We start from the raw sequence: 113,193 nt of genomic DNA, 5'->3' as shown, positions 1-113,193 counted from the left end.
GGCCCCATGCCTTTCTTCGTGCGCCCGATCGCGCGCGCCATCGCGCGCAAGGTCAAGAACGACTTCGTCCTGCCCAATATCCGCAGCCAGCTCGACTACCTCGAAGCCGAGTTGAACAAGTCCACCTGGTTCGCCGGCGAGGAATTCAGCGCCGCCGATATCCAGATGAGTTTTGCGCTGGAAGCATCGAGCTCGCGCGGAGGGCTGGACGGCAAGTACCCGAAGCTGTCCGCCTTCCTCGAGCGCATCCACGCCCGTCCCGCCTACCAGCGCGCGCTCGAACGCGGCGGGAAGTACGAACTCGTGAAGTAAGCATGGCAAAGCTGCTCGCCATCGACGGCCTGAACATCGTCCGCCGCGTCTACGAAGCCAGTCCCGAACCGGATTCGGACCTGAAGGCCAGCATCGCGCTGCGCCACGCCTTCTCGTCCTTCCGCAACCTGCTGGAGGCGCACGCGCCCACCCACGTGCTGGCCGCCTTCGACTACGGCGGGCCAACCTGGCGCCACGCGCTCTACCCGCGCTACCGCGAGGGCCGCGCCTCCATGCCCACCGAACTGCGCGAGGCCCTGCCCGAATTCCACGACCGCCTGCGCGCCGCCGGCCTGCACGTGCTCATGATTCCAGAGGTCGAGGCCGACGACGTGATCGCCACCGGCGTGATGCGCTGGCTGTCGGAAGGGCGGGGCGAAGCCATCGTCGCCACCACCGACAAGGACCTGCACGAGCTGATCGCGCACGGCGCACTGATATGGGACCACTTCAAGGGCGAGTGGCACGACGACGCCTGGGTGCGCAATCGCTTCGGCGTCGCGCCCGAGCTGCTGCACGACCTGCTGGCGCTGATGGGCGACCCGACCGACGGCGTGCCGGGCGTGTCGAAGATCGGCATGAAGACCGCCGCGCGCCTGCTCAACGCCTACGGCAGCCTGGACGCGGTGGTGGCCGGCGCCGGCATCCTCAAGACCCCGCTGGGCGAGAGGCTGCGCGCCGAGCGTGAGATACTCCAGGTCTCGCGCCAGCTGGTGGAGCTCAAGCGCGACGTGCGCCTGGGCGTGACCTGGAACATGCTGGCTTACGAATCGTTTTAAAGGGGACTGGACGCGATGCTCAAGGCATTGATCGTGGATTCGAGCGCGGTGTCGCGCGGACTGCTGAACACCGTGCTGACCGACGGCGGCTACAACGTGGTTGGCCAGACCCATACCAGCACCCTGGCCTATGGGCTGGCGCTCAAGCACCATCCCCATTTCATCTGCATCGCGCGCGAGCAGGTCGAGGACGGCAACAACGTGGTCGAGCAGCTGCGGGCGGAATTGCCCAAGACGCTGATCTTCATCGTGTCGGGGACGCTCGATGCGCAGGCGGTGCAGGAAGCGGTGGCGCGCGGGGTGCATGGGTTTATCGTCAAGCCGTTCAAGGCGGATACGGTGCTCAAGACGATTCGCAATACGGTGATTGCGTGGGTGAAGAAGCAGCAGGCGGCGCCGGGTGATGCCGGGTGAAATCCGGCCGCGGCGCTGACGATATTTATTCAGTTTAGCAGCCCCAAAACGTCGTCCCCGCGAAGGCGGGGACCCAATTTTGCATGCGTTACGATGACGCCAGCAGAACTTGGGTCCCCGCCTTCGCGGGGACGACGGTTTTAGGGGTTAACTATGAAAATGGCAGCGGTATTAGATACCCGACTTGCTGTCGATGATCCCGCCCCCCAGGCACACATCGCCGTCATACAGCACGGCCGACTGCCCCGGCGTCACCGCCCATTGCGGCTCCACGAAATCGAGCGAGAAGCGCTCCAGGCCCTGCGCCTGCACGGTGCAAGCCACATCGGCCTGCCGATAGCGCGTCTTGGCCGAGAGCGCACGAGTTTCCGGCGCCTCGCCCGCGATCCAGTTGGCCTGGCCGGCCTCCAGGCGGCTCGAGAGCAGCCACGGATGATCATGCCCCTGCACGATGTACAGGGTGTTCTGCTCGATGTCCTTGCGCGCCACGAACCACGGCTCGCTGGTGCCGTCCGCATTCTTGCGCGACTTCAGCCCGCCGATGCCGATGCCCTTGCGCTGGCCTAGCGTGTAGAAGGACAGGCCCACGTGCTCGCCGACCACGGTGCCGTCGTCCAGCTTCATCGGGCCCGGCTTGTACGACAGGTAGCGGTTCAGGAAGTCGCGGAAAGGGCGCTCGCCGATGAAGCAAATGCCGGTCGAGTCCTTCTTGGCGGCGTTCGGCAGCTTGAGCTTTTCGGCGATCTTGCGCACTTCGGTCTTGGCGATCTCGCCCAGCGGGAACAGCGACTTCGAGAGCTGCGCCTGGTTCAGGCGGTGCAGGAAGTAGCTCTGGTCCTTGGTACTGTCGAGCGCCTTGAGCAGCTCGAACTTGTCGCCGTTCTGGCGCACGCGCGCATAGTGGCCGGTCGCGATCAGGTCGGCGCCCAGCTTCATCGCGTGGTCGAGGAAGGCCTTGAACTTGATCTCGGCGTTGCACAGCACGTCCGGGTTCGGCGTGCGGCCGGCCTGGTACTCGCGCAGGAATTCCGCGAACACGCGGTCCTTGTACTCGGCGGCGAAGTTGACGGCCTCGATGTCCACGCCGACCACGTCGGCCACGCTGGCCGCGTCGATCCAGTCCTGGCGCGTGGAGCAGTACTCGGAATCGTCGTCGTCTTCCCAGTTCTTCATGAACAGGCCGATCACTTCATAGCCTTGTTCTTTCAGCATCCACGCCGCGACCGAGGAGTCGACGCCGCCCGACATCCCGATCACGACTTTTTTCTTGCTCATGTTGCTTCCGTATACTTAAATGCCGCCCTCGAACACCGACGGATGGGTGTACAGCAGGTGCAGGGGCGTGCGGTGGCCGGCCAGGTAGTCGTCGACGCATTGCAGCACGATCGGGCTGCGGTGGCGCTCGGCGGTGGCGGCGATTTCGTCGCGGGTCATCCAGATGGTGCGCAGGATGCCCTCGTCCAGCGGCTGGTCGAGCTCGCGCCCGGCCTCTCCGCAGAAGGTGAAGCGCAAGTAGGTCACATCGGTCCCGCGCGACTTCGAGTGATAGCGCGACATGTACATGCCCACCAGCGCACGCGGAATGAACTCGTGCGCGGTTTCCTCCAGCGCCTCGCGCACCACCGCCTGCTCGAGCGACTCGTGCGGGTCGAGGTGGCCGGCCGGCTGGTTCAGCTTGATGCCTTCGCTGGTCTCTTCCTCGATCAGCAGGAAACGGCCATCGCGCTCGATGATCGCGGCCACGGTAACCGATGGTTTGAAGATATCGCTCATGCCTGTCCTTGAAAATGAGCCGACATTCTACCTTGACCAATGCCCGGTCTGCTCAGCCATGCCCACTCCAGTGCGCTTGCTTGTCGTTAATTTGGGTTGATTTACCACAAACTCTACGGCAATTTGCCTGAATCCCGAACAACATCCTGCGAGAATTCGCTGTTGATCAAAGAATATTTATTCTGGAGCAAGTCACGTCATTACGTGATAGATTGTCAGTTCAGAAACCTCGGAGATGTGTCTCAGCAGGTGTCCGAGGTTTCCTTCGGTTTATTCAAAGCTTGGAGGGATTCATGAGGATAGGCATACCGGCCGAGACACGGCCGGGCGAGACCCGCGTTGCAGCAACTCCCGAAACCGTCAAGAAGCTGGCCGCCAAGCACCAGGTCCTGGTACAGAGCGGGGCCGGCGTGCACGCTTCCGTGCCCGACGCGGCCTACGAGGCGGCCGGCGCCAGCATCGTCGATGCGGCCACGGCCTTCGGCGCCGACATGGTGCTCAAGGTACGCAGCCCCAACGCGGACGAGCGGGCGCTGATGAAACAGGGCGCGGTCCTGGTCGGCATGCTCAACCCCTTCGACGCCGACAACCTGGGCCTGCTGGCCGCCAGCAGCCTGACCGCCTTCGCCCTGGAAGCGGCGCCGCGCATCACGCGGGCGCAGTCGATGGACGTGCTGTCGTCCCAGGCCAACATCGCCGGCTACAAGGCCGTGATGCTGGCCGCGAACACCTACCAGCGCTTCATGCCCATGCTGATGACCGCCGCCGGCACCGTCAAGGCGGCGCGCGTGCTGATCATGGGTGTGGGCGTGGCGGGCTTGCAGGCGATCGCCACCGCCAAGCGCCTGGGGGCCGTGATCGAAGCGTCCGACGTGCGCCCGCCGGTCAAGGAACAGGTGGAGTCGCTGGGCGCCAAGTTCATCGACGTGCCGTATGTGACCGACGAAGAGCGCGAGATCGCCAAGGGCGAGGGCGGCTATGCCCGTCCGATGCCAGCCGACTGGATGCGGCGCCAGGCCGAGCTGGTGCACGAGCGCGCCAAGCTGGCCGACATCATCATCACCACCGCCCTGATCCCGGGCCGCAAGGCTCCGGTCCTGATTTCCGAAGACACCGTCAAGGCCATGAAGCCCGGCTCGGTGATCGTCGACATGGCGGTCGAGCAGGGCGGCAACTGCCCGCTCACGGAGCTGGGCAAGACCGTGATCAAGCACGGCGTGCACATCATCGGCGAGCCGAACCTGGCGGCCATGGTGGCGGCCGACGCCTCGGCCCTGTACGCCCGCAACGTGCTGGATTTCCTCAAGCTCGTGATCGACAAGGAAGACAAGTTCTTCATCGACCGCGAAGACGAGATCGTGCGCGCCACGCTGATGTGCGCGGACGGCGAAGTGCTGCGCAAATAAAGGATAAGAGGGAAGCATGGACATCAGCCATACCATCATCAACCTGATCATCTTCGTGCTGGCGATCTACGTCGGCTACCACGTGGTCTGGACCGTCACCCCGGCGCTGCACACGCCGCTGATGGCGGTCACCAACGCCATCTCGGCCATCATCATCGTCGGCGCCATGCTGGCGGCGGGCCTCACCGAGGGCATCACCGGGCAGGTCGCGGGCACGGTCGCCGTGGCGCTGGCCGCGGTCAACGTGTTCGGCGGCTTCATGGTCACGCAGCGCATGCTCGAGATGTTCAAGAAGAAGGACAAGGGCGCGGCCAAGAAGGAGGGCGAGCAATGAACTTCATCAGCATGAATGTCGTCACCCTGCTCTACCTGGTCGCCTCGGTCTGCTTCATCCAGGCGCTCAAGGGCCTGTCCTCCCCAAGCAGTGCACGCATGGGCAATACCTTCGGCATCGTCGGCATGGCGATCGCGGTGGTCACCACGGTGGCGCTGATCTTCAAGCTGCAGGCCGAGCTGGAGGGCAGCCAGGGCATGGGCATGCCGCTGGTGCTGCTGGGCGTGGTGGTCGGCGGCGCCATCGGCGCAATCGCGGCCAAGCGGGTCGAGATGACCAAGATGCCGGAACTGGTCGCGGCCATGCACTCGCTGATCGGCCTGGCCGCCGTGTGCATCGCGGTGGCCGCCGTGTCCGAGCCCTGGGCCTTCAACATCGCCACCCGCACCACGCCGTTGCCCTTCGGGAACCGGCTGGAGCTGTTCATCGGTACCTTCGTGGGCGCGGTGACCTTCTCCGGTTCGGTGATCGCCTTCGGCAAGCTGTCGGGCAAGTACAAGTTCCGCCTGTTCCAGGGCGCGCCGGTGCGCTTCGCCGGGCAGCACATCCTGAACCTGGTGCTGGCCATCGCCATCATCGGGCTCGGGCTGGTGTTCTGCTTCGCGGAAGGCGTGGAGCCGGCGTGGGAGCCTTTCATCCTCATGGCCGCGCTGTCCTTTATCCTGGGCGTCCTGATCATCATCCCGATCGGCGGCGCCGACATGCCGGTGGTGGTGTCGATGCTGAACTCCTACTCGGGCTGGGCTGCGGCGGGCATCGGCTTCTCGCTGAATAACTCGATGCTGATCATCGCCGGCTCGCTGGTGGGTTCGAGCGGCGCCATCCTCTCGTACATCATGTGCAAGGCGATGAACCGTTCCTTCTTCAACGTGATCCTGGGCGGCTTCGGCGGCGAAGCGTCGAGCGAGGTAGGCGGCGCCAAGGAGCAGCGCCCGGTCAAGTCGGGATCGGCGGAAGACGCGGCCTTCATCATGCAGAACGCGGAAAGCGTGATCATCGTTCCAGGCTACGGCCTGGCGGTGGCGCGCGCCCAGCACTCGGTGAAGGAGCTGGTCGACAAGCTGACCGAGCATGGCGTCTCGGTGCGCTACGCGATCCACCCGGTGGCGGGGCGCATGCCGGGCCACATGAACGTGCTGCTGGCCGAGGCCGAGGTGCCTTACGACCAGGTGGCCGAGATGGAAGACATCAACGGCGAGTTCGGCCAGACCGACGTGGTGCTGGTGCTGGGCGCGAACGACGTGGTGAACCCGGCGGCCAAGGATCCAAAATCTCCGATTGCCGGCATGCCGATCCTGGAGGCGTACAAGGCCAAGAGCATCATCGTCAACAAGCGCTCGATGGCATCGGGCTATGCGGGCCTGGACAACGACTTGTTCTACCAGCCGAACACGATGATGGTGTTCGGCGACGCCAAGAAGGTGATCGAGTCGATGGTCAAGGCGGTGGAGTAAGCGGATGGAGTTCCGCTTCAACGTCTTCGGCACGCTGGTGGCGGTGAGCGGGGAGGAAGGGAAGTGGCAGGCGTTCTACCTCGGCGCGGAAGGCAAGCGCCGGCCTGCCGATTTCGTCGTCCCTGCGGACATCGCTGGAGCAGAGCTGCGGGAGTATCTTGCGGATTTGTTTCATGAAGATGCGACGCCGAAGCACAGCACGGTAGAAGAAATCTTGCGGCGCTAGCCAGCAGTTTTCTTAGCGAAATTTTTTTGCATGTCATGTGACATGCATACCTTTGCTGTTGACTTCAGGTTACCCTGTCCCATTGTTGAGTTAGCTCAACAACACATCATATGGGGCGCGATCTGATGCGCAAAGCATGGCTTGGGGCAGGAATTCGCAGCAAAACGATGGCAGTCGGCCTGGGCGGACTGTTCAGCCTCATCGCCAGCATGCTGTCAGCGCATGCCGCAACCACCTACAGCGAGCAGGAAAAGCTGATCCGCGCGCCGCGGGCCTTCACCGCGCTCGGCACCGGCCTGTTCGGCGACAAGGTCAATCTCTACACCGGCAACTTGGAATTCATCCAGACCGACGTGGTCATCCCCGGCAATAGCCCCTTGCGCGTCGGCGTCGGCCGGCGCCTGGAAGCCGGCAGGGACGCGGTGACTGGTGGCTTGTTCGGCCAATGGGACCTGGACATACCGCACCTGCACGGCGTGTACTCGCAGCTGCGCGGATGGGTCGGCGCAGGCAATACGACAACGCGCTGCAGTTCGTTCGGCGCTCCCGGTTCCGTCACGACGAACGATGGCGCTTCCTGGTCCGGTACCGAGTTCTGGCATGGCGCTTTCCTGTACGTGCCCGGCATGGGCGACCAGGAAATGCTCAAGCGCAGTACCTACGCCACCAAACCGACGCTCAATTCGGCCTATACCTTCCCGGTGGTCACCCGCAACAACTGGGCTATCCGCTGCCTGCCCACCCTGAACAGCGCCAACGGCGTTGCCGGCGAAGGCTTCGTGGCGGTCTCCCCCGACGGCACCGAGTACCGCTTCGACTGGCTGGTCACCCGGATGACGTCGCCGCTGACGAAAAGCAGCGTGGCGCCGGAAGGCAGCGCTGTCATGAGCAAGGACACGGGCGACACGGAAGCGCAGTCGCAAAGGGTCGCGCTTGGTGAGGAGTCGGTCGCCGCCTCCGGCTCCCACCAGCTCAACCGCGTCGAAGCGTGGATCCTTCCCACCCTGATCACGGACCGGCACGGCAATACCGTCACCTTCACCTACGACACGGTCAACAAATGGCAACTCAAGACCATCGAGGCCACCGATATCGCCGGCAGTCCCCGCCGCATCACGCTGAGCTATGTGACGCCCAGCTCCACCGCATCGAACCTGGTGTCCAGCGTGACGGACGGCTCGCGCACCTGGACGTATCAATACAACGGCACGAACAACTATGCCCAGCTGCAGACCGTAGTCTTGCCGGACCAGACAAAGTGGCAGCTGGGTGGCATCCAGCCTTTGTTGTTCCCATTGGATTACCTGGGCGAAGGCAGCTGCGACGATCCGGGGATGGTGAACCCCTATGTGCTCGTCGGGTCGATGACCCATCCGTCTGGCGCAACCGGCGAATTCACCTTGACGCCGACACGGCACGGCCGCGCGGGAGTGGAATACAACTGCCGTTACGACCTCAACCTGGGCACCTACAGTCCTGTCTACTCGAAATACTTCGATTCGTACGCGCTGACCAAGAAGACGATCACGGGACCGGGCTTGCCCGCCACGACGTGGTCGACCTCGTATTCGCCCGCACAAGCGAGCTGGGCCCCTTGCAATGGCTGCGACACGGACAAGACCGTCACCGTGACCGACCCAGAAGGCAACCGGATCGTCCATACCTTCGGTACCTTGTTCCGGCAGACGGAAGGCCAGCCGCAGCAGATGGACGTGCAGGACAGTGCAGGTAACACGCTGCGCACGACGACGATGCAATATGCCGAGCCGATCGGGCCGTTCGGATCGAGCCCGCAGGGACGGGGAGACGGCGATCTTGCGGCGCGCAACACGACCGTCAGTGTGCGCACGACCACCCAGCAAGGCGCAAGTTTTACCTGGCGCGCCTATACCTTCAACGAGTTCGGTTTGCCGGCCCAAGTGGAGCGCTCGAGCCCCTACGGCAGCCGGGTCGAGACCACGCTGTACGAGAACAATACGAAGCGTTGGGTGCTTAACCAGGTCAAGTCGGTCACCGAAAGCTCGGGCAAGGTCATGGTGGCGAACCAGTACGATCCCGAGTGGAGCAACCTGACCAGCGTGAGCCGCTTCGGGCAGCTGCAGAGCTCGATGACCTATTACAGCAACGGTCTGCTCAACACGGAGACGGACGGCAAGCTGCAGTCGACGAGCTACTCGAACTATAAGCGCGGCATACCCCAGACCATCAGCTACCACAACGGCCAGACTAAAAGCGCGGTGGTGGACAACATCGGCAACATCTCGTCGCTGACCAATGAGGTAGCCGCGACGACGAGCTTCGGCTACGACGTGATGGGGCGGCTGTCGTCCGTCAGCCATCCGGCTGGTGATACCGTGGCCTGGGCGCCGACCACGATTTCGACCTGGCAGTCGGCGAGCGGCCAGTTCGACCTGGGCGCCAACCATTGGCGCGAACAGATCTCCACCGGCACGGCGCGCACGGTGACCTATTACGATGCCTTGTGGCGCCCGGTGTACGTGGAGCGCTGGGACGACAACAACCTTGCCGGGACCCTGCGTACGACTAAGTACCAGTACGACTCCGCAAGCAGGCGTACTTTCGAATCCTATCCGAAGCGTACCTACGGCGAGATCGGCCCGGGCGTCTACACGACCTACGATGCCTTGGGACGCGAGACGGTCAAGGCTGCCAAGAGCGAAGCCGGCGATCCGGACGGTTATGCCCGGACACGCACGAGCTACGACTACGGCTTCAAGACGACCGTGACCGATCCGCGCAATAATGCGAGCACGTATAGCTATCAGGCATTCGACGAACCGTCCTACGATGCGATCACCAGCATTGCGGCGCCCGAAGGCGTGACGGTGTCGATCGGCCGCGACGTGTTCGGCAAGCCTACGTCGATCACACGTGGCGACGCGGCCAAGAGCGTGACGCGATACTACGTCTACGACGTTGCCCAGCGGCTGTGCAAGACGATAGAGCCGGAAACAGGCGCAACAGTGCAGGATTACGATGCCGCCGGCAACATCAGCTGGCGCGCCACCGGCCTGGCCTTGCCGTCGCTGAGCGCTTGCGATACTGCCAGCGTTGGCGCTGCAAGCAAAATCTCCTACCAGTATGACGTGCGGAACCGTCCTGTCGGGACCAGCTTTGGCGATGGCAGCCCGGCCATTTCGACCACGCTCACGGCCGACGGCCTGCCCGAAACCCTGACATCGGGCGGCGCGGTCTGGACCAATATCTATAACAAGCGGCGCCTGCTCGAGACTGAACAGCTGACCTACGGCGGCGTGAACTATGCCATCCGGCGCGCGTACGACGCCAATGGCTCGCTGCGCCAGCTCACCTACCCGGACAACGTTGCGGTGGATTACGCGCCCAACGCGCTGGGCGAAGCAACAAGGGTTGGCAACTCCGCCACGAGCATTACGTACCATCCGAACGATGCGGTGGCGGGTTTCGTGTACGGCCCAGGGCCGGGCGGCATCACGCATACCACGACGCAGAACATACGCGGCCTTCCTGAGCGCTGGATCGATGGCGCCGCGATCAACGACGACTACCGTTACGACGCGAACGGCAACGTGGCCTCGATCACGGACTTGCTGTCGGGGGGCGTAACTACGCGCACGATGGGCTACGACAATCTGGATCGCCTCAAGACTGTTATTGCACCTGCTCTGTGGGGAACGGCGAGCTACACCTATGATGCGCTCGACAATCTGACTGGGGTATCGGTCAGTGCGGGGCCGACTGCCCGGACGACGATTCACAACTTCAATTCGGCAACCAACCGGCTCGACAGCATTACGAACGGACCGCCGGGTTTCAACGTCAGCTATTACTACGACGCGCGCGGCAATGTCGTCCAGCGCAACACGCAGACGTTCGATTTCGACTTGGCCAATCGCCTGCGCGCCGCACCGGGACGTGCGACCTATGCTTACGACGCGCGCTATCGCCGGGTGAGTACTGTTGGTACGGATGGGGTCAATCGGGTGCAAGTGTATAGCGGCGACGGAAAACTGCTATACGTGGCGCCGACCAGCGGTACCGCGACAAAGTATGTTTACTTAGGCAACCGCATGATTGCGGAGGTCGGCGGGTCGGCGGTTACCTATGCTCATACGGACGCGCTGGGCAGCCCGGTGGCGCAGAGTGATACGGCTGGCGCGGTCGTAAGCAGAACAAGATACGAGCCATACGGATACATTATGTCGGGGACACCACGCACGATCGGATTTACTGGTCATGTGAACGACAATGAGACCGGCCTCATCTATATGCAGCATCGGTATTATGATGCGGTCGGAGGTCGGTTCTTGAGCATTGATCCTGTGGTAACGGATGCCAGTAGCGGGAAAAGCTTTAATCGCTACGCCTATGCTAATAACAATCCTTATAAATATATCGACCCTGACGGGAGGGAGCCGGGGCAACTCACGGCGTGGCCTGTCCCAAGTTCAGGTGTGATAAATAAGGCTGATAAGCCAGGCGAGGGCGACGGGCACTTTGGAACAAGGCGCGCCGGTGGGACGAGGTCCCATACCGGCATTGACATCCAAGCTGCCAATGGTGCCAAGGTTGTCGCGGCCGGAGACGGTAAGGTAGTGAATATCCAGCCTAACCCAAGCGCCACCTATGGAAGTCAAGTTGTTATCGACCACGGGAATGGTGTCTTCACACAATCCGCCCACCTCGGCTCGACATCAGTAAAAACCAGTGAAGCTGTTTCTGCAGGTCAAGAAATTGGCACTGCGGGTCGGACTGGCAATACGCCGAAATCCGGGGATACGCATCTACATTTTGAAGTGCGCATTGGCAGTCCGGCACCGGTAGCGGCCGGGGGAAAGGTAATCGATCCGATGAAGGCACTGCCACCGCCGCCAACCGAGAAACTAAAAAATTAGCTGCTAACATAGACAAATTTGTTGGAGAACGCGAAATGACGTACCTTTCGAGACAGATGATTGCTTTGATATTGGGGGCAAGCTTCTCAGTCGGCTGTTTTGGAAAGAATAACAAAGCGAATCTTGGGATCGTCCCGATCGGCGGGTTACCTGCCGCGCTGGATCAATTCATCTCGACCGATTGCGGAGGCGATCGGAGCTTTAGCGATTGCTCAGCAGTGGACGCTGAAGGAAAGGAATACGCGTTTTTTAATGGTGCACTGGTAAGGGTTTCGGCTCGCGTTGGAAAAGGCCGAAACTCAATTCGGTTGCCCTTGGGGATGAAATTTGGTGAAGATATTAAGCGGGCTCGCGCCAAAGTTGTGCGTCAGCTCGGAATAAAGCTGGTAGCGACGGTCAGTCAGGACGGCGTCGTCGTTTATGCGTCTGGCTTTGTCATCAAATCGAAAGATCAATGGTATTACTCAATAGAGCTAATATCGGATAGCCAGAATCGGCTTGTTGAGATCGTGGAGCGTGCCAATACGCCTTAAGTCAGTACCAGCAAGGGCGCAAGGGCGGGGTCAGGTCTAACATTCGGACACGACCTCAGCCCTAATATGTGCCCTCAGGGCGGGGGCACACAGGGGGCCGGGTCACGGACACTGAACCGCCCCGGGTTTTGTAGAGAATGAAATGGACGCCTCCCACCCATACCGGAGAAGAAGTCAAGAACCGCGGGAAGAAATTGAGGGGTTTAGCAGGGATGGTGGACCCTCGCGGGCCAACGGCGTCAAAAAGCGCCTAAAGTGAAAGTCTCAGAGCTTTCAGGCTAACCGGAGGATCCACATCATGAATGCTACTCGCAAAGCGGTGGTCGGTGTCGATACCGCCAAAAGTGTGTTCCAGGTATACACCGTTGAGCAGGCAACGGGCGAAGTGATCAACAAGCCCATCAAGCGCGCTCAGTTTGTGCAATGGTTCGCCAACCGGCCGCCTTGCCTAATCGGCATGGAGGCATGCGGCGGTTCGCAGCATTGGGCGCGCAAGCTCCAGGAATTGGGGCACGAAGTAAAGCTGATGAGCGGGAAGATGGTCAAGGCGTTCGTCGGCGGTAACAAGAACGATGCAGCCGATGCGCGTGCGATCTACATGGCTGCGCAACAACCGGAAGTGAAAGCCGTGGCGATCAAAACCGAAGCGCAGCAGGCCGTGCTGGCAATGCACCGCATCAGGCAGCAACTGGTGAAGATGCGCACGGCACAAATGAACGCCCTACGCGGTTTGCTGGCGGAGTACGGTGAAGTGTTTGGCACAGGCAGGAAAGCCTTCGATGCCGGCATCAAGGCTGCGCTCGGACGGTTGGCCGAGAGGTTGCCGATGCCGCTCATCGAAACGCTGCGCGACCAGTGGAACGAGCTGGCCCGGCTGGACGCGCGCATCGCCCGCATCGAGTCATCGCTGTTGACATGGATGCGGGAGGACCGTGCCGCTAAGGCGATCTTCGCGATTCCAGGCGTCGGCCTATTGACCGCGACCGCGGTAGTGGCTGCGATGGGAGATGCGAAGGCATTCCGGTCTGGCCGCGAGTTCGCGGCCTGGCTTGGGCTCATACCGGGCCAGACCGGCAGTGGAGGAAAAGTCCGACTGCTGGGCATGAGTAAGCGCGGCGACACTTACCTACGCACCCTGCTGATCCATGGAGCTCGAGCAGTGCTGCGGCGCCCCAAGGCGCTCAGCCCTTGGTTGCAGCAATTGAGCCAGCGGCGGCCACTGAACGTAGTAATCGCAGCGCTGGCCAACAAGATGGCGCGTACGATCTGGGCGGTATTGGCCCACGACCGTGCATATGACAAGGACCACGTCAGCATGCGGCCGGACACGGCGGTAGCGAGGTGAAAAGCACCTCAACTTGCGAAAGGATTACTTCACGCCAGTTGCGTTAGGTATCGACAGCGATGACAGACAGGTCAGACCGGGATTCACCAAGCCTGAATGGAGCCTGGGGCTTAGCAGCCCATGTAGAGAATGAGGCGTGGATCAGCGGATTTCATCGGGGCCAGCGGCAATGCCGCGTACAAGGCCGGATATAGAACTGCGACTTTCCTCGTCTGGAAAAGCTGGAAAATACCTTGCAAAAGGGAGGCGTCCATATAGGCTCCATTCTTTGAGAAAATGGAGCTATGAAGAAGCAACCCAAGTATTCTCCCGAAGTCATCGAGCGCGCTGTGCGCATGGTCAGCGAAGCGAGCAGCGAGTACGAATCGCAGTGGGCCGCGATCACGTCGATCGCGGCCAAGATCGGCTGCACGCCAGAGACGTTGCGCCGCTGGGTACGCCAGCAAGAGCGTGACACTGGCCAGCGTCCAGGCCCGACCACAGCTGAAGAGGAGCGCATCAAGGCGCTGGAGCGAGAGGTGCGCAAGCTGCGCAAGGCAAATGAGATCCTGCGTCTGGCGAGTGCGTTTTTCGCCCAGGCGGAGCTCGACCGCCGCTTCAAGCCGTGAGGGCGTTCATCGACCAGTACCGCCATGCCTACGGTGTCGAGCCGATCTGCAAGGTGATGCAGGTCGCGCCGTCGGGTTACTGGCGTTATGCAGCGCAGCAGCGCAACCCGGCGTTGCGCTGTGCACGAGTCCAGCGTGACGATGTGCTGAGCGTCGATATTGAGCGGGTTTGGCAAGCAAACCTGCAGGTCTACGGCGCCGACAAAGTGTGGCGCCAACTTCGACGTGAGGGGACTGAGGTGGCCCGCTGCACGGTGGAGCGCCTGATGCGCAAGGCCGGCCTGCGCGGCGTCATGCGTGGCAAGGTCGTACGCACGACGACTGCCGATGCGAAGGCACCGTGCCCGCTCGACCGAGTCAACCGCCAGTTCAAAGCACAGCGGCCGAACCAGCTGTGGGTCAGCGATTTCACCTACGTCTCGACCTGGCAGGGCTTCGTCTACGTGGCCTTCGTCATCGACGTCTTCGCCCGGCGCATTGTCGGCTGGCGCGTCAGCAGCTCGATGCGGACCGACTTCGTGCTCGACGCTTTGGAGCAGGCGCTATACGCTCGTCAGCCCGAACGAAACGAGCTGGTCCATCATAGCGACAGGGGCTCGCAATACGTATCCATAAAGTACAGCGAGCGTCTGGCAGAAGCCGGCATCGAGCCGTCTGTGGGCAGCAAGGGCGACAGTTACGACAATGCCCTGGCCGAGACGATCAATGGGCTCTACAAGGCTGAATTGATCCACCGCCGCGCTCCCTGGAAAGCGCGTGAGGCCGTCGAACTGGCCACGCTGGAATGGGTGTCCTGGTTCAACCATCACCGCCTGCTCGAACCGCTCGGCTATATACCGCCGGCGGAAGCTGAGGCAAACTATTACAAGCAGTTGAGCAGTCAGGTTGTTCCGGCCTGACTCACACTAACCGGCCTCCACGAAAGCCGGGGCGGTTCAGACAGGTAAGCGCGTGCCATCGCTTCGTCCCTGTTAGCAAACTGAGTCTTATACTCGTCCAGCGGAAGGGCCACGGCACGACGTTCAACTTTAGCAATTTCTATTTTTTCAGCAGATTGTTGTGACTGTTGATGTTTTGCCACGAAATCGTCATCGCCCAAGAGGATGTGACGACGAGTCTCGATAAGTGGGCTGGCTTTGTCAACGCCCGCGAGAACGAAAGCTTGATAAGCGGGGATGGCGGTTGTATGCGTACCGCTGAATTGACTGAGTAGCCAATCGCGCTCAAGCCAAGGGGGGCAACCGTCGCCGGAAAAATATCGGTGGCTACTCCATTGCCAGTCGAGCGGCGAGGTCACCATTTTCGCCCGTACTGGATTCAAGACTATATAGCGGGACAATTCCAAAAGATAATTTTCTTTGAAAAAAATTCGATCCGGCCAAATAGATGAATGAAATGAATGGGAAAAAATGACAACGTTGAAGTTGGGCGTGCTAGTTATCGTAGCTCTAGCGGGTGCTATCGGCGTTGTTCTTGGCACTGATTACTGGATAACTTCGCGCGACAGCCTTGATGAGAAGGGGGAGTGGTCCATTTTGCAAGCGGCATATCAGACGAATAAGACAAAGAAGGCAGATAGTTGCTTGCCAATAAGTTACGTTTATCAAAATTCGAAAGCGATTGGTTTTTGGTCGCCACAAGGTTGGGTTTGGGTGCTTATGCCTTCTCATGCGAACGGTAGAATAAAAGTGTTGCCCGAGGGCGTAAGATTTTATCTCCCTAAATCTGGGGGCGAGGAAGCCGTTTCAGGAATTAGCGATCCTAGTGTAATTAAATATATCCGTGAAAATTCTATCGCAGGCTGCCCATGAATTCATTCGGTTGGCTTAGCGCAGGTCAGGGGGCAGGTTCGAATTCGGACACAACCCCCTGCCTCATTGACTACTTCGCTTTCTCAAAAGCGGCAACCGCCCGGCTTACTGTTTTGGTCGAGCCTCCAATGCTCACGCAATTTGCGGCATCGAACCGCCCAGTTCACTGATATACCGAGAGATCAGCGACGGCCAAACATCATCAGGTCCGCCAGCAGCATACGAGCAGGCTTGACCAGATCCAGCGTAGCCAGACCCAAGCCCAGCAGCGGTTGCACCGGTCCACCGCCAACGAAGGCACGCGCCATCACGTCGGTCATCCCGATCGTCAGCTTGCGATCCTGCGCACGGGCGCTCATGAAATTGCCGATGGCTTGGGAGCTCACACCGCGCCCCAGTTCGCGCGCCAGCACGGCTGCGTCACGCAGGCCCAAGTTCAGCCCCTGGCCCGCAACCGGGTGAAGCGTTTGCGCGGCATTGCCGATTGCGACAGTACGCCCGGTGGCGCGCGCTTCGGCATTCAGTCCTAAAGGGAAAGCGACACGCGGCGAGACCGAGGTGAAGCGCCCCAGGCGCGAACCGAAGGCCTCGCCCAGCTGCTCCAGGAAGCGGTCGTCGCCCAGTTCCAGCACCGATCCGGCGCGTTCCGGCCGCATGCACCACACCAGCGCATACTGATGGCCGTCGCCTCCGTCCTGCGGCAGCAGGGCCAGCGGGCCTTCGTCGGTGAAGCGCTCGAAGGCGCGATGCACCGCCGGCTGGCTGACCGTCACGCGTGCGATCACGGCGGTCTGCTCGTAGTCGCGGCGCTGGGCCTTGTCATCCTGCTGACCAAAGACCCCGCCCTCGGCCTGCACCGCCACCTGCGTCTTCACCGTGCGTCCGTCATCCAGCTGCAGATTGACGCCGTCGCCCTGTTCGTCGAAGGACGCCACGCGCGCCGGCCGCAGCACGGCCACGCCCGCGCGCTCGCAGGCGCGCGCCAATGCATCCACCACTTCGCCGTAGCGGGTGACATAACCCAGCGCCGGCAAACCATGTTCGTGACGATCCATCAGGCTGCGCCCCAGTTGGCCACGGCGCGAGACGTGGATCTGGTGAATCGGCGTCGCCGCAAGCGGCCAGGCGCCGACTTCCTCCAGCAATTGCACGCTGCCCCAGGACAGCGCGATCGAACGCGGGTCCGAGATCGCCTGGCCGAGCGACTTGCCGTCGATGAGCACGATGCGCTCGCCCGGCACGCCGCGGCGCACCAGGAAGGCGGCCAGCGCCAGGCCCACGGGCCCCGCGCCGCAGACCGCGACGTCGAATTCGAGGACCTCGCCGCTCATTGCGCCTCCCGCATCAGGGTTTCGATCTCGTCCACGCCCTTGGGCGCGGCGCTGCTCAGGACCTGGCAGCCGTTGTCGGTGACGATCACGTCGTCCTCGATGCGGATGCCGATATGCCAGAATTCCTCCGGCACGCCTTCGGCCGGACGCACGTAGATGCCCGGCTCCACGGTCACCGCCATGCCCGGCGCCAGCGGCCGCGAAGGCTTGCCGGCGGCGTGCACGTCGCGGTAGGCGCCGACGTCGTGCACGTCCATGCCCAGCCAGTGGCCGGTGCCGTGCATGTAGAACTGCTGGTGGGCGCGCTCGGCGATCACGGCTTCGGCCGAGCCGAACTTGCCCTTGTCGAGCAGGCCCAGGTCGAGCATGCCCTGCGCCAGCACCTGTACCGCGGCGTCGTGCATGGCGCTGTAGGGCTGGCCCGGCACGATGGCGGCGAAGGCGCTCGACTGCGCCTGCAGCACCAGTTCATACAAGCGCCGTTGCGCCGTGCTGAAGCGGCCGTTGACGGGCCAGGTGCGCGTAATGTCGGCCGCGTAGCCGTCGAATTCGCAGCCGGCGTCGATCAGCACCAGCTCGCCGTCCAGCATCTGCCGGTTGTTGGCGTTGTAGTGCAGCACGCAGGCGTTCGCGCCCGAGGCGACGATGGGGGTATAGGCCGGGAACTGGGCGCCGTTGCGGCGGAATTCGTGCAGCAGTTCGGCCTCGAGTTCGTACTCATACATGCCGGGACGGGCGGCGCGCATGGCGCGCGTGTGGGCCTGGGCGCTGATGACGGCGGCGCGCTGCATCAGGCCTTGCTCCTGCGCGTCCTTCAGCAGGCGCATCTCGTCGAGGATGCCGAGCAGGTGGTGGGTCGTGCCGGGCGCGGTGACGCCGCTGCGGCCCTGGGCGCGCACGGCTTTCAGCCAGCCGGCCACTTGGGCGTCCAGCGCGGCGCTGTGGCCCAGGGCGTAGTAGAGGGCAGGGACGTTCGCGAGCAGGGACGCCATCTTCGCATCGAGCTCGCCGATCGGGTAGGCCTCGTCCATGCCGAAGGCGATGCGCGCCGCTTCGGGACCGTAGCGGAAACCATCCCAGATCTCGCGTTCCAGGTTCTTCTCGCGGCAGAACAGGATCGAGCGGGCAGGCTGGTCGCCCTGGGCCGCAAGCAGCACCAGCACGCTCTCGGGCTCGGAGAAGCCGGTCAGGTAATAGAAATAGCTGTCGTGGCGGTAGGGATACTCGGTATCGCTGTTGCGCGCCACTTCCGGCGCGGTGGCCAGCACCGCCACCGCGCCTGGCTGCATCTGCGCAGCCAGGCGCGCACGGCGTTCAGAATAGCAGGCGGCGCCTTGCGTCATGGCGCGACGCGCACCACGGTGCCCAGCGGCGCGTTGAGTTCTTCCAGCTGGCGCACGGTGCCGACGTTGACCCACTGGCCTTCGTACAGCTCGCCGCCCACGCGGCCCTGGTCGATGTACTTGCGCATCAGGGGACCGAACTTGACGAATTCGCCGGCCTTGATCCCGTCGAACATCTCGGGACGGTAGACGCCGATGCCGGCGAAGTTCCACTTGGTCGGGCCGTCATTGCGCAAGGTGTACATGTCGAGCGCGAAGTCGCCCTCCGGGTTGTGCCAGGGATTCGGCGTCAGCCACAGCCAGGCGATGTCGCGCTTGTCTTCCGGGTAGGGGATGCCCAGCATGTCCTTGTCCTTGAGGACGTCGAACACCTGCGAGAAATCGAAGTAGGGCGCATAGATGTCGCCCGACACGGCCAGGAAAGGCTCGTCGCCCAGCAGGTGCAGGGCGTTGGCGATGCCGCCCGCGGTTTCCAGCGGGGTGGGCTCGTGCGAGTAGACGATGCGCGCGCCGTAGCGGCTGCCGTCGCCCAGCTCTTCCTCGATCATGTGGCCCAGGAAGGAGTGGTTGATGACGATGTCCTTGATCCCGGCACGCACCAGGTTCAGCACGTGCCAGGTGATCATCGGACGCCCGCGCACCTTGAGCAGGGGCTTGGGGCAGGAATCGGTGAGCGGGCGCATGCGCTCGCCGCGGCCGGCGGCGAAAATCATCGCTTTCATGGAGTATCCGTCAGAAGGTGTAGCCGACCTGCGGGCCCTTGTTCTCGAGCGAATCGAGCAGGCGTAGCAGCGGCTTGAGTTCGGTATAGCGGTTGGCCGTCTTGCGCACGTAGTCCATCACGGTGGGCAGGTCGCCCATGTAGACCGGTTTGCTGTCGCGGTAGTTCAGGCGGCAGAAGATGCCGAGGATCTTCAGGTGGCGCTGCAGCGCCATGAATTCGAAGTCGCGGTAGAAGGCGTCGATGTCCGGATTGACCGGCAGGCCCACCTGCTTGGCGCTTTGCCAGTAGCGCACCACCCAGTCCAGCACGATCTCTTCGTCCCACTGGATATAGGCGTCGCGCAGCAGCGAAGCCAGGTCGTAGGTGACCGGGCCGTAGACCGCGTCCTGGAAGTCCAGCACGCCCGGGTTGCCCTGGTCGAGGAACATCAGGTTACGCGAATGGAAATCGCGGTGCATGTAGACCTGCTGCTGCGCCAGCACGTTGGCGGTGATCGCCTCGAATACTTTGTCGAGCTGCGCCTGCTGCTTCTCGTCCAGGGTCACGTTCAGGTGGCGGCCGATGTACCACTCGGGGAACAAATTCATCTCGCGCAGCACGAAGGCGCGGTCGAATTCGGGCAGCACGCCCGGCTGGCTGGCCAGCTGGAACTTGATCAGGGCGTCGACGGCGTCCGAATACATGAAGGCCGCGTTGTCCGGGTTCAGGCGCGACAGGTAGGTGGTGGTGCCCAGGTCGGACAGGAGCAGGAAGCCGTCTTCGACCTTGCGCGCGACGATCGCCGGCGCATGGACGCCGGCCTCGGTCAGCAGGCCCTGCACATGGATGAAGGCCGGGACGTTCTCGCGCTCGGGCGGGGCGTCCATGGCGACCAGGGTGGCGCCCAGTTTATCCTGCAGCGCGGGGGTGACGTCGTAGCGGAAGTAGCGGCGGAAGCTGGCGTCCGCGGATGCCGGACGGCCGGTCCCCACGTCCACCAGGCCGGTCGTCGCCAGCCATGCGTTCAGCTGCGCCAGGCGTGCATCCCGGTCGGCGGAAGTAGGGGAGGTTTGATACAAAGAAGACATGAAGCAGCCTGGTGAATCCGGTTGGTTGAGGTAATTCCCCTATAATAAGGGATTCATTCAAAAAATACCGCCCTTTATGGCGCACGCTGAACGTCCATGAGCTGGTTTACGGCCCAACCTTTCCCCCCGCGGCAGACGCTCGCGCTCTATGCTTTGGTCTCCGCTGCCGCGGCGCCCGCATGGGCACAGAGTGTTTCCCCCACGCCACAGACTGAAGACCAGGATTTACCGATTGTCATCAAGGCCGAGGACATCAGCGGCCGGCCCGACCGCCAGCTGAACCTGGACCGCAATGTCGAGATCCAGCGTGGCCAGACCGGCATCACCGCCGATACCGCCTGCTACATGCGGATCGAGGACGAAGTCACGGCCAGCGGCAACGTCAACATGTGGCGCTTCGGCGACCGCTACAAGGGCGATGCGCTGCAGTTGAATCTCGAGACCGGCAAGGGCTGGGTGCTGCATCCCCAGTACCGCCTGGAGGCGACCAACGGCCAGGGCCGCGCCGACCGCATCGACTTCCTGGGCGAGAACCAGGCCGTGGTGCGCAACGGCACCTACAGCACCTGCGAAGGCCCGGACCCGGACTGGTACCTCAAGTCCAGCACCCTGCGCCTGGACAGCGGGCGCGATGTCGGCGTGGCCGGCAAGACCGTCATCTATTTCAAGGACGTGCCGATCCTGGGCACGCCCGCGCTCTCGTTCTCGCTCTCGGGCGAACGCCGCTCCGGCTGGCTGCCGCCCTCGGTGGGCTTCGGCTCGCAGGGCAAGGCCGAGATCATGGTGCCCTACTACGTCAACATCGCGCCCAACCGCGACCTGACCCTGTACCCGCGCATGATGTTCGACCGCGGCCTGCAGCTGGGCGCGACCGGCCGCTACCTGGGCACGACCTACAACGGCGAGACCCATATCGAGGTGCTGCCGAGCGACCGCAAGACCGACACCACGCGCTGGCGCGCCGACTCGCTGCACAACCAGGCGATCCGTCCCAACTGGTCGTTCGGCTGGAACCTGCATGGCGCCTCGGACGACGAATACCCGTCCGACTTCTCGCGTTCGGTCTCGAACTCGGCCGAGCGCCAGCTGCTGCGCGAGCTGCGCACCGACTACGTGGGCCAGTACTGGAGCCTGGCCGCGCGCGCCCAGAACTACCAGGTGCTGCAGGACCCGGCCGCGGCCACCAACCCGAGCCTGACGGTGCCGCGTCCCTACGACCGCCTGCCGCAGATTAACTTCCACGCCGGCCGCTACGACGTGGCCGGCTTCGACTGGGCGGTGGACGCCGAGGCGACCCGTTTCTGGCATCCGGATTTCGTGCGCGGCAACCGCGCCGTGGCGGTGGGCCAGATCAGCTACCCGATCGTGCGTCCCGGCTGGTTCATCACGCCCAAGCTGATCGCCAACGCCGCCAAGTACGACGTCGACTACGACCACATCGCGGGCGGCGGCCTGCGCCCGGACGGCAGCCGCCTGCCGACCAAGCTGTCGCGCACGGTCGGCACCTTCTCGCTCGACAGCGGCATGGTGTTCGAGCGCGACGGCTCGCTGTTCGGGCGCGCCGTCACCCAGACCCTGGAGCCGCGCCTGTTCTACGTGTACACGCCGTACAAGAACCAGGACGACATCCCGGTGTTCGACACCGGCCGCGCCGGCTTCAACTACGCCCAGCTGTTCAGCGAGAACCGCTACGTGGGCCTGGACCGGGTGTCGGACGCCAACCAGCTCACCGCCGCCGTGGTCTCGCGCTTCATCCAGCCGGACGGCGCCGAGCGCCTGCGCCTGGCCTTCGGCCAGCGCCTGTATTTCGAGGAGCCGCGCGTGCGCCTGCCGGGCGAAGCGAGCCACCAGAGCCGCTCGGACGTGCTGCTGGCGGCCTCGGGCCGCATTTCCGAGACCTGGAGCTTCGATAGCGGCGTACAATACGACGCAACCGGCAGTAGCCTGTACAGCTCGAATGCGGGGGTACAGTGGCTGCCGGGACGGATGAAGGTGGTGAACGCGGAATACCGTTATCAGCGCGACAGCTTCCGCAACATCGACCTGTCGGCGCAGTGGCCGATCTCGCAGCGCTGGTACGGCGTGGGCCGGATCAGCTATGCGCTGCGGTCCTATGGCGTGGGCCAGGCGACCAACCCCTCGCGAGGCGGCAAGCTGATCGAGAGCCTGGTCGGTCTCGAATACAAGGCCGACTGCTGGGTGTTCCGGATGGGTGCGCAGCGTTTCGTGACCGCGGCCCAGACCACGTCGACGCCGATCTTCTTCCAGCTCGAGCTCAATGGCCTGTCGCGCCTTGGCTTGGGCAACCCGCTCGAGACGTTCAACAAGAGCATCCCGGGCTATACGCGGCTGAACACGAATGTCGGCCGCCCGTGATTGAAACATCCTGAATGAGTGCTTTCCAGATGATGCGTACTACCCGTTTGCACAAGAACACGCGAGCCTTCTCACTCGCTGCGGCGCTGCTGTGCGCGCTCACCAGCGGCCAGGTGCTGGCCCAGGCCAAGGCGCCTGCCGCCACGGCCGCGCCGGCGGCCAAGGCGGGCGGCGGCTTCCTGCCGCCTGCGTCCGCCAACGCCAAGGTGGTCGACTCGATCCACGTCGTCGTCAATGACGAAGTGATCACCAAGAACGAAGTCGTGAACCGCGTGGCCCAGATCGCGCAGAACCTGAAGGCGCGCGGCGCCCAGCTGCCGGACCAGGCGACCCTGGAACGCCAGGTGGTCGAGTCGATGATCGTCGAGCGCGCCCAGCTCCAGCTGGCCAAGGAAATGGGCGTGCGCGTCGATGACCGCACCCTGGACGCCACTATCGCCCGCATCGCCGAAGGCCAGAAGATGTCGCTGCAGGATCTGCGCAACCAGATGGAAAAAGAGGGACTGACCTACGGGCAGTTCCGCGAAGACATCCGCAACGAGATCATGCTGCAGCGCTTGCGCGAGCACGAGGTCGACAGCAAGATCCAGATCTCGGAAGCCGAGGTCGACACCTACCTGGCGGCAAGCAAGGCCGCCGCGGCCGAGAAGGTCGAGATGGAGCTGGCCCAGATCCTGGTGCGCGTGCCCGAGAACGCCTCGCCCGAGCAGATCGCCGCGCGCCGCGCGCGCGCCGAGGAAGTGATGCGCCAGCTGCGCACCGGCGCCGACTTCGCCAAGACCGCCGCCACCTATTCGGACGCCCCGGATGCCCTGAAGGGCGGCGACATCGGCTGGCGCGACCCGGACCGCCTGCCGCCGGTGTTCGCCGGCGAACTGCGCAAGATCCAGCCGGGCCAGGTCACCCAGATCATCAAGACCAACGTCGGTTTCCACATCCTCAAGATGAGCAACAAGCGCTCGCTGGCCGAATCGAACGACAAGGCGGTGGTGCAGCAGACCCGCGCGCGCCACATCCTGCTCAAGCCCACCCCGACCATGACCGAGGGCGAAGTCAAGCGCAAGCTGCTGGAACTGAAGGAAAAGATGGCCAACAACGCCGGCACCTTCGAGGACCTGGCGCGCCTGCACTCGCAGGACGGCTCGGCCAGCAAGGGCGGCGACCTGGGCTGGCTGGAACCGGGCGACACCGTGCCGGAATTCGAGAGCGCGATGAACAACCTCAAGCCGGGCGAAATCTCGGACGTGATCCAGTCGCCGTTCGGCTTCCACCTGATCCAGGTGGTCGAGCGCAAGAGTCAGGACGTGACCCAGCAGAAGGAACGCAACGTCGCGCGCAACGTCATCCGCGAGCGCAAGATGCAGGAAGCGATGGAAGACTGGCTGCGCCAGGTCCGCGACCGCGCCTACGTCGAGTTCCGCGAGGAGCAGTAAGCCCATGGCCGCGCCGCTCGCGCCCCGGCCGACGCTTGCCGTCACGGTCGGCGAACCGGCCGGCATCGGTCCTGAAATCTCGATCCGGGCGGCGTGGGCGCTGCGCCACCAGGCCAACTGCGTCCTGATCGGCGACGCGGCCTTCCTGGCGCTCACCGCCAGCCTGATCGACCCGGAGATCCGCCTGTCGGCGCTGTCGACCCAGGCCCTGCGCAACGGCGGCCTGCCGCATTTCGGCGCCGAACGCCTGGCCGTGATCGACGTGCCGCTGGCGGCCCACGTGACCCCCGGCACGCTCGACGCCGAGAACGGCCGCGCGGTGCTGGCCACGCTCGACCTGGCCATCGAAGGCGCGCAATGCGGCTGGTTCGACGCCATCGTCACCGCGCCGCTCCAGAAGAGCACCATCAACGACGCCGGCATCGCGTTTTCCGGCCACACCGAATACCTGGCCGAGAAGACCGGCACGCCCAAGGTGGTCATGATGCTGGCCGGTTCGCCCGGCCAGGACCAGCCTTACCTGCGGGTGGCGCTGGCCACCACCCACCTGCCGCTCAAGGACGTGCCGGATGCGATCACGCGCGACAGCCTGGCCCGGGTGATCGACATCATCGCCGCCGACCTGCGCGCCAAGTTCGGCATCGCGCAGCCCGTCATCCTGGTCACCGGCCTGAACCCGCACGCGGGCGAGAACGGCTACCTGGGCCGCGAGGAGATCGAGGTCATCGCGCCGGTGCTGGAGGGCGCGCGCAAGCGCGGCATCGACGCGCGCGGCCCCTATCCGGCCGACACCCTGTTCCAGCCGCGCTACCTGAAGGACGCCGACTGCGTGCTGGCGATGTACCACGACCAGGGCCTGCCGGTGCTCAAGTACGCCACCTTCGGGCGCGGCATCAACGTCACCCTCGGGCTGCCGCTGATCCGCACCTCGGTCGACCACGGCACCGCGCTCGACCTGGCCGCCCAGGGGCTGGGCCTGGCCGATTGCGGCAGCATGGAAGAGGCGATCCGCGCCGCCATGCTCATGGTGGCCGCCTCCAAGAAGATCTAACAGAAAGCAAGAATGAAACACGTCGCACGCAAGCGCTTCGGCCAGAACTTCCTGACCGATGCCCACGTCCTGAACAACATCATCGACGCCATCGGGCCGCGCCGCGGCGAGGCGATGGTCGAGATCGGCCCGGGCCTGGCGGCGATGACGGCGCTGCTGCTCAAGAGCCTCGACCACATGCATGTGGTGGAACTGGACCGCGACCTGGTGGCGCGCCTGGAAAAAGCCTATCCGCGCGAGCGCCTCACGGTGCACTCGGGCGACGCGCTCAAGTTCGACTTCGGTTCGATTCCCGTGCCGGAAGGGCAGAGGCTGCGCGTGGTCGGCAACCTGCCGTACAACATCTCCAGCCCGCTGCTGTTCCACCTGGCCGAGTTCGCGCCCCTGGTCGAGGACCAGCATTTCATGCTGCAGAAGGAAGTGGTGGAGCGCATGGTGGCCGAGCCGGGCACCAAGGCCTACAGCCGCCTGTCGGTGATGCTGCAGTGGCGCTACGACATGGAGCTGCTGTTCATCGTCCCGCCCGAGGCCTTCGACCCGCCGCCGCAGGTGGATTCGGCGATCGTGCGCATGATCCCCAAGCGCGAACGGCTGGCCTGCGACGGCGCCAGGCTGGAGCAGGTGGTGGCCAAGGCCTTCTCGCAGCGCCGCAAGGTGATCCGCAACTGCGTGGCCGGCATGTTCACCGAAGCCCAGCTGGTGGAAGCCGGCATCGATCCGGGCGCCCGTCCGGAAGCCGTGGGCCTCGAACACTATGTGGCGCTGGCCAACCTGCTCTGAACCTCCCCTGGCGTGGACGGCCTCGCCGTCCGCGCGTCGAACCGCCGGGTTATTGCGCCGCACAAGCGCACGTCATCGCGCATTTTCCCCATTCCAGCCTGGCTTTTCCGCAGTCCGTCGCACGCCGCTGGAGCCTGGCCCCGCCTTTTCCTATAGTGCTTCCATCGACAGCCGATCTGGCTCACACCACTTACCGAAGGAGCACATCATGAATGTCCTCAAGAATATGGAAGCCGTCTTCCTCGCAGCCCTGATCGTCATCGGCGGCAGCAGCTATGCGGTGGCCGCGACTGAAAAGGCCGCCGACAACTACGCCGCCCAGGTCTCGGTCGGCATGAGCAAGGTCGCCGTGGTAAAGGTCAGCGCCGCGCGCTGATTCCTCTCCAGGCTCCATCTCCAGGCGCGCGGGCAAAAAAAAAGCCCGCCTTGGAGGGCGGGCTAAATCCAATTCTTTTCTGAGGAGAGTTGGAGGAGACAGGAGCAAGTATGCTGCGTTACAGCATATAAGTCCAATTTCTCTTTCAAATACTCGACATAAGAATTGCGTATATCTGATCAGGGATTCGCCACGCAGTTCACGTTGACGTTCTTCACGTCTTCGTCGCCCATGGTGCCGACGCCGTTGGCCACCGTGCAGGTCAGGCCGGTCGGCTGGGTCAGGATGGTCACGCCGTAGGTGATGCCGTAGGCCACCGGCGCCCCGAATGCGTAGCTGGTCGCGCCCTTGAGCAGGGTGACGGTGCCGCCGGTGCTGCCATTGGTCATCACCAGGCCGTCCGCGGTCAGGCCGGTCACCGAGCCGCCGACGGTATGCTGGTCAATCCCGCACTCGACGATGACATTGATCTTTTCCAGGCGGCCGGCCGTGTCCCGGTTGATCGGATCGCGGTAGGTCTGGGCGAAGCCGCAGTTCTGGTGCGCCGGCTCGGCGTCGATCTTGACGTTGTACTCGTCGCCGTACTCGAGCTTGTTCGGGAAGGAATAGCTCACGTCGGCGCCCGGCGTGGCCGGCGGATTGACGGTGATGGTCATGCCGTTGGTCGACAGGGTCAGGCCTGGATAGATCAGGCCCTTGGCGGTGCCCGCCACGGTGAACTCGGCTTTGCCGCCGCCGCCGCAGGCGGACAGACCCAGGGCCAGCGCCAGCGCGAGCGCCGGACGGATCAGGGAAGACTTCATGAATGACTCCAGGAGAATTTACGGGGTGCAGGTAACGGCCAGGTTATTGATGCCGGCGGCGCCCATCTTGCCGGTGCCGTTGGCAATCGTGCAAGTCTGGCCGGCCGGCTGGGTCAGGATCGCGACGCCGTAGACGCCGTCCTGCGGCACCTTGGCCATGGCGAAGCTGGTCGCGCCGGCGGCCACCGCCACGCGGTCCGAGCCGTTGACCAGCACCAGGCCGCTGCCGGTCAGGTTGCCGATGCTGCCGCCCAAGGCGTGCGTCTTGAAGGTGCAGACGACGTCCACGCGGTTGGTCGCGAAGACCGCGCGGCCCCTGGCGCCGACGACGTCGCATTTCTCGACGTTGTCCGGGGTGGTCTTGACTTCGACGTTGTACTGGGAATCGGTTTCCACCAGATTCGGGAAGTAGTACGTGCCGGCGCCGCTCGTGGTCGGGGTGACGGCGTAATCCGAGCCGCCGTTGAGGGTCAGGACCAGGCCGGTCTTGGTGACGCCGGTGAAGTTGCCGCCGATGGCGAGCTCGCCATCACTGCCACCGCCACAGGCGGACAGCGCAAGCGTGCATGCCAGCACGGCGCCGGCACGCAGGTAGGAACTCTTCATGTACTTACTCCAAAATATCGGACGGGAAAAAAGCCAAATCAGGGAAGGATGAGACAAAATCGCCCAACATTTTAGTCCATTTGGCAAGCAGCTGGTCCATTTGCCTTTGTATCACGGTGTAACCACGTCTGCACGCGATTGATTTTCGAGGACCGGCTCGCTATGCTTGGGGAGACTCCCTCTCCCCCATGCACCATGACGAGACCCTGGCCAAAAGCCGTTCTGTTCGATCTTGACGACACCCTGTGGCCGATCGCGCCCGTGATCATCGAAGCAGAAAAGATCCTGTACGCCTGGCTGGCCCGGCACGCGCCGCGCGTGGCCCAGCAATACACGATCGAGACCCTGCGCCAGGCGCGCCTGGAATTGCTCGCCAGCCGGCCCGAATTCCAGCTCGACCTGGGCGCCCTGCGCCGCGCCGGCCTGATCGCGGCCTTCGAGCAGGCGGGCGAGGATACCGCCAAGGTCGAGCTGGCCATGGTCGAGTTCTTTGCCGCGCGCAATGCCGTGATTCCCTACGACGATGTGGTGCCCGGCCTGCTGCGCCTGAAGAGCCGGGTCTTGATCGGTTCCGTGACCAACGGCAACGCCGACCTGGAGACCATCGGCCTGGCGCGCCACTTCCACGCCTCGGTCGCCGCCCATAGTTTCGGCAAGGCCAAGCCCGCTCCCGAGATCTTCCAGGCCGGCTGCGCGGCGCTCGGCGTGCGCTTTTCCGAGGCGGTGTACGTGGGCGACGACCTGCTGCTCGACGTCCAGGGCGCCCAGCGCGCCGGCCTGCGCGCCGTCTGGATGAACCGGGTCGGCAAGCGCAACGAGATCCCCCACCTGGTGCAGCCCGACGCCGAGGTGACGAGCCTGGACGAGCTGATAGCCTGGCTCAGGCGCGAGCACCATTGATGCTTGAGCTGGCGCAGCGCCGGGCTTGCGCTTGCCGTCTCGCGTCCCCACCTATCTATAATATAGGCAGCAACTCTTTTGCTTCCAAGAATCATGCAACTCGATAACCGTGCACAAACCCTGCTCAAAGCGCTCGTCGAACGCTATATCGCCGACGGCCAGCCGGTAGGTTCGCGCGCGCTGTCGAAGATTTCCGGCCTGGACCTGTCGCCGGCCACGATCCGCAATATCATGGCGGACCTCGAAGAGATGGGCTATGTGGCCAGCCCGCACACCTCGGCCGGGCGCATTCCGACGCCGCGCGGCTACCGCCTGTTCGTGGACACCCTCCTGACCGTGCAGCACATCGACGAGCAGGCGGTCGCCGCCGAGCGCATGCGCCTGCCGGTGCAGCAGCCGCAGAAGATCATCGCCAACGCGGCGCAAATGCTGTCCTCGCTGTCGCAGTTCGCCGGCGTGGTGCAGAGCCCGCGCCGCGAATCGGTGTTCCAGCAGATCGAATTCCTCCGTTTGTCTGAGAAAAGGATTCTGCTGGTGATCGTCGACCCGCGCGGCGACGTGCAGAACCGCCTGCTGCTGACCGACGTGGACTACACGCCGGGCCAGCTGACCCAGTCGGCCAATTACCTGAACCAGAACTACGCCGGCCTCACCTTCGACGAGGTGCGCGCCCGCCTGACGGGCGAACTGCGCCAGCTGCGCGACGACATGGGCCGCCTGATGCAGGCGGCGGTGGAGGCGGGCAGCGAGGCGATGGCCGAGGGCGACGACATGGTGATCGCCGGCGAGCGCAACCTGCTGTCGGTGTCGGATTTGTCGTCGAACATGACTTCGCTGCGCCAGATGTTCGAGATGTTCGAGCAGAAGACCGGGCTGATGCAGCTGCTGGACGTGTCCAGCAAGGCGGGCGGGGTGCAGATCTTCATCGGCGGGGAGTCGAAGCTGGTGCCGATGGACGAGATGAGCGTGGTGACGGCGCCGTATGAGGTCAATGGGCGGATCGTCGGGACCCTGGGGGTGATCGGGCCGACGCGCATGGCGTACGAGCGGGTGATTCCGATTGTGGATATTACGGCGAAGCTGCTGTCGAATGCGTTGAGCCAGCCGTAAAAAAGCACGCTCGTGGCGTGCTGATGAACTTGGATCCCGGCGAAGGCCGGGATCCAAGTTCGCCGATCAGCCGAAAAGCGTATTTACTGCTTCCTCGGACAATTCACCTTCACACAATTCCCATAAATCGCCAGCGCATGCTCGGCGATCTTGTACCCGCGCTCGGTCGCGATCTTGTGCTGGCGCGATTCGATCTCTTCGTCGTAGAACTCCTCGACATGTCCGCAATCCAGGCACACCAGGTGATCATGGTGCGACCCGGCATTCAGCTCATAAATGGCCTTGCCCGTCTCGAAGTGGTTGCGGTTGAGCAGGCCGGCCTGCTCGAACTGGGTCAGGACCCGGTAGACAGTCGCCAGGCCCACGTCCATGTTATCGGCCAGGAGAATCTTGTAGACGTCTTCCGCCGTCAGGTGCCGCACTTCGCTGTTCTGGAAAATCTCCAGGATTTTCAGTCGCGGCAGGGTAGCCTTCAGGCCGCTGGCCTTCAGGTCGGTCGGGTTGTTACTCATGTTTGTTGCTCGTAGTTTGGCGGAGTGCTTTATGATATAGCGTTTTGGAGCTCCCGCTCAAACGTTTTGAGGTTATCTATGCGCGTCAAACATGCCGTTTTTCATCGATTCTCCGCCCGGGCTGCCCTCGCGGCAGGCCTCGCGTGCACCCTGATGCTCTCGGGCTGCGCCAGCTGGCGCAACCAGACGCGTCCGGCAGCGCCGGTGAATACGGACCCGGCCGCCGCCGCTGCCGCCGCCGAAAAATCGGCCGCGGCCGCCAATGCGGGCGCGCAGACCACGACGGTCACCAAGCTGCAGAAATTCCTGTGGGTGTTCTCGCCCTACCGTCCGGACATCCAGCAAGGTAACTTCGTCTCGCAGGAGATGCTAAGCCAGCTGAAGGTGGGCCAGACCCGCGACCAGGTGCGCTTCATCCTCGGCAGCCCGCTGCTGACCGACATGTTCCACGGCGACCGCTGGGACTACCCGTTCTACCTGGCGCGCGGCAACGGCGAGCTGACCACCAGCCGCGTGACCGTCTACTTCAAGAACGACGTGGTCGAGCGCTTCGAAGGCGGCAACCTGCCGAGCGAGCGCGATTACATCGACCGCATCGCCGGCCCGGCCAGGATCCCGAAGAACAAGCCCGAGACCCGCCCGGTCGAACCGGTCAAGGTCGGCGGCGCACCTGTGATCCAGCCATGAGCGCACCGCTGAAGATCGCCGTTGCAGGCGCCAGCGGCCGCATGGGCCGCATGCTGATCGAAGCCATCCAGGCCGCGCCGGACGCGGAACTGGCGGGCGCGCTGGACGTCGCCGGTTCGACGGCGATCGGCATGGATGCCGGCGCCTTCGCCGGCCAGCTGACCGGCGTGATCATCCAGTCCGACCTGGCCGCCGCGCTGGCCAAGGCCGACCTGCTGATCGACTTCACGCGCCCGGAAGGCACCCTGCATCACCTGGCATACTGCGCCGCCAACGGCAAGCAGATGGTGATCGGCACCACCGGCTTCGACGAGGCCGGCAAGGCCGCGATCCGCGCCGCGGCCGAGAAGACCGCCGTGGTGTTCGCCCCGAACATGAGCGTGGGCGTGAACGTCACCCTCAAGCTGCTGGAAATGGCGGCCAGGAGCTTCTCGGAAGGCTACGACATCGAGATCGTCGAAGCGCACCACCGCCACAAGGTGGACGCGCCCTCGGGCACCGCGCTCAAGATGGGCGAGGTGATCGCGGATGCTTTGGGGCGCGACCTGAAGGAATGCGCCGTCTATGGCCGCGAAGGCGTGACCGGCGAGCGCGATCCGTCGACCATCGGCTTCGCCACCGTGCGCGGCGGCGACGTGGTGGGCGACCACACCGTCATGTTCCTGGGGACGGGTGAGCGCATCGAGATCAGCCACAAGTCGAGCAGCCGCGTGACCTACGCCCACGGCTCCCTGCGCGCCGCGCGCTTCCTGGCGGGCAAGCCGAACGGCTTGTACGACATGCAGGACGTGCTGGGCCTGAAGGCTTGATATGGCGGTCGCGGAACTGAACGGCGCGGCCATCGTCGACGAGGCCTCCTTCCACGCCGAGAGCCGGCGCGCGTTCGGCTTTCCGGCGTCGTATGCGGATTCCATCGATGCCTGGGTGGACTGCATGAGCTACCTGCGGGACGAGGAGAACATGACCAAGTTCCGGCTCAAGCCGAACGAGGTGCTGGAGATCGTCATTGCGGATGCCGCGAAGATGAAGGCGGCGGCGCCGGATCTGCTGGAGGAGATTGCCTTCTGCGTCGGCGGCATCAACGAGCGCTATGAGGATTACGGCGAGAAGCCGGCGCTGGAACTGGTGCTGCGCTAACTGATCGCTGCACTAATACCGCCCCGCGGCCTCAAAACCCGCCCCCAGTCATAAGACCGTCATCCCGGCGAAGGCCGGGATGACGGTCTTTAGTTTTGTGGTGCTAAAAGCAACGTCGCCGCCGCTGCTTATCCCTGCAGCATCGCACTTCGCCGCAGTGCAAAACGAACCAGTATAATGTTCTGTTCCACCCTCATTACGTCTGCAGAAATCATGCAAGAAAAATATAGTCCAGCCGAAGTCGAACAGGCCGCCCAGGCCTACTGGAAGTCGATCGAGGCCTACAAAGCCGTCGAGAACGACCCGCGTTTCCCTAAAGGCAAGTATTACGCCTGCTCGATGCTGCCTTACCCGTCGGGCAAGCTGCACATGGGTCACGTGCGCAACTATACGATCAATGACGTGATGTACCGCTACCTGCGCATGAACGGCTACAACGTCCTGATGCCGATGGGCTGGGACGCGTTCGGCATGCCGGCGGAGAATGCCGCGATGGCCAACAACGTGCCCCCTAGCGAGTGGACCTATTCGAACATCGCCCACATGAAGAAGCAGATGGAGTCGATGGGCCTGGCCATCGACTGGTCGCGCGAAATGACCGCCTGCAAGCCGGAATACTACAAGTGGAACCAGTGGATGTTCCTCAAGATGCTCGAGAAGGGCATCATCTACCAGAAGACCGGCACCGTGAACTGGGACCCGATCGACCAGACCGTGCTGGCCAACGAGCAGGTGGTGGACGGCCGCGGCTGGCGTTCGGGCGCGCTGATCGAGAAGCGCGAGATCCCGATGTACTACGTGCGCATCACCGACTACGCCGACGAGCTGCTCGACTACGTCGACAACAAGCTGCCGGGCTGGCCGGAGCGCGTGCGCATCATGCAGGCCAACTGGATCGGCAAGTCGACCGGCGTGCGCTTCGCCTTCCCGCATGTGGTCATGGACGAAGCCGGTGAGCTGATCAACGACGGCAAGCTCTGGGTCTTCACCACCCGCGCCGACACCATCATGGGCGTGACCTTCTGCGCCGTGGCCGCGGAACACCCGCTGGCCCAGCACGCCGCCAAGGACAACCCGGACCTCGCCGCCTTCATCGCCGAGTGCAAGATGGGTTCCGTCATCGAAGCCGACATGGCGACGATGGAAAAGAAAGGCATGCCGACCGGCCTGTTCGTCACCCATCCGGTGACCGGCGAGCAGGTGCCGGTCTGGGTCGGCAACTACGTCCTCATGACCTACGGCGACGGCGCCGTGATGGGCGTGCCGGCGCACGACGAGCGCGACTTCGGCTTCGCCAAGAAATACGACCTGCCGATCAAGCAGGTGGTGGCCATCGAAGGCCAGGAGTTCTCGCTGGACGCCTGGCAGGAGTGGTACGGCGACAAGGAACACGGCAAGACCATCAACTCCGGCAAGTACGACGGCCTCGATTACACCGCCGCCGTCAATGCGGTCGCGGGCGACCTCGCGGGCCAGGGCCTGGGCGAGAAGAAGACCACCTTCCGCCTGCGCGACTGGGGCATCTCGCGCCAGCGCTACTGGGGCACCCCGATCCCGATGATCCACTGCGGCGACTGCGGCGCGGTGCCGGTCCCCGAGCAGGACCTGCCGGTCGTGCTGCCGGAACACCTGGTCCCGGACGGCACCGGCAACCCGCTGAACAAGGATGAAGCCTTCCTGAAGTGCGACTGCCCGAAGTGCGGCAAGCCGGCGCGCCGCGAGACCGACACGATGGACACCTTCATCGACTCGTCCTGGTACTACATGCGCTATACCTCGCCGGGCTCGAACGAGGCCATGGTCGATGCGCGCAACGATTACTGGATGCCGATGGACCAGTACATCGGCGGCATCGAGCACGCCGTCATGCACCTGCTGTACGCGCGCTTCTGGACCAAGGTCATGCGCGACTTCGGCCTGGTCAAGTTCGACGAGCCTTTCGTGAACCTGCTGACCCAGGGCATGGTGCTGAACGAGACCTACTACCGCGAAGACGCCGCCGGCAAGAAGACCTGGTTCAACCCGGCCGACGTCGAGCTGACCTTTGACGACAAGGGCCGCCCGCAAAGCGCCATCCTGAAGGCCGACGGCCAGCCGGTGGAACTGGGCGGCACCGAGAAGATGTCGAAGTCGAAGAACAACGGCATCGACCCGCAGGCCCAGATCGAGCAGTACGGCGCCGACACCGCGCGCCTGTTCACCATGTTCGCCTCGCCGCCGGAACAGACCCTGGAATGGTCGAACAGCGGCGTCGAAGGCGCCAGCCGCTTCCTGCGCCGCGTGTGGGCCTACGGCTACGCACAGCGCGAGCGCATCGCCGCGGCCCTGGCGGGCAAGCAGGAAGGCACGCTCGACGACGCCCAGAAGACCCTGCGCCGCGAAGTGCACAAGGTGCTGCAGCAGGCCGACTACGACCTCAAGCGCATCCAGTACAACACCGTGGTGTCGGCCTGCATGAAGATGCTGAACACGCTGGAGTCGGCCAAGCCGGAAGAAGGCGCTGCGACCAACGCCGTGATCGCCGAAGGCTTCTCGATCTTCCTGCGCCTGCTGAACCCGGTCTCGCCGCACATCACCCACGCGCTGTGGCAGGACCTGGGCTATGGCCAGGCCTACGGCGACATCCTGAACGTGCAGTGGCCGGAAGTCGACCCTGCCGCGCTGGAGCAGTCCGAGATCGAACTGATGATCCAGGTGAACGGCAAGCTGCGCGGCTCGGTCAAGGTGGCCAAGGATGCCGACAAGGCGGCCATCGAAGCGGCCGCGCTGGCCTCCGAGGCGGTGCAGAAGTTCGTCGAGGGCACGCCGAAGAAGGTCATCGTCGTGCCTGGCAAACTCATCAACATCGTGGTGTAAGCGAATGCGCGCTATCCGAACCCTGGTGTGTATGCTGATGGCGGCTGCGGTCCTCGCGGGCTGCGGCTTCCAGCTGCGCGGTACGAACGGCCAGTACAACCTGCCGTTCCAGAGCATCTGGCTGTCCTTCCCGGAGACCTCGCCGCTGGGCACTGAGCTCAAGCGCAACCTGCGCGCGGCCGAAACCGTGCGCATCGAGCAGGACGCGTCCAGGGCCCAGGCCTTGTTCGACGTGCTGTCCGAGACGCGCGGCAAGTCCATCCTCTCGCTCAACAGCCTGGGCCGGGTGCGCGAATACACGCTGAGCTACACCCTGGTGTTCCGGGTGCGCGACGCCAACAACCGCGAACTGCTCGCGCCGACCGAGATCACCCTGCGCCGCAACATCGCTTTCGACGAAAGCCAGGTGCTGGCCAAGGAATCGGAAGAAGCGCTGCTGTACCGCGACATGCAGGCCGACCTGGTGCAGCAGATCCTGCGCCGCCTGGCCGCGATCAAGCCGGCGGCTGCCTGAGGTGAATGCGTAATGCAGTTGCGGCTTGAAGCGCTCGACGGGCAGCTGGCAAAGGGCCTGGCGCCGCTGTACGTGATCACCAGCGACGAGCACCTGCTCGCGCTGGAAGCGGCCGACCGCATCCGCAAGGCCGCGCGCGCCCAGGGCTATACCGAGCGCGACGTGCTCACGGTCGAGCGCAGCTTCAAGTGGGGGGAACTGCTGGCGGCCAACCAGGCTTTATCGCTGTTCGGCGACAAGAAGCTGATCGAGCTGCGCATCCCGAGCGGCAAGCCGGGCAAGGACGGCAGCGCCGCCCTGCAGAGCTATGCCAAGGACCTCAGCCCCGACAACCTGACCCTGATCACCCTGCCCAAGCTGGACTGGCAGACCGCCAAGTCCTCCTGGGTGACGGCGCTGCAGCAGGCGGCCGTCTACATCGAGATCCCGAATGTGGAAAGGGCGCAGCTGCCGGGCTGGATCGGCATGCGTCTCTCCGCGCAAGGGCAGAGCGCCGAGCGCCAGAGCCTGGATTTCATTGCCGACCGCGTGGAGGGCAACCTGCTGGCGGCGCACCAGGAAATCCAGAAGCTCGGCCTGCTGTACGAACCGGGCAAGCTGAGTTTCGAGCAGGTGCACGACGCCGTGCTCAACGTGGCGCGCTACGACGTGTTCAAGCTGTCCGAGGCGATGCTGACGGGCGACCCGGCGCGCCTGGCGCGCATGCTGGAAGGCCTGAAGGGCGAGGGCGAGGCGCTGCCGCTGGTTTTGTGGGCGGTCAGTGAAGAAATCCGCACGCTGCTAAAATTGAAGACCGGGATGAGTCAGGGGCGGCCGCTGGGCGCGCTGCTGAAGGAATACCGGATCTGGGGTCCGCGCGAGCGGATGATGGAACCGGCGCTGCGCCGCGTGTCGCTCGGCACGCTCGAGGCAGCGCTGCAGGACGCGGCGCAGGTGGACCGGATGGTCAAGGGCCTGCGCGCGAAGCAGTTCGCGGGCGATGCCTGGGACGCCATGCTGCAGCTGGCCTTGAAGGTGGCGCGCTAGGCTTTCCCGGTCGTCCGATCCATTCCCCGCACGCCGAATCTCAACGCAATTGGACGACACGATGGACATCACCGCACACATGCACACCCTCGGCCGCCAGGCCCGGGCCGCCTCGCGCGCCATGGCGCGCGCCGACGGCGCCACCCGCAACCGCGCGCTGCTCCTGATCGCCGAGGCGATCGAACGCGAAGCGGCTTCCCTGCGCGCGGCCAACCAGCAAGATATGGACGCGGCCAGCGCGAACGGCCTGGCGCCGGCGCTGCTGGACCGCCTGGCCTTGTCCGACGCGGCCATCGCCACCATGGTGACCGGCCTGCGCCAGATCGCCGAGCTGCCCGACCCGATCGGCGAAATCTCGAACATGAAGGTGCGCCCGACCGGCATCCAGGTGGGCCAGATGCGCGTGCCGCTGGGCGTGATCGGCATCATCTACGAAGCGCGTCCGAACGTGACGGTCGACGCGGCCGGCCTGTGCATCAAGAGCGGCAACGCGGCGATCCTGCGAGGCGGCTCGGAAGCCATCCACTGCAACCGCGCGCTCGCCAGGCTGGTGGCCGAAGGCCTGCAGAAGGCCGGGCTGCCCCTTAGCGCGGTGCAGGTGGTCGACACCACCGACCGCGCCGCCGTCGGCGCCCTGATCACCATGCCGCAGTATGTGGACGTGATCGTCCCGCGCGGCGGCAAGGGCCTGATCGCGCGCCTGATGGAAGAGTCCACGGTCCCGATGATCAAGCACCTGGACGGCATCTGCCACGTCTACATCGACGCCAAGGCCGACCTGGAGAAGGCGCTGCCGGTGGCCTTCAACGCCAAGTGCCACCGCTACGGCACCTGCAACACCATGGAAACCCTGCTGGTGTCGCGCGAAATCGCCCCGGCCGTGCTGCCGCGCCTGGCGGAGCTGTACAAGACCAAAGAGGTCGAGCTGCGCGCCGATCCGGAATCCTTCGCGATCCTGGCGGGCTATCCGCACCTGGTGGCCGCGCTTGAAGAAGACTGGAGCACCGAATACCTGGCGCCGATCCTGGCGGTGAAGATCGTCGCCGGCATCGACGAGGCGATCGACCACATCAACACCTATTCGTCGAAGCACACGGACGCGATCATCACCGAGGACTTCAGCGGTGCGATGCGCTTCCTGAAGGAAGTCGATTCGGCCTCGGTGATGGTGAATGCCTCGACCCGCTTCGCGGACGGCTTCGAGTACGGACTGGGTGCGGAGATCGGCATCTCGAACGACAAGCTGCACGCGCGCGGTCCGGTGGGACTGGAAGGGCTTACCTCGCTCAAGTACGTCGTGTTCGGTCACGGCGAAGTGCGTCAATAAGAACAAGGATTCGCATGTACCTCTGGATCAAGGCCCTGCACATCGTCTTTATCGCGTCCTGGTTCGCCGGGCTGTTCTACCTGCCGCGCATCTTCGTGAACCTGGCGCAGGAAAGCAATCCGGCCGTGGTCGAACGCCTGCTGGGCATGGGACGGAGGCTGTACCGCTTCACCACGATCCTGATGGTGCCGGCGCTGGTGCTGGGCCTGTGGCTGTGGCTCGGCTACGGTATCAAAGGCGGCTGGCTGCACGCGAAACTGGCGCTGGTGATCGTGACGATCGGCTACCATCATGCCTGCGGTTCGCTGCTGAAAAAGTTCGAACGCGGGGTCAATACGCGCAGCCATAAGTGGTTCCGGTATTTCAATGAAGTGCCGGTGCTGCTGCTGCTGGCGATTGTGATTCTGGTGGTGGTGAAGCCGTTCTAAGTTTCAGTACCGCTAACCGTAAAACCGTCATCCCGGCGAAGGCCGGGATGACGGTTTTACGGTTAGCGGTAAATAAGAAGTTGTAGCGTCATCGGCAGGAGCTGCTGACGCGTTATCTCAATAGTTTCTCAACGGACAAAGGGTACCCCTCATGGCCTCATACTTTTGCCCATGCCCGCGCGGCATGGAAGCGGCGCTAGCCGAAGAACTCGGCGAAATCGCCCAGCTCAGCACCACCCTGAAGGTGCACAACCAGGTCCCCGGCGGCGTGCACTGCTCCGGCTCCCTGCTTGATGCCTATCTGGTCAACCTGCACTCCCGCATCGCTTCCCGGGTGCTGATGCGCATGGGCCAGCGCAGCTACAACAACGAAAACGACATCTACGACCTGGTTCTCGAGCAGCCCTGGGAAGACTGGTTCGGCACCGAGCACACCATCCGCGTCGACGTCACCGCCGTGAAGTCCCCGCTGAAGAGCCTGGAGTTCACCACCCTGAAGATCAAGGACGCCGTCTGCGACCGCTTCCGCGACCAGTTCAACAAGCGCCCCTCGGTCAACACCCGCGAGCCGGACATGCGCATCGTCGGCTTCCTCGACCAGCGCAACTTCATCATCTACCTCGACACCTCGGGCGAAGCGCTGTTCAAGCGCGGCTGGCGCGAAGAGACGGGCGACGCGCCGCTGCGCGAGAACCTGGCCGCGGGCATGCTGCGCGTGGCCGGCTGGAAGCCGGGCGTGCCGCTGTTCGACCCGATGTGCGGCTCCGGCACCATCCTCGTCGAAGCGGCCCAGATGCTGCAGGGGATTCCGCCCGGCGCGCGCCGCCGCTTCGCCTTCGAACAATTCCGCGATTTCAACCGCCAGGCCTGGCAGGACATGAAGGCCGCGATCAAGGCCAATCCGCTCCCGAGCGAGCCGACCATCTTCGGCTCCGACATCTCGGGCGACATGGTCGCCATGGCGCGCCATAACCTGAAGGTGGCCGGCATCCTGTTCGAGGTGCCGCTCAAGCAGATCGAAGCCCAGCATGTATCGCCGCCCACCAGCCAGCCGGGCATCCTGCTGACCAACCCGCCCTACGGCGAGCGTATCGGCGTGCGCGGCGACTCCACCATGCCGCAGGACGAGATGGCGGTCGCCTTCTACTCGGCCCTGGGCACCACGCTCAAGCAGCGCTTCGCCGGCTGGACCGCCTTCCTGTTCACCGCCGACCTGGGCCTGCCCAAGATGCTGCGCCTGAAAGAATCGCGCAAGACACCATTCTTCAACGGCGCGCTCGAGTGCCGATTGTTCCGCTTCGACATGGTCGCCGGCTTCAATCGACGCGAGGAAGCCAAACCAAAGCAGGACTGACAACACATGCTGCCGCCCACCGAGCCATCCGATCTTCCCAAGGACCCCGTCACACCGGTTCCCCTGCCTAAACCCCACAAGATCGCGATGCTGTCGGCGGGCGGCCTCGCAACCCTGCTGGCGGCCCTGTCGATGCTGGGGCCGTTTTCGATCGACGCCTACCTGCCGGCCTTCCCGCAGATCCGCGCAGAACTCAATGCCACCTCCATCGAGGTCCAGCAAACCCTGACCGCCTACATGCTGGCCTTTGCCGGCATGGTGCTGTGGCATGGCGCGCTGGCCGACGCCTTCGGGCGCCGCAACGTGATCCTGGTGGCGCTGGTGGTGTTCGCCATCGGCACCTTCGGCTGCGCCTCCGCGTCTTCCGTGCATTACCTGTGGGTGTTCCGCATCATGCAGGGCGTGTCGGCAGGGGCGGGCGTGGTGGTCGGGCGGGCCATCATCCGCGACCTGTATTCCGACGCCGCCGCGGCGCGCCTGCTGTCGATGGTGACCATGATCTTCTCGATCGCACCGGCCATCGCGCCCGTGCTGGGCGGCTGGATCGTGCTGTTCTTCGACTGGCGTGCGATCTTCCTGGCGCTGTGCGCCTATACCATCGTGCTGGGCTGGTTCTGCTGGAAGCATCTCCCGGAGACGATGCCGATGGAGAAGCGCCAGCCCTTCAATCCGCGCTTCCTGGCCGAGAGCTATGGCGCGATCTTCTCGTCCTTCCTGTTCCACATGAAGGCGGGCGTGACGGCGCTGAACTTCGCCGGCCTGTTCCTGTACATCTCGGCCGCGCCGGTGCTGCTGCCCGAGCACCTGGGCCTGGGGCCGTCGCAGTTCGCCTGGCTGTTCGTGCCGACCGTGAGCGGCATCTTCCTGGGTGCGCTGGCCGCCAACCGCCTGGCGGGCAAGATGGACTTCGCGCGCCAGATCCGCATGGGCTTCTTCTTCATGCTGGGCGCGGTCGTGTTCAACGTGACTTACCACGCCTTCCTGCCGCCTTCGCTGCCGTGGACCGTGGCGCCGATGTTCTTCTTCACCTTCGGCAGCTCGATCATCGCGCCCGGCGCCACCTTGCTGGCCCTCGACTTGTTCCCGCATATCCGCGGCACCGTGGCCTCTTGCCAGTCCTTCGTGTCGACCCTGCTGGGCGCCATCGTGGCGGGCGTGGTGTCGCCCCTGCTGTCGCACTCGGTGCTGGCCCTGGCCCTGGGACAGGCCGGCTTCGCGCTGCTCTCGCTCGCCTTCTGGGTGACGGCGCGGCGTTACCGTCGACGGCGGCTGCGCGGCGAAATCTGACCAGCGAGCCGAACAAAAAATGCAGAAGGCCGGGTTCTCCCGGCCTTTTTCATTTCCGCAACACTTTTAGATTGCAAGCGGAACAATATTTCATATATGCATACGAATCGTAATAATATTTCAAGACTGTGAACAATTTGTGTTGCTCTGTTACTATCATAGCGACCAATCGGCAACAGTTTTTCCCGAAACTATTGTTCCTGATCAGAAATGTATATATGCTAAGATAAGTTTCTTGCATCCAGAATAACGGGCCACAACCCCGCCTGTTCGATGGATGAAAAAGCTAGATCTTGTGGCAACCCGCTTTGAGCGATGTTCGGGCAGCCACTTTCCAACCTTCGACAAGTGGCGGCCGTGTTTGACAACATGCACCAATCAGACCAGGATATCCGCAATCGTTTGCTGATTGCCCGTCTGCCGGCGATGCCGCAGATCCTCGTCAAGCTGATCGAGCACCTCCAGGCGGATGACCTGGGGATGCCGGAGCTCGCCGCCCTTATTTCGAAGGATGCCGGCATGACCGGCAAGCTGCTGGCCGTCGCCAACAGCTCGGCCTACCACCGCAACGGCCGCACCGTGAACCTCGAGCAGTCGCTGGTCTCGCTCGGCACGGACATGATCAAGACCCTGGTCATCAGCGACTCCGTTTTCCAGACCTTCAACAGCTTCCCGCACTCGGGCAGCATCGACCTGCGCGCGTTCTGGAAGAATTCCCTGACCGCCGCCGTGCTGGCGCGCGACGCCGCGCGGGCGATCGACTACCCGCACCACGAGGAAGCCTACCTGGCCGGCCTGCTGCACAACGTCGGCCGCCTGGCCCTGCTGGCCACCGCGCCCAAGGAATACGGTTTCAACTTCACCGCGCGTGACGACGAAGACCTGTGCGCGGTCGAGCAGCGCACCCTGCAGATTACCCACGCCGAAGCCGGCGCCTGGCTGATCGAACGCTGGCAGCTCGATTCCTTCCTGGCCGACGCGGTGCTCTACCACCACGAGCCGAGCGACCGCCTGGAATCGGCCCACCCCCTGATCCGCGCCGTGCGCCTGGCCCATGTGCTGGCCAGCCACGCCGACGACCACGCCGCCCTGGTCGAAGCCGCGGCGCTGTGCAACCTGGAGCCAAGCCAGGCCTTGCAGATGCTGGAAGGGGCTGCGCGCCAGGTCGACAAGGCCGCCGTCCACCTGGGCATCGACCTGGCCGGCGCCGACGACATTCCGGCGCCGCCGGCCTTCGCGCCGCCCCCGGTCGATCCGGTGCAGCAGCGCCTGTCCGAGGAAGTGCGCAACATGGTGCTGGTGTCGGAAGTCGGCCAGACCCTGGCGCGCCAGCAGGGCGAATCCGGCCTGCTGGAAGCGATGACGCGCACCGCCCGCATCCTCTTCGATTTCGAGAACGCCGTGGTGCTGCTGGAGAACCCTACCGGCCACGCCCTGGTGGGCGCGCCGACCGCGGGCAGCCAGCGCATCGCCGAATTCGCCGTGCCGCTCGCCAAGGGCGGCCCGGTGGCCAAGAGCGCCCTCGAGCGCCGTCCCGCTTTCGTGCAGCGCGAGCGCCAGCCGATCGGCATGGCCGAGGAACAGCTGCTGCGCATGCTCGGCACCGACAGCCTGGTGTGCGTGCCGCTGGTGGCGGGCGCGCGCTGCCTGGGCATCCTGATCGGCGGCGTCAGCGCCTGGCAGCTGCCGCTGTGCCAGCGCCGCGAACGCTTCATGCAAGCCTTCGGCGCGCAAGCCGCGACCGCGCTCGAAAACCTGATGTCCGAACGCGGCCATGCGCGCCGCCAGCTGGCCAGCGTGGCCGAGGAATACCGCGAAGCCTCGCGCCGCGTGGTGCACGAGGTGAACAATCCGCTGTCGATCATCAAGAACTACCTGAGTGTCCTGGACAGCAAGCTGGCGCGCCAGGAACCGGTGGGCGGCGAACTGTCGATCCTGAACGAAGAGATCGACCGCGTCGGCCAATTGGTCGGCAGCCTGGCCGAGCTCAAGCCGCTCGACGCCGGCCCGCGTCCGACCGACGTGAGCAAGGTGGTCGACGACGTGCTGCGCCTGTTCCGCTCCAGCGGCTTCGTGCCGGCCACGGTCGAGATCAACGCCCACATGCCCGACGACGCCAAGCGCATCGAAGGCGATGCCGATGTTCTTAAGCAGATCCTGGTCAACCTGGTCAAGAACGCCGTCGAAGCCCTGAGCGGCGCCGGCGGGCGCATCGAGATCCTGAACCGCGGCCACGTGAACCGCGAGCGCCAGCTCTACCTGGAGCTGGTGGTCAGCGACAACGGCCCCGGCCTGTCGCGCGAGGTGCTGGCCAATCTGTTCTCGCCGGTGAAGAGCACCAAGGACGGCGCCCACCATGGCCTGGGCCTGTCGATCGTGCACAGCCTGGTCAAGAAGCTGGGCGGGCACATCGCCTGCCGCAGCGGCCGCACCGGCACCGCTTTTGAAATCCTCCTGCCGGCGTGGTCCGGCGCCGGCACGGCGGTCGCCCTGCCGGCGCGCGCGCTCGGTTCCGCCTAGTTCGTCCCCATTATCCCAACATGAACTCGAGACCCGCCACCATGCATTCCGGCGAACCCGCTCCAATTTCGGATACCCTGGAGACCGACAGCTTGCCCCGCCTGCTGCTGGTCGACGACGAACCGCGCCTGCTGTCCTCCCTGTACGAGCTGCTGCAGGGACGCGGCTACCGCCTGGTGACGGCGTCCTCGGGCAGCGAAGCGCTGGCCCAGCTGTCGCGCCAGCGCTTCGACCTGGTCCTGCTCGACCTGCGCCTGCCCGATATCGGCGGCCATGACATCATGGACTTCATCAACGAGAAGGGCATCGACGCCCACGTGATCGTGATGAGCGGCGAAGTCGGCATCGACGCGGCGATCGGCGCCCTCAAGCGCGGCGCCTACGACTACCTGCGCAAGCCCTACAGCCGCGAAGAGCTCCTGACCACGGTCGCCAACGCGCTGCAGCAGCGCCGCCTGGCGGCCGACAACGAGCGCATCGCGACCCAGCTCGAGAATTCCGAGAAGATGTACCGCTACCTGGTCGATTCGTCGCCGGACATCATCTACACGCTCAACCACGAAGGCCGCTTCACCTTCGTCAACGACCGCGCCTACCAGCTGCTCGGCTACACCCGCGAAGAGCTGCTCGGCCAGCACTATTCGATCCTGGTGCACGAGGAAGACCTGGAGCGCGCGCGCTACGTGTTCAACGAGCGCCGCGTCGACGAGCGCGCCTCGCGCAACGTCGAGCTGCGCCTGAAGTGCCGCGGCGGCAATGGCCACGACCGCACCTTCAACAACACGCTGATGACGATCTCGCTCAACGCGATCGGCATGCACGTGCCCGACCAGGAAGTGAAGAAGCTCGAGTTCTTCGGCACCTACGGCGTGGCGCGCGACATCACCGACCGCAAGCGCGCGGAAGAGGTCATCTCCTACCAGGCCTACCACGACATCCTGACCGACCTGCCGAACCGCATCCTGTTCAAGGACCGCCTCGGCCTGGCCGTGATCCAGGCCAAGCGCAAGCAGACCGAGCTCGCGGTGATGTTCATCGACCTGGACCGCTTCAAGCTGGTCAACGACACCCTCGGCCACGTCAAGGGCGACGAGCTGCTGCAGCAGGCCGCGCGCCGCCTGAAAGGCTGCCTGCGCAAGGGCGACACCCTGGCGCGCCAGGGCGGCGACGAATTCACCATCGTGCTGCCGGAACTGCGCGACCGCGACGACGCCCGCGTCATCGCCGACAAGTTCCTGGAAACTCTGCAGGAGCCCTTCGACCTGGACGGCCACGAAGTGCACATCTCGGCCTCGATCGGCATCGCGATCTACCCGAGCGACGGCGAATCGATCGACGAGCTGCTGCGCCACGCCGACATCGCGATGTACCAGGTCAAGGCGCTGGGCAAGAACGGCCACAGCTTCTACCACACCTCGATGCTGGACGTGTCGCACCAGAAGATCGCGCTGGAGCAGGCGCTGCGCCGCGCGCTGGAGCAGGACGAGCTGGAGATGTACTACCAGCCGCAGATCGACGCCATCACCTCCCGCATCGTCGGCGCCGAGGCGCTGATGCGCTGGAACCACCCGACCCGCGGCCTGCTGTCGGCCGGCGAGTTCCTGCCTTTCGCCGAAGAGAACGGCCTGATGCTGCCGATCTCGGACTGGATGATCGGCGCCCTGTGCCGCGACATGCTGCAGTGGAAGGCGGTCGGCGGCGGCAACGTGCGCCTGTCGCTCAACCTGTCCCCGCAATACCTGGACCGCGGCGACTTCTTCGAGAAGATGCGCGGCGCCCTGGTGCGCTACGGGATCGCCCCGGGCCAGATCGAAGTCGAGATCACCGAGAACATCTGCATCCGTAACCCGCAATACGCGATCGAGCAGCTCAACAAGCTGTGCCAGCTGGGCGTGTCGGTCGCGATCGACGACTTCGGCACCGGCTATTCGTCGCTGTCCTACCTGCACCGCTTCCCGATCCACACCGTCAAGATCGACCAGTCCTTCGTGAAGGAGATCCACGAGGAGAACGGGCACTACCCGGTCATCCTGGCGATCATCTCGATCGCGCGCGGCCTGGGCCTGAACCTGATCGCCGAAGGCGTGGAAACCGAGGAACAGGCGCGCTACCTGCGCTCCAACGGCTGCCTCACCATGCAGGGCTACCTCTACTACCGTCCGATTCCGCTGCAGGACTTCATCGGCGCGCTGCGTGCGCAGTCCGCTCCGAATTTGCGCGCCGTCCAGGCGTAAGCAGCCATGCTCGATAGTCCCAGTCATCCCAGCGACGCGCAGGAGCGCCATACGGCCGAATTCCTGCGCGTGAAGGGCCTGGCCGAGCGCGGCGTGACCCAGGCCCAGCACACGCTGGGCTTCATGTACGTCAACGGCCAGGGCGTGCCGCGCAACTACGAGCTGGCGGTGGCCTGGTACCGCATGGCCGCGTCCGCGGGCCTGGAGCAGGCCCAGTACAACCTCGGCGTGATGTACCAGAAGGGCCAGGGCGTCGAGCAGGACTTCGGCCAGGCCGCCTACTGGTACCGCCGTGCGGCCGAGCAAGGCTATGCGCCGGCGCAGTACAACCTGGGCTGGCTGTATGCGAAAGGGCAGGGCGTGCCGAACGACGTGCAGCAGGCGCTGCACTGGTTCAGCCAGGCCGCCGAGCAGGGCGAGCCGGGCGCGCAGCACAACCTGGGCATGATGTACGAGACCGGCAAGGGCGTGCCGCAAGACCTGGACGCCGCCCTCGACTGGTACCGGCGCGCCGCCGAACAAGGCTATGCGCGCTCGCAGTTCAGCCTGGCGCTGCGCGCGGATACCGGCCAGGGCATGCCGCGCGACACCTTCGCGGCGCTGGACTGGCTGCGCAAGGCTGCCGACCAGGGCTACGCGCCGGCCCAGTTCAACCTCGGCCTGCGCTACGACAAGGGCCAGGACCTGCCGCAGGACAGCGAGCAAGCGATCCTGTGGTACGGCCGCGCGGGCGAGCAGGGCCACGCCAGTTCGCAGTTCAACCTGGCCCTGATCTACGACAGCGGCCACGGCGTGCCGCGCAACGAGCAGCTGGCCCTGGGCTGGTATCTGCGCGCGGCCGAGCAGGGCCATGCGGGCGCCCAGGACAACCTCGGCATGCGCTACGAGCACGGCCAGGGCGTGGAGCGCGACCCGGCCCAGGCGCTGCACTGGTACCGCCAGGCGGCGGACCAGGGCCTGCCTTCGGCCCAGTATCACCTTGGACAGCTGTACGACAGCGGCAACGGCATCGCGCAGGACGTGGAGCAGGCGGCCGCGTGGTACCGCAAGGCGGCCGAGCAGGGCCATTTGCGCGCCCAGTTCGACCTCGGCCTGCGCTACGAGGGCGGAGTCGGCGTGCCGCAGGACAGCACCCAGGCGCTGGCCTGGTACCGGCGCGCCGCCGCGCAGGATTACGCGCCGGCGCAGTACATGGTGGGTGCGCTTCTCGACCGGATGGAGGACAGCGATCCGCGCGAGGCGGCCGACTGGTTCCACAAGGCGGCCGACCAGGGCCATTCGCTGGCCCAGTTCGAGCTGGGGCTGCACTACGACTGCGGCAAGGGCGTCGAGCGCGACTACGAGGCGGCGCATTTCTGGTACCTGTGCGCGGCGCGCCAGGGGCATGCGCGCGCGCAGTACAACCTGGGCGTGATGTACGCGGCGGGGCAGGGAGCGCAACGCGACCTGGTGGAGGCGTATGCCTGGCTGCACCGGGCGGGGAGCGCGGGCGTGGCGCTGGCGGCGAGTTACCTCAAGAAGATTGCGGGGCGCATGGAGCCGCAGTTGCTGGCGCAGGCGCAGCGCTTGGTTTGATACCTTGGTGGTTTGCATGCGCCCACGCAACCCCTTTGATGTCCCGCATTTGAACCACTAAAACCCCCCCACCCCAGCCGAACACCACCCCCACCGCGTTATACTGTATGCCCATACAGTCAAGCCAGCGCGATGGAACTCACCGACAAGCTCGAAATCCTGGCCGACGCCGCCAAATACGACGCTTCCTGCGCCAGCAGCGGCGCGCCCAAGCGCGGCTCGGAAGGCAAGGACGGCCTGGGCGCCACCACCGGCATGGGCATTTGCCACAGCTACACGCCCGACGGCCGCTGCGTCTCCCTGCTCAAGATCCTGCTGACGAACTTCTGCATCTACGACTGCCAGTACTGCATCAACCGCCGCAGCTCCAACGTGCCGCGCGCTCGTTTCGCAGTCGAGGAAGTGGTCAAGCTGACCCAGGATTTTTACCTGCGTAACTATATCGACGGCCTGTTCCTGAGCTCGGGCATCATCCGCTCGGCCGACTACACGATGGAACAGCTGGTCGCCGTCGCGCGCCAGCTGCGCGAGGTGCACCAGTTCCGCGGCTACATTCACCTCAAGACCATTCCCGACGCCGACCCCGCCCTGATCGAGGAAGCGGGCCGCTGGGCCGACCGCCTGTCGGTGAACATCGAGCTGCCCACTCACGACAGCGTGACCCGCCTGGCGCCGGAAAAGAACGTGCACACGATCAAGCTGGCGATGGGCTCGATCCGCCGCAAGCTCGACGAAAAGGCCGAGGAACCGAAGGCGCCGAACTTCGCCCCGGCCGGCCAGAGCACGCAAATGATCGTGGGCGCCGACGCCAGCGACGACCACACCATCCTCAACACGGCGCAAACGCTCTACGGCAGCTACAAGCTCAAGCGGGTCTATTACTCGGCCTTCAGCCCCATCCCGCAAAGCCCGAAAAGCGTGCCGGCCGCGCCGCCGCCGCTGCTGCGCGAGCACCGCCTCTACCAGGCCGACTTCCTGCTGCGCGGCTACGGCTTCACCGCCGGCGAACTGATGCCGGCCAGCGGCAACCTGGCCCTCGACATCGATCCCAAGCTGGCCTGGGCGCTGTCCAACCGCGAGCATTTCCCGATGGACCTGAACCGCGCCGACGCCAGCATGATCGCGCGCGTGCCCGGCATCGGCTTGCGCAACGCCAAGCGCCTGGTCGACCTGCGCCGCCTGCGCCGCATCCGCTGGGAAGACCTGTCGCGCCTGCGCTGCAGCCTCAAGAAGCTGGCGCCTTTTGTCGTCACGGCCGACTACAAGCCGGCGCAAGGGGCGGCGGAGTCCAGCATCCTGCGGCGTCACCTGGCCGACCACCAGCCGGCGCAGCAGATGAATCTCTGGCCGGAGTTGCAGGCGGCATGAACGATCCGAGCGCCACCCACGCGGTACTGCAGGGGCGCTCCCTGCAGGTGGCGAGCTTCGCCGAATGGCGCGAGGCGGCGCGCGAACTGCTGCGGGCGGGCGTGCCGCCGGAAGCGGTCACCTGGGGCTCGCCGGGCGACGATCTGTTCTCGGGTGCGCCAGCGCCCGGAACGCCCCCGCATAATGCGGCTATCCAGTTACAGGAACCGAAACCGGCACCGCACTTGCCGCGCTCGCTGCTGGAGATGCTGCAGACCGCCGCCTGCTATCGCGAGCCTGAGCGCTGGGCTTTCCTTTACCGGGTGCTGTGGCGCTGGCAGCAGGGCGAGCACGACGTGCAGTCGCCCGCCGACCCGGACGGCGCGCGCCTGCACGCCATGGTCAAGGCGGTGCGCCGCGAGGAGCACGACATGCACGCCTACATCCGATTCCGCGAGCGTCCCATCGAGACCGGCGCCCCGCGTTTCGTGGCCTGGTTCGAACCGCGCCACGACGTGCTGCCCCAGGTCGCCGAACATTTCGTCAGCCGCATGGGCAAGGTGAGCTGGATGATCGCGACCCCGGACGCCAGCGTGCTGTGGGACGGCCACACGCTGCACAACTGCGGCCCCCTGATGTCCAGCGCCGCCGACCTCGACGACAGCGGCGAAGCGCTCTGGCTCACCTACTACCGCAGCATCTTCAATCCGGCGCGCCTGAATACCTCGGTCATGCAGAGCCACATCCCCTCGCGCTTCTGGAAGAACCTGCCCGAAGGCGCCCTGGTGCCCTCCCTGGTGAGCCAGGCCGGCCTGGGCGCGCGCCGCATCGGCCAGGTGCAGGCGGTGGGACGGCGCAGCGGCGCCACCATCCCGATCGCGCCCGAGGACGCCCAGCCCGAGCGCCAGCAGCCGTCCAAGCTGGACGAATGCCGCCGCTGCGAGCTGTGGCAGCACGCGACGCAAGCGGTTGGCGGGGCAGGTCCGAAGCGCGCCAAGATCATGATCGTGGGCGAACAGCCGGGCGACCAGGAAGACCTGGCCGGCGCGCCCTTCGTGGGACCGGCCGGCAAGCTGCTCGACCGGGTGTTCGAGCAGGCCGGGCTGGACCGCCAGACGGTCTACCTCACCAATGCAGTCAAGCATTTCAAGTGGGAGCCGCGCGGCAAGCGCCGCCTGCACAAGACCCCGGTGCAGCGCGAGATCGAGGCCTGCCACTACTGGCTGGAGAAGGAACTGGCGGCCTGCAAACCCAAGGTCATCGTGGCCATGGGCGCCACCGCCCTCAAATCGGTCATGCAGTCGGGGAAGGTCACGCTCGGGGACAAGCTGGGCCGGCCGGTGCGCCATGGCGACAGCTGGGTCGTCACCATCTACCACCCCTCCTACGTGCTGCGCGTGCCCGACGAAGCATCCAAGCAGGAAGCCTTTTCCGTCATGGTCAAGGGCTTGCGCTTGGCCCAGGAATTATTGGAGCGTCCTGACGTCCCGGAATCCCCTTAGCACGCTTCTGCCACAACCCGCTGGAACCACAGCACGACCGTTCTGCTTTGAAAGCACGACCGTTCTGCTGTAACTGCCCTTATTTGCAGGCTATTAACGCTTTTGCTCAGCTGTTGCGCCAATGACGCAAGCTCATCAAAAAGTAGTTAGCGTTATGTCTAAATTCTCTCGAAAACTCTCGTCAGGGTCATAGAATTTCCGTACGGCACTAATTATTCAAGGTGCTATGGCCTGTACATACGGCCGCACCATGCCGCCACATGCCGTACAACGACCTGACGAGACCACGATGAATACCCCCTTCCTCCGCCTGCTGCCGGCCTTGACCTTGACCCTGATCGCCATCCCGGCGGTCCACGCCGACGACGCCGTTCCCACGGTTCCAGCCGCCGCGGCAGCAAGCACCGACAGCGCACTGCCGGTCACCGCCACCGTGACCGTCGCCTCGCAATATGTCTCGCGCGGCGTCCGCCAGACCTGGGGCCGTCCCGCCCTGCAAGTCGGCGTCGATTACGTGCGCCCGGACGGCTGGTCGGCCGGCACCTGGGCCTCGACCATCAGCGACCGCTTCGTCGAGGGCGGCAAGGCCGAATGGGACCTGTACGGCGGCTACAGCGGCACCGCCGGCCCGCTCGGCTACAGCGTGATGGCCTACTACTACCTGTATCCGGGCGCCGCCATCAGCGCCACCAATACCAAATTCAACTACGGCGAACTGTCGCTCGGCGTCACCTGGAAGTCCTTCTACGCCAAGTACAACCGCACCATGACCCGCGATTTCTTCGGCATCGTCGACGCGCGCGGCACCGGCTACCTGGACGTGGGCATGAACCACGACCTGGGCGGCGGCTATGTGCTGAACCTGCATGCGGGCGACGGCCGCGTGGCCGGCGCGGGTAACGACTACTGGAACTGGCGCGACGCCAAGGCCGGCGTGACCCGCAGCTTCGACGGCGGCTGGACCGTTGCCGCCGCCTGGACCCGCGCCTGGGGCAAGACCGACGCCTACGACCGCTACACCACCGGCGTGCCGCGCGCCGACGGCCAGCTGGCCATCTCGAATCCGGCCAAGAGCACTTTCACCCTGAGCGTGGCCAAAACCTTCTGACCTGAGGAGCGTCCATCATGAACGAATCGAAGAAGACGCGCGGCGGCCGCATGTCGCTTTCCCTGACCGCCAGGATCTGCGCCACCGCCACCGCGCTGGTGGTGCTCAGCCTGGGCATCACTTCGGCCTTCATCGGCGTCCAGAGCAGCCGCAGCGCCGAACAGGCGGCGATGGACCTGGCGCGCACCTCCAGCCGCGAAGCCGCAGCGGCGCTGCAGAGCCGGATCGGCGCCAACCTGGCCATTCCCGCCACCATGGGCGCGACGATGCGCGCAACCCTGGCCACCGGCGAGCCGCTGGCGCGCACCCAGGTCGCCGAGATGACCAAGGCCGCGCTGCTGAGCTCCGAGGATCTGTTCGGCACCGCCGTGACCATGGAGGCCAATGCGCTGGACGGCAAGGACCAGGAGTTCGCCGGCCAGAAGCCCATGTATGACGACAGCGGCCGCTACATGCCTTACTTCACGCGCAACGGCGCGGGCGGCGTGAATGTCGAGCCGATCATCTTCCCCACCACGCCCGGCGCCAACGACTGGTACGACGTGCCGAAGGCGACCAAGCGCGTCTTCTTCACCGAGCCATATTCGTATCCGGTCAACGGCAAGGACGTGCTGATGGCGTCGATGGTCGTGCCGATCCTCGTCGACGGCCAGTTCAAGGGCACCGCAAGCGCCGACTTCAACGTCACCCAGCTCGGCGCCATCCTGGCCGAGATGAAGGTGGTGGAGGGGGGCTCGCTGGCGCTGGTCACGAACGGCGGCATGTACGCCAGCCACAAGGACCTGGCCCGCGCCGGCAAAAAGGCCGAGGACTTGCCGGCCGCCGCGCTCGACGCGGTCCGCGCCGGCAAGCCCTACGAATACGTGGACGACAAGGGCATGGTGCGCCTGCTGCAGCCGCTGCGCATCCATCCGGACATCGCGCCATGGGCGATCTCGCTGAGCTTCCCGCAAAGCGTGGCCACCGCCTCGGCGCGCGAGCTGACCGGCTTCGCGCTGCTGGTGTCGGTGGTGTGCGCGGTCGCCGCGGCCATCGTCATGTGCATGGTGCTGCGCCGCCTGACCCAGCCGCTGCGCGTACTGGGCAAGACCATGACCGGCCTGGCAAGCGGCAACGCCGCCCTGGGCGCCCGTCTGGAGGTGCGCGGCAAGGATGAACTGGCGACCATCGCGGCCGGCTTCAACGGCTTCGTGGCCAAGATCGAATCGGTGCTGACGCGCGTGCGCACCAGCTCCGACAGCGTGGCCATGGCCGCGCACGAGATCAGCCAGGGCAACAACGACCTGTCGTCGCGCACCGAAGAACAGGCCAGCGCGCTGGAAGAAACCGCGGCCTCGATGGAAGAGTTGACCAGCACCGTGCGCCAGAACGCCGACAACGCCCAGCAGGCCAACCAGCTGGCGCTGTCCGCCTCCGAGACCGCCGCCCGTGGCGGCGAGGTGGTGGCGCGCGTGGTCGAGACCATGGCCTCGATCAGCGAATCGTCCAAGAAGGTGGTGGACATCATCAGCGTCATCGACGGCATCGCCTTCCAGACCAACATCCTGGCGCTGAATGCGGCGGTTGAAGCGGCGCGTGCGGGCGAGCAGGGCCGCGGCTTCGCGGTCGTGGCGTCCGAAGTGCGCAACCTGGCCCAGCGCTCGGCCAGCGCGGCCAAGGAAATCAAGGCCCTGATCGGCAATTCGGTCGACAAGGTCGACACCGGCTCCATGCTGGTGGCCGAAGCCGGCAAGACGATGGACGACGTGGTGGGCAGCGTGCGCCGCGTGAGCGACATCGTGGCCGAGATCAGCGCCGCCAGCACCGAGCAGAGCGCCGGCATCGCCCAGGTCAACCAGGCGATCGGCCAGATGGATGGCGTGACCCAGCAGAACGCGGCCCTGGTCGAGGAAGCCGCAGCGGCGGCCGAAAGCCTGCAGCAGCAGTCGGACCTGCTGGTGTCGCTGGTGGGCGAATTCAAGCTGCAGGGCCAGCCCGCCGCCGCACGCCTGGCCAAGGAACCTTCTCATTTGATGCTCGGTTGAGCTAAAACGGACTTACCATGAATCAGACCATGCAGGCGCGCCCGGCGCGCCGTTTTTCGCTTTCCCTGAGCGCCAGGATCTGCGCCACCGCCACTGCGCTGGTGGTGCTCAGCCTGGGCATCACCTCGAGCTTCATCGGCGTCAAGAGTAGCCAGAGCGCGGAAGACGAAGCGATTGCCCACGCTCGCACGCTCACACGTGAAGCCACCGCCATGCTGCAGGGCCGCCTGGCGCAGAACCTGTCCAATCTCGGCGCCATCGCCGGCGCGCTGGAAGCCACGGGAGGCGCCCAGCATGCGCTGACGCGTGCGCAGATCAACGAGATCATCCAGAGGCACATCGGCCGTGCCGAAGACCTGGTCGGCAGCTCGGCCACCTTCGAACCGAACGCGCTGGACGGCAAGGACGCCGAGTTCGCGGGCCAGAAGCCGCACTACGACGACAGTGGCCGCTACATGCCGTATTTCTCGCGCGGCGCCGACGGCAAGGTCAATATCGAACCGATCGTGTTCGGCAGCGACGCGGCCATGAACGCCTGGTACGATGTCCCGAAGTCGACCGGCAAGACGTACTTCTCGGAACCCTACGTGTACCCGGTCAATGGCAAGGACGAGCTGATCGCGTCGCTGGTGGCGCCGATCATGGTGGGCGGCAAATTCCAGGGCGCCGTGACCGGCGACTTCATGCTCACCAAGCTCGGTGCCATGCTGGCCGAGATGAAGGTGATCGACGGCGGCAGCTTGGCCCTGGTCTCGAACGGCGGCTTGTACGCCAGCCACAAGGACCATGCACGCAACGGCAAGAAGGCCGAGGACCTGCCTGCTGCGGCGCTGGATGCGGTCCGCCAGGGCACGCCTTACCAGTACCTCGACGACCAGGACGTGATGCACCTGCTGCATCCGCTGCGCATCCATCCCGACATCGCACCATGGGCGATCTCGCTGTCCTTCCCACGCAGCGTCGCCACCGCTTCGGCGCGCGAGCTGGTCGGCTATAACCTGCTGGTGTCGGTGGCTTGCGCCATCGCCGCGACCTTCGTCATGATCCTGGTGCTGCGCACCCTGACCCGTCCGCTGCGCGTGCTGGGCCAGACCATGACCGGTTTGGCCAGCGGCAACGCCAACCTGAGCGCCCGCCTCGACGTGCGCGGCAACGACGAGCTGGCCCTGATCGCCAGCGGCTTCAACGGCTTCGTGGCCAAGATCGAGAACGTGCTGCGGCGCGTGCGCGTGAGCTCGGAGAGCGTGTCCACCGCCGCCGGCGAAATCCGCCAGGGCAACAGCGATCTCTCCGGCCGCACCGAGCAGCAGGCCAGCGCGCTGGAAGAAACCGCGGCCTCGATGGAGGAACTGACCAGCACCGTGCGCCAGAACGCCGACAACGCCCATCAGGCCAACCAGCTGGCGCTGTCCGCCTCCGAAACCGCCACGCGCGGCGGCGAGGTGGTGGCGCGCGTGGTCGAGACCATGTCCTCGATCAGCGACTCCTCGAAGAAGGTGGTGGACATCATCAGCGTCATCGACGGCATCGCCTTCCAGACCAATATCCTGGCGCTGAATGCGGCCGTGGAAGCGGCGCGTGCCGGCGAGCAGGGCCGCGGCTTCGCGGTCGTGGCGACCGAGGTGCGCAACCTGGCCCAGCGCAGCGCGGCCGCGGCCAAGGAGATCAAGGCCCTGATCGGCGACTCGGTCGACAAGGTCGGCGTCGGCAGCGCGCTGGTGGCCGAAGCCGGCCAGACCATGGACGACGTGGTGGCCAGCGTACGCCGCGTCAGCGACATCGTGGCCGAGATCAGCGCCGCCAGCACCGAGCAGAGCGCCGGCATCGGCCAGGTCAACCAGGCCATCGGCCAGATGGATGGCGTGACCCAGCAGAACGCGGCCCTGGTCGAGGAAGCCGCTGCGGCAGCCGAAAGCCTGCAGCAGCAGTCGGCCACCCTGGTGGCCCTGGTGGCCGAGTTCCGCATGGATGGCCAGGCGGCCCTGGAGAAGGACAGCGCGCCGCTTATGCTGAACTAATGGATTTGCAACATCCTGTTACTGCTTGATGGTGACCGCCGCAAACGCGGTAAGCTTGGTCAAACATTAACAACAACAGGATGTCCTTCATGAGCAAATTCGCTATTCCGGCGCTGTGCCTGTGTCTTTGGTCGGCGCCATCCTTCAGCCAGTCGCAGGAACCCGTCCCCGCGCTCGAGGCCGCGCCGGAGCAGATCCATGTCGTGGCCCAGCGCCCCGGACCAGGCATGTGGAAGGTGTCCAGGGGCGACCACGTGCTTTGGGTGTTCGGCACCTATGCGCCGCTGCCCAAGAACATGGAATGGCGCGCGCACGAGGTCGAGGCCGCGATCGCCGGCTCGCAGGAATACCTGGCGCCGATGGGCGCCAAGGCCGAAGCGGGCTTCTTCAAGGGCATTACCTTGCTGCCCCACCTGATCGGGGTGCGCAAGAACCCCGACGGCGCCAGCTTGCGCGACCTGCTGCCGCCGGAACAATATGCACGCTGGACCGGACTCAAGGCCAAGTACATGCCGGACAACGAGGATGCGGAGCGCGAGCGTCCGATCTTCGCGGCCGAAGCCTTGATGCGCGTCGCGCGCCAGCAGGCGGGCCTGGTCGGCGACGACGCCGTGCGCAAGCGCGTGCAGGAGCTGGTCAAGAACGGCAAGCTCACCTACACGTCCTCCACCGTCGACCTGCCGATGGACAATGCGCGCACCATGCTGAAGAACTTCAAGAAGACCTCGCTCAACGACGTCGCCTGCCTGTCGACGACGATGGCCGCGCTCGAGACGGACATCGCGGAAGCGAGCGCGCGCGCCAACGCCTGGGCCAGGGGCAACATCGACGAGATCCGCAAGCTGGACTTCGCCGAGCGCGAGGAAGCTTGCTTCAACAATGTGTTCAGCAGCGCCGCGTTCGACGCCGACCCGGCCTTCAAGAACATGCGCATCCTGATGCGCCAGAAGTGGCTGGCCAACGCCGAGAAGGCGCTGGCGCAGAACGCCTCGACCTTCGCCCTGCTGCAGATCAAGGACATCATCGATCCGAACGGCGTCATCGCGGCGCTGGCGGCCAAGGGGTATACGGTCGAACAACCGCAATGAGCTGCGCTCCGGCCCGCTTGATCCAGGCGGGCCGGCCAAGCTTGAAGGTTTGGCAAATCCCGCCAAACGCGCGTAGAATGCAGGCAACGCGGGTGTAGCTCAATGGTAGAGCAGGAGCTTCCCAAGCTTAAGACGAGGGTTCGATTCCCTTCACCCGCTCCATCCCCATTGGCTGAACTCTCCTAATCCTTCCCCCCGGTATCGACCGGCCTGGGCGCCGCCGCCTCGACCGGTTTGCTGAGCGTGAACGGATTCTCCAGGTAGCGCATGCGCCACTCCGGCTGCTCGCGGTCCAGCAGCATCGCCAGTCCCGCGCCCATGCCATAGACCGCCACGCGCTGGCGCTTGGCCAGCTGCACATCCTTCAGTTCGCGCAGCATGCCGGCGCGCAGGCTGGCCGCCTGCTTGCCGTAGGGCGTGAAGTCGGGCAGGGCGGCGAACTGCGCGCCGGGTTCGTAGTCCGAGGCGGCCAGCTCGGCCACGCGCAGCTCCGTATAGCGGGCCACGCCTTCCTGCCAGAGCTGGAAGTCGAGGTAGCGGAATTCGTCCGCGCTGACCAGCGTGGCCAGGCGGGTCTGCGCGGCGGCGACCGTCTCAAGGCCGCCCTCGCTGGACTCCAGCGCCCGCGCCAGGGAGAGCGAGAGCTTGCGGAACTGGACGGCCACCGCCGGCTTGGCGTAGGGGAAGGGGTAGTTGAGCATCCACATCCCCGTCTTGTCGCCGCGCGACAGGCCCAGGTTGGCGACGCTGTCGAAGTAGCCCGGCGCGCCGGACTGCCACTGGTGGAAATGCTCGTGCAGCAGGGTGATTACCCAGGCGGTCGAGCGCGGCCTTTCGGTTTTCTCGGCCTGCCCGATCACGACGGTGGGCATGCCGCTGACGGCCGGGAAGGTCGCCATCAGGCTGGGCGGGAAGACGCGCTTGCGCACCAGCACCTCCTGGCCGAGCAGTTCGTCGCGGCCGAGGCGGCGGAAGCTGTTGTCGGGGGCCGGGTGGCCGACCAGGAATTCCCAGTCCTGCGTGACCAGCAGCACGGGGAAGGGCGTGCGGCTCCAGCCGGGCCAGAGGCGCTCGCCGATCCAGGCTTTGAGGCGGAAGGCTTCGGCGATCCGGATGCGATCGGCCTGGGACATCGCGGGTTCCGCCCCCGCCTGCTGCGCCCGGGCGGCCGGGTGCATGGCGAAGCAGCAGAACACGACCAGCATCAGGCGCAGCACGTGGCTCATACAGACCTTTCGACGGAATGGGGTGGGGTGGATCCGGGTAGCGGCCATCCCGCCGCCCGTACCGCCGCGCGATAGGTGCGGCTGACCGGCACCTCGAGGCCATTGCACAATACCAGCACCGTGCGCGCGCCGTCGCGCCGCAGTGCGCGCACCGCGTTCCGGGCCACCCACCAGCTGCGGTGCACCTGCAGGCCGGCGCCCGGCCCCAGCTCGCCCAGCGCGTCCGACAGGCGCATCAGGATCAGGTCCGAACCGAGCGGTGTGACGACGCGCAGGTAATGGTCTTCCGCGCCCAGGGCGAGCAGCTCGCCGCCGAGGTGGGCAGGAATCCTCCTGGCGAAGGTGGTTGCCGGCACCGGCGTATCCAGGACCGGCGCAGCCTGCACTTCCTGCCTGCGCTTCCGCAAGAGCAGCATCTCGGCCGGCGGTCGGAAGCGGGTCAGGAACAGCAGCATCGCCAGCTGGATCACGGCCACGCTGCCATAGACACGCGGGAACACCGACAGCGGCACCGGATGCGACAGCCGCAGCAGCGATTCGACCCAGGCCACCACGAAGGAGGTCGGCAGGGCCGAGGCGAGGGTGATCCAGGCGAGCGACCACGGCGTCGCCAGGCGCGGCGCGCAGGCCGCGATGGCGTGCGCGGCGACCAGGATGTTGAGGTAGCCGACCAGCACCAGGCCTACCCAATAGGCATAGCGCATGCCCGCCGTCAGGTCGGCATAGGTGCCGAAGGGGCCCAGCGCCGCGAAGAACAGCCCCAGGGCGAGCGCGGTCGCCAGCTGCGCGGCCAGCGGAGGGAGATCCATTTCACGCTTCGTGAATGACATGCCGGGGCGTTGACGAATTGCTGCGGTTGATTGGCGAAACACGGCTTGGAAAAGGCCAGGGCGGTTCCGTAGAGTGGCCATTCTAACCACAACGGGACGGTGCTGATAGTGCCGGGTTGTGGCCCCTCATACAACGTGAAGGAAACTTGATGAAACGCCGTTCTGCCTTGCACTTGCTGCTCGCCTCCCTGCTGTGCGCCGCCTTGCCTGCCCACGCCGAACCCGGGGCCGCGCCTTCCCCGCAGCTGGCCCGGACCCTGCAGGCGCTGGCGGACAAGGCCGACGCCACCTGGAACCGCCGTGACGCCGCCGCCATGGCCGCGATGTATGCACGCGATGCGACATCGACGATCGGCAGCAGCACCCGCCTGAAAGGGCGCGACGAAGTCCTGGCCTACTTTACCAACTCCTTCGGCAAGCTGCCGGCCGGGATGACCCACCGCACCGTGGTCAAGCGCATCGAGCCGGTCGGCGACATGTTCGCCACCGACAGCGCCGTCTTCATCGAAGTGCCCGACGGGGCGGGCGGCAAGCGCGTGGCGCGCGAATTCTTCACCTTCGGCCTGGTGCGTCCCAAGGGAGCGGACTGGGAATTCGTCGCCGTGCGCGCCACGCCGCTCGCAGCGCCGGCGGCGAACTAGGGCAGCCGCCCGCGGACCAGCCACACGCGGCTGCCCTTGCCGGGAATGAGGTTGCTGTTGACGAAGGCGAGGCCGCCGTCGGGCGCGACGGCGAGCTTCTTGCCGAGCAGTCCCTGGTAGCTGCCGTTGCCGCCTTGCGCAGGCGCGCTGCCGGGGACCGGCTGCGGCGCCCCGAAGCTGGCGCCACCGTCCTTCGAGACCGCGAACGCCAGGCCGCTGGGACGGCCGCCGCCTTGCGGGAACACTTCCCACGACACCACCAGCTTCCCCTTCGCATCCATGGCCAGGGACGGATAGCCGGCGCCAGGTGCCGAGACGGCGCGCGGCGGTCCGAAGGCCTTGCCGTCCGGCGCCAGGCGCGCGGCCATCACCTGTGCAGGCCCGCGCTGGCGGTCCGGCTGCCGTGCATAAACGAGGTGCAAAACGCCGTCGGCGCCGGTGGCCAGGCGCGGCGCATCGGCGAAGGCGCCCGGCGTGCCCGCCAGCAGGGGCGCGCCGAAGGAGGCGCCGCCGTCCGGCGAAATCGCGACGCGGATCGCGGCGGCATCGTCTTCGCCCACGGTCCAGGCCAGCGCCACCCGGTTCCCGGGGCCGGCCGCCAGTGTGGGAGCGCGCGCGGGCACGCGCTCGTCGCCTGCGATCCGCAGCGGCCGCGAAAAGCCCGCGCCGGCATCGAGCGAACGGGCGACCCACAGCGCGCCGTCGAACTCGGTCCAGGCAGCGACCAGCGTGCCATCGCCGCTCACCGCCAGGTCGAGGCTGCCGTTCGACCAGGTGGCGCGGTCGAGGCGTCCCTTGCCGTCCCCGCCCACGGAACGGGACAGGTTGATGGGCGGTCCGAAGCTGCGCCCCTTGTCGCTGGAGCGGGCGAACAGGATGTCGCCTCCGTGCGAGCCGCCCGAGAAGATGATCTCCTGCCACAGCACATAGACCTGGCCCTTGGCCGTAGCGATACGCGGATGCCAGGAGAAGGTGGCGCCGCTGCGCGAGACGTTGACCGGCTCTCTGCCAGGATAAGTGCGGAACAGCACGTCCTTGCGGCCCTGGTCGGCCCAGGCGACGCCGAGCAGGCCGTCGTCCAGCCAGGCCGCCGTGCCGTCGTCCACGTAGTCGTAGCGCGAATCGTTCTGGCGCCAGGGACCCCTGGCGCCACCGCCGGAGGCGACGGTGAGCGGCGCCTGCCAGTCGATGGCGCAGGCCGGCAAGGCCAGGACCCAGAACAGGATGGCGCCCACCAGGCGCGGCAAGCAGGACAGCATGACGGTTTTCCCTAAGGCATGAAGATGCCGGAGCGCCGCGGCCTGCGCGCGCACGGTATGCTGGCATCTTACGCGCCGCATCTGGAAAGGAGCGCCCGCATGCGCCCACGCTCGCCGTCCCGCCGCCGTCTGCTGGAATCCCTGCTGGCCCTGCCCGCCGGCCGGGCGCTGTCCGCGCTGCACGCCGCTCCCATCCCGCTCCTGACCCGTCCCATCCCGGCTTCCGGCGAACAGCTGCCCCTCGTCGGCCTGGGCAGCTGGATCACCTTCAACGTCGGCCGCGATCCGCAGGGACGGGCCGAGAGCGGCGCCGTGATGCGCGCCTTCTTCGCGGGCGGCGGCCGGATGATCGATTCGTCGCCGATGTACGGCTCGGCCCAGGAAGTGATCGGCGAAGCGCTGCAGGCGATCAAGCCGGCGCGCCTGTTCGCGGCCGACAAGGTCTGGATCGGCGCTGCCGCGGACGGCCCCGCGCAGATCGAGACCTCGCGCCGGCGCTGGGGCGTGCCGCGCTTCGACCTGCTCCAGGTGCACAACCTGCTGGCCTGGGAAGCGCATTTGCCGGCCCTGCTGGCGATGAAGCGCGCAGGGCGCCTGCGCTACGTGGGCATCACCACCTCGGAAGGGCGGCGCCACGCGGAGATCGAGAAGATCATGGCCAGCCAGCCGATCGACTTCGTGCAGGTCTCGTACAACGTGCTCGACCGCGAGGTGGAGCGGCGCATCCTGCCGCTGGCGCGCGAGCGGCGCATCGGCGTGATCGTCAACCGGCCGTTCCGCCAGGGCGACCTGACCCGCGCCCTGGCCGGCAAGCCGCTGCCCGGCTGGGCCGCCGACCTCGGCTGCACCAGCTGGGCCCAGGCGCTGCTCAAGTTCATCCTGGCCCACCCGGCCGTGAGCTGCGCGATTCCCGCCACCACCAGCGTGGCCCACGTGCGCGAGAACCTGCTGGCCGGCGCCGGCCGCCTGCCCGACGAGGCGCTGCGCAGGCGCATCGTCCAGGATGTCGAAAGGCTGGCATGAGCCGATGGTTGACCGAATGGTGGACCTATACGCTATCCGACCTGCTGATGTTCTCGGCGCGCAGCTATCACCGCCTGTTCGAGCTGTACAACCAGGACATCTGGCCGGCCCAGGTGGTGGCCTTGCTCGCAGGCTTGGCCGTGACGGCGGGCGCGGTGAGCGGCGGCGCGGCGGCCTCGCGCCTGGCCGCGCTGCTGCTGGGACTGGCCTGGCTGTGGGTCGGCTGGGCCTTCCACCTCGAGCGCTATGCGGCGATCAACCTCGGCGCGCCCTGGTTCGCGGCCGGTTTCGTGCTGCAGGGACTGATGCTGCTGTGGATGGCGGCCAAGCCGATTCCCCGCCTGCTGCGCTTCAACGCCAGTCCCGTGTCCTGGGTGGCGCTGGCGATCGTCTGCCTGGCGGTGGCGGTCTATCCGCTGCTGCCCATCCACGAAGGGCGTTACCAGAGCCAGGGCGAGGTGTTCGGCGTCGCGCCCGACCCGACCGCGCTGGCCACCCTGGGCATCCTGCTGCTGGTGCGGGCGCGCTGGCCGCTGTGGCTGATTCCCGTGGCGTGGTGCGCGCTCAGCGGCGCCACGCAGATGGAACTGGGCCTGCCGCTGGCCTGGCTGCCGCCGCTTGCCGCCGGCCTGGCGGCGGGCATCGCGCTGCTCGGGCGCGGCCGGGTCAGCTCGACAGCAGATTTCCAGATCTGAAGGATTCCGATCCGGCCACCTTGCAGATGTGCATCCCGCGCAGCAGGTGCCGGTGCGCGGTGCTGGCGAACAGCAGTCCCGGCCGCGTGGCGGCCACCGTGCTTACCTTGCCGCTGACCGGGTTGACGATGTCCGCGATCGGTTCGCCCGCCGCCACCGTGTCGCCCAGCCGCTTGTGGAACACCAGCACGCCGGCATGCGGCGCCTCCAGCGGCTCGACCGCGTCCAGCGGCGTCGGCTTGCACAAGGCCTTCGGCAGCGGCTGCACGGGAATATCGAGCACGCCGGCATGGGCCAGGTATTGCAAGAGGGCGTGGGCATCCTGGCGCGCATAGGCGTAGCGCACGTCCATCTCGCCACGCAGTTCGACGGTGATGGCGACGCAGGCCGGCGGGATGGCGGCCTCCTGGAAGTGCGCCGCCAGGTCCCACCACAGGCGGCCGCAGGCTTCGTCGAAGGGCTCGCCGCCGGATTGCGTGGCCAGCAGCACCACGCGCGCGCCCATCAGGGCCGACAGCGGCTGCACGGCCTCGGCCAACGGGGTGCCGGCGTACATGTGCAGCACCGCTTCGTTGTCGCAGTGCAGGTCGAGCATGAAGTCGGCGTCGATCGCCATGCCCAGCAGGGCTTTCTTCAGCACGCCGGTGGCGTCCTTGACCTTCCACTCGGCCACCGAGCGCCGCGCGTGTTCGCGGATGAGCGCCACGTTGGCCTGCGCGTCAGGGCCCAGCTTGCCGGCCAGCGACTCCTTGAGCCCGTCCGCCACGTGGTGGTAGGCGCGGTTGAAGTTGACCCCGGTGTTCAGGTCGTAGCGGCCGAACAGCGTGCCGTGCACCACCTGCGACAGGCCGAGCGGATTGGCCACCGGCACCAGGGTCACTTCGCCCTTGACGCGGCCTTCGGCATCGAGGCGCTCCAGTTCCTGGCGCAGGAAGTGGGCGACCAGCATGGCCGGCACTTCGTCCGCGTGCAGCGAGGCCTGGATATAGACCTTCTTGCCGGAGCCGGGTGCGCCATAGTGGTAAGAGGTGAGATGGGCGGTGGTGACGTTGTCGTCGGTGGCGATCGGGTGTTTCGTCATGTGCATGGGCAGGCTCCGGCAAGCGGTGTGGCGATGCCGCGATTATGGCGCAATCGCCGCATCGCCTCCGCACGCCCGTGGCGGAAGGGCGCGGCAGCTAGGCTATAATGACAGCCGTTTTTTCCTCATTCTCATCCCCATGTCCTCTGATACGCCAACCGACGGCCCGGCGCGGCCCATGCTTTACGATCCCACCGAACACCGCATCCGCAGCTTCGTGACGCGTGCCGGCAGGCTGTCGACCGGCCAGGCGCGGGCGCTGGAGGAACTCGGCCCCCAATTCCTGATCGAGTACAAGAAAGAGCCGCTCGACCTGGTCCGGGCCTTCGGCCGCAAGGCGCCGGTGGTGCTGGAAATCGGCTTCGGCATGGGCGATACCACCGCGCACATCGCGCGCCTGATGCCGGAAAAGGATTTCCTGGGCGTCGAGGTGCACACGCCGGGCGTGGGCAGCCTGCTCAAGCAGATCGGCGAGCAGGACATCAAGAACCTGCGCCTGATCCAGCACGACGTGGTCGAGGTGCTGAACTTCATGATCGCCGACGGCTCGCTGGACGGCGTGCACGTGTTCTTCCCGGATCCCTGGCACAAGGCGCGCCACAACAAGCGCCGCCTGATCCAGCCGGCGTTCGTCAAGCTGCTGTGCCAGAAGCTGGCGCCGGGCGGCTACATCCACCTGGCCACCGACTGGGAAGACTATGCGGTGCAGATGCTTGACGTGCTGAGCGGCGAGCCGCAGCTGCAGAACACCGCCGAAGGCTATGCGCCCCAGCCGGCCTACCGCCCGCTGACCAAGTTCGAGAACCGCGGCCTGAAGCTCGGCCACGGCGTCTGGGACCTGGTGTTCACCCGCAAGTAATTGCTCCCCCCAAGGCGGATCGTCCTTCGGGCGTCCGCCTTCGTCGTTCGTCGCCCTCCGCTGTCCGCTCCCGCCTGCCACGCCTAGACTGATCTCATTGCATTGCTTTACATTAATGAGTTCAGGAGGTTGTCATGTTCGCAAGCGTTGCCAAGTGGTACCGGGAGTGGGAAGAGGAGCAGCTGGCCGTGCTGAAGGAGCCGGCCCTCGCCGAGCGCGCCGCGCCCGGCTATCGCCGCTTCGTGGCCGAGCGCCTGGCCGCATTGTCGCCGCTCGAACGCCAGGAACTGCACGATTTTTCCGCACGCTACCGCGGCAACAGGCTCTACCTGGCCTTGCTCAAGCTGTGCGCCGTGTTCAGCGTTGCCGGCCTGCTGCTCAGGTTCGCCTTCCTTCCCCAGATGAACTGGGGTCTCGCCCTGGTCCTTGCCAACCTGGTCGGCTTTTGCATGACCTTGGCGCTGACGGCCGTGTGGCTGCACTATCGCAAGATTGCACGGGCCAAGTTCAAGGCCTTCATATTCCTGCTCGGCCTGGACGTGGGCGGCGCGCTGATCGGACTGGTATTCGTCCTGCTTCAGGGACACCAGTCGCTCGATGCGATCGTGGAAAAGCTGCCGCGCATCCTGGCGATCGGCTTCGTGTTTTCCACGCTGCTGTATGCCTTGCCCCTGATCGCCATTGCCGCCTGGCGCAACCGGCGCCATGAACTCCTGGCCGCGCAACTGCTGGCCGACGCCGAGCGCGAACGCCTGGCGCGCGAGCTGAGCGAATCCCAGCTGCGCCTGCTGCGCGCCCAGATCGAGCCGCACTTCCTGTTCAATACCCTGGGCGCGGTCCAGCAACTGGCCGAGCAAGGGGCGCCGAAGGCGGCCGAGCTGACCGCCAACCTGATCGACTTCCTGCGCGCCAGCCTGGGCGATATGCGCACCGGGCAGGCGAGCCTGCAGTCGGAATTCCGCCTGGTCGATTCCTACCTGCGCGTGATGCAGGCCAGGCTGGGCCACCGCCTGCGCTTCAACCTGACGCTGCCCGAGGCCCTGGAGGGCGTGCAGATTCCCAGCATGCTGGTGCTGACCCTGGCCGAGAACGCGATCAAGCACGGCATCGAGCCTTCGCTGCGCGGCGGCACGGTCTGGGTGGGCGCCGAGGATACCGGTTCGGGCATCCGCATCCGGGTCCGGGACAGCGGCGTCGGCATGAGCGCCACGCCGGGTCATGGCCTGGGCCTGGAAAACATCCGCCACCGCCTGCGCCTGGCCTACGGCGAGTCCGCCGGGCTGGCGCTGTACGACGCCGATCCCGGCTTCGAGGCCGAACTCGCCATTCCACCTCAGGGAGTACAGTCGGGAGCGATGCAATGAGTATCAAGGTGCTGGTGGCCGAAGACGAACCGCTGATGCGCGAGCGACTGCTCGGCATGCTGCCGGTGGCCTGGCCGGATGCCGAGGTAGTGGCGGTCGCCGAGAACGGCAACGACGCCTGGGACGCCTTCCTGGAGCACGAGCCGCAGGTGGTCTTCCTCGACATCCGCATGCCGGGCATGTCCGGGCTGGAAGTGGCGGACCGGATCGGCAAGCTGGCCCACGTGGTGTTCGTCACCGCCTACGACCAGTATGCGGTGGACGCCTTCGACGCCGGCGCCATCGACTACCTGCTCAAGCCGGTGCAGCCGGGACGCCTGGACCGCGCGGTGGGACGCCTGCGCGAGAAGCTGGACAGCCGCCCGGCAGACCTGGGCGACGTGCTGCGCCAGCTGAAGGCGCAGGCGCCGGAGCCGCGGCCGGAAAAGCTCAAGTGGCTGAAGGCCAGCGTCGGCAAGCAGATCCGCCTGATCGACGTCGACGAGGTGTTGTTCTTCCAGGCCGATACCAAGTACACGCGGGTGGTGCTGGCCGGTTCGGAAGCGCTGGTGCGCATTCCGCTGAAGGACTTATTGAGCGGGCTGGACAGCGGGCGCTTCTGGCAGATTCATCGCGGCACGCTGGTGAACGTGAACGCCATCGCGGCGGCGGAGAGGATCGACGCGGAACGGATGCAGGTGCTGCTGCGCGGGAGCGAGGAAAAGCTCCCGGTCAGCCGCAGCTTCACGCACCTGTTCCGCGACTGAACGCAGGCTTTCAGGCGTGCTGGGGGGAGTGATATGCACGGCGCGCATACACGCCGAACAGCAGGATCGCCGCATAGCACACGGCCGGCACCGCCAGCGACATCTTCAGGCCCACCACGTCGGCCGCATAGCCGGTCAGGAGCGGCACGATCGCACCGCCGACGATGGCCACGCACAGCAGGCCCGAGCCTTCGGCCGTGCGGTGGCCCAGGCCTTCGCAGGCCAGGGTGAAAATGGTCGGGAACATGATCGAGTTGAACAGGCCGATGGCCAGCAGCGACCAGCCCGACAGCGCGCCGGTGCTGGTGCCCGAGACCACCAGCAGGACGATGGTCATGGCGGCGGCGAAGGCCAGCACCTTGCCCGGCGAGAACAGGCGCAGCAGGCCGGCGCCGATGAAGCGGCCCACCATCGCGCCGCCCCAGTACAGCGGCACGTGCTTGCCGGCCTCCTCGGCGCCCATGCCGAGCACGTTGGCTTCCATCAGGTAGTTGACGATGATCGAGCCGATCGCCACTTCCGCGCCCACGTACAGGAAGATGCACAGGGTGCCGAAGGCGAAGCGCGGCTGCTTGAGCAGGTCGAAGGCGCGCAGGATGCTTTCTTCCGGCGCCGGCTTCTCGGCCAGCTTGCTGCGGTTCAGCCACACGGCGAAGGCCAGCACCGCCAGCGCGATCGCCAGGCCGATGTAGGTGTGCACCACCACGCGGGTTTCTTCTTCGCGGAAGGCGTCCAGGGCCGCGCCGCTCAAGGTAGTCGGGTCGACCGTGGCCAGCGAGCCCAGGATCAGGATCGCGCCCACATAGGGGAAGAGGGTGGTGCCCAGCGAATTGAAGGCCTGGGCGAAGGTCAGGCGGCTGGAGGCCGTGCTCGGCTTGCCCAGCATCGAGATCAGGGGATTGGCCACCACCTGCACGATGGTGATGCCCGAGGCCAGTACGAACAGCGCCAGCAGGAAGGTCGCGAACACGCCCGAGGAGGAGGCCGGGATGAACAGCAGGCAGCCGGCCGCCATGGTGACCAGGCCGACCACGGCGGTGCGCATGTAGCCCACGCGCTGCACGATGGCCGCCGCCGGAATCGAGACGAAGAAATAGGCGGCGAAGAAGGCCGACTGCACCAGCATCGCCTGGGCGTAGCTCAGGGTGAACAAGTCCTTGAGCTTGGGGATGATGACGTCGTTCAGGCTCGTGATGCCGCCGAATACGAAGAACAGGGCGAACACGAAAGTCTGGAGGCTGGCGGTGTTGCCCGGCAGCGGAGTGGGAGCGCTATCGAGCTTCGGCGCGGCAGTGGTGCTGGTGGGAGTCGGGATGGCCATGGGAGTGACGGGGTTGAATTGAATCAACCCACGACACTACATCATCTCGCTGATAATGGCGACAATTTCGTCGCCGTAGGAGACTAGTTTCTTCTCGCCAACACCGCTCACGCCGCGCAGTTGCTCGAGCGAGGCCGGCTTGACCTTGGCGATCTCGCGCAAGGTGGCGTCCTGGAACACCACATAGGCCGGCACGCCGTGCTCGCGCGCCGCGCCCATGCGCCAGGAGCGCAGGCGGTCGAAGATCTGCTGCTCGGAGCGCGACAGTTCCACTTCCTCATAGCTCGCGCGCGAGGACGACTGGCGCTTGGGCTTGACCGGCTTCTGGTACTGGCGCAGCTGCACCTTCTGCTCGCCCTTGAGCACCGGGCGCGCCAGGTCGGTCAGCTTGAGCGAGCTGAAGGCGTCGTGGTCGACCGTCAGGAAGCCAAGCGCGATCCCCTGGCGCAGGATGGCGCGCCATTCCTGCTCGCTGCGGTCGGCGCCGACGCCGTACACGGTGAGCTTGTCGTGGTGCCACTGGCTGATGCGCTCGGTCTGGGCGCCGCGCAGCACGTCGATCACATGGCCGGCGGCGAAGCGCTGGTCGACCCGGTAGACGGCCGACAGGAGCTTTTGCATCGGCACCGTGCCGTCGACCTGCACCGGCGGAATCAGGCAGGTGTCGCAGTTGCCGCAGGGGCCGGAGCGCTCGCCGAAGTAGTCGAGCAGGCGCATGCGGCGGCACGAGAGGGTTTCGCACAGGCCGAGCATGGCGTCGAGTTTCATCGACAACACGCGCTTGAAGCCGTCGTCGGCCTCGGACTCGTCGATCATCCGGCGCTGCAGCACCACGTCCTGCAGGCCATAGGCCATCCAGGCGCTGGCGGGGGCGCCGTCGCGGCCGGCGCGGCCGGTCTCCTGGTAATAGCCCTCGATGCTCTTGGGCAGGTCGAGGTGGCAGACGAAGCGCACGTCCGGCTTGTCGATGCCCATACCGAAGGCGATGGTCGCCACCATCACGATGTTGTCTTCTCGCAGGAAGCGCGCCTGGTTGGCCGCGCGCGTGGCGTGCTCCATTCCTGCGTGGTAGGCGAGGGCGCGGATGCCGTTTTCGTTGAGGAAGTCGGCGGTTTCCTCGACCTTCTTGCGCGACAGGCAATATACGATGCCGGAATCCTGCGCGTGCTCGGCGCTGATGAAATCGATCAGCTGCTTGCGGCCGTTGGTCTTCTCGACGATGGAGTAGCGGATGTTGGGGCGGTCGAAGGACGAGACGAACTGGCGCGCTTCTTCCAGCTGCAGGCGGTGCGCGATCTCGGCGCGGGTCTGCTGGTCGGCGGTCGCGGTGAGCGCGATGCGCGGCACGTTGGGGAAGCGCTCGTGCAGGATCGACAGGCGGATGTATTCCGGCCGGAAATCGTGGCCCCATTGCGACACGCAGTGCGCCTCGTCGATGGCGAACAGCGAGATGTGCGAGGACTCGAACAGCTCCAGGCAGCGCGGCGTCATCAGGCGTTCGGGCGCCACGTAGACCAGGTCGATCTCGCCGGTGCGCACCAGGCGCTCGATGCGCAGGGTTTCCTCGAAGGTCTGGGTCGAGTTCAGGAAGGCGGCGCGCACGCCGACCTCGGCCAGCGCGTCGACCTGGTCCTGCATCAGTGCGATCAGCGGCGAGACCACCACGCCCACGCCGTCGCGCAGCAGGGCCGGGATCTGGTAGCACAGCGACTTGCCGCCGCCGGTAGGCATGAGCACCAGCGCGTCGCCGCCTGCGGCCACGTGCTCGACGATGTCGCCCTGCTGCCCACGGAATGCGGGGTAGCCGAAGACCGTCTGCAGGATGTGAAGCGCGCGCGCGCCGATGTCGGCGCCGATGTCGGGGTTCATGCTCGCTGTGTCGCTAATCAATGAGTCGGGTTAATGTACCCAAGCCACCAGGTCGAAGTGGGCGGTCACGAGGACCAGAATACCGAATACGATACGGTACCAGGCGAAGATCGTGAAGTCGTGCGTGCTGATATAGCGCAGGAGCCAGCGCACGCACAAGAAGGCCGAGGCGAAAGCGGCCAGGCCGCCCAGGCCGAACATCGGCAGGTCGCTCAGCGACAACAGTTCGCGCTGCTTGAGCACGGAATACAGGGTGGCGCCCAGCAGGGTGGGGATTGCCAGGAAGAAGGAGAATTCGGTAGCCGCCTTGCGCGACAGGCCGAACAGCATGCCGCCGATGATGGTCGCGCCGGAGCGGCTGGTGCCCGGAATCAGGGCGAAGGACTGGGCCAGGCCCACCTTGAGGGCGTCGGCCGTGCTCATCTCGTCGACCGTGTCGACGCGCGCCGGCCGTTCATGGCCATGGTTGCGGCGTTCCACATACAGGATGATCAGGCCGCCGACGATGAAGGCGGTCGCCACCGGCACCGGCGAGAACAGGCGCTCCGTGATCGCCTTGTTGAACAGGAAGCCCAGCACGGCGGCCGGCAGGAAGGCGATCAGGACATTGAGCGCGAACTTCTGCTGGCGCGGGTCCGAGCCCAGGCCCGCCAGCACGTTGCGGATGCGTTCGCGGTATTCCCAGATCACGGCCAGCATGGCGCCGGCCTGGATGGCGATCTCGAAGACCTTGACCTTTTCGCCGGTGAAATTCAGCAGGCTGCCCGCCAGGATCAGGTGACCGGTGGAAGAGATTGGCAGAAATTCCGTGAAGCCCTCGACCAGGCCCATGATGATCGCCTTGATGGCGAGAACGATGTCCATGAAACGTATGTGATTGATTTAATGCGTGCTGTGAGAAAACTGCGCGGGGTAAGAGCTTACCACGGGCAGGGCCTTGCCCGTTGAGTCTGCTATGACGGGATACAACATTTTACAGGGCCGCAATTGCTGTTCTGTTACGTATCGCGCGCAAGCTAAAATTCGTTTTCCAGGCTTGCGCATCGGGCCGGACAGCGTGCTAGACTCAAGCACATGAGTGTTCTCATCGTTCTTGTGCTTGTCGTGGCCGCCATCGCGGCCCTCCAGGGTGGACAGCTTCACAACCCCCTGCGCTACCGCAGCTGCCAGAGCCGCCTCTGGCGTCGCGCCTTCCCTTCGGCGTCCCGCAAGGACATCCGCGAGTTCCTCTCGCTGGTGGTCTCGACCTTTTCCTTCACCGATACCGACCGCCTGCGCTTCCGTCCCGACGACGAATTGCTCGGCATCTTCCGCGCCGCGCATCCGCACCGCCGTCCCACCGATGCCGGAGAAATCGAAACCCTGGCGCAAGCCCTGCGCAGCCGCTATGGCGTGATGCTGCCGGACATCTGGCACGAGAGGCTGACCCTGGGCGCCCTGTTCGGCGACATCCAGGCGCTGCAAGGCCAGCGCGCCGCAGCGTGAGCGGCCGACCCTGCTGAATGCAGGCTACCCTTGCTGGGTGACCGCCGCTCTTGAATTGCCTGCACGCAGCACCACGTGTTGGCAATGGTGAAAGAAAAGCTCAACTGGAGACGGCCGCTGTTCTATGTGCTGCTGCCGATTTTCTTCGTGATGGCCTTCCTGGGCTTTCCCTTGCCTGTCGCGCCGCCTCCCGCCACCAAGCCGGCGCAGGAGCAGACCCAGGTCGTCAAGAAAAAGAAGAAGCGGCTCGGGCTGCTGGTCAAGGACGAGGAGCCCGGCAGCCGGCCGGATTAACCCGGCGCCGTCGCGCGTTCCAGTTCCCCCAGCCACAGCATCGCCTGTTCGCGATTCGTTCCGCACATCTCCGCGGAAGGCTGCAATCCCCCACAAAAGGCCGGGCGCTCCGGCTTGCCGAAAATCAGGCAGCGGTCGTCCTCGCCCAGCTGCACGCAGCGCACGCCCGCCGGCTTGCCGTTCGGCATGCCGGGAATGGGGCTGGTGATGGAAGGGGCAGTGCAGCAGGCGCCGCAGTGCGGCCTGCAGTCGAAGGAAGTGTTCATGATCGTGCGGGAAGCGGGACCGCCAAGTATACCTGCGCGAACGGGTAAAGCGGGCGCTTCCCCGGCGGAATTCCTGCTACGTTGTTTCCCATGAACGCAGGAGGTATCGATGTCGAGTCCGCTTAAGCCTTTGAACCGTCAAGTCATCGTCATTACCGGCGCCACCAGCGGCATCGGCCTGGCCACCGCGCAGGAAGCCGCGAAGCAGGGCGCCCAGCTGGTGCTGGCCGCGCGCGGCGCCGACGTACTCGACGCCGTCGTGGCCCGCTTTAACGCCCTCGGCCAGGAAGCGGTCGGGGTGGTCGCCGACGTCTCCGAGCGCGCCCAGGTCGAGCGTATCGCCGAGGCCGCAATCGCCCGTTTCGGGCGCATCGACACCTGGGTCAACAATGCGGGCAGCACCATCTACGGCAGGGTCGACGAAGTCTCCGAGGCCGACGCCCGGCGCCTGTTCGACATCAACTTCTGGGGCATGGTGCACGGTTCCCTGGTGGCGCTGCCCCACCTGAAGCGCCAGGGCGGGGCCTTGATCAACCTCGGCAGCGAAGCTTCGGAGGTCGCGATTCCCATGCAAGGCATGTATTCGGCCAGCAAGCACGCGGTGAAGGGCTTCACCGACGCGCTGCGCATCGAGGTGGAACAGCTCGACGAGGCGCCGGTCTCGGTCACCCTGATCGAACCGACCGCCGTCGACACGCCCTTGCCCCAGCACGCGCGCAACTACATGGACCGCGAACCCAAGCTGCCTTCGCCCCAGGTCGATCCGCACCAGGTCGCGGCCGCCATCCTGCACGCGGCGGTGGTGCCGATGCGTACCGTGCGGGTCGGCATGATGGCCGACATCGACGTGATGATGGACCGCCTGCTGCCCGGCGTGTCGGACCGGCTGGCGGTGTTCCAGGTGCCGCGCCAGCAGCAGGACTGCCCGCCGCGCAATCCCGACGGCAGTCTTTACGCTTCGCGCGCCGATGGCCGTATTTACGGTCCGGGAGGCGTTTAAGCCGTTTAGTTCCCTATACACAACGCCAGCTTGACTCTGCCATTCGCCGCACTCTATAGTTAATCATCCTTTAAATAAGTTTCTAGGCGGAAACAATGCATTGCCAACTCGACAGCAAGCCGCGCTGGGAGCGCCGCAAGGACGCGCGCCCGCAGGAGCTGCTGGCTGCCGCGATCGATTTGTTCGTCGAGCGTGGATTCGCGGCCACCCGTCTGGAAGACGTGGCGCGCCGCGCCGGCGTGTCCAAGGGCACGCTCTATCTGTACTACGCCAACAAGGAAGACTTGTTCAAGGCCGTGGTGCGCGAAAGCATCGTGCCGGTGATCGGCGACGCCGAAGTCTCGGTGGCCGGCTTCGACGGCCACAGCGGCGACCTGCTGCGCGACGTCATCCTGACCTGGTGGCGCCGCCTGGGCAGCACCAAGGTCTCGGGCATCAGCAAGCTGATCATGGCGGAAGCAGACAATTTCCCGGAACTGGCGCGCTTCTACCAGGAAGAAGTCATGATGCGCGCCGCGCGCATGATCTCCAGCATGCTCGAGCGCGGCGTGAGCCGCGGCGAATTCCGCGCCATCGACATCGCCCAGGTCACCCAGGTGCTGATCGCGCCAACCCTGATGCTGTCCACCTGGCAGCATTCGATCGGCCCCTGCGAGCGCTGCGAGCTGCAGCCGCAGGCCTTCCTGGACGCCTTCCTCGACATTACCCTGCACGGGTTGCTGCCTGCTCCGCCCACGGCCGCGCAGTAAGTTGTCAGTACGCCAAATGTCCTGAAATTTGGCGTTCATCCCTTCTAAACTGCAGACTGTCGCAATTTCCCGCGCTCAGGCCTGCCCATCGTTAAGATGTGCGTCCTGAGGCCGTTCAACGATAAAATATCGGATTATTTATTTTTCCACCGAGAACTCAGATGAATATCGAACAAGCCCGCTTCAACATGATCGAACAGCAGATCCGTCCGTGGAACGTGCTGGACCAGGACGTGCTCGACCTGCTGCACGTGGTCAAGCGCGAACAGTTCGTGCCGCAGGCCTACCAGAACCTGGCGTTCGCGGACGTCGAGATTCCGCTGCCGGGTGGCGAAGCGATGTTCAACCCGAAGGTCGAAGCGCGCATCGTGCAGGAAATCGCGGTGAAGAAGCATGAGAACGTCCTCGAAATCGGCGCCGGTTCGGGCTACATGGCGGCACTGCTGGCGCACAAGGCGCGCCACGTGACCACCGTTGAGATCCTGCCGGAAACCAAGGCGCTGGCCGAACAGAACCTCGCCAAGGCCGGCATCACCAACGTGACCGTCGAGCTGGGCAATGGCGCCGAAGGCTGGCCGCAGGGCGCGCCTTACGACGTGATCGTCGTGTCGGGCGCGCTGCCGGTGCTGCCGGAAGCGCTGGTCAAGCAAGTGAAAGTGGGTGGCCGCCTGGCGGTGATCCTGGGCGAAGCGCCGGCGATGAGCTGCAACATCATCACCCGCACTTCGGAAACCGGCTACGACTCGGTCAAGGTGTTCGAGACCAACGTCAAGCCGCTGACCGGCGCCGTCGCGCCGTCGCGCTTCACGTTCTAAGGGACCGCGATGCGACAGATGACCGCCCCCGAGTTGGCCGCCTGGCTGGCCGACCCGGCGCGCGAGCAGCCGCTGCTGCTGGACGTGCGCGAGAACTGGGAATTCGAGACCTGCCATATCGCGGGCTCGACCCAGATCCCGATGCACCTGATTCCGATCCGGGTCGGCGAGATCGACGACGACCGCGAGATCGTGTGCATCTGTCACCACGGGGCGCGCAGCATGCAGGTTGCTGCCTTCCTCGAACGGAACGGATTTGCCAACGTAACGAATTTGACGGGCGGAGTACACGCCTGGGCCGTGCAGGTCGACCCTTCGATGCCGAAGTACTGACCTGATTCCTAACTTTTGATGACTCCTGTGGAGAAAGCAATGCAGAAACCCCTTATCGCCGTCCTGCTGGCCGGCGCGTTCTTCTCGCTGAATGCAAGCGCGGCGGACCTGATCCAGGTTTACCAGCAGGCGCTGGCCAACGATGCGACCTACGCCAGTGCACGCGCGGCGTTGAACGCGGGCCGCGAGCGGATCACGCAGGGGCAAGCCGGCCTGCTTCCCACGGTGGGTCTCACCGGCGCCATCACCAGGAACGACAGCGATTTCTCGCCGTGGAACGAAGGTGCGACGGTCACCCGCGCCGACGGCACCCAGGGCATCGTCACCGCCGGCGGCTCCAACCTGACCACCAAGGAATACACGCTGTCGCTGCAGCAGCCGCTGTTCCGCTGGGACCGCTGGCAGTCCTACCAGCAGAGCAAGCTGCAGCAGTCGATCGCCGAAGCCCAGTTCGCGCAGGCGCAGCAGGACCTGATCACCCGCGTGGCCTCTGCCTACTTCGAGGTGCTGGCGGCCCAGGACAAGCTGGCCTCGATCCGCGCCCAGAAGGATGCGGTGAGCGAGCAGCTGGCATCGGCCAAGCGCAACTTCGAAGTCGGCACCCAGACCATCACCGACACCCATGAAGCGCAAGCCGCCAACGACCTGGTGGTGGCGCAGGAATTCGCCGCGGTGAACGACCTGGACAACAAGCGCAACGCGCTGCAGGCCATCATCGGCACCGAGCCGGGCACGCTGGCGCCGCTGAAGACCGGCATCACCCTGGCCCCGCCGCAGCCGGCCACGGTCGACCAGTGGGTGTCGTCGGCGGAAACGCAGAACTACGGCGTGACCGTGCAGGAACTGCAGGTGGAAATCGCCAAGCGCGAGATCTCCCGCCAACGCGCCGGCCACCTGCCGACCCTGGACCTGCTGGCCACCTCGACCCGCCGCGACGTCAACGGCCAGGTGAACAACACCTCGGGCGTCAACAAGAACAACGCCATCGGCGTGCAGCTGAGCGTACCGATCTTCAGCGGTTTCAGCGTCACCAGCCGCGTGCGCGAATCGATCGCGCTGGAAGACAAGGCCCGCAACGACCTGGAAACGACCCGCCGCAACGCAGCCCTGACGGCGCGCCAGTCCTTCCTCGGCGTGAACAGCGGCCTGGCCCAGGTCAAGGCGCTGGAAGCGGCGGAAGTGTCGAGCCAATCGGCGCTGGATTCGAACAAGCTGGGTTACCAGGTGGGCGTGCGCATCAATATCGACGTGCTGAACGCGCAGCGCCAGCTGTACCAGACCCGCACCGACCTGTCGCGTGCGCGTTACGACACCATCCTCAACGGCCTGCGCCTGAAGGCGGCGTCGGGATCGCTGCGCGAGGCGGATCTGGTGCCGGTGAATAATCTGCTGGATAAGTAATCGTCCAGGCACGCCTGGCGGCGTGCTTGAATAAGAAAACCCGGGAGCCGGTTTGCTGGCTGCCCGGGTTTTTGTTTTGTTCGTCTCTATGCTGCGAACTTGGGTCCCCGCCTGCGCGGGGACGACGTGATGAAGTAGCGGACTACGACAAAATTTGTGGCTCGCTACCGAAACCCGCCGTTCCCGCGAAGGCGGGAACCCAAGTTCCCCAGCAGCACCGCAACGTTTAAATAGCCCGCCCCCTGCGCCACTGAATGAGTTCAGCAATCACCACATCGGCCGCCGACACCGTGGGGTGGGGGATTGCACGGGGCCGCCCAGGACCGCCCCGAAGACGTATTGATTGCCGCGCCGCGCCGGGCTTGCTGAAGAGCTGCCCGATCAGCTGCCGAGACCGGCGCCGCCGGCGTGGTCGGCACGCTCGATCAGTTCGACCTTGTAGCCGTCCGGGTCGGTGATGAAGGCGATCACGGTGCTGCCGCCCTTGACCGGGCCCGGCTCGCGGGTGATGTTGCCGCCGGCCGCGCGCACCTGTTCGCAGGTCTTGTAGATGTCCTCGGCCGAGATGGCGATATGGCCGTAGGCCGTGCCCATGTCGTAGCTGTCGACGCCGTAGTTGTAGGTCAGCTCGAGCTCCGCGTGCTCCGGGTTGCTGCCGTAGCCGAGGAAGGCGAGGGTGTACTTGTACTCGGGATTGTCGCTGGTGCGCAGCAGCTTCATGCCCAGCACCTTGGTGTAGAAGTCGATCGAGCGTTGCAGGTCGCCGACGCGTAACATGGTGTGCAGAATGCGCATGGGTAGTGTCCTCTTGTTGATTCAGAAAACCGCCATTTTATGCGCTCGCCATGTTCCTTGCCGGCGCCTGCGCGCGCTCAGTTCTCCAGCTTCGCGCTGAGCGTGATGTCCGCGTTCAGCAGCTTCGACACCGGGCAGTTTTCCTTGGCCGTGCTGGCCGCCTTGTCGAAGGCTTCCTGGCTCGCGCCGGGAATCTTCGCCACCAGGTCCAGGTGCACCGCCGTGATCGAGAAGCCGCCCTCGACCTTTTCCATCGACACGGTGGCCGTGGTGCGCAGCTCCTGCGCCGTCAATCCGGCCTGCCCGAGCTGGCCCGAGAGCGCCATGGTGAAGCAGCCCGCGTGCGCGGCGCCGATCAGCTCCTCGGGATTGGTGCCGGGACCGTCCTCGAAGCGCGTGTTGAAGCCGTACTGCGCGTCCTTGAGCGCGCCGCTGCCGGTCGACACCGCGCCCTTGCCATCCTTCAGCCCGCCGCTCCAGACGGCGCTGCCGTTACGCTTGATCGTCATGGCGCCCCCTTGTCGTCGTTGCCTGGTCCGAGATCGGCGCCCTCGTGGCGGCGCATCGAGCGGTGGCGGTCCGGTTGCGGGTTGGCCTGGCCGGTCGCATCCGCAGCCGGCTCGACGGCCTGCTCGATGCCCTGGCCGTTGGTGCCGTAGCAATCGGTATTGACGAGGCCCTGGGCCAGGTCCTCGGCCGCCTGCTTGATGACGCCGCGCGGTTCCTGGTCCTGCGCATCCGGGGTCTCGTCGCGCTCGTGCGGCTGGCGCTTGACGCCGTCGTTCTCGATCGGGGCCTTGGTGTTGACGAAGCGGTCCTTGGTTTCGGTGACCATGATGTCCTCCTTCTGCATTTCTGTTGGTTCAATCCTAACTGGGTGAAGAGGATGCGGTCGCGCAATTGGATGATGCAATTTTGCAACTAAAGCCTTACCATGTCGGCTTGACCGTCATTGCCTGGAACCGCGCCGTGAAAACCGAAGCCCTTCCTCATCCCGACACCTCCATTTGCAAGAATTGCGGCGCTGCGACCTCCGGCAATTTCTGCCACCAGTGCGGCCAGGCCACCCACCTGCACGTGCCGACCGCCTTCGAGTTCCTGCACGAGTTCGTTGGCCATTATGTGGCGCTGGAAGGCAAGCTGTGGAAGTCGCTCAAGCTGCTGCTGTTCAAGCCGGGCTTCTTGACCCGCGAGTACATCGAAGGCCGGCGCGCGCGCTACCTCGAGCCGCTGCGCGTCTACCTGACCTTCAGCATCATCTTCTTCGCACTGTTCAAGATCGGCGGCCTGGACTTCAATGTCATGAGCACCGACCGGGACGAGCTGCAGCGCGCCGCGGTCGAACAAGTTGCAAAGGACAAGGTGGCGCGTCCCGCCACGCCGGAAGAGCTGGCCCAGGTCAAGGAAAGCGAGAAGGACCTCGTGGAAATCGCCGGCAGGATCAATCCCGCGCTGGGCCGCGGCACCGAGGGCCTGCTGGACATGCCCGAGAAGGAACGCAGCGACGCGCTGAAGCGGGCCTTCTTCTCCAACGCGCCCTATGCGGTCTTCGCGCTGATGCCGGTGTTCGCCCTGTTCCTGAAAATCCTCTATCTGGGCAAGGGCCGCACCTACGGCGAACACTTCCTGTTCGCGCTGCACTCGAATGCCTTCGCCTTCTTCATGCTCAGCCTGCTCATCCTGGTGCCGAAGGGCTGGGACATCGTCACGCTCGTGCTGCTGCTCTGGCTGACCTTCTACCTGCCGACCGCGATGCGGCGCGTGTACGGCGGCACCCGCACCATGACCGCGGTGCGCTGGCTGGTGTTGATGATGTTGCACACCATTAGCCTGAGCATGGCCGTTGTTGCTGCCGTGAGCCAGGCCTTTCTACAGTAATCTTGCCACCTGGCGGGGCTCGCCCTTATACTGTTCTTTTGTACAGTGTTTGACGAGTCCCGGGCGGCCCGTCAACTGGCAGCCGCAGGGATTATCGGTTAATCTCCAGCGTGTCGTTACCCATCACCGCCGAGATCGATATGTCCGCTGTCACGCCTGCACCACAACCCATCATCGCGCTCGTGGTCCGGCAAAACACGGCCGGAGTCGAGGAGCCGGTCGGCCGCATCGTGGATTTCCTGCGCGGCGCCGGCTACCGCGTGGTGTTCGAGGAAGACACCGCGGCCCACTTGGGGCTGACGGGCATCGAATCCATGAGCGTGGCCGCCATCGGCGAACAAGCCAAGGCGGCCGTCGTGGTCGGCGGCGACGGCACCATGCTCGGCATCGCGCGCCAGCTCGCCAAATACGATACCCCTTTGATCGGCATCAACCAGGGACGCCTGGGCTTCATCACCGACATCCCGATCCAGAACATGCTGCCCGCGCTGGGCGAGATCCTGGAGGGCAGGTCGCGCCTGGAGAAGCGCACGCTGCTGGAAGCGCGCGTGATGCGCGACGGCGAGCAGATCTACTGCAGCGTGGCGGTCAACGACGTGGTGGTGGCGCGCGGCACCGGCGCCGGCATGGTCGAACTCAAGCTGATCGTGGACGGCGAGTTCATGTACAACCAGCGCTCGGACGGCCTGATCGTCTCGACGCCGACCGGTTCCACCGCCTATTCGCTGTCTGCCGGCGGCCCGCTGCTGCACCCGAGCCTGCAAGGCATCGTGCTGGTGCCGATCGCGCCGCATGCGCTGTCGAACCGGCCGATCGTGGTGCCGGACACCAGCGAGATCGTGGTCGAACTGGTGAGCGGGCGCGACATCAGCGTCAACTTCGACATGCAGACCTTCACCAGCCTGCAGCTGGGCGACCGCATCGTCATCTCGCGCTCGCCCAACACCGTCACCTTCCTGCACCCGCACGACTGGAGCTACTACCATACGCTGCGCGAAAAACTGCACTGGAACGAATACCCGACCAACGACGGCAAGCTCAAGTAAATCGCCATACCCATATCCACCAACGGAGACCCGATTTTTCATGCTGCGCACACTTACCATCCGTGACTTCGTCATTGTCGACGCCATCGAGCTCGAGTTCTCGAACGGCTTCACGGTATTCACCGGCGAGACCGGCGCCGGCAAGTCGATCCTGATCGATGCGCTGCAACTGGTGCTGGGTGGCCGGGGCGACGCCAGCATGGTGCGCGAAGGAGCGGCCAAGGCCGACATCACGGCCGATTTCGCCCTCACCGCGGCGGCGACGGCATGGCTGGAGGCGAACGAATTCGCCAGCGAAGAGGGCGGCGCGCTGCTGCGCCGCGTGATCGACAACGCCGGCCGCTCGAAGGCCTACATCAACGGCATCTCGGCCACCGCATCGCAGCTGCGCGAGCTGGGCGAAATGCTGGTCGACATCCACGGCCAGCACGCCCACCAGACTTTGCTGAAACCCGACGCCCAGCGCGACCTGCTCGATAACCAGATCGCGGTGCGCGACCCCGAGGCGCGCGCCGAGGTGGTGGAAGTGGCCAGCCTGTACCGCGCCTGGCGCGCCCTGGTGCGCCAGCGCGAGGAATACGAGACCAATGCCAAGAACGTGCTGATCGAGCGCGAGCGCCTGGAGTGGCAGGTGAGCGAGCTGGACAAGCTGGCGCCAAAGGCCGGCGAGTGGGCCGAGATCAGCAACGAGCACAGCCGCCTGTCGCATGCCGCCAGCCTGCTGGAGGGCGCGCAGGAAGCGCTGAATGCGCTGTCGGAATCGGACGATCACCCTATCCTGTCGCAGCTGTCTTCGCTGAACGCCAAGCTGGGCAAGCTGGTGGACGTCGACGTGCAGCTGCAGGCGGTGCTCGACTGCATGGAGCCGGCCCGCATCCAGCTGCAGGAAGCGGTGTACGCGCTGAACAACTACATCGACAAGGTGGAGCTCGACCCGGACCGCCTGCGCGAGGTCGACGCGCGCATGGAGGCGCTGCACAGCGCCGCGCGCAAGTACCGCGTGACGCCCGAGGAGCTGCACGACGAGCACGCCGCGCTGGCGGCCAAGCTGCGCCAGCTGGCGGATGCGACCGACATCGAAGGCCTGCGCAAGCAGGAGGACAAGGCCAGGGCCGCCTACATGGAAGTGGCCAGGCGCCTGTCGCAGCGCCGCGAAAAGGCGGCGCGCGAGCTGGGCACGCAGGTGACCAGCGCGATGCAGGAACTGAGCATGAGCGGCGGCAGCTTCGCGGTGGCGCTGAACGCCGCCGAGCCGGGCGCGCACGGGCTGGAGCAGGTGGAATTCCTGGTGGCCGGCCACACGGGCGTGGCGCCGCGTCCGCTGGCCAAGGTGGCTTCGGGTGGCGAACTGGCGCGTATTTCGCTGGCGATTTCGGTGATCACCTCGAATGCGACCACGGTGCCGACCCTGATCTTCGACGAGGTCGATACCGGCATCGGCGGCGGCGTAGCCGAAGTGGTGGGCCGCCTGCTCAAGCGCCTGGGGCAGCAGCGCCAGGTGCTGTGCGTGACCCACTTGCCGCAGGTGGCGAGCCAGGCGAACCAGCACTTCCAGGTGGCCAAGGGCACGACCGATGCGGGCAGGACCGTGTCGCGCATCGATGTGCTGGACAGCCGGGCCAGGGTGGAAGAGGTGGCGCGCATGCTGGGCGGGATCGAGATTACCGAGACGACGCGCAAGCATGCGAGGGAGTTGCTGGCGTCGTAACGCCGCCAGGCCCGTTAGCCTCAAGACCGTCGTTCCGGCCTTCGCCGGAACGACGTTTACATGCAGCGGGCCAAAGCGCCTCTCCCATCCGGCCAACCGTCATCCCCCCCTTCACCATTCTGTGGCAAAGTGCTATCTGATCCGCACCCACAACCACAAAGGAGGGAAGTCGAATGAGCATCGAAAAAGTCCTGTACCGCGCCCAAGCCACCTCCCAAGGTGGCCGCGAAGGCAACTCGAAGAGTTCCGACGGCGTGCTGAACCTGCAGCTGTCCACCCCGAAGGAACTGGGCGGCGGCGGCGGTCCCGGCACCAATCCCGAACAGCTGTTCGCCGCCGGCTACTCGGCCTGCTTCCTCGGCGCCCTGAAATTCGTGGCCGGCCAGCAGAAGGTCAGCCTGCCGCAAGACCTGACCGTCACCGGCGACGTCGGCATCGGCCAGATCCCCACCGGCTTCGGCATCGAAGTCGACCTTACCATCAAGGCCCCGGGCATGGACCAGGCCCAGCTGAAAGAGCTGGTCGACAAGGCCCACATCGTCTGCCCCTACTCGAACGCCACCCGCAACAACATCGACGTTCGCCTGCACGTATCCACCTGACGACAAGCCGCGCGCACGCGCTGTCCGCCGCACGGGACCCCCACTTATAATAGAGGGCGTCCCGTCACCCACCCTTCATACATGCCATTTCGCAAAGAACCGCCTCACGCCCACGGCACCGTGCCGCAGCATGCCGTCGTCCTGGTCAACCTCGGCACACCCGACGAGCCCACTCGCAAGGCCGTGCGCCGCTACCTGAAGCAGTTCCTGTCCGACCCGCGCGTGGTGGAGATCCCGAGCCGCGTCTGGTGGTTCATCCTGCACCTGTTCATCCTGCCTTTCCGCTCCGGCAAATCGGCCGCCAAGTACCGCACCATCTGGACCCGCGAGGGTTCGCCCCTGAAGGTCCACACCGCGAAGCAGGCGGCGCTGCTGCAGGACATGCTGAAGGAACGCGGCCACGAGGGCGTGAAGGTGGCGATGGCGATGCGCTATGGCTCGCCGTCGGTCAATGAGGTGCTCGATCGCCTCAAGGAAGAGGGCTGCGACCGCATCGTGGTCCTGCCCGCCTACCCCCAGTATTCCGGCACCACCACCGCCTCGATCTGGGACGCCGTCTACCAGCACTATGCGCGCGTGCGCAACGTGCCCGAGCTGCGCCTGGTGAAGCACTACCACGACCACGAGGGCTATATCAACGCCCTGGCCGAAAGCGTGCAGGGCCACTGGGACAACCACGGCCGCGGCCAGAAACTGGTGATGAGCTTCCACGGCGTGCCCAAGCGCACCCTGCTGCTGGGCGACCCGTATTTCTGCGAATGCCAGAAGACCGCGCGCCTGCTGGCCGAGGCCCTGGGCATCGGGCCGGAAGACTACCTGGTGACTTTCCAGTCGCGCTTCGGCAAGGCCGAATGGCTGCAGCCCTATACCGCCCCCACCGTGCAGCAGCTGGCGCGCGAAGGCGTGGAGCGCATCGACGTGATCTGCCCGGGCTTCACCAGCGACTGCCTGGAGACGCTGGAAGAGATCAACATGGAAGTCCGTCACGATTTCGAGGCCGCGGGCGGCAAGGATTACCACTACATCCCCTGCCTCAACACCTCGCCGGCCTGGATCAAGGGCCTGGCCGAGATCGCCGAACAGCACCTGATCGGCTGGCCGACCATCCTCACCCCGGCCCAGAGCGCCAGCCAGCGGCGCGACGCCCAGGTCGGCGCCCAGCACGCGGCCCAGCTCGGCGCTTAGGCGGACAGGGTAGCCGTTCTGCTAAAATGGCCGGTTTGTCAGGGCGTCGCGCCGATGCCGACGTAGCACAGCCAGGCCATCACCGCCAGGGTGTACAGCACGACGGCGCTGCTGATCAGGTGTAATCGCATGATGTCTGCTCCCGGATCGCTTGCCTCGACAGTGGCAAGCTTGTCGAGAAGCTTATAACTTCTCGTTGGGAAATGAATCACGAAAATAGTAAATACTGTAACAATTGTTATCTGAAGTGGACTGATCGTCTGGAGCGGGCCTGCCGGACCATGACATTTCCTCAATTCCCCTTGAAATTGTAGGAGATCGCCCCATCTGGGGGCCTGTACATTCAAGCAGGAAGCTTTCCTGTCTCAGCCAAGTCCTTGATTCTAGGAGTTTTTTCGATGCAAGACCAAGAAAACAAAGAGGTGACGAACCAGCCGGAAGCCGAGGCGCCCGCAGCCGAGGCTGCCGCTCCCCAGGCCGCTGCTGCCGCACCGGGCGAGCCGGGCCTCGAAGAACAGCTGAGCGCGACCGAAGCCAAGCTGGCCGAGATGCACGACGCCTTCATGCGCGCCAAGGCCGACGCGGAAAACATCCGCCGCCGCGCCCAGGAAGATGTGAGCAAAGCGCATAAATTTGCCATCGAAAGCTTCGCCGAGGCCATGGTGCCGGTGCGCGACAGCCTGGAAATGGCGCTGAAGGTCGAGACCCAGACCGTGGAAGCGATCCGCGAAGGCGTCGAGATGACCCTCAAGCAGCTCACCGCGGCCTTCGAGAAGAACCGCCTGATCGAAGTCATGCCGCAGCCGGGCGAAAAGCTCGACCCGAACAAGCACCAGGCCGTGGCCGTGGTGCCGTCGGAGCAGGAAGCGAATACCGTGGTTGCAGTGCTGCAGAAAGGCTACATGATCGCCGACCGCCTGCTGCGTCCCGCCATCGTCACCGCAGCAGCACCGAAATAAGCGCGAAATAAGGAAAAAACGCAGCGTGCAGCGAGTTAACCACTTGAAAGCACGCGCTTTTTCCCAATATTGAATTCATCCGAAATCATCCAAATATAAAAGGAATACATCATGGGCAGAATCATTGGTATCGACCTGGGAACCACCAACTCCTGCGTCGCGATCATGGAAAACGGCCAGCCGAAGGTGATTGAGAACGCCGAAGGCGCGCGCACTACTCCTTCGATCATCGCCTATCAGGAAGATGGTGAAATCCTCGTGGGCGCGCCGGCGAAACGCCAGGCTGTCACCAACCCGAAGAACACCCTGTTCGCGGTGAAGCGCCTGATCGGCCGCAAGTTCCAGGAAAAGGAAGTCCAGAAAGACATCGCGCTGATGCCTTACCAGATCATGCAAGCCGATAACGGCGACGCATGGGTCGGCGTGCGCGACAAGAAGCTGGCGCCGCCGCAGATCTCGGCGGAAGTGCTGCGCAAGATGAAGAAGACCGCCGAGGACTACCTGGGCGAAGAAGTCACCGAAGCCGTGATCACCGTGCCGGCTTACTTCAACGACTCGCAGCGCCAGGCGACCAAGGACGCCGGCCGCATCGCGGGCCTGGACGTCAAGCGCATCATCAACGAGCCGACCGCGGCCGCGCTGGCTTTCGGCCTGGACAAGACCGACAAGGGCGACCGCAAGATCGCCGTGTATGACCTCGGCGGCGGCACCTTCGACGTGTCGATCATCGAGATCGCCGACGTCGAAGGCGAGAAGCAGTTCGAAGTGCTGTCGACCAACGGCGACACCTTCCTGGGCGGCGAAGACTTCGACCAGCGCATCATCGACTACATCATCGACGAGTTCAAGAAGATCAACGGCCTCGACCTGTCCAAGGACCCGATCGCCCTGCAGCGCATCAAGGCCTCGGCCGAGCGCGCCAAGATCGAGCTGTCGTCCTCGCAGCAGACCGAGATCAACGAGCCGTACATCGCCATGGCGAACGGCGCGCCGGTCCACCTGAACCTGAAGATCACCCGCGCCAAGCTGGAAGCCCTGGTCGAGGAACTGATCGCCAAGACCATCGAGCCGTGCCGCATCGCGATCAAGGATGCGGGCGTCAAGGTCTCGGACATCGACGACATCATCCTGGTCGGCGGCATGACCCGCATGCCGAAGGTGCAGGAGAAGGTCAAGGAGTTCTTCGGCAAGGACCCGCGCAAGGACGTCAACCCGGACGAAGCCGTCGCTGTCGGCGCCGCGATCCAGGGCTCGGTCCTGTCGGGCGAGCGCAAGGACCTGCTGCTGCTGGACGTGACCCCGCTGTCGCTCGGCATCGAAACCCTGGGCGGCGTGATGACCAAGATGATCCACAAGAACACCACGATCCCGACCAAGTTCTCGCAGGTGTTCTCGACCGCCGACGACAACCAGCCGGCCGTGACCATCAAGGTCTACCAGGGCGAGCGTGAAATCGCAGCGGGCAACAAGGGCCTGGGCGAATTCAACCTCGAAGGCATCCCGCCGGCGCCGCGCGGCACCCCGCAGATCGAAGTGACCTTCGACATCGACGCCAACGGCATCCTGCACGTGGGCGCGAAGGACAAGGCCACCGGCAAGGAAAACAAGATCACCATCAAGGCCAACTCGGGCCTGTCGGAAGAAGAAATCCAGAAGATGGTGAAGGACGCCGAGCTGAACGCGGAAGAGGACAAGAAGGTCAAGGAAATGGCCGAAGCCCGCAACCAGGGCGACGCGCTGGTCCACTCGACCAAGAAGTCCCTGACCGAATACGGCGACAAGCTGGAAGCCGGCGAGAAGGAAAAGATCGAAGCGGCGATCGCCGACCTGGAAGGCGCGATCAAGAGCGGCGACAAGGCGGACATCGACGCCAAGACCGCAGCCCTGTCGACCGCGGCCCAGAAGCTCGGCGAGAAGATGTACGCCGACATGCAGGCGCAGCAGGCAGGCGCCCAGGGCGCGGCCGGCGGCCAGCAGCCTGGCGGCGAATCGTCGGCCAAGCAGGACGACGACGTGGTCGATGCCGACTTCAAGGAAGTGAAGGACGCCAAGTAAGACCAGCGGACGGGGCTCTCGCCCCGTTCCGTACGGGACCGAGCCGATGACCACATGGTTCCCGGCTCGGTTTTTTTGCATAGATCGTTCCGTTTTAGATAAACAGCAAGGTGCCGACAATGGCAAAGCGTGATTTTTACGAGATCCTCGGGGTCGCCAAGACTGCGTCGGAAGACGACATCAAGAAGGCTTATCGCAAGCTGGCGATGAAGTACCACCCCGACCGCAATCCTGACAACAAGGAAGCGGAGGAGAAGTTCAAGGAGGTGAAGGAAGCCTATGAGATGCTGACCAACGCGGAGAAACGCGAGGCTTACGACCGCTTCGGTCATGCCGGCGTGGATCCGAACAGCGGCATGGGCGGAGGTTTCGGCGCGGGCGGCTTCGGCGACGCGTTCGGCGACATCTTCGGCGACATCTTCGGTGGCGGCCGCGGCCGCAGCGCGGGTCCGCAGGTCTACCGCGGCGCCGATTTGCGCTACAACCTCGAGATCACGCTGGAACAGGCGGCGCACGGCTTCGACACCACCATCCGCGTGCCGAGCTGGGACAAGTGCGACACCTGCCACGGCAGCGGCGCCAAGCCGGGCACCCAGCCCGTCACCTGCTCGACCTGCGCCGGCCACGGCCAGGTGCGCATGCAGCAGGGCTTCTTCAGCATCCAGCAGACCTGCCCGAAGTGCCACGGCAGCGGCAAGATCATCCCGGAACCCTGCGCGGCCTGCGCCGGCGCCGGACGCATCAAGCGCAACAAGACCCTGGAAGTGAAGATCCCGGCCGGTATCGACAACGGCATGCGCATCCGCTCCTCGGGCAACGGCGAACCGGGCACCAACGGCGGGCCGCCGGGCGACCTGTACGTGGAGATCCACATCAAGCCGCACCAGGTGTTCCAGCGCGAAGGCGACGACCTGCACTGCGAGATGCCGATCTCGTTCTCGAAGGCCGCCCTGGGCGGCGAGATCGAGGTGCCGACCCTGACCGGCAAGGTCTCGTTCACGGTGCCCGAAGGCACCCAGACCGGCAAGACCTTCCGCCTGAAAGGCAAGGGCATCAAGGGCGTGCGTTCGGGCTACACGGGCGACCTGTTCTGCCACGTGGTGGTCGAGACCCCGGTCAAGCTGACCGACAAACAGAAGGACCTGCTGCGCGAATTCGACCGCCTCACCAACGAGGGCGGCGCGAAGCATAGCCCGCAGAGCAAGGGCTGGATGGACAAGGTCAAGGACTTCTTTGAGTAAGCAGGTCCTGCACCGGAAAACGCTGAGCGGCGCGAGCCCTCGGCGTTTTTTTCGGCCCTATGGATGGCAACAGTTCAACACTGTTACACTTCGTGTATTTTCCGAAGAATTATTCTAGAGCCGGCGTGGCGAGCCACGGCCCGGCCGCGTCCCTACGGGACGGCAACACACGACAAGGAGCGAAGATGGAAAACAAGAGCAAGGGCGTGACCGCCGAAGACCTGTTCGCGCGCAACCGCGCCTGGGCTGCCTCGATGGTGGCCGAGGACCCGAACTTCTTCAAGGCGCTGTCCGAGCAGCAGGCCCCGGAATACCTGTGGATCGGCTGTTCCGACAGCCGCGTGCCGGCCAATGAACTGCTGGGCATGGCGCCGGGCGAGCTCTTCGTCCACCGCAACATCGCCAACGTGGTGGTGCACTCGGACCTGAACTGCTTGAGCGTGCTGCAGTTCGCGATCGACGTGCTGAAGGTGAAGCACGTCATCATCTGCGGCCACTACGGCTGCTCGGGCGTGCATGCCGCGCTGACCGGCGGCCGCGTGGGCCTGGCCGACAACTGGCTGGGCCATGTGCGCGACGTGCGCGAGAAGCACGGCAAGTACCTGGGCGCCGTCACCGGCCGCGCCGCGACCAACCGCCTGGTGGAGCTGAACGTGGCCGAGCAGGTGATCAACGTGGCCCAGACCACGATCGTGCGCGACGCCTGGGACCGCGGCCAACCGCTGACCATCCACAGCTGGGTCTACGGCGTGCATGACGGCCTGCTGCGCGACCTGGGCATCACCATCAGCAGCCAGGAAGAAATCGCGCCGAAGCTCGAGCGCGTGCTGAACGGCTACGTGGAGAAGGACGCGGCGTGAGCGAGCTGCATCAGTTGCGCGCTCTCGTGCGCGAGTTCGTGGACGAGCGCGACTGGGACCAGTTCCATACGCCCAAGAACCTGGCTTCCGCCCTGACGGTGGAGGCGGCCGAGCTGCTGGAGCATTTCCAGTGGCTCCAGCATGGGCGTCTTGAGGAGCTGGGGCAGGAGAAACTGGCCGAGGTGAAGCACGAGATGGCCGATGTGCTGGTCTACCTGGTGCGCATCGCCGACAAGCTCGATGTCGACCTGTTCGCGGCGGTGCAGGAAAAGATGGTGCTGAATCGCGAGAAGTATCCCGCCGAGCAGGTGAGGGGGGATGCGAGGAAGTATTACGAGTACAAGAAGTAAACGTAAGCAGAGCGCGCGTGTGTTTTACCCGCACCCTCAAGACCGTCGTTCCGGCGCAGGCCGGAACCTAAGCTCGTTGCGTACCACTTACATTTAACGCTAGCGGCAGCACGAGCAAACTTGGGTTCCGGCCTTCGCCGGAACGGCGGGTTGAGGGTGCTGGCTAAGGGTTATACGCCACCCATGCAGATATACTTCACGATCAGGTAATCGTCCATCCCATAGGTCGACCCTTCCCGCCCCAGCCCCGACTGCTTGACCCCGCCAAACGGCGCCACCTCGGTCGAGATCAGCCCGGTATTCACCCCCACCATCCCCGTTTCGATCGCCTCGGCCACGCGCCACACGCGCCCGATGTCGCGCGCGTAGAAGTAGGACGCCAGCCCGAACTCGGTGGCATTGGCCAGCGCGATCACATCTTCTTCCGTCTTGAAGCGGAACAGCGGCGCCACCGGCCCGAAGGTTTCCTCGCTGGCGACCAGCATGTCCGAGGTGACCTCGGTCAGCACGGTCGGCTGGAAGAAGCTGTGCCCCAGCGCGTGGCGCTTGCCGCCCGCCAGCAGCTTCGCCCCTTTGCCGAGCGCATCCTCGATGTGCTGCTCGACCTTGCGCACCGCCTTTTCCTCGATCAGCGGGCCCTGGTTGACGCCCTCCTCGACGCCGTTGCCGACCTTGAGCTTGCCCACGGCCGCCACCAGCTTGCGCGCGAATTCGTCGTACACGCCGTCCTGCACGTAGATGCGGTTGGCGCACACGCAGGTCTGGCCGGCGTTGCGGTACTTGGAGGCGATCGCGCCTTCGACCGCCGCGTCGATGTCGGCGTCGTCGAAGACGATGAAGGAGGCGTTGCCGCCCAGTTCCAGCGAAAGCTTCTTGATCGTCGGCGCGCACTGCTCCATCAGCAGGCGGCCGACGGCGGTCGAGCCGGTGAAACTCAGTTTGCGCACCAGCGGGTTGGCCGTCATCTCGCCGCCGATGGCCTTTGCTTCGCCGATCACGACGCTGAACACGCCTTTCGGCACGCCGGCGCGCTCGGCCAGCACGGCCAGGGCCAGCGCGGAATAGGGCGTCAGTTCGGCGGGCTTCAGCACGATGGGGCAGCCGGCCGCCAGCGCCGGGCCGACCTTGCGGGTGATCATCGCGGCCGGGAAGTTCCAGGGCGTGATCGCGGCGCATACGCCGATCGGCTCCTTGGTCACGACGATGCGGCGGTCCGGCCAGGGCGAAGCAAGGGTCTCGCCGGCGATGCGCTTGGCCTCTTCGCCGAACCACTCGAAGAAGGAAGCGGCGTAGGTGACTTCGCCCTTGGCCTCCGCCAGCGGCTTGCCCTGTTCGGCCGTCATCAGGAGCGCCAGGTCGTCGGCATTGGCCAGCATCAGGTCGGACCAGGCGCGCAGGATGGCAGCGCGTTCCTTGGCGGTCTTCTTGCGCCACGCCGGCCAGGCGGCATTGGCGGCCTCGATGGCGCGGCGGGTCTCGCCCGCGCCCATGTGCGGCACGGTGCCGAGCTGCTCGCCGGTGGCGGGGTTCACGACCGGGAAGGTGGCGCCATTGTCGGCGCCGACCCAGGCGCCATCGATATAGGCCTGCTGGCGCAGCAGGGAAGGATCTTTCAGGTTCAGCATGGAGTTCCTCGTGCGTGTGGCTTCGTCAGGAATCCATCATGGTAGACCTTTTCGACAACACGCGCCGCGAGGCCCCTGCGTGCTACTTGCGCATCAGGTCCTGCAGCGCCACCACGGTGGCCTCGACGCCCGTCTTCACGCTGGGGCCCGGCAAGACCTTGAACAGCGGGCTGTGGTGGCTCGGCAGCTTCAGCTTGCCCGCCTTGGCCGCGGCGATGTCTTCCGGCGCGGTGCCGCCGACCGTGAAGTAGACGCTCGGGATGTACGGATCGGTGACGAACTGGGGGAAGTCTTCCGACCCCATCCCCTCGCGGAATTCCTCGTCGCCGATGGCGTCCGGACCGATGTCGCGCTTCCAGGCCGCGCTCAGTCGGCGCACCAGGTCGGCGTTGTTGAGCACCGGCGGGGTCGGATGGTCGACCAGCTTCACTTCCGGCAGCTCGTTCTCCGCCATGCCGGCGGCGCGCGCCGTGTTCTCGGCCATGCGCTTGATCGCGTCGAGCAGCAGCTTGCGCGTGGCCGCGCTTTCGCTGCGCACGGTCAGCTGGAGCCTGGCGTTGTCGCCGATGATGTTGGCCTTGGTGCCGCCGTGGAAGGAACCGACCGTGATCAGGCCGGGTTCGCGCGGGCTCAGTTCGCGGCTGACGATGGTCTGCAGGCCGACCACGATCATCGAGCCGAGCACGATCGGGTCCTTGCCGCGGTGCGGGCTGGCGCCGTGCGCGCCCACGCCCTTGATCAGGATCTCGACCGTGTCGGCGCCGGAATAGGGCGAGACTTCCGAGGCGAGCACCTTGCCGCTCGCCATGTCGGCCTTGACGTGGAAGCCGAGCGCGTAGTCGGGCTTGCCGAAGCGCTTGTACAGGCCGTCCTGCATCATCGCCAGCGCACCGCCGATGCGCTCCTCGGCCGGCTGGCCGATCAGCATCAGGGTGCCGGACCACTTGTCCTTTTCGGCCGCCATGCGGCGCGCCGTGCCCACCAGGCTGGTCATGTGCACGTCGTGCCCGCAGGAGTGCGCGACCGGCACCACGTTCCCCTCCATGTCCTTCTGCCTGGCGGTGGAGGCGTTCGGCAGGCCGGACTTCTCCTGCATCGGCAAGCCGTCCATGTCGGCGCGCATCATCACCAGCGGGCCGCGGCCGTTCTTCAGGATCGCCACCACGCCGGTCCCGCCGACTTTCTCGGTGACCTCGAAACCGGCCGCGCGCAATTCCTGAGCCAGGCGCGCGGCGGTCTTCACTTCCAGGAATGAGAGTTCCGGATTGCGGTGAAAATGGTCGAACAGCGCGCCAAGGTGCTTGTCGTAGTCGCCGGAGATGGCCTTGGCGAGCTCGGATGCGGAAGCGGACGTGAAGATCGAGGCGCAGAGCAGGGTGGTCAACAGGGTCTTTTTCATGGGCGGGGACAGTGGTGGGAAGGGATGGGTTGCCGTCGGGTCATCCCATGGTAGTGCAAAACATGCAGCCTGTTCCGCAAAATTGACCGCCTGTCGCATGCCGCGCGCGCGCCGCATTCGCCGTTCGTAGAATAACGATCACACCAACAAGCATGGAGCACCGCATGAGATCCCGCATCATCCTGGTCACTATCCTCGCTGCCCTGGGCGGCAGCGCTTTCGCCCAGGGCGCCACGCCCCGGGAGGAACTCGATGCCAGGCTGTTCGATTCCCCCGCCCTGGCCACGCCTTACCGCGAGAACCTGAGCGAGGACGAGAAACTGGCCGGCCTGGCCAAGTTCTGGTCCGAGGTGAAGTACAACTTCGTTTATGTCGACAAGCTCAAGGAACTGGACTGGGACCGCCTCTACCTCGAGACCATTCCCAAGGTGCGCGCCACCACCTCGACGCTTGAGTACTATCGCGTGTTGTCCGAGCTGTGCGCCAGGCTGCAGGACGGTCACACCAATGTCTACCCGGGGCCGGAACTGCGCAAGCTGACGATGGCGCGCCCGATGTTCACGACCTACCTCATCGAAGGCAAGGTACTGGTGCGCGAGGTCTTCGATCCGGCCCTGGCAGCCAAGGGTGTCCGGCCCGGCGTCGAAGTGGTCGCGGTGAACGGCGAGCCCTCGCTGGCCTACGCGCAGCGCGAACTGGTCCCCGTCATCAGCGCCTCCACCCCGCAAGACATGGAACGCCGCGCCTACGGCTTCAACTTCCTGGCGGGAGCCTTGAAGGACGTCCCGCGCGTGAGCTTCCGCACCGCCGCCGGCAAGAGTTTCGACCTGGAGACGCCGCGCGTGGAGATCGAGACTTTCATCAAGGCGGCGTATGGACGCGAGCCTTTCGAGCTGCGCATGCTGCCGGGGAACGTGGCCTATGTGGCGCTGAACAGCTTCGGCGACGACCGCGCCGCGGATGCTTACATGGCGGCCTTCGAGCGCATCGCCAAGGCCTCGGCGCTGGTGATCGATGTGCGCAACAACGGCGGCGGCAATTCGTCCGTCGGCTACCGCGTGCTGGCCACCCTGGTGGACAAGCCCTTCGCCACCAGCGCCTGGTCGACCCGCCAGTACCTGCCCAGCTACCGCGCCTGGAAGAAGCCGATGCCGGACTTCGAGAAACCGGCCAACACCTGGGAGCCGGACGGCAAGCGCCATTTCACCGGCCCGGTGGTGGTGCTGACTTCCGGCGCCACCTATTCGGCGGCCGAGGATTTCGCAGTGGCCTTCGACGCGATGAAGCGCGGCACGATCGTCGGCGAAGCGACCGGCGGCAGCACGGGCCAGCCGCTGTTCGTCTCCCTGCCGGGTGGCGGCACGGCGCGCATCTGCACCAAGGCCGACACCTATCCGGACGGCACGCGCTGGGTGGGCAAGGGCATCCAGCCCACCGTGGCGGTGAAGCAGACCCTGGCCGACCTGCGCCGCGGCCGCGATACCGTGCTGGAAGCGGCGCTGGCGAAACTGCGGAAATAATACCGCCAGGACACTGTAGGGTGGACGGCTCCGCCGTCCACGCGGTGATAGACGCAGGCTCCGGATTCGTGCCGGATGATCTTGCTTCCAACTATCACCGCGTGGACGGGGGACCCGTCCACCCTACGACTATTCCACGCATTGCCCTGCCTAACCGTGTTGGCACCCCGGTCGAGTTACCGTTAAGCTTTTGTTATTGGAACGAAGTTCCACGGCAGATCGGCAGAGAAGCACCCATTCCGCGGTTTGTTGATCTGGCTCAACAGCACCTCGCGTTCGGGCCCAAATGCTCGTATGATGGACTCGTGCGCTTCACCACAAGGTAGAGACCATGCGCCCCCTCGTCATCGTTCCAGCGTGCACGCGTGATTTCGGCGAACATCCGTACCACGCCGCCCAGCACAAGTATGTCGACGCCGTCGTTCTCGGCGCCGATTGCGCCCCCATGATCCTGCCGTCGCTTGGCGCGTCGCTGGATCTGGAGACCATGTTTTCGCTGATCGACGGCATCATGCTGACCGGTTCGGCCTCCAATGTTCATCCCAGCTATTACTCGGAAGAGGTGCTCGATCCCTCGCTGCCGCAAGACCCGGCGCGCGACCAGACCACCTTGCCGCTGATCCGCGAAGCGGTGAAGCGCGGCGTGCCGATCATCGCGATCTGCCGCGGCTTCCAGGAGATGAACGTGGCCCTCGGCGGCAGCCTGCACCAGGCGGTGCAGGCGGTGCCCGGCAAGTTCGACCACCGCGAAAACCCGGAGCTGGGCATGGACGAACAGTACGGCGACGCCCACAACGTCAAGCTGTGCGAAGGCGGCATGCTGCGCGAGATCCTGGGCGTGGACGAGATTCCCGTGAACTCGCTGCACGGCCAGGGCGTGAATTCGATCGCGCCCTGCCTGACGGTGGAGGCGGTGGCCGAGGACGGCCTGGTCGAAGCCTTCACGGTGGCGGATTCGCCGGGCTTTACCCTGGCGGTCCAGTGGCACCCCGAGTGGCGCATCCAGCACAACCCGTATTCGATGAAGATGTTCGGCGCGTTCGGCGAAGCCTGCCGCATGTATCGTGAACAGCGCCTGGAACAGCAACGGAGCCGCGGATGAGGTTTCACGAACCAAGGGCTGCCGCCCGCAAGTGGGCGACCGCAGTTCCCTAGCTTCCCTGCCTACCGTATCCCTGCGCGCGGCGTATGTGCTCGCACCTTCGCCTGCGTGCCCGCATTGGAAAAGACAGTGAGGCAAACATGGCAATCCGCGAAAATTTCAGCTATACCGACATGGAAGAGTGGCTCAATGCGAAGCGAGTCACCGAAATCGAATGCCTGGTCCCCGACCTGACCGGCGTTGCGCGCGGCAAGATCCTGCCGCGCGTGAAGTTCACCGAAGACCGCGGCATGCGCATCCCTGAAGTGGTGCTGGGCATGACCGTCACCGGCAACACCCCGGAGCGCGACGACGCCTACAACCGCGCCATCGCCGCCACCGACCGCGACATGATCCTCAAGGCCGACCCCACCACCATCACCACGGTGCCGTGGGCGGTGGACCCGACCGCGCAGGTGATCCACGACTGCTACTTCGCCGACGGCAGCCTGGTCGACTTCGCTCCGCGCAGCGTGCTGCGCCGCGTGCTCAAGCTCTACGCGGAGCGCGGCTGGAAGCCGATGGTCGCACCGGAACTCGAGTTCTACCTGACCGCCAAGAACATCGACCCGGACCTGCCGCTGGCCGCGCCGGTCGGCCGCAGCGGCCGCGCCGAGACCAGCCGCCAGGTCTACAGCATCGACGCCGTCAACGAGTTCGATCCGCTGTTCGAGGACATCTACGACTACTGCGAGATGATGAACCTCGACGTCGACACCCTGATCCACGAGATCGGCGCCGGCCAGATGGAAATCAACTTCCTGCACGGCGACCCGCTCGGCCTGGCGGACAAGGTGTTCTACTTCAAGCGCACCCTGCGCGAGGCCGCGCTCAAGCACGACATGTACGCCACCTTCATGGCCAAGCCGATGGAAGGCGAACCCGGTTCGGCCATGCACGTGCACCAGAGCGTGGTGGATGCGAAAACCGGACGCAACATCTTCAGCAACGAGGACGGCACGGCCTCGAAGCTGTTCCAGCAGTACATCGGCGGCCTGCAGCGCTATATGCCGTCGGCGATGGCGATCGTCGCCCCTTACGTGAATTCCTACCGCCGCATCGTGCGCCACACGGCCGCGCCGATCAACCTGCAATGGGGCATGGACAACCGCACCGTGGGCTTCCGCGTTCCGGTGTCGGGCGCCCAGGACCGCCGCGTGGAGAACCGCGTGATCGGCGCCGACGCCAATCCCTACCTGGCGCTGGCCGTGACCCTGGCCTGCGGCTACCTGGGCATGACCGAGCAGCTCGATCCTTTGCCGATGGTCGAAGGCAGCGCCTACGACATGGCGGTCGAGCTGCCCCAGGGCCTGTCCGAAGCGATCACCCTGCTGCGCCGTGAGGAGCGATTGCGCGAGATCCTGGGCGAGCGCTTCATCGACGTCTATTCGGCGGTGAAGGACCTGGAGCACCAGGAATTCATGCGCGTCATCAGCCCGTGGGAGCGCGAGCACCTGCTGCTGCATGTCTGATACGGAAACCTTCACGATGATGGGAGTCGATCATGACAGCCAAGCTTACGGCAGCATCCCCGGTGCGCACGAGCGCAGCGGACACCTACACGGACAGCTTCGATACGGCCGCGCTGCAGCAGCTCGACGCGGCGCATTTCCTGCATCCCTTCACCGACCACGCCGCCCTGCGTGAGCGGGGCGCGCGCGTGATCGTGCGCGGCGAAGGGGTCTACCTCTGGGATTCGGAAGGCAAGAAAATCATCGACGGCATGGCCGGCCTGTGGTGCGTGAACGCCGGCTACGGCCGCGCGAGCATCGCCGAGGCGGTGCATGCGCAGATGCTGGCCCTGCCTTTCTACAACAGCTTCTTCAACACCACCAACGTGCCCGCCGTGAAGCTGGCCGCGCTGCTGGCCAGCCTGGCGCCGCCGGGCTTCCAGCACGCCTTCTTCACGACCTCCGGTTCGGAAGCCAACGACACCATCGTGCGCATGGTGCGGCGCTACTGGCAGCTGATGAACCAGCCCGAGCGCCAGGTCATCATCAGCCGCCGCAACGCCTACCACGGCAGCACCATGGCCGGCGCCTCGCTGGGCGGCATGGCGGCCATGCATGCGCAGGGCGGACTGCCGATTCCGGGCATCGTCCACATCGAGCAGCCCAGCTACGCCGCGCACGGACAAGGCATGAGCGAAGCGGGTTTCGGCCTGGTGGCGGCCAGCTGGCTGGAGGACAAGATCCTCGAGCTGGGGGCGGACAAGGTGGCCGCCTTCATCGGCGAGCCGGTGCAGGGCGCGGGCGGCGTGATCATTCCGCCGGCGACCTACTGGCCGGAGATCCAGCGCATCTGCGAGAAGTACGACATCTTGCTGGTGTCGGACGAGGTGATTTGCGGCTTCGGCCGGCTGGGCACCTGGTTCGGCTGCGAGCTGATGCAGGCCAAGCCGGACCTGATCGCCTTCGCCAAGGGCGTCACCTCGGGCTATGTGCCTTTAGGCGGGGTGCTGGTCGGCAGCCGGGTGGCGCATACCCTGATCGAAAAGGGCGGGGACTTCAACCACGGCTTCACCTATTCGGGCCATCCGGTGGCCTGCGCGGCGGCGCTGGAGAACCTGCGCATCCTGATCGAAGAGAAGCTGGTGGAGAAGGTGGCGCTGGAGACGGGGCCTCATCTCAAGGCGCGGTTTGCTTCCCTGACCTCGCATCCGCTGGTGGGAAACGCGGAGACCTGCGGGCTGGCGGCGGGGCTCAATCTCGTCAAGCGCAAGGGCGACACGGTGCATGAGTGCGAGGCGTTTCCGCCATTGAGCGCGGTGGGGATGCTGTGCCGCGGGTTCATGTTCGACAATGGCGTCATCATGCGCGCGGTGGGGGATCGGATGATCGTGGCGCCGCCCTTGTCGATCACCGTCGCGGAGATCGATGAGATGGTGGAGAAGATCAGGTATTGCCTGGATCTGACCTACGATGAGGTGAGGAAGAATGGGTGGATCGAGTAGCGTTTCTCGCTGCTCAAAGAAACTTGGGTTCCCGCGAAGGCGGGAACCCAAGTTAGTAAAAGACCCGTCACGCCCTAGAGCGTAGCGAACCCGATTTCAAACCGCCACAAGCTTCGGCTCACAATGATTCTTGAACACCTGCGGCGCCAGCGAGCCCACGAACATGCCGATAAAAGCCGCAATCAGCCCCGCCAGCTGCCCCGGGAAATGCTCGCCCCAGGTGGTGAGCTGCGGGAAGAACAGCACCCACACGATAATGCCCGCGCCGATCGACAGGATCGCCCCCTGGGTCGTCGCCCGCTTCCAGTACAGCCCCATCACCAGCGGCACGAAGGCGCCCACGAGCGTCACCTGGTAAGCGCTCGACACCAGCTCATAGATCGAGGTGCCTTCCATCGCGATCGCATAGGTCAGCACCACCGCGGCGAACACCACCACGCTGATGCGCATCGCCAGCAGCTGCTGCTTGTCGCTCATGCCCGGACGCAGGTGCTTGAGGATGTTCTCCACGAAGCTGGTCGACGGCGCCAGCAGGGTGGCGGACGAAGTGCTCTTGATCGCCGACAGCAGCGCGCCGAAGAACAGGATCTGCATCACCAGCGGCATTTTGGTCATGATGAAGGTCGGCAGCAGGCGCTGGTAGTCGTTCTTGGCGATGTCCATCGCCGAGCCGCCCATCACCACCACGGCCGCTGCCACGATGAACATCGGCACGAAGGCGAACAGGATGTAGCTGGCGCCGCCGATCACGGCGCCGGTGCGCGCGGTCGGGGCGTCCTTGGCCGACATCACGCGCTGGAACACGTCCTGCTGCGGGATCGAGCCGAACATCATGGTGATGGCCGCGCCGATGAAGAACACGACGTCGGTGAAGCTCGGCTCCGGCAGCACGCGCCACAGGTCGGCCTGCTGCGCCATCGCCAGCACCTTGTCCGAACCGCCGGCCAGGTCGGCCGCGAAGAAGGCGATGATGCTCATGCCGACGATCAGCACGATCATCTGGATGAAGTCGGTGATCGCCACCGCCAGGAAGCCGCCCACAACCACATACACCAGCACCGCCAGGGTACCGATCAGCATGCCGGTGGCCGGCGCCATGGCGCCATTGGTCAGCACCGAGAATACCAGGCCCAGCGCGGTGATCTGCGCCGCCACCCAGCCCAGGTAGCTGAGGATGATGGCCAGCGAGCAGAAGATCTCGATGCCCTTGCCGTAGCGCTGGCGGTAGTAGTCGCCGATGGTCAGCAGATTGAGTTTGTACAGCTTGGTGGCGAAGAACAGGCCGACCAGGATCAGGCAGGTGCCGGCGCCGAAGGGGTCTTCGATCACGGCGTTCAGGCCGCCCTGGACGAACTTGGCCGGCACGCCCATCACGGTCTCGGCGCCGAACCAGGTGGCGAAGGTGGTGGTAATGACCATCACCAGCGGCAGGCTGCGGCCCGCGACGGCGAAGTCGCTGGTATTCTTGATCCGTGTACCCGCCCACATCCCGAGCGCCAAGGTACCCAAGAGGTAGAGCACGACAAATGTGATCAAAGTGGTGTTCATGCGGTGTGTGCTCCGAGGGACAAAATATTATCGGGCGGAAAATCCGCGATTATAAAGGCAGAACCTGGCGATTGGATCAACTATCCCCGGATTTGTCCATGGATGTTGCTCCGCAGTTGCGTTTACTGGAAGGATGAGTGAAATGACAACAACAACCTGGCATGAACGAGCCGCGGCGCTGAACGCCGACGGCCGCGCTTTCATCGACGGCTGGCGCGTGGATGCGCGCTCCGGCCTGTGCTTCGATTCCCTGTCGCCGGTGGATGGCCGCAAGCTGGCCGAGGTGGCCCGCTGCGACGTGCTCGACGTCGACCTGGCCGTGACGGCGGCGCGCCGCGCCTTCGAGGACCGGCGCTGGGCCGGCAAGCCCCCGGCCGAGCGCAAGCGCATCCTGATCCGCTTCGCCGACCTGATGCTGGCGCACCGCGACGAACTGGCCCTGCTGGAAACCATGGACATGGGCAAGCCGATCCGCTACAGCCGCAGCGTCGACGTGCAGCTGGCCCAGAACTGCATCCGCTGGTACGGCGAGGCGACCGACAAGATCTACGACCAGGTGGCGCCTACCTCCGAGGACAGCCTGGCACTGATTCAGCGCGAGCCGGTGGGCGTGGTGGCGGCCGTGATCCCCTGGAACTACCCGATGCTGATGGCGGCCTGGAAGATCGGCCCGGCCCTGGCGGCCGGCAACAGCGTGGTGCTCAAGCCGTCCGAGAAGGCGCCGCTGTCGTCGCTGCGGCTGGCCGAGCTGGCGCTGGAGGCGGGGGTGCCGGCGGGCGTGTTCAACGTATTGCCCGGCTACGGCGACGAAGCCGGCAAGGCGCTGGCGCTGCACATGGATGTCGATTGCATCGGCTTCACCGGCTCCACCCGCGTGGGCAAGCAGATCCTGCAGATGGCGGGCCAGTCGAACCTGAAGCGCGCCTGGACCGAGTTGGGCGGCAAGTCGGCCAACATCGTCTGCGCCGACTGCCCGGACCTGGATGCCGCCGTCGAAAGCGCGATCGGCTCGATCTATTTCAACCAGGGCGAGAGCTGCAATGCGCCCTCGCGCCTGTTCGTCGAGGAATCGATTCGCGAGGCTTTCCTGGACAAGGCGCTCAAGCTGATCCCGCGCCACGCTCCCGGCGATCCGCTCGACGAGGAGACGGTGATGGGGGCGATCGTCGACCAGACCCAGATGAAGACCGTGCTCGGCTACATCGAAGAGGGCAAGTCGGCCGGCGCGCGGCTGCTGGCCGGCGGCGCCGCGGCGCGCCAGGAGAGCGGCGGTTTGTATATCGAGCCGACCCTGTTCGACGGCGTGGATGGGTCGATGCGCATTGCGCGCGAAGAGATCTTCGGGCCGGTGCTGTCGGTGCTGTCGTTCACGGACCTGGACGAGGCCATCAAGCAGGCCAACAGCACGCCTTATGGCCTGGCGGCGGCGGTGTGGACGCGCGACATGAGCAAGGCGATCCGCGCGTCCCGCGCGCTGCGGGCTGGTACGGTGCACGTGAACCAGTACGACAACGACGACATCACGGTGCCGTTCGGCGGTTACAAGCAGTCAGGGAACGGGCGCGACAAGTCGCTGCACGCGTTCGATAAATATACGGAGCTGAAGACGACCTGGATTCAGGTTTGAACCGTTAACGCATGCACGTCGTTCCGGCGGAGGCCGGAACCCAAGTTAAGCGTCTCGATAGCTCAAGCAAACTTGGGCCCCGGCCTTGAACTGACCCCAATTTGTTGGACAGTTGATGAGCTATGCCTTGGAGGCTTGGATCCTGAATTGAACAGGACTCAATCCGCCAAGGCTGAGTTTGATACGCTCATGATTATAGTAGTGGATGTACTCGCCCAGGCCTTTCTGTAACTGTTCGATGCTGGCAAATTTGTTCAGATAGAAGAACTCCGACTTCAAGGTTCCAAAGAAGCTTTCCATCGCAGCGTTGTCATGGCAGTTACCTTTACGTGACATGCTTTGAGTTAATTTTCGCTTACTGAGCATCTGTTGGTAAGCCGGCATTCGGTAATGCCAGCCTTGATCCGAATGCAACAACGGCCTGTCGCACTTCCTGAGCTTGGCCATCGCTAGCGTCAGCATGCTGGTCACCAGTTCGAACATGGGACGACGCGCCGTTTCGAACGCGACAATTTCGCCATTGAATAAATCCATGACGGTAGACAGGTAGAGCTTTTCGCCTGCCACTTTGAATTCGGTGACATCGGTAACCCACTTCTCATTCGCCTTTTCAGCAGTGAATTGACGGTCCAGGACATTGGGGGCGGCCTGCCCGGTTTCACCTTTGTACGACTGATACTTCTTCACTTTGACCAGCGACTTGAGGCCAAGCTCTCCCATCAGCCGTTGAACCGTTTTGTGGTTCACGACGTGCCCAGCCTGCCGAAGCGCTGCCGTCACACGCCGATAACCATAGCGCGCCTTGTGCTGTTCGAACACTGCCTTGATACACTTTTTCAGGTCGTCATACTTGTCACCGCCCTGTTGCGCTTTGACCTGGTAGTGGAAAGTACTTTTGGATAAGCCCGCTATTTCGAGAAGTCCGGACAGTGGAAACTGCTGCCTCAGCTCAAGTACTACTTGCGCTTTTTCGGCGCGTTCGAGTTCTTCTTTGCTTGAACCAAGGCTTCGACTTTTTTTAGGTAGGCATTCTCCATCCGCAGGTACTCAAGCTCCTTGAGCAAGTCCTCGCGTGAGCGCTTATCGTCGTCGACAGACGGATCGGGTTTGGAAGTTGGAGCTCGCATAACAGTGGAAGGCAATCCTCGGGGCCGGTCTAACGCTTGTACACCGCCATCTTGGTAGCGGCGCTCCCATGCCGCGATCGAAGAGATATTCCGAACGTTGAACACTGCGGCAACTTGCGTATGTGAGAGGGCATTGTCCCACATGTGCTGGAGCACCGAGAGCTTGAAATCCACGCTGTAGCAGCCTGACTTGCGCGTCAGACCTGCTACGCCATGAGTCCGATACCACAACACCCACCGTCGCAGCATCGTTTTCTCGACACCGCATTCTCTGGCCAGCCTTTCGTAGCCGTCAGTACCCTGGAGGTAACGCTCAACCACAGCCAGTTTGAATTGTTCCGTGTGCTTCATAAAACCCCGAAATGTTGGAGTCCAACTTTTCGGGGTCAGTTCACCTTCGCCGGGGCGACTGTCTTGTGGCTAACTGAGAACTTTTAGGAGCCGGCTTTCTTGCTCATCTGGCCCATGCACATCTGCGGCGCGGCACCGGTAATCGCCGCAGCGCCCGCCATCGCCTTCTGGCCACAGCACTTGCAAGGCATCGGCTTGCCATCCGCCCCCATCTTCTCCTTGCAGCAATCCATCCCGGCATGGTTCTTCATCGCGTCGGTCATGGCGGTGTTCTGCGTCCCCATCTGGGCGCAGCCTGCCAGCAGGCCTGTCGCCATGAGCGCGGCCAGCGTGTGTTTGGTAGGTGCAAATGTGAACATGGTGGTCTCCTCGTCGAACTACCGGCAACTGTAGCAGGAAGTCCTCGCAAAGTCTCCGCTCGAAAAAAAATGCCAGTCAATCGCTGACTGGCATTTTTCTTATGCCGCCCGGATCATCCAGGCGGTAGGTGCGCCGTGTTTCAGGCCTTCTTGCGGCGACGTGCCAGCATGCCCAGGGCGCCCAGGCCGAGGAGTGCCAGCGAGGCAGGCTCGGGGACGTCGGCCTGGGTCACGGTGAACGAGCCGGCCAGGATGCCGGTGCCGTCGTAGTTGCCGCCCTTGGCGATGAAGCCCCAGGCCTGGCCTGCGGTCAGGTCCAGGTCGAGCGACTTCTTGACCACGCCACCCCAGGTGTTCTGCGTCAGCAGCGTGGCGTTGCTGGTCGAGCCTTGCCAGATCGACATATCGGTGTACGACTGATACCAAGCTGCGAACGAGGACAGGTCCACGTCGATCGAGAGCTTGCCGGTTTTCTGTGCCGTCGTGGAGAACACATAGGTCTGCTGCGGCACGCCCATGTAGGCGTGGCCCGGATGCTTGAAATCGTAGGACAGCTTGTTGCCGCCCACGGTCAGGTCGGAGCCCATGCCATAGGCGTCGCTGCCGCTCCAGGTGGCGGTCCACTGCTGGGAAAGCGGACCGGTGCCGGTGACCTCGGTTGCGGTCGTGACGACGGCTGCCGAGGCTGGAAGCATGAGGGCCAGGCTCAAGCCTGCAATGCGGAACAACTGTACGAGCGAACGGTTCATTTTTTATTCTCTTTCAGGGGTATAGTTAAAATTGAAATACAAATTGATGGATAGCAATTTGCATGCCAACTTTGCAACTCCTTGATTTTGAAGGAAGGCCGGAGAAGGTCTGCGGGCAGGTGTAAAAGATTCCGACAGTTATTTCTTATTGCATGTGACCAACTTTTAGATGGACATATCGCGCAGCGCCCTGGACGCCTCGCGGTTGGCGCCCAGGCGGGTGCCGTCGCGCATCTCGATCTGCAACTGGGACTGGTCATCCGGCGTCATCGACTCGACGAAATCGAGGTTGACCAGCACCGAGCGGTGGATGCGGATGAACCGGCTTGGGTCGAGCTGGGCTTCCAGCTCCGCTATGCCGAGCCGCACCAGGAAGTTCTGGCCGCGCGCGACGATCACCGTGTACTTGGAATCCGATTTCATGTACTCGATATCGCCCACCGCGAGCGGGAAGATGCGGCCGCGGTCGCGCACCAGGATGCGCTCGACGCGCCGCACCTCACGCTGGCCCGCCTGCAGCAAGGTATCGGCCAGCTCGCCCGGCGAACGCTGCGGCGCATCCAGCAGGCGCGCCACGGCGGCGTCGAAGCGCGCACGCGTGAAGGGCTTGAGCAGGTAGTCGATGGCATTGAGTTCGAACGCCGTGACCGCGTACTGGTCGTAGGCCGTGGTGAACACGATCTGCGGCAGGTAATCCAGGCGGCGCAGCACCTCCAGCCCGGTCATCTCGGGCATCTGGATGTCCATGAACACCACCTCCGGCCGCAGCCGGTTGATGCTGGCGAGCGCGGCCGCGCCGTCGGCCGCTTCGCCCACCAGGCGCAGGCCCTCGTGGGCGCAGATCGCATCGCGCAGCACGTCGCGGGCGAGCGGTTCGTCTTCCGCGAAGAATACGGTCTTCATGTTCACGCGAGTCTCCCTGTCGGTTCGAGCGGAATGGAAAATGCGACGGCGAAGCCGGCGCCCGGGGCGGTGTCGATGCGCAGCGCGGACTCTGCGCCGTAGTCGAGCACCAGGCGCTTTTCCACCGTGCGCAGGCCGAGGCCCGCGCTGCGTCCGATCGCATCCGCATCGACGCCCGGACCGTCGTCGCGCACGGCAAAGCGCAGGCGCCCCCCGGCCTCGTCGCGCTGGGTCTCGATGCGCAGGGTGCCGGGGCGGCTGTGCGGGTTGAACGCATGCTTGATGCTGTTCTCGACCAGCGGCTGCAGGGACAGCGCCGGCACCTGTTCGCTGCCGGCATCCGGATCGAGCTGCCATTCCACGTTCAGGCGGCTGCCCAGGCGCAGCGCTTCCAGCTCCAGGTAATCGCGCACGAAATCGAGTTCCGCATCGAGCGTCACGCGGTCGCTGCCGCTTTTCTCGGTGTCCAGCACGTAGCGCAGCATGTCGGAGAACTGGAACAGGGCGGTCTCCGCCGCGCCGGGGTCCTTGCGCGTGAGCGCGATGATCGAGTGCAGGGTGTTGAACAGGAAGTGGGGATTGAGCTTGCTGCGCAAGGCGTTCAGTTCCGAGGCGATCAGGAGCTTTTGCGCCTCTTCCATGGCCAGCGCCTGCCGGTGGGCGCGCTCGCCGGCGCGGACCAGCGTGAAAATGCCGGTCCCGAGCAGGTAGGTCATGCAGTGGTACAGCAGGGGCCAGACATACCAGCTGATCGCCTTGTTGGGCTGGAACATGGCCCAGAAGGGCCCTTGCGACAGGATCGCGAACACGGGCGCGATCAAGGCGTGGACCACCAGCACCGTGGTCCGGCTCAGCTTGCGGCGCTCCAGGTAGCCGGTCAGCGGCCACGCGAGGGCCAGCAGCAGCGCGGAGGGGAGCAGGCTGGCGATCGTCAACGCGGCTCGCGCCGCATCGAATTGTCCCGCCACCACCTTGTCCAGCTGGTCGGCGGTCGACAGGAAGACCGCATATACCAGCCAGACGGCAACATAGATCCGCCACATGAGGCGGCGGCCAGGGGCGGGCTGCTTGATTGACATTGTTTTCATGGCGAAAGTATGGCGCAGAATGGGCCAGGCGGGGCCGGTCATGACGCGAAATGCCAGATTCGATACCTGGATTGCGGGAAGGCGTCAGCGGCGCGCGGGGCCGGCGGGCGTGGTGCTATATTGGGCCTCCCGTAGCTACGACGGAAACACCATGGGCATTGAGATGCGCGAGTTCCTGCGCGAACACAATATTCATGAAGTCGAGTGCGTCATCACGGACATGACGGGCATCGCGCGCGGCAAGATCCTTCCCAAAGACCTGTTTCTCGACGGCGGCCACATGCGCCTGCCGAAGAGCGTGCTGCTCAACACCGTCAACGGCGAGCAGCCCAACAACGCGCCCTACGTGGGCACGACCGACCCCGACATGATCTGCGTACCGGATCCGGACACGATCCGGGTCGTGCCCTGGGCCTCCGAGCGGGTTGCCGTGGTCATCCACGATTGCCGCAACTTCGACGGTTCGCTGGTCGAGCTGTCGCCGCGCGCGGTGCTGCGCCGGGTGCTGGGGTTGTACGAAGAGCGCGGCTGGCGGCCGGTGGTGGCGCCGGAGATGGAGTTCTACCTGGTGGCGCGCAACACCAATCCGCACGAGCCCCTGACGCCCCCGATGGGCCGTACCGGCATGGCCGAGACGGGGCGCCAGTCCTACTCGATCGACGCGGTGAACGATTTCGATCCCTTCTTCCTGGAGCTGTCCGCCTTCTGCAAGGCCCACGACCTGGGCGTGGAAACCCTGATCCACGAGGCTGGCGCGGGACAGATGGAAATCAACTTCGCGCACGGCGACGCGCTCGAGCTGGCCGACCGCGTGTTCCTGTTCAAGCGCGCGGTACGCGAGACCGCCCTGCGGCACGGCATCTTCGCCACCTTCATGGCCAAGCCCATGGAGACCGAGCCGGGCAGCGCCATGCATGTGCACCAGAGCGTGGTCGACATCGCCACGGGGCGCAATATCTTCACGGAGGAGGGGGGCGGGCCGAGTCAGCTGTTCTTCCACTATATCGCCGGGCTGGAGCGCTATGTGCCGGACGCGCTCCTGATGTTCGCGCCGCATGTGAATTCCTACCGCCGTTTATCGCGCTTCCAGTCGGCGCCGACCAATGTGCGCTGGGGCTACGACAACCGCACTTGCGGCATCCGCGTGCCGAATTCCTCGCCCGAGGCCAGGCGCGTGGAGAACCGGGTGCCGGGGGTGGATGTGAATCCCTACCTGGCGATGGCGGCCACGCTCAGCTGCGGGCTGCTGGGGATGACCGAGCGGCTCACGCCGTCGGACCCGACGCCGGACAGCGCGGAGCAGGTGCACGACGATCTGCCGCGGGACCTGGAGGATGCGATTTTGCGCTTGCGCCAGTGTCCGCAGCTGGCGGCGATGCTGGGAGAGCTGTTCGTGCAGGCGTACTGCGAGGTGAAGGAGCTGGAGTTTGCGACGTTTAGCAGGGTGATCAGCTCTTGGGAGAGGGAGCATTTGATGCTGCTGGTGTGATGCGGGCGTTTGCAGCTTCGGTGCGGAACTTGTCAGCAGATTACGGGCAGGGCAGCGTAATCGTCAGCTTCGTCACACCCGAACCGGTATCCATGCTGACGCTGCCTCCCTGCACCTCGGCCATCAGCCGGATCGAGTACGTCCCCAGCCCGGTCCCCCCGATCTTCTCGCTCGACGCATACTTGTCAAAGAAGCGCTCCCGCAGCTCCACCGGCACTTCGCCCGGGTTATCGATCATGACGTGCAGATTTCCATACCCCGGCGCCACAACCATGCGCACCGCCGCCCCGCCCGGCGACGCCTCCACCGCATTCTTCAGCGCGTTGTTGAACAGCGAATAGCACAGCATCGGCTCGCCCAGGCACATCACGTCCTGCGGCGCGTCGAAGCGGATCACCACGTCCTTCTCGGTGAAGGCCAACTGCACCTGCTGCGCCACCTTGGCCAGCAGCGTGCCGAGGTCGAACATCTGCAGGATCGGCTGGTAGGTCCCTTGCTCCATCTTGTAGACGTCGAGGGTGCGGTTGATCATTTCGAGCGCGTGCTCGGCCGCCTCTTCGATCATGCGCGCCTGCTGTTCCTGCGCCTCGTTCAGCGCGCTCCCCAGCAGGAACTGGCTGCCGTGCAGGGCCACCGCGATCGGGCTCTTGAGGTCGTGGCGGGTCATGCGCTCGACATCCTCGCGCAGGCGCGCGTTCTCGATCAGCAGTTCGTTCTGGCGCTTCAGGTCCTGCATGGCCGTGGCCAGCATCAGGTGGGCCGAGAGGCGCGCCTTGAGGATGGTCGGGTCGGCCGGCTTGGCCACGTAGTCCACCGCGCCCAGGCGCAGGCCGGACACCACGTCCTCAGTGCCGTCGCGCGCGGACAGGAAGATGATCGGGATGTGCGCCGTCTTCGGATTGGCCTTGAGCTGGCGGCAGACCTCGAAGCCGTCCATCACCGGCATCATGATGTCGAGCAGGATCAGGTCGACGTGGAAGGCTTCCGCGATCTCCAGCGCCTTCTTGCCGCTGATCGCGACCTTGATCGCGTATTCGTCCTTCAGCACGCCGGCCAGCACCTCGATGTTGGTCGGGATGTCGTCGACGATCAGCACCGTGCACTTCTTGACCCGCTCGCCGATCGGCTGGTCCAGGCCGATCACGTTCGACGGCGGCAGGGCCGGCGCCGCAGGGGCGACTGCAGCCGGAGCCGGCGCAGGTGACGGCGCGCTCGGAACCGCAGGACGGGCAGGGGCCGGGCGTGCGAACGGCGAGGCCGGTGCGCTGTCGAGCGTTACGCCCAGCATGCTCATGAACTTGCTGGCGAAGCTGTGCACCGTGAAGGGCTTGATCATGTAGGCGTTCACGCCCGCCTGCAGCGCGGTGCGTACCGAGGCCGGGTTGGCTTCGGCGGTCAGCATCATGAAAGGCGTGTGGGCGTAGCGGTGGTCGCTGCGCATCCATTTGAGCAGGTCGATGCCGCTCATGACCGGCATGCCCCAGTCGCCGACCACGATGTCGATCTGCTGCTTGCGCATCACGTCCTGCGCCGTCTTGCCATTGTCGGCCTGGAACACGTTCAGGAAGCCGAGTTCGGCCAGCACCTGGCGCACATGGGTGCGGATCAGGAGGTAATCGTCGACGATGAGAATGGCAGAGGACTTGTCCATGATATTTATAGCAACGTAAGTTGATGAAGTTTAACAACTAATTGTTGGGCCGCCTACGTGCCTGGAGGTCCACTGTTGCGCAGATGATCAGCTAGCCCTGCCTGTTTTTGCATGTTTGTGCGTTTACTTGCATGAGTTTGCCTGTTTGTGTACAGTGAGCGGACACATCAGGAGAACCCATGCAATTAGCGGAAGAGCGCCGCCAGGCGATTGTCGACGCCGTCGAGCGCGAAGGAAGGGTGCTGGCCGTCGAGCTGGCGCGCACCTTGGACACCTCGGAAGACACGATCCGGCGCGACCTGCGCGACCTGGATGCGGCCGGCCTGCTGCGCCGCGTGCACGGCGGCGCCGTGCGCCTGCGCCGCGAAGCCAGCTTCAGCGAGCGGGCCGAAGCCGACATGGCGCGCAAGGGCCAGCTCGCCCAGGGACTGCGCGACTGCATCCGTCCGGGCGACACGGTGCTGATCGACGCCGGCTCGACCCACCTTGCGCTGGCGCGCCAGCTGGAAGACGGCTGCGCCGCCGCCATCGTCACCAACAGCCCGCAGATCGCGCTGGCGCTCGGCCACTTCCGCCGCACGCGCATCGTGCTGCTGGGCGGGACCTATCACCCGGACGTCGGCGCCACCGTCGGCGCCGCGACCATGCTCGAAGTGCAGCGCCTGCGCGCCGACCTGGCGCTGGTGGGCGTGTGCGGCCTGGACCTGGAGCGCGGCCTGGGCGCCGCCAATCCGGAAGAAGCGGCGCTCAAGGGCGCCATGCTGGCCGGCAGCGCGCGCCGCGCGGTGGCCGTGCTCAACGAGCGCCTGGAAGGCGGCGCGCCCTTCGTGTTCGGCGCGCTCGCCGATCTCGACCACCTCGTGCTGGAAGCCGATGCGCCGCCGGATGCCGTCCACACGCTGCGCACGGCCTGTTCGGCTCTCGACATCAAGTTCACCGGAAAGAGCAAGGCATGAATCCCGTTTCGACTTCCAACGCGCCCGGCATCGAGGCGGGCCGCTGGGCCATCTCCACCGTCTTCCTGCTGAACGGCGCCGGCATCGGCCTGTGGGCCGCCCACGTGCCTGTGGTGCAGCAGCGCATGGGCATCGACACCTCGACGCTCAGCATGGTGCTCCTGACCATCGCCGCCGGCGCGCTGCTGGCCATGCCGCTGATGGGCGGACTGACCTCGCGCTTCGGCACCCGCCGCATGACCCTGCTGTCGGGCTTCGCCTTCGCGCTCCTGCTGGGACTGATCATGAAGGTGGACGGCTTGCCCCTGCTGTTCGGCACCGCCTTCCTGTTCGGTATCAGCAACGGCGCGCTGGACGTGGCGATGAACGCCAACGCCAGCGAAGTCGAGACCGCGCGCGGGCTGCCGACCATGTCGTCCTTCCACGGCTTCTTCAGCCTGGGCGGCCTGATCGGCGCGGCGCTGGGCGGCCTGATCATCGGCCAGGGATGGGGACATGGCGAGGGCGCGATGGCGATGGGCGCGCTGACCGCGGCGGTGCTGGCCCTGGCCGCGCGGCGCGTGGTGGCTTTCGCCCCCACGCATAGTCATGGCAGCCATTTCAGCCTGCCGCGCGGCGCGGCCGTCGGTCTCGGCTTGCTGGCCATGCTGTGCTTCGCGGTCGAGGGCGCGCTGGTGGACTGGAGCGGCCTCTTGATGCAGGAGCGTACCGGCGCCGCGCCGGCCACCGCGGCCGTCGGCTTCTCGGCGTTTTCGATTGCGATGGCGGCCTGCCGTTTCGCGGGCGACCGGATGATCGTGCGCTTCGGTGCGCTGCGGGTGATGGTGGTGGGCGGAGTGGCGATGTTCGCTGGCCTGGCCACCGCGGTGCTGAGCACCCACTTCCTGCTGTCGGCCTGCGGCTTCGCGCTGATCGGCCTGGGCGCGGCGAACGTGGTGCCGCTGCTGTTCGGCGCGGCCTCGCGCATCCCCGGCATGAGCGCCGGGGCTGGCGTGGCGGCGGTGGCGACCCTCGGCTACGGCGGATTGCTGCTGGCGCCGCCGGTGCTGGGCTGGATCGCGACCCAGTCGAGCATCATGATGGCGCTGGGGATGCTGTCGCTATCGGGATTGGTGATCGCCGTGAGCGCCGGGGTGGTGAAGCGTCACGGCTGAGACGCGGCTGCCGTTATAATTCTCCGCAGCCGCGCACTCTTGCCGGCCTGTCCAACCCGCCTCTGGAAAGCATATGAAGAAAGCCCTGTCCTTGCTGCTGTTGGTTTCTGGCGCCGCTCTGGCCGACGACGACGCCGCCGTCCTGAAATGCCGCGCGCTCTCAGAGGCAGCGAGCCGCCTCGCCTGCTACGATGCGATGCCGGTGGCGGCGGCGCCGGCCGCCGCTGCGCCTAACGCCGGGGCGGTTCGCACCGAGACGGTCCAGCCGGAGGCAAAATTCGGGTTGGCGAAGGCCGCACCGCAGCCCGTCAAGGAAAAGAGCCCTTCGAAGATTCGCAGCAGCGTGGCCGGAGCCCTGGACGGCTGGTCGCCCGGCACCCGTATCGCGCTGGCCAACGGCCAGGTATGGCGCGTGACCGAGGGCGAGGCAGTCCTGCCACGCCTGAACAACCCGCAGGTCGAAATCTCGCGCGGCATGTTCAGCAGCTACCTGCTGCAGATCGACGGCCATGCTAATACCGCGCGCGTCGAGCGCGTCCAGTAGCACACCGCTGCCGGGAGCCGCCTGAAAGGTCCGGGGCGATACGATCAGGACCGCTTCAACTGGCCGATGACGCTCGCCACCTTGGTGGTGATGACATCGACCGCCGGGCCATTGGCGCCGTGGGGCAGGATGACGTCGGCGTGGCGCTTGGTCGGTTCGATGAACTGCTTGTGCATCGGGCGCACCGTTTCCAGGTACTGGTTGACGATGCTCTCCATCGAGCGGCCGCGTTCGGCGATATCCCTCTGCATGCGGCGGATGAAGCGCACGTCGGGGGCGGTGTCGACGAAGATCTTCAGCGACATCATCTTGCGCAAATCCGCGTCATACAAGGCAAACAGGCCTTCGATCACGATGACCGGGGCAGGTTTGACGGGGATGGTCTTGTCGGAGCGGTTATCGATCGTGAAGTCGTACACCGGCATCGCGATCGTTTCGCCGTTGCGCAGGGCGCGGACGTGCTCTACCAGCAGGGGCCAGTCGAAGGCCTGCGGATGGTCGTAGTTCTGCTTGCGGCGGACTTCAGGAGTGAGGTCGGACTGGTCGCGGTAGTAATCGTCCTGCATCACGACCGAGACCATCTCGGCGCCGAACGACGCCAGCACTTGCTGGGTCACGGTTGACTTGCCACTGCCGCTTCCGCCAGCGACACCAATGACAAACGGAAGGGAGGAAATTGCGTTCATCCCGGAATGATACCGGAGCGGCAGGCGAACCGACAGGGGCTGGGCGATCCAAAACGATGTGTTCGGCAATCTTGCAACGCCTGCCTTCGCCTGTCGCTACTCGGTCTTTTCACTTCTTCCGGATTTCTGTCGGTCCGAAGCGATTGCTTTCTCGTGCTGATGGGCGATCGGATGTTCGCGGTCATCATACTGTGCCAAGAAGAGCGCTCAGTGCCTCGGCACCTGGCGGTGTAAAGAACCAGATGAGTATTCCGCAATTGATGAGAACTGTCGCCCAGAACACTGTGCGGAACGATGCCTTCTTCGATTTGTGCCGCAATGCCTGCTGGGCTACAAGAGCGCCAGGCCAGCCGCCAATAAGCCCGAGCATATGCAAGGTGCTTTCGCTGGTCCTCCACGTATTCTTCCGAGCTGCAGATTTATCGGCAGCATAGGTACAGAATGCCAGGGTGCTCATAACAAAATACAAACCAAGTAAAGCAAGCGGCAACTTTCCGGCAAAAACGCCAAGAGTAACAAACCCGAGAAAGCCCGCAGCTGCGATCAATGAACCAGTTGGCGAATCAAGCGATGATTTCCGTAACACGGCGTCGCGGACCAGAATGACTTGTTCTGCGCGCGGCCCCTTCTCGTTGGCGCCCAAATGGTAGGTGACGATGTCATTGCTGACCGGGCGGGCTCCGCGCCTGCTAAACGCGCTGATATGCACAAATACTGCTGGGCCGCCTCCATTCGGGGTGATAAAGCCGAATCCCTGATCGTCTTTCCAAGAGGTGATTCTTCCTTGGTATCGAGGCACTTTCTGACTTCCCATCTTGAATTTCCTGGATAAAGATAGGATAGTGTAGTGAGATATTTTCCTAGGGGCAATTACTCGTTGTGCGGTTGCAGCTGGCGGTGAAAAGGCAGACTTACTCCATGCAATTCCCATACTCGCGCAGGACGATGTATCCGCCCCCATCGCCCGGCCGCGATTCCACCAGCGCATAGCCCTGCGCTTCCCATGCAATCGCCGGCCCGGACGTGGGCACATCGGCTCCAACAGCGCGTCTGGCCATGGTCACATGCGGCCGGTACTTGCGCGCTTCCGGCACCAGCCCCAGCGCCGCGATCGCTTCGTTCAGTCGCGCATGCAGCGCCAGCAGCTCCGGCGGCTCGCTGTGCGGTTCGAGCACGGCCAGCCCGCGCGGCCACATCACGGCGCGTCCCAGCTCCAGCCGGAAGGGTTCGAAGGGTACGGTAAAAGCGTCGAGCAGCTCGGGCAAGCGCTCGGAGGGCAGGTTGCCCAGGAAGTGCAGGGTCAGGTGCAGCTTGTCGGTATGCACCGGGGCGGCGCCGCGCGGCCAGCCCCAGGCATCGCGCCATTCGCGCAGCTGGTGGCGAATGGCCGGATCCGGCCAGAGCGCCAGGAACAGACGGGTTGTCTCTTGCTGGCCGCTCATCGCCGTCTCCTTAGAAGCAGTGCTCCGGACCGGGGAAGCTGCCGTCCTTCACGGCCGCCACGTAGGCAGTCACGGCCGCGTCGATGCTGGTCTGGCCTTCCATGAAGTTGCGCACGAAGCGCGCCTTGCGGCCCGGGAACACGCCCAGCAAGTCGTGCATCACCAGCACCTGGCCCGAGCAGTCGGGACCCGCACCGATGCCGATGGTCGGAATGAACAGCAGGTCGGTGACTTCCTTGCCCAGCGCCGCCGGAATGGCTTCCAGCACCACCATCATGGCGCCGGCCGCCTGCAGCGCGAGCGCGTCGGCCTTCAGGCGTTCCGCCGCCTCGTCGGTCTTGCCCTGCACCTTGAAGCCGCCGAAAGCGTGTACGAACTGCGGGGTCAGGCCGATGTGGGCGCACACGGGAATACCGCGCTCGACCAGGAAGCGCACGGTGTCTGCCAGCCAGGCGCCGCCTTCGATCTTGACCATCTGGGCGCCGGCGCGCATCAGTTGCACGGCGCTGTCGTAGGCTTGCTGCGGGTTGCCGTAGGCGCCGAAGGGCATGTCGGCCAGCACCAGCGCGTTCTTGTTGCCGCGCGCGACCGAGGCGGTGTGATAGGCCACG

The 113,193-nt window shown here is 65.1% G+C and carries 104 protein-coding genes, 1 tRNA gene and 1 other annotated feature (2 of these 106 only partly in view); of the genes, 71 read left to right on the top strand and 34 right to left on the bottom strand.

Annotated features, from left to right (window positions below; translation table 11 throughout):
* The 3 genes in view from KBW95_RS01015 to KBW95_RS01005 are tightly spaced (at most 15 nt apart) and all read left to right on the top strand, a layout consistent with a single transcriptional unit that may run on beyond the window.
* A protein-coding gene (locus tag KBW95_RS01015) for a glutathione S-transferase family protein (RefSeq protein WP_211525766.1) crosses the window boundary here: on the top strand, positions 1–312 show its 3' portion. Its footprint begins 360 nt before the window's first position; only the last 312 of its 672 coding nucleotides appear in the window; its start codon lies off the left edge, out of view; the stop codon is at positions 310–312.
* Between the two features lie 2 nt (positions 313–314).
* Positions 315–1,091, top strand: coding sequence for a 5'-3' exonuclease H3TH domain-containing protein (locus tag KBW95_RS01010; RefSeq protein WP_211527290.1), 777 nt, complete (start codon positions 315–317; stop codon positions 1,089–1,091).
* Positions 1,092–1,106: 15 nt separating this feature from the next.
* A complete protein-coding gene (locus KBW95_RS01005; protein WP_211525764.1) occupies positions 1,107–1,505 on the top strand; it encodes an ANTAR domain-containing response regulator in 399 nt (132 codons plus the stop codon).
* Positions 1,506–1,676: 171 nt separating this feature from the next.
* Here the strand turns inward: KBW95_RS01005 and mnmA are convergent, their stop codons facing one another.
* The gene (gene mnmA / locus KBW95_RS01000) at positions 1,677–2,780 is read right to left on the bottom strand and encodes a tRNA 2-thiouridine(34) synthase MnmA (RefSeq protein ID WP_211527289.1); all 1,104 of its coding nucleotides are present in this window, start codon (positions 2,778–2,780) and stop codon (positions 1,677–1,679) included.
* Positions 2,781–2,795: 15 nt separating this feature from the next.
* Positions 2,796–3,278 carry an NUDIX hydrolase gene (locus KBW95_RS00995; protein WP_211525762.1) on the bottom strand — a complete coding sequence of 161 codons (483 nt, stop codon included), beginning with the start codon at positions 3,276–3,278 and terminating at the stop codon, positions 2,796–2,798.
* Between the two features lie 293 nt (positions 3,279–3,571).
* Between KBW95_RS00995 and KBW95_RS00990 the strand changes: the two genes are divergently transcribed.
* From KBW95_RS00990 to KBW95_RS00955, 8 genes are all read left to right on the top strand, one after another.
* Positions 3,572–4,684 (top strand): Re/Si-specific NAD(P)(+) transhydrogenase subunit alpha, encoded by a 1,113-nt coding sequence (locus KBW95_RS00990; protein WP_211527288.1) that lies wholly within the window; start codon positions 3,572–3,574, stop codon positions 4,682–4,684.
* 16 nt (positions 4,685–4,700) lie between these two features.
* On the top strand, positions 4,701–5,018 hold the full coding sequence (locus tag KBW95_RS00985) for a proton-translocating transhydrogenase family protein (protein ID WP_211527287.1): 318 nt from the start codon (positions 4,701–4,703) through the stop codon (positions 5,016–5,018).
* Positions 5,015–6,472 carry an NAD(P)(+) transhydrogenase (Re/Si-specific) subunit beta gene (locus KBW95_RS00980; protein ID WP_211527286.1) on the top strand — a complete coding sequence of 486 codons (1,458 nt, stop codon included), beginning with the start codon at positions 5,015–5,017 and terminating at the stop codon, positions 6,470–6,472. Before KBW95_RS00985 ends, KBW95_RS00980 begins: the two co-directional genes overlap by 4 nt.
* Positions 6,473–6,476: 4 nt before the next feature.
* Positions 6,477–6,698 carry a hypothetical protein gene (locus tag KBW95_RS00975; protein ID WP_211527285.1) on the top strand — a complete coding sequence of 74 codons (222 nt, stop codon included), beginning with the start codon at positions 6,477–6,479 and terminating at the stop codon, positions 6,696–6,698.
* A 110-nt stretch (positions 6,699–6,808) separates the two neighbouring features.
* A complete protein-coding gene (locus KBW95_RS00970; protein ID WP_211527284.1) occupies positions 6,809–11,593 on the top strand; it encodes a peptidoglycan DD-metalloendopeptidase family protein in 4,785 nt (1,594 codons plus the stop codon).
* 35 nt (positions 11,594–11,628) lie between these two features.
* Complete coding sequence (locus tag KBW95_RS00965) at positions 11,629–12,126, top strand: hypothetical protein (protein WP_211525755.1); 498 nt, start codon at positions 11,629–11,631, stop codon at positions 12,124–12,126.
* 298 nt (positions 12,127–12,424) lie between these two features.
* Positions 12,425–13,471: an IS110 family transposase gene (locus tag KBW95_RS00960; RefSeq protein ID WP_211527283.1), complete on the top strand. Its 1,047-nt coding sequence runs from the start codon at positions 12,425–12,427 to the stop codon at positions 13,469–13,471.
* A gap of 284 nt (positions 13,472–13,755) precedes the next feature.
* A protein-coding gene (locus KBW95_RS00955; protein ID WP_211527282.1) for an IS3 family transposase occupies positions 13,756–14,978 on the top strand; the annotation gives its coding sequence in 2 pieces (ribosomal slippage) (positions 13,756–14,044 and positions 14,044–14,978; 1,224 coding nt in all).
* Positions 14,034–14,150: a sequence feature (AL1L pseudoknot), on the top strand. Its footprint overlaps the gene before it by 117 nt.
* Here KBW95_RS00955 and KBW95_RS00950 read toward each other — a convergent pair.
* The gene (locus tag KBW95_RS00950; RefSeq protein WP_211527281.1) at positions 14,960–15,424 is read right to left on the bottom strand and encodes a hypothetical protein; all 465 of its coding nucleotides are present in this window, start codon (positions 15,422–15,424) and stop codon (positions 14,960–14,962) included. The two genes, KBW95_RS00955 and KBW95_RS00950, sit on opposite strands and share 19 nt — an antisense overlap.
* 64 nt (positions 15,425–15,488) lie before the next feature.
* Between KBW95_RS00950 and KBW95_RS00945 the strand changes: the two genes are divergently transcribed.
* Positions 15,489–15,890, top strand: a complete 402-nt coding sequence (locus KBW95_RS00945; RefSeq protein WP_211527280.1) for a hypothetical protein — start codon at positions 15,489–15,491, stop codon at positions 15,888–15,890.
* A gap of 182 nt (positions 15,891–16,072) precedes the next feature.
* On the opposite strand, the gene KBW95_RS00940 is transcribed toward KBW95_RS00945, so the two are convergent.
* The 4 genes from KBW95_RS00940 to KBW95_RS00925 are packed head-to-tail and all read right to left on the bottom strand — an operon-like array spanning position 16,073 to position 20,355.
* On the bottom strand, positions 16,073–17,221 hold the full coding sequence (locus KBW95_RS00940) for a UbiH/UbiF/VisC/COQ6 family ubiquinone biosynthesis hydroxylase (RefSeq protein WP_211527279.1): 1,149 nt from the start codon (positions 17,219–17,221) through the stop codon (positions 16,073–16,075).
* Complete coding sequence (pepP, locus tag KBW95_RS00935) at positions 17,218–18,564, bottom strand: Xaa-Pro aminopeptidase (RefSeq protein ID WP_211525751.1); 1,347 nt, start codon at positions 18,562–18,564, stop codon at positions 17,218–17,220. The genes KBW95_RS00940 and pepP overlap by 4 nt, the downstream gene beginning before the upstream one ends.
* The gene (gene murU, locus KBW95_RS00930; RefSeq protein WP_211525750.1) at positions 18,561–19,286 is read right to left on the bottom strand and encodes an N-acetylmuramate alpha-1-phosphate uridylyltransferase MurU; all 726 of its coding nucleotides are present in this window, start codon (positions 19,284–19,286) and stop codon (positions 18,561–18,563) included. The genes pepP and murU overlap by 4 nt, the downstream gene beginning before the upstream one ends.
* Before the next feature lie 10 nt (positions 19,287–19,296).
* A complete protein-coding gene (locus KBW95_RS00925; protein ID WP_211525749.1) occupies positions 19,297–20,355 on the bottom strand; it encodes an aminoglycoside phosphotransferase family protein in 1,059 nt (352 codons plus the stop codon).
* 96 nt (positions 20,356–20,451) lie between these two features.
* Between KBW95_RS00925 and KBW95_RS00920 the strand changes: the two genes are divergently transcribed.
* From KBW95_RS00920 to KBW95_RS00900, 5 genes are all read left to right on the top strand, one after another.
* A complete protein-coding gene (locus KBW95_RS00920) occupies positions 20,452–22,731 on the top strand; it encodes an LPS-assembly protein LptD (RefSeq protein WP_211527278.1) in 2,280 nt (759 codons plus the stop codon).
* Between the two features lie 29 nt (positions 22,732–22,760).
* Positions 22,761–24,164 carry a peptidylprolyl isomerase gene (locus tag KBW95_RS00915; RefSeq protein ID WP_211527277.1) on the top strand — a complete coding sequence of 468 codons (1,404 nt, stop codon included), beginning with the start codon at positions 22,761–22,763 and terminating at the stop codon, positions 24,162–24,164.
* Positions 24,165–24,168: 4 nt separating this feature from the next.
* Positions 24,169–25,215 carry a 4-hydroxythreonine-4-phosphate dehydrogenase PdxA gene (gene pdxA / locus KBW95_RS00910; protein WP_211527276.1) on the top strand — a complete coding sequence of 349 codons (1,047 nt, stop codon included), beginning with the start codon at positions 24,169–24,171 and terminating at the stop codon, positions 25,213–25,215.
* A 12-nt stretch (positions 25,216–25,227) separates the two neighbouring features.
* Entirely contained in the window at positions 25,228–25,995 is a 768-nt protein-coding gene (gene rsmA / locus KBW95_RS00905) for a 16S rRNA (adenine(1518)-N(6)/adenine(1519)-N(6))-dimethyltransferase RsmA (protein WP_211527275.1), read from the top strand.
* Between the two features lie 208 nt (positions 25,996–26,203).
* Positions 26,204–26,371, top strand: a complete 168-nt coding sequence (locus tag KBW95_RS00900) for a hypothetical protein (protein ID WP_211527274.1) — start codon at positions 26,204–26,206, stop codon at positions 26,369–26,371.
* A gap of 179 nt (positions 26,372–26,550) precedes the next feature.
* Here the strand turns inward: KBW95_RS00900 and KBW95_RS00895 are convergent, their stop codons facing one another.
* The gene (locus KBW95_RS00895) at positions 26,551–27,174 is read right to left on the bottom strand and encodes a hypothetical protein (RefSeq protein ID WP_211527273.1); all 624 of its coding nucleotides are present in this window, start codon (positions 27,172–27,174) and stop codon (positions 26,551–26,553) included.
* 18 nt (positions 27,175–27,192) lie between these two features.
* Positions 27,193–27,780 carry a hypothetical protein gene (locus KBW95_RS00890; RefSeq protein WP_211525743.1) on the bottom strand — a complete coding sequence of 196 codons (588 nt, stop codon included), beginning with the start codon at positions 27,778–27,780 and terminating at the stop codon, positions 27,193–27,195.
* Positions 27,781–27,975: 195 nt separating this feature from the next.
* Here KBW95_RS00890 and KBW95_RS00885 point away from each other — a divergent pair, with 195 nt between their 5' ends.
* Together KBW95_RS00885 and hrcA are read left to right on the top strand one after the other, a co-directional pair.
* On the top strand, positions 27,976–28,680 hold the full coding sequence (locus KBW95_RS00885) for an HAD family hydrolase (RefSeq protein ID WP_211527272.1): 705 nt from the start codon (positions 27,976–27,978) through the stop codon (positions 28,678–28,680).
* Between the two features lie 93 nt (positions 28,681–28,773).
* Positions 28,774–29,790, top strand: a complete 1,017-nt coding sequence (hrcA, locus tag KBW95_RS00880; RefSeq protein ID WP_211525741.1) for a heat-inducible transcriptional repressor HrcA — start codon at positions 28,774–28,776, stop codon at positions 29,788–29,790.
* A gap of 83 nt (positions 29,791–29,873) precedes the next feature.
* Here the strand turns inward: hrcA and fur are convergent, their stop codons facing one another.
* Positions 29,874–30,302 (bottom strand): ferric iron uptake transcriptional regulator, encoded by a 429-nt coding sequence (gene fur, locus KBW95_RS00875; protein ID WP_211525740.1) that lies wholly within the window; start codon positions 30,300–30,302, stop codon positions 29,874–29,876.
* 78 nt (positions 30,303–30,380) lie between these two features.
* Here fur and KBW95_RS00870 point away from each other — a divergent pair, with 78 nt between their 5' ends.
* The 20 genes from KBW95_RS00870 to KBW95_RS00775 all read left to right on the top strand — a co-directional run bounded on the left by KBW95_RS00870 (position 30,381) and on the right by KBW95_RS00775 (position 56,496).
* A complete protein-coding gene (locus tag KBW95_RS00870) occupies positions 30,381–30,989 on the top strand; it encodes an outer membrane protein assembly factor BamE (protein ID WP_211525739.1) in 609 nt (202 codons plus the stop codon).
* Positions 30,986–31,798 (top strand): 4-hydroxy-tetrahydrodipicolinate reductase, encoded by an 813-nt coding sequence (dapB, locus tag KBW95_RS00865; RefSeq protein ID WP_211525738.1) that lies wholly within the window; start codon positions 30,986–30,988, stop codon positions 31,796–31,798. The genes KBW95_RS00870 and dapB overlap by 4 nt, the downstream gene beginning before the upstream one ends.
* A gap of 1 nt (position 31,799) precedes the next feature.
* A complete protein-coding gene (locus tag KBW95_RS00860; RefSeq protein ID WP_211527271.1) occupies positions 31,800–32,126 on the top strand; it encodes a barstar family protein in 327 nt (108 codons plus the stop codon).
* A 213-nt stretch (positions 32,127–32,339) separates the two neighbouring features.
* Positions 32,340–34,982 carry a leucine--tRNA ligase gene (gene leuS / locus KBW95_RS00855; RefSeq protein ID WP_211527270.1) on the top strand — a complete coding sequence of 881 codons (2,643 nt, stop codon included), beginning with the start codon at positions 32,340–32,342 and terminating at the stop codon, positions 34,980–34,982.
* Between the two features lie 4 nt (positions 34,983–34,986).
* Complete coding sequence (gene lptE, locus KBW95_RS00850; RefSeq protein ID WP_211525735.1) at positions 34,987–35,496, top strand: LPS assembly lipoprotein LptE; 510 nt, start codon at positions 34,987–34,989, stop codon at positions 35,494–35,496.
* 12 nt (positions 35,497–35,508) lie between these two features.
* Positions 35,509–36,522, top strand: coding sequence for a DNA polymerase III subunit delta (gene holA / locus KBW95_RS00845; RefSeq protein ID WP_211525734.1), 1,014 nt, complete (start codon positions 35,509–35,511; stop codon positions 36,520–36,522).
* 61 nt (positions 36,523–36,583) lie between these two features.
* Positions 36,584–37,849 carry a glutamate-5-semialdehyde dehydrogenase gene (locus tag KBW95_RS00840; protein ID WP_211525733.1) on the top strand — a complete coding sequence of 422 codons (1,266 nt, stop codon included), beginning with the start codon at positions 36,584–36,586 and terminating at the stop codon, positions 37,847–37,849.
* Between the two features lie 14 nt (positions 37,850–37,863).
* Positions 37,864–38,277: a CopD family protein gene (locus tag KBW95_RS00835; protein ID WP_211525732.1), complete on the top strand. Its 414-nt coding sequence runs from the start codon at positions 37,864–37,866 to the stop codon at positions 38,275–38,277.
* Between the two features lie 151 nt (positions 38,278–38,428).
* Positions 38,429–39,631, top strand: a complete 1,203-nt coding sequence (locus KBW95_RS00830; protein WP_373888734.1) for a class I SAM-dependent RNA methyltransferase — start codon at positions 38,429–38,431, stop codon at positions 39,629–39,631.
* Between the two features lie 6 nt (positions 39,632–39,637).
* Positions 39,638–40,918: a multidrug effflux MFS transporter gene (locus KBW95_RS00825; protein ID WP_211525731.1), complete on the top strand. Its 1,281-nt coding sequence runs from the start codon at positions 39,638–39,640 to the stop codon at positions 40,916–40,918.
* 369 nt (positions 40,919–41,287) lie between these two features.
* A complete protein-coding gene (locus KBW95_RS00820; RefSeq protein WP_211527269.1) occupies positions 41,288–43,438 on the top strand; it encodes an HDOD domain-containing protein in 2,151 nt (716 codons plus the stop codon).
* 41 nt (positions 43,439–43,479) lie between these two features.
* Positions 43,480–45,672, top strand: a complete 2,193-nt coding sequence (locus KBW95_RS00815; protein ID WP_373888738.1) for a putative bifunctional diguanylate cyclase/phosphodiesterase — start codon at positions 43,480–43,482, stop codon at positions 45,670–45,672.
* Between the two features lie 6 nt (positions 45,673–45,678).
* Complete coding sequence (locus KBW95_RS00810) at positions 45,679–47,247, top strand: tetratricopeptide repeat protein (RefSeq protein ID WP_211527268.1); 1,569 nt, start codon at positions 45,679–45,681, stop codon at positions 47,245–47,247.
* Between the two features lie 132 nt (positions 47,248–47,379).
* Positions 47,380–48,615, top strand: a complete 1,236-nt coding sequence (locus KBW95_RS00805; RefSeq protein WP_211525727.1) for a putative DNA modification/repair radical SAM protein — start codon at positions 47,380–47,382, stop codon at positions 48,613–48,615.
* Entirely contained in the window at positions 48,612–50,096 is a 1,485-nt protein-coding gene (locus tag KBW95_RS00800) for a UdgX family uracil-DNA binding protein (protein WP_211525726.1), read from the top strand. Before KBW95_RS00805 ends, KBW95_RS00800 begins: the two co-directional genes overlap by 4 nt.
* A gap of 289 nt (positions 50,097–50,385) precedes the next feature.
* Entirely contained in the window at positions 50,386–51,204 is an 819-nt protein-coding gene (locus KBW95_RS00795) for a TorF family putative porin (RefSeq protein ID WP_211527267.1), read from the top strand.
* Positions 51,205–51,221: 17 nt separating this feature from the next.
* A complete protein-coding gene (locus KBW95_RS00790; RefSeq protein WP_229429463.1) occupies positions 51,222–53,228 on the top strand; it encodes a methyl-accepting chemotaxis protein in 2,007 nt (668 codons plus the stop codon).
* 17 nt (positions 53,229–53,245) lie between these two features.
* Positions 53,246–55,246 carry a methyl-accepting chemotaxis protein gene (locus KBW95_RS00785; RefSeq protein ID WP_229429462.1) on the top strand — a complete coding sequence of 667 codons (2,001 nt, stop codon included), beginning with the start codon at positions 53,246–53,248 and terminating at the stop codon, positions 55,244–55,246.
* Positions 55,247–55,335: 89 nt separating this feature from the next.
* Complete coding sequence (locus KBW95_RS00780; protein ID WP_211527266.1) at positions 55,336–56,334, top strand: TraB/GumN family protein; 999 nt, start codon at positions 55,336–55,338, stop codon at positions 56,332–56,334.
* 88 nt (positions 56,335–56,422) lie between these two features.
* A tRNA-Gly gene (locus tag KBW95_RS00775) sits at positions 56,423–56,496 on the top strand.
* Between the two features lie 20 nt (positions 56,497–56,516).
* On the opposite strand, the gene KBW95_RS00770 is transcribed toward KBW95_RS00775, so the two are convergent.
* Both KBW95_RS00770 and KBW95_RS00765 read right to left on the bottom strand, forming a co-directional pair.
* Positions 56,517–57,560 (bottom strand): hypothetical protein, encoded by a 1,044-nt coding sequence (locus tag KBW95_RS00770; RefSeq protein WP_211527265.1) that lies wholly within the window; start codon positions 57,558–57,560, stop codon positions 56,517–56,519.
* On the bottom strand, positions 57,557–58,369 hold the full coding sequence (locus KBW95_RS00765; protein WP_211527264.1) for a LytTR family DNA-binding domain-containing protein: 813 nt from the start codon (positions 58,367–58,369) through the stop codon (positions 57,557–57,559). The genes KBW95_RS00770 and KBW95_RS00765 overlap by 4 nt, the downstream gene beginning before the upstream one ends.
* 170 nt (positions 58,370–58,539) lie before the next feature.
* Here KBW95_RS00765 and KBW95_RS00760 point away from each other — a divergent pair, with 170 nt between their 5' ends.
* Complete coding sequence (locus KBW95_RS00760) at positions 58,540–59,031, top strand: SgcJ/EcaC family oxidoreductase (RefSeq protein WP_211527263.1); 492 nt, start codon at positions 58,540–58,542, stop codon at positions 59,029–59,031.
* Here KBW95_RS00760 and KBW95_RS00755 read toward each other — a convergent pair.
* On the bottom strand, positions 59,028–60,290 hold the full coding sequence (locus KBW95_RS00755) for a sialidase family protein (RefSeq protein ID WP_211527262.1): 1,263 nt from the start codon (positions 60,288–60,290) through the stop codon (positions 59,028–59,030). The genes KBW95_RS00760 and KBW95_RS00755 overlap by 4 nt on opposite strands.
* Before the next feature lie 99 nt (positions 60,291–60,389).
* On the opposite strand from KBW95_RS00755, the gene KBW95_RS00750 reads away from it, so the two are divergent.
* Both KBW95_RS00750 and KBW95_RS00745 read left to right on the top strand, forming a co-directional pair.
* Positions 60,390–61,313, top strand: a complete 924-nt coding sequence (locus KBW95_RS00750) for an aldo/keto reductase (protein ID WP_229429461.1) — start codon at positions 60,390–60,392, stop codon at positions 61,311–61,313.
* The gene (locus KBW95_RS00745; protein ID WP_211527261.1) at positions 61,310–62,008 is read left to right on the top strand and encodes a DUF6064 family protein; all 699 of its coding nucleotides are present in this window, start codon (positions 61,310–61,312) and stop codon (positions 62,006–62,008) included. The genes KBW95_RS00750 and KBW95_RS00745 overlap by 4 nt, the downstream gene beginning before the upstream one ends.
* Here KBW95_RS00745 and KBW95_RS00740 read toward each other — a convergent pair.
* Positions 61,980–63,095 carry a succinylglutamate desuccinylase/aspartoacylase family protein gene (locus KBW95_RS00740; protein WP_211527260.1) on the bottom strand — a complete coding sequence of 372 codons (1,116 nt, stop codon included), beginning with the start codon at positions 63,093–63,095 and terminating at the stop codon, positions 61,980–61,982. The two genes, KBW95_RS00745 and KBW95_RS00740, sit on opposite strands and share 29 nt — an antisense overlap.
* Positions 63,096–63,267: 172 nt before the next feature.
* On the opposite strand from KBW95_RS00740, the gene trmB reads away from it, so the two are divergent.
* The 3 genes from trmB to KBW95_RS00725 all read left to right on the top strand — a co-directional run bounded on the left by trmB (position 63,268) and on the right by KBW95_RS00725 (position 66,058).
* The gene (gene trmB, locus KBW95_RS00735) at positions 63,268–63,948 is read left to right on the top strand and encodes a tRNA (guanosine(46)-N7)-methyltransferase TrmB (protein ID WP_211527259.1); all 681 of its coding nucleotides are present in this window, start codon (positions 63,268–63,270) and stop codon (positions 63,946–63,948) included.
* Positions 63,949–64,082: 134 nt separating this feature from the next.
* Entirely contained in the window at positions 64,083–65,312 is a 1,230-nt protein-coding gene (locus KBW95_RS00730) for a sensor histidine kinase (protein WP_211527258.1), read from the top strand.
* The gene (locus KBW95_RS00725) at positions 65,309–66,058 is read left to right on the top strand and encodes a LytTR family DNA-binding domain-containing protein (protein ID WP_211527257.1); all 750 of its coding nucleotides are present in this window, start codon (positions 65,309–65,311) and stop codon (positions 66,056–66,058) included. Before KBW95_RS00730 ends, KBW95_RS00725 begins: the two co-directional genes overlap by 4 nt.
* Before the next feature lie 10 nt (positions 66,059–66,068).
* On the opposite strand, the gene KBW95_RS00720 is transcribed toward KBW95_RS00725, so the two are convergent.
* Genes KBW95_RS00720 through KBW95_RS00710 form a run of 3 tightly spaced genes read right to left on the bottom strand, consistent with a single transcriptional unit; the run spans position 66,069 to position 70,112 of the window.
* Entirely contained in the window at positions 66,069–67,379 is a 1,311-nt protein-coding gene (locus KBW95_RS00720) for a sugar MFS transporter (protein ID WP_211527256.1), read from the bottom strand.
* A 36-nt stretch (positions 67,380–67,415) separates the two neighbouring features.
* The gene (gene recQ, locus KBW95_RS00715; RefSeq protein WP_211527255.1) at positions 67,416–69,248 is read right to left on the bottom strand and encodes a DNA helicase RecQ; all 1,833 of its coding nucleotides are present in this window, start codon (positions 69,246–69,248) and stop codon (positions 67,416–67,418) included.
* 30 nt (positions 69,249–69,278) lie between these two features.
* Positions 69,279–70,112 (bottom strand): undecaprenyl-diphosphate phosphatase, encoded by an 834-nt coding sequence (locus KBW95_RS00710; protein WP_211527254.1) that lies wholly within the window; start codon positions 70,110–70,112, stop codon positions 69,279–69,281.
* Positions 70,113–70,322: 210 nt separating this feature from the next.
* Here KBW95_RS00710 and KBW95_RS00705 point away from each other — a divergent pair, with 210 nt between their 5' ends.
* Both KBW95_RS00705 and KBW95_RS00700 read left to right on the top strand, forming a co-directional pair.
* Positions 70,323–70,733, top strand: a complete 411-nt coding sequence (locus KBW95_RS00705; RefSeq protein WP_211527253.1) for a hypothetical protein — start codon at positions 70,323–70,325, stop codon at positions 70,731–70,733.
* An 84-nt stretch (positions 70,734–70,817) separates the two neighbouring features.
* Positions 70,818–71,027, top strand: coding sequence for a hypothetical protein (locus tag KBW95_RS00700; RefSeq protein ID WP_211527252.1), 210 nt, complete (start codon positions 70,818–70,820; stop codon positions 71,025–71,027).
* Here KBW95_RS00700 and KBW95_RS00695 read toward each other — a convergent pair.
* A complete protein-coding gene (locus KBW95_RS00695) occupies positions 71,024–71,293 on the bottom strand; it encodes a YkgJ family cysteine cluster protein (RefSeq protein WP_211523604.1) in 270 nt (89 codons plus the stop codon). The genes KBW95_RS00700 and KBW95_RS00695 overlap by 4 nt on opposite strands.
* A gap of 109 nt (positions 71,294–71,402) precedes the next feature.
* Here KBW95_RS00695 and KBW95_RS00690 point away from each other — a divergent pair, with 109 nt between their 5' ends.
* From KBW95_RS00690 to KBW95_RS00670, 5 genes are all read left to right on the top strand, one after another.
* On the top strand, positions 71,403–72,293 hold the full coding sequence (locus KBW95_RS00690) for an SDR family oxidoreductase (RefSeq protein ID WP_211523603.1): 891 nt from the start codon (positions 71,403–71,405) through the stop codon (positions 72,291–72,293).
* 95 nt (positions 72,294–72,388) lie between these two features.
* Positions 72,389–73,042 carry a TetR/AcrR family transcriptional regulator gene (locus KBW95_RS00685; protein WP_211523602.1) on the top strand — a complete coding sequence of 218 codons (654 nt, stop codon included), beginning with the start codon at positions 72,389–72,391 and terminating at the stop codon, positions 73,040–73,042.
* A gap of 161 nt (positions 73,043–73,203) precedes the next feature.
* Positions 73,204–73,857, top strand: a complete 654-nt coding sequence (locus KBW95_RS00680; RefSeq protein ID WP_211523601.1) for a protein-L-isoaspartate O-methyltransferase — start codon at positions 73,204–73,206, stop codon at positions 73,855–73,857.
* A gap of 9 nt (positions 73,858–73,866) precedes the next feature.
* On the top strand, positions 73,867–74,190 hold the full coding sequence (locus KBW95_RS00675; protein WP_211523600.1) for a rhodanese-like domain-containing protein: 324 nt from the start codon (positions 73,867–73,869) through the stop codon (positions 74,188–74,190).
* 39 nt (positions 74,191–74,229) lie between these two features.
* Positions 74,230–75,591 (top strand): TolC family outer membrane protein, encoded by a 1,362-nt coding sequence (locus KBW95_RS00670; protein WP_211523599.1) that lies wholly within the window; start codon positions 74,230–74,232, stop codon positions 75,589–75,591.
* Positions 75,592–75,972: 381 nt separating this feature from the next.
* On the opposite strand, the gene gloA is transcribed toward KBW95_RS00670, so the two are convergent.
* The 3 genes from gloA to KBW95_RS00655 all read right to left on the bottom strand — a co-directional run bounded on the left by gloA (position 75,973) and on the right by KBW95_RS00655 (position 77,221).
* Positions 75,973–76,386 carry a lactoylglutathione lyase gene (gene gloA, locus KBW95_RS00665; protein ID WP_211523598.1) on the bottom strand — a complete coding sequence of 138 codons (414 nt, stop codon included), beginning with the start codon at positions 76,384–76,386 and terminating at the stop codon, positions 75,973–75,975.
* 77 nt (positions 76,387–76,463) lie between these two features.
* Entirely contained in the window at positions 76,464–76,895 is a 432-nt protein-coding gene (locus KBW95_RS00660; RefSeq protein ID WP_211527251.1) for an OsmC family protein, read from the bottom strand.
* On the bottom strand, positions 76,892–77,221 hold the full coding sequence (locus KBW95_RS00655) for a hypothetical protein (protein ID WP_211523596.1): 330 nt from the start codon (positions 77,219–77,221) through the stop codon (positions 76,892–76,894). The genes KBW95_RS00660 and KBW95_RS00655 overlap by 4 nt, the downstream gene beginning before the upstream one ends.
* A gap of 134 nt (positions 77,222–77,355) precedes the next feature.
* Here KBW95_RS00655 and KBW95_RS00650 point away from each other — a divergent pair, with 134 nt between their 5' ends.
* The 10 genes from KBW95_RS00650 (at position 77,356) to KBW95_RS00605 (ending at position 88,270) form a co-directional block, all read left to right on the top strand.
* Entirely contained in the window at positions 77,356–78,264 is a 909-nt protein-coding gene (locus KBW95_RS00650; RefSeq protein WP_211523595.1) for a DUF3667 domain-containing protein, read from the top strand.
* Between the two features lie 140 nt (positions 78,265–78,404).
* Positions 78,405–79,310, top strand: a complete 906-nt coding sequence (locus tag KBW95_RS00645) for an NAD kinase (RefSeq protein ID WP_211523594.1) — start codon at positions 78,405–78,407, stop codon at positions 79,308–79,310.
* A gap of 40 nt (positions 79,311–79,350) precedes the next feature.
* Positions 79,351–81,018, top strand: coding sequence for a DNA repair protein RecN (gene recN, locus KBW95_RS00640; protein ID WP_211527250.1), 1,668 nt, complete (start codon positions 79,351–79,353; stop codon positions 81,016–81,018).
* Between the two features lie 173 nt (positions 81,019–81,191).
* Positions 81,192–81,620, top strand: coding sequence for an organic hydroperoxide resistance protein (locus tag KBW95_RS00635; RefSeq protein WP_211523592.1), 429 nt, complete (start codon positions 81,192–81,194; stop codon positions 81,618–81,620).
* A gap of 81 nt (positions 81,621–81,701) precedes the next feature.
* On the top strand, positions 81,702–82,805 hold the full coding sequence (gene hemH / locus KBW95_RS00630) for a ferrochelatase (protein WP_211527249.1): 1,104 nt from the start codon (positions 81,702–81,704) through the stop codon (positions 82,803–82,805).
* 398 nt (positions 82,806–83,203) lie between these two features.
* A complete protein-coding gene (gene grpE, locus KBW95_RS00625; protein ID WP_211523587.1) occupies positions 83,204–83,764 on the top strand; it encodes a nucleotide exchange factor GrpE in 561 nt (186 codons plus the stop codon).
* A 111-nt stretch (positions 83,765–83,875) separates the two neighbouring features.
* Positions 83,876–85,819 (top strand): molecular chaperone DnaK, encoded by a 1,944-nt coding sequence (gene dnaK / locus KBW95_RS00620; RefSeq protein ID WP_211523586.1) that lies wholly within the window; start codon positions 83,876–83,878, stop codon positions 85,817–85,819.
* Positions 85,820–85,938: 119 nt separating this feature from the next.
* Entirely contained in the window at positions 85,939–87,060 is a 1,122-nt protein-coding gene (gene dnaJ / locus KBW95_RS00615) for a molecular chaperone DnaJ (RefSeq protein ID WP_211523585.1), read from the top strand.
* 185 nt (positions 87,061–87,245) lie between these two features.
* Positions 87,246–87,920, top strand: coding sequence for a carbonate dehydratase (gene can, locus KBW95_RS00610; RefSeq protein ID WP_211523584.1), 675 nt, complete (start codon positions 87,246–87,248; stop codon positions 87,918–87,920).
* A complete protein-coding gene (locus KBW95_RS00605) occupies positions 87,917–88,270 on the top strand; it encodes a nucleotide pyrophosphohydrolase (RefSeq protein ID WP_211523583.1) in 354 nt (117 codons plus the stop codon). Before can ends, KBW95_RS00605 begins: the two co-directional genes overlap by 4 nt.
* Positions 88,271–88,440: 170 nt before the next feature.
* On the opposite strand, the gene gabD is transcribed toward KBW95_RS00605, so the two are convergent.
* Positions 88,441–89,895 carry an NADP-dependent succinate-semialdehyde dehydrogenase gene (gene gabD / locus KBW95_RS00600; RefSeq protein ID WP_211523582.1) on the bottom strand — a complete coding sequence of 485 codons (1,455 nt, stop codon included), beginning with the start codon at positions 89,893–89,895 and terminating at the stop codon, positions 88,441–88,443.
* 82 nt (positions 89,896–89,977) lie between these two features.
* Positions 89,978–91,294: an amidohydrolase gene (locus tag KBW95_RS00595; RefSeq protein ID WP_211523581.1), complete on the bottom strand. Its 1,317-nt coding sequence runs from the start codon at positions 91,292–91,294 to the stop codon at positions 89,978–89,980.
* A gap of 164 nt (positions 91,295–91,458) precedes the next feature.
* Between KBW95_RS00595 and KBW95_RS00590 the strand changes: the two genes are divergently transcribed.
* The 4 genes from KBW95_RS00590 (at position 91,459) to KBW95_RS00575 (ending at position 96,908) form a co-directional block, all read left to right on the top strand.
* Complete coding sequence (locus tag KBW95_RS00590; protein ID WP_211527248.1) at positions 91,459–92,814, top strand: S41 family peptidase; 1,356 nt, start codon at positions 91,459–91,461, stop codon at positions 92,812–92,814.
* A 331-nt stretch (positions 92,815–93,145) separates the two neighbouring features.
* Complete coding sequence (locus KBW95_RS00585; RefSeq protein ID WP_211523579.1) at positions 93,146–93,916, top strand: gamma-glutamyl-gamma-aminobutyrate hydrolase family protein; 771 nt, start codon at positions 93,146–93,148, stop codon at positions 93,914–93,916.
* A 140-nt stretch (positions 93,917–94,056) separates the two neighbouring features.
* Positions 94,057–95,427, top strand: a complete 1,371-nt coding sequence (locus KBW95_RS00580) for a glutamine synthetase family protein (RefSeq protein WP_211523578.1) — start codon at positions 94,057–94,059, stop codon at positions 95,425–95,427.
* A 32-nt stretch (positions 95,428–95,459) separates the two neighbouring features.
* Positions 95,460–96,908, top strand: a complete 1,449-nt coding sequence (locus KBW95_RS00575; protein WP_211523577.1) for an aspartate aminotransferase family protein — start codon at positions 95,460–95,462, stop codon at positions 96,906–96,908.
* Between the two features lie 96 nt (positions 96,909–97,004).
* Here the strand turns inward: KBW95_RS00575 and KBW95_RS00570 are convergent, their stop codons facing one another.
* Complete coding sequence (locus tag KBW95_RS00570) at positions 97,005–98,456, bottom strand: sodium:solute symporter family protein (protein WP_211527247.1); 1,452 nt, start codon at positions 98,454–98,456, stop codon at positions 97,005–97,007.
* A gap of 142 nt (positions 98,457–98,598) precedes the next feature.
* On the opposite strand from KBW95_RS00570, the gene KBW95_RS00565 reads away from it, so the two are divergent.
* Complete coding sequence (locus KBW95_RS00565; RefSeq protein ID WP_211527246.1) at positions 98,599–100,083, top strand: aldehyde dehydrogenase; 1,485 nt, start codon at positions 98,599–98,601, stop codon at positions 100,081–100,083.
* 120 nt (positions 100,084–100,203) lie between these two features.
* Here the strand turns inward: KBW95_RS00565 and KBW95_RS00560 are convergent.
* The 5 genes from KBW95_RS00560 to KBW95_RS00540 all read right to left on the bottom strand — a co-directional run bounded on the left by KBW95_RS00560 (position 100,204) and on the right by KBW95_RS00540 (position 104,651).
* Positions 100,204–101,561 (bottom strand): IS3 family transposase gene (locus tag KBW95_RS00560; protein ID WP_373888733.1). Its coding sequence is split into 2 segments (ribosomal slippage): positions 100,204–101,090 and positions 101,090–101,561, totalling 1,359 coding nucleotides; the frame shifts between segments, so codons are not numbered across the junction.
* Positions 101,562–101,644: 83 nt separating this feature from the next.
* Entirely contained in the window at positions 101,645–101,920 is a 276-nt protein-coding gene (locus KBW95_RS00555) for a hypothetical protein (protein WP_211523574.1), read from the bottom strand.
* 140 nt (positions 101,921–102,060) lie between these two features.
* A complete protein-coding gene (locus KBW95_RS00550; protein WP_211527244.1) occupies positions 102,061–102,669 on the bottom strand; it encodes a PEP-CTERM sorting domain-containing protein in 609 nt (202 codons plus the stop codon).
* 165 nt (positions 102,670–102,834) lie between these two features.
* Positions 102,835–103,572, bottom strand: a complete 738-nt coding sequence (locus KBW95_RS00545; RefSeq protein ID WP_229429475.1) for a LytTR family DNA-binding domain-containing protein — start codon at positions 103,570–103,572, stop codon at positions 102,835–102,837.
* 2 nt (positions 103,573–103,574) lie between these two features.
* Complete coding sequence (locus KBW95_RS00540; protein WP_229429459.1) at positions 103,575–104,651, bottom strand: sensor histidine kinase; 1,077 nt, start codon at positions 104,649–104,651, stop codon at positions 103,575–103,577.
* Between the two features lie 160 nt (positions 104,652–104,811).
* On the opposite strand from KBW95_RS00540, the gene KBW95_RS00535 reads away from it, so the two are divergent.
* Entirely contained in the window at positions 104,812–106,149 is a 1,338-nt protein-coding gene (locus KBW95_RS00535) for a glutamine synthetase family protein (protein ID WP_211527242.1), read from the top strand.
* Positions 106,150–106,189: 40 nt separating this feature from the next.
* Here KBW95_RS00535 and KBW95_RS00530 read toward each other — a convergent pair whose 3' ends face one another.
* Positions 106,190–107,800, bottom strand: coding sequence for a response regulator (locus tag KBW95_RS00530; protein ID WP_211523570.1), 1,611 nt, complete (start codon positions 107,798–107,800; stop codon positions 106,190–106,192).
* Positions 107,801–107,979: 179 nt separating this feature from the next.
* Here KBW95_RS00530 and KBW95_RS00525 point away from each other — a divergent pair, with 179 nt between their 5' ends.
* From KBW95_RS00525 to KBW95_RS00515, 3 genes are all read left to right on the top strand, one after another.
* Positions 107,980–108,756 carry a DeoR/GlpR family DNA-binding transcription regulator gene (locus KBW95_RS00525; protein ID WP_211523569.1) on the top strand — a complete coding sequence of 259 codons (777 nt, stop codon included), beginning with the start codon at positions 107,980–107,982 and terminating at the stop codon, positions 108,754–108,756.
* On the top strand, positions 108,753–109,910 hold the full coding sequence (locus KBW95_RS00520; protein ID WP_211527241.1) for an MFS transporter: 1,158 nt from the start codon (positions 108,753–108,755) through the stop codon (positions 109,908–109,910). Before KBW95_RS00525 ends, KBW95_RS00520 begins: the two co-directional genes overlap by 4 nt.
* A gap of 73 nt (positions 109,911–109,983) precedes the next feature.
* Entirely contained in the window at positions 109,984–110,454 is a 471-nt protein-coding gene (locus tag KBW95_RS00515) for a hypothetical protein (protein ID WP_211527240.1), read from the top strand.
* Between the two features lie 44 nt (positions 110,455–110,498).
* Here KBW95_RS00515 and udk read toward each other — a convergent pair whose 3' ends face one another.
* The 4 genes from udk to panB form a co-directional block, all read right to left on the bottom strand.
* Positions 110,499–111,140: a uridine kinase gene (gene udk / locus KBW95_RS00510; protein ID WP_211523566.1), complete on the bottom strand. Its 642-nt coding sequence runs from the start codon at positions 111,138–111,140 to the stop codon at positions 110,499–110,501.
* A 184-nt stretch (positions 111,141–111,324) separates the two neighbouring features.
* The gene (locus KBW95_RS00505; RefSeq protein ID WP_211523565.1) at positions 111,325–111,954 is read right to left on the bottom strand and encodes a cold shock and DUF1294 domain-containing protein; all 630 of its coding nucleotides are present in this window, start codon (positions 111,952–111,954) and stop codon (positions 111,325–111,327) included.
* Between the two features lie 97 nt (positions 111,955–112,051).
* Positions 112,052–112,582, bottom strand: a complete 531-nt coding sequence (thpR, locus tag KBW95_RS00500) for an RNA 2',3'-cyclic phosphodiesterase (protein WP_211523564.1) — start codon at positions 112,580–112,582, stop codon at positions 112,052–112,054.
* A 10-nt stretch (positions 112,583–112,592) separates the two neighbouring features.
* A protein-coding gene (gene panB / locus KBW95_RS00495) for a 3-methyl-2-oxobutanoate hydroxymethyltransferase (protein ID WP_211523563.1) crosses the window boundary here: on the bottom strand, positions 112,593–113,193 show its 3' portion. 245 nt of this gene lie beyond the right edge of the window; only the last 601 of its 846 coding nucleotides appear in the window; the start codon falls outside the window, past its right edge — the gene reads right to left on this strand; its stop codon occupies positions 112,593–112,595.

It is taken from the genome of Massilia sp. ZL223 (genome assembly GCF_018119395.1).
GTDB lineage: Bacteria > Pseudomonadota > Gammaproteobacteria > Burkholderiales > Burkholderiaceae_D > Telluria.
The sequence above is the reverse complement of the archived record's forward strand: the minus strand, read 5'-3'. Positions and strand labels throughout refer to the sequence as shown.

Bases quoted from the DNA above. Each gene is read 5' to 3' on its own strand.
- KBW95_RS01010 (WP_211527290.1), top strand. From the start codon at position 315: ATGGCAAAGCTGCTCGCCATCGACGGCCTGAACATCGTCCGCCGCGTC.
- KBW95_RS01005 (WP_211525764.1), top strand. From the start codon at position 1,107: ATGCTCAAGGCATTGATCGTGGATTCGAGCGCGGTGTCGCGCGGACTG.
- mnmA (WP_211527289.1), bottom strand. From the start codon at position 2,780: ATGAGCAAGAAAAAAGTCGTGATCGGGATGTCGGGCGGCGTCGACTCC.
- KBW95_RS00995 (WP_211525762.1), bottom strand. From the start codon at position 3,278: ATGAGCGATATCTTCAAACCATCGGTTACCGTGGCCGCGATCATCGAG.
- KBW95_RS00990 (WP_211527288.1), top strand. From the start codon at position 3,572: ATGAGGATAGGCATACCGGCCGAGACACGGCCGGGCGAGACCCGCGTT.
- KBW95_RS00985 (WP_211527287.1), top strand. From the start codon at position 4,701: ATGGACATCAGCCATACCATCATCAACCTGATCATCTTCGTGCTGGCG.
- KBW95_RS00980 (WP_211527286.1), top strand. From the start codon at position 5,015: ATGAACTTCATCAGCATGAATGTCGTCACCCTGCTCTACCTGGTCGCC.
- KBW95_RS00975 (WP_211527285.1), top strand. From the start codon at position 6,477: ATGGAGTTCCGCTTCAACGTCTTCGGCACGCTGGTGGCGGTGAGCGGG.
- KBW95_RS00970 (WP_211527284.1), top strand. From the start codon at position 6,809: ATGGGGCGCGATCTGATGCGCAAAGCATGGCTTGGGGCAGGAATTCGC.
- KBW95_RS00965 (WP_211525755.1), top strand. From the start codon at position 11,629: ATGACGTACCTTTCGAGACAGATGATTGCTTTGATATTGGGGGCAAGC.
- KBW95_RS00960 (WP_211527283.1), top strand. From the start codon at position 12,425: ATGAATGCTACTCGCAAAGCGGTGGTCGGTGTCGATACCGCCAAAAGT.
- KBW95_RS00945 (WP_211527280.1), top strand. From the start codon at position 15,489: ATGACAACGTTGAAGTTGGGCGTGCTAGTTATCGTAGCTCTAGCGGGT.
- KBW95_RS00940 (WP_211527279.1), bottom strand. From the start codon at position 17,221: ATGAGCGGCGAGGTCCTCGAATTCGACGTCGCGGTCTGCGGCGCGGGG.
- pepP (WP_211525751.1), bottom strand. From the start codon at position 18,564: ATGACGCAAGGCGCCGCCTGCTATTCTGAACGCCGTGCGCGCCTGGCT.
- murU (WP_211525750.1), bottom strand. From the start codon at position 19,286: ATGAAAGCGATGATTTTCGCCGCCGGCCGCGGCGAGCGCATGCGCCCG.
- KBW95_RS00925 (WP_211525749.1), bottom strand. From the start codon at position 20,355: ATGTCTTCTTTGTATCAAACCTCCCCTACTTCCGCCGACCGGGATGCA.
- KBW95_RS00920 (WP_211527278.1), top strand. From the start codon at position 20,452: ATGAGCTGGTTTACGGCCCAACCTTTCCCCCCGCGGCAGACGCTCGCG.
- KBW95_RS00915 (WP_211527277.1), top strand. From the start codon at position 22,761: ATGATGCGTACTACCCGTTTGCACAAGAACACGCGAGCCTTCTCACTC.
- pdxA (WP_211527276.1), top strand. From the start codon at position 24,169: ATGGCCGCGCCGCTCGCGCCCCGGCCGACGCTTGCCGTCACGGTCGGC.
- rsmA (WP_211527275.1), top strand. From the start codon at position 25,228: ATGAAACACGTCGCACGCAAGCGCTTCGGCCAGAACTTCCTGACCGAT.
- KBW95_RS00900 (WP_211527274.1), top strand. From the start codon at position 26,204: ATGAATGTCCTCAAGAATATGGAAGCCGTCTTCCTCGCAGCCCTGATC.
- KBW95_RS00895 (WP_211527273.1), bottom strand. From the start codon at position 27,174: ATGAAGTCTTCCCTGATCCGTCCGGCGCTCGCGCTGGCGCTGGCCCTG.
- KBW95_RS00890 (WP_211525743.1), bottom strand. From the start codon at position 27,780: ATGAAGAGTTCCTACCTGCGTGCCGGCGCCGTGCTGGCATGCACGCTT.
- KBW95_RS00885 (WP_211527272.1), top strand. From the start codon at position 27,976: ATGACGAGACCCTGGCCAAAAGCCGTTCTGTTCGATCTTGACGACACC.
- hrcA (WP_211525741.1), top strand. From the start codon at position 28,774: ATGCAACTCGATAACCGTGCACAAACCCTGCTCAAAGCGCTCGTCGAA.
- fur (WP_211525740.1), bottom strand. From the start codon at position 30,302: ATGAGTAACAACCCGACCGACCTGAAGGCCAGCGGCCTGAAGGCTACC.
- KBW95_RS00870 (WP_211525739.1), top strand. From the start codon at position 30,381: ATGCGCGTCAAACATGCCGTTTTTCATCGATTCTCCGCCCGGGCTGCC.
- dapB (WP_211525738.1), top strand. From the start codon at position 30,986: ATGAGCGCACCGCTGAAGATCGCCGTTGCAGGCGCCAGCGGCCGCATG.
- KBW95_RS00860 (WP_211527271.1), top strand. From the start codon at position 31,800: ATGGCGGTCGCGGAACTGAACGGCGCGGCCATCGTCGACGAGGCCTCC.
- leuS (WP_211527270.1), top strand. From the start codon at position 32,340: ATGCAAGAAAAATATAGTCCAGCCGAAGTCGAACAGGCCGCCCAGGCC.
- lptE (WP_211525735.1), top strand. From the start codon at position 34,987: ATGCGCGCTATCCGAACCCTGGTGTGTATGCTGATGGCGGCTGCGGTC.
- holA (WP_211525734.1), top strand. From the start codon at position 35,509: ATGCAGTTGCGGCTTGAAGCGCTCGACGGGCAGCTGGCAAAGGGCCTG.
- KBW95_RS00840 (WP_211525733.1), top strand. From the start codon at position 36,584: ATGGACATCACCGCACACATGCACACCCTCGGCCGCCAGGCCCGGGCC.
- KBW95_RS00835 (WP_211525732.1), top strand. From the start codon at position 37,864: ATGTACCTCTGGATCAAGGCCCTGCACATCGTCTTTATCGCGTCCTGG.
- KBW95_RS00830 (WP_373888734.1), top strand. From the start codon at position 38,429: ATGGCCTCATACTTTTGCCCATGCCCGCGCGGCATGGAAGCGGCGCTA.
- KBW95_RS00825 (WP_211525731.1), top strand. From the start codon at position 39,638: ATGCTGCCGCCCACCGAGCCATCCGATCTTCCCAAGGACCCCGTCACA.
- KBW95_RS00820 (WP_211527269.1), top strand. From the start codon at position 41,288: ATGCACCAATCAGACCAGGATATCCGCAATCGTTTGCTGATTGCCCGT.
- KBW95_RS00815 (WP_373888738.1), top strand. From the start codon at position 43,480: ATGCATTCCGGCGAACCCGCTCCAATTTCGGATACCCTGGAGACCGAC.
- KBW95_RS00810 (WP_211527268.1), top strand. From the start codon at position 45,679: ATGCTCGATAGTCCCAGTCATCCCAGCGACGCGCAGGAGCGCCATACG.
- KBW95_RS00805 (WP_211525727.1), top strand. From the start codon at position 47,380: ATGGAACTCACCGACAAGCTCGAAATCCTGGCCGACGCCGCCAAATAC.
- KBW95_RS00800 (WP_211525726.1), top strand. From the start codon at position 48,612: ATGAACGATCCGAGCGCCACCCACGCGGTACTGCAGGGGCGCTCCCTG.
- KBW95_RS00795 (WP_211527267.1), top strand. From the start codon at position 50,386: ATGAATACCCCCTTCCTCCGCCTGCTGCCGGCCTTGACCTTGACCCTG.
- KBW95_RS00790 (WP_229429463.1), top strand. From the start codon at position 51,222: ATGAACGAATCGAAGAAGACGCGCGGCGGCCGCATGTCGCTTTCCCTG.
- KBW95_RS00785 (WP_229429462.1), top strand. From the start codon at position 53,246: ATGAATCAGACCATGCAGGCGCGCCCGGCGCGCCGTTTTTCGCTTTCC.
- KBW95_RS00780 (WP_211527266.1), top strand. From the start codon at position 55,336: ATGAGCAAATTCGCTATTCCGGCGCTGTGCCTGTGTCTTTGGTCGGCG.
- KBW95_RS00770 (WP_211527265.1), bottom strand. From the start codon at position 57,560: ATGAGCCACGTGCTGCGCCTGATGCTGGTCGTGTTCTGCTGCTTCGCC.
- KBW95_RS00765 (WP_211527264.1), bottom strand. From the start codon at position 58,369: ATGGATCTCCCTCCGCTGGCCGCGCAGCTGGCGACCGCGCTCGCCCTG.
- KBW95_RS00760 (WP_211527263.1), top strand. From the start codon at position 58,540: ATGAAACGCCGTTCTGCCTTGCACTTGCTGCTCGCCTCCCTGCTGTGC.
- KBW95_RS00755 (WP_211527262.1), bottom strand. From the start codon at position 60,290: ATGCTGTCCTGCTTGCCGCGCCTGGTGGGCGCCATCCTGTTCTGGGTC.
- KBW95_RS00750 (WP_229429461.1), top strand. From the start codon at position 60,390: ATGCGCCCACGCTCGCCGTCCCGCCGCCGTCTGCTGGAATCCCTGCTG.
- KBW95_RS00745 (WP_211527261.1), top strand. From the start codon at position 61,310: ATGAGCCGATGGTTGACCGAATGGTGGACCTATACGCTATCCGACCTG.
- KBW95_RS00740 (WP_211527260.1), bottom strand. From the start codon at position 63,095: ATGCACATGACGAAACACCCGATCGCCACCGACGACAACGTCACCACC.
- trmB (WP_211527259.1), top strand. From the start codon at position 63,268: ATGCTTTACGATCCCACCGAACACCGCATCCGCAGCTTCGTGACGCGT.
- KBW95_RS00730 (WP_211527258.1), top strand. From the start codon at position 64,083: ATGTTCGCAAGCGTTGCCAAGTGGTACCGGGAGTGGGAAGAGGAGCAG.
- KBW95_RS00725 (WP_211527257.1), top strand. From the start codon at position 65,309: ATGAGTATCAAGGTGCTGGTGGCCGAAGACGAACCGCTGATGCGCGAG.
- KBW95_RS00720 (WP_211527256.1), bottom strand. From the start codon at position 67,379: ATGGCCATCCCGACTCCCACCAGCACCACTGCCGCGCCGAAGCTCGAT.
- recQ (WP_211527255.1), bottom strand. From the start codon at position 69,248: ATGAACCCCGACATCGGCGCCGACATCGGCGCGCGCGCGCTTCACATC.
- KBW95_RS00710 (WP_211527254.1), bottom strand. From the start codon at position 70,112: ATGGACATCGTTCTCGCCATCAAGGCGATCATCATGGGCCTGGTCGAG.
- KBW95_RS00705 (WP_211527253.1), top strand. From the start codon at position 70,323: ATGAGTGTTCTCATCGTTCTTGTGCTTGTCGTGGCCGCCATCGCGGCC.
- KBW95_RS00700 (WP_211527252.1), top strand. From the start codon at position 70,818: ATGGTGAAAGAAAAGCTCAACTGGAGACGGCCGCTGTTCTATGTGCTG.
- KBW95_RS00695 (WP_211523604.1), bottom strand. From the start codon at position 71,293: ATGAACACTTCCTTCGACTGCAGGCCGCACTGCGGCGCCTGCTGCACT.
- KBW95_RS00690 (WP_211523603.1), top strand. From the start codon at position 71,403: ATGTCGAGTCCGCTTAAGCCTTTGAACCGTCAAGTCATCGTCATTACC.
- KBW95_RS00685 (WP_211523602.1), top strand. From the start codon at position 72,389: ATGCATTGCCAACTCGACAGCAAGCCGCGCTGGGAGCGCCGCAAGGAC.
- KBW95_RS00680 (WP_211523601.1), top strand. From the start codon at position 73,204: ATGAATATCGAACAAGCCCGCTTCAACATGATCGAACAGCAGATCCGT.
- KBW95_RS00675 (WP_211523600.1), top strand. From the start codon at position 73,867: ATGCGACAGATGACCGCCCCCGAGTTGGCCGCCTGGCTGGCCGACCCG.
- KBW95_RS00670 (WP_211523599.1), top strand. From the start codon at position 74,230: ATGCAGAAACCCCTTATCGCCGTCCTGCTGGCCGGCGCGTTCTTCTCG.
- gloA (WP_211523598.1), bottom strand. From the start codon at position 76,386: ATGCGCATTCTGCACACCATGTTACGCGTCGGCGACCTGCAACGCTCG.
- KBW95_RS00660 (WP_211527251.1), bottom strand. From the start codon at position 76,895: ATGACGATCAAGCGTAACGGCAGCGCCGTCTGGAGCGGCGGGCTGAAG.
- KBW95_RS00655 (WP_211523596.1), bottom strand. From the start codon at position 77,221: ATGGTCACCGAAACCAAGGACCGCTTCGTCAACACCAAGGCCCCGATC.
- KBW95_RS00645 (WP_211523594.1), top strand. From the start codon at position 78,405: ATGTCCGCTGTCACGCCTGCACCACAACCCATCATCGCGCTCGTGGTC.
- recN (WP_211527250.1), top strand. From the start codon at position 79,351: ATGCTGCGCACACTTACCATCCGTGACTTCGTCATTGTCGACGCCATC.
- KBW95_RS00635 (WP_211523592.1), top strand. From the start codon at position 81,192: ATGAGCATCGAAAAAGTCCTGTACCGCGCCCAAGCCACCTCCCAAGGT.
- hemH (WP_211527249.1), top strand. From the start codon at position 81,702: ATGCCATTTCGCAAAGAACCGCCTCACGCCCACGGCACCGTGCCGCAG.
- grpE (WP_211523587.1), top strand. From the start codon at position 83,204: ATGCAAGACCAAGAAAACAAAGAGGTGACGAACCAGCCGGAAGCCGAG.
- dnaK (WP_211523586.1), top strand. From the start codon at position 83,876: ATGGGCAGAATCATTGGTATCGACCTGGGAACCACCAACTCCTGCGTC.
- dnaJ (WP_211523585.1), top strand. From the start codon at position 85,939: ATGGCAAAGCGTGATTTTTACGAGATCCTCGGGGTCGCCAAGACTGCG.
- can (WP_211523584.1), top strand. From the start codon at position 87,246: ATGGAAAACAAGAGCAAGGGCGTGACCGCCGAAGACCTGTTCGCGCGC.
- gabD (WP_211523582.1), bottom strand. From the start codon at position 89,895: ATGCTGAACCTGAAAGATCCTTCCCTGCTGCGCCAGCAGGCCTATATC.
- KBW95_RS00595 (WP_211523581.1), bottom strand. From the start codon at position 91,294: ATGAAAAAGACCCTGTTGACCACCCTGCTCTGCGCCTCGATCTTCACG.
- KBW95_RS00590 (WP_211527248.1), top strand. From the start codon at position 91,459: ATGAGATCCCGCATCATCCTGGTCACTATCCTCGCTGCCCTGGGCGGC.
- KBW95_RS00585 (WP_211523579.1), top strand. From the start codon at position 93,146: ATGCGCCCCCTCGTCATCGTTCCAGCGTGCACGCGTGATTTCGGCGAA.
- KBW95_RS00580 (WP_211523578.1), top strand. From the start codon at position 94,057: ATGGCAATCCGCGAAAATTTCAGCTATACCGACATGGAAGAGTGGCTC.
- KBW95_RS00575 (WP_211523577.1), top strand. From the start codon at position 95,460: ATGACAGCCAAGCTTACGGCAGCATCCCCGGTGCGCACGAGCGCAGCG.
- KBW95_RS00570 (WP_211527247.1), bottom strand. From the start codon at position 98,456: ATGAACACCACTTTGATCACATTTGTCGTGCTCTACCTCTTGGGTACC.
- KBW95_RS00565 (WP_211527246.1), top strand. From the start codon at position 98,599: ATGACAACAACAACCTGGCATGAACGAGCCGCGGCGCTGAACGCCGAC.
- KBW95_RS00555 (WP_211523574.1), bottom strand. From the start codon at position 101,920: ATGTTCACATTTGCACCTACCAAACACACGCTGGCCGCGCTCATGGCG.
- KBW95_RS00550 (WP_211527244.1), bottom strand. From the start codon at position 102,669: ATGAACCGTTCGCTCGTACAGTTGTTCCGCATTGCAGGCTTGAGCCTG.
- KBW95_RS00545 (WP_229429475.1), bottom strand. From the start codon at position 103,572: ATGAAGACCGTATTCTTCGCGGAAGACGAACCGCTCGCCCGCGACGTG.
- KBW95_RS00540 (WP_229429459.1), bottom strand. From the start codon at position 104,651: ATGTCAATCAAGCAGCCCGCCCCTGGCCGCCGCCTCATGTGGCGGATC.
- KBW95_RS00535 (WP_211527242.1), top strand. From the start codon at position 104,812: ATGGGCATTGAGATGCGCGAGTTCCTGCGCGAACACAATATTCATGAA.
- KBW95_RS00530 (WP_211523570.1), bottom strand. From the start codon at position 107,800: ATGGACAAGTCCTCTGCCATTCTCATCGTCGACGATTACCTCCTGATC.
- KBW95_RS00525 (WP_211523569.1), top strand. From the start codon at position 107,980: ATGCAATTAGCGGAAGAGCGCCGCCAGGCGATTGTCGACGCCGTCGAG.
- KBW95_RS00520 (WP_211527241.1), top strand. From the start codon at position 108,753: ATGAATCCCGTTTCGACTTCCAACGCGCCCGGCATCGAGGCGGGCCGC.
- KBW95_RS00515 (WP_211527240.1), top strand. From the start codon at position 109,984: ATGAAGAAAGCCCTGTCCTTGCTGCTGTTGGTTTCTGGCGCCGCTCTG.
- udk (WP_211523566.1), bottom strand. From the start codon at position 111,140: ATGAACGCAATTTCCTCCCTTCCGTTTGTCATTGGTGTCGCTGGCGGA.
- KBW95_RS00505 (WP_211523565.1), bottom strand. From the start codon at position 111,954: ATGGGAAGTCAGAAAGTGCCTCGATACCAAGGAAGAATCACCTCTTGG.
- thpR (WP_211523564.1), bottom strand. From the start codon at position 112,582: ATGAGCGGCCAGCAAGAGACAACCCGTCTGTTCCTGGCGCTCTGGCCG.